The organism is Pantoea sp. CFCC18179, assembly GCF_059412405.1.
Map to the genome: position 1 here is coordinate 1 of NZ_JBNBPM010000006.1, position 113,107 is coordinate 113,107.

General features: G+C 51.8%; 115 protein-coding genes, 3 tRNA genes, 1 other RNA gene and 1 other annotated feature (1 of these 120 cut by a window edge). Of the genes, 76 read left to right on the top strand and 43 right to left on the bottom strand.

Features of this window, described 5'->3' with window-relative positions:
* The 7 genes from ACPUC7_RS12895 to ACPUC7_RS12925 all read left to right on the top strand — a co-directional run.
* A partial coding sequence (locus ACPUC7_RS12895; RefSeq protein ID WP_494923211.1) for a VENN motif pre-toxin domain-containing protein occupies positions 1–1,028 on the top strand: 1,028 nt, incomplete at its 5' end.
* On the top strand, positions 1,025–1,279 hold the full coding sequence (locus ACPUC7_RS12900) for a hypothetical protein (RefSeq protein WP_494923212.1): 255 nt from the start codon (positions 1,025–1,027) through the stop codon (positions 1,277–1,279). The genes ACPUC7_RS12895 and ACPUC7_RS12900, both read left to right, overlap by 4 nt.
* 142 nt (positions 1,280–1,421) lie before the next feature.
* Positions 1,422–1,787 (top strand): hypothetical protein, encoded by a 366-nt coding sequence (locus ACPUC7_RS12905; RefSeq protein ID WP_494923213.1) that lies wholly within the window; start codon positions 1,422–1,424, stop codon positions 1,785–1,787.
* Positions 1,784–2,026 carry a hypothetical protein gene (locus ACPUC7_RS12910; protein ID WP_494923214.1) on the top strand — a complete coding sequence of 81 codons (243 nt, stop codon included), beginning with the start codon at positions 1,784–1,786 and terminating at the stop codon, positions 2,024–2,026. Before ACPUC7_RS12905 ends, ACPUC7_RS12910 begins: the two co-directional genes overlap by 4 nt.
* A 37-nt stretch (positions 2,027–2,063) precedes the next feature.
* Positions 2,064–2,969 (top strand): hypothetical protein, encoded by a 906-nt coding sequence (locus ACPUC7_RS12915; RefSeq protein WP_494923215.1) that lies wholly within the window; start codon positions 2,064–2,066, stop codon positions 2,967–2,969.
* A gap of 351 nt (positions 2,970–3,320) precedes the next feature.
* Positions 3,321–3,815 (top strand): DUF2569 domain-containing protein, encoded by a 495-nt coding sequence (locus ACPUC7_RS12920; RefSeq protein WP_494923216.1) that lies wholly within the window; start codon positions 3,321–3,323, stop codon positions 3,813–3,815.
* 53 nt (positions 3,816–3,868) lie between these two features.
* Entirely contained in the window at positions 3,869–4,540 is a 672-nt protein-coding gene (locus ACPUC7_RS12925; protein WP_494923217.1) for a hypothetical protein, read from the top strand.
* Between the two features lie 60 nt (positions 4,541–4,600).
* Here the strand turns inward: ACPUC7_RS12925 and ACPUC7_RS12930 are convergent, their stop codons facing one another.
* Positions 4,601–5,113 carry a GNAT family N-acetyltransferase gene (locus tag ACPUC7_RS12930; protein WP_343553482.1) on the bottom strand — a complete coding sequence of 171 codons (513 nt, stop codon included), beginning with the start codon at positions 5,111–5,113 and terminating at the stop codon, positions 4,601–4,603.
* A gap of 295 nt (positions 5,114–5,408) precedes the next feature.
* On the opposite strand from ACPUC7_RS12930, the gene ycgZ reads away from it, so the two are divergent.
* From ycgZ to ACPUC7_RS12945, 3 genes are read left to right on the top strand one after another with little or no spacing between them, the layout of a single operon-like run.
* Entirely contained in the window at positions 5,409–5,654 is a 246-nt protein-coding gene (ycgZ, locus tag ACPUC7_RS12935; RefSeq protein ID WP_343553483.1) for a regulatory protein YcgZ, read from the top strand.
* A 53-nt stretch (positions 5,655–5,707) separates the two neighbouring features.
* A complete protein-coding gene (locus tag ACPUC7_RS12940; protein WP_494923218.1) occupies positions 5,708–5,998 on the top strand; it encodes a hypothetical protein in 291 nt (96 codons plus the stop codon).
* Between the two features lie 59 nt (positions 5,999–6,057).
* Positions 6,058–6,324, top strand: coding sequence for a biofilm development regulator YmgB/AriR family protein (locus tag ACPUC7_RS12945; RefSeq protein ID WP_494923219.1), 267 nt, complete (start codon positions 6,058–6,060; stop codon positions 6,322–6,324).
* Between the two features lie 23 nt (positions 6,325–6,347).
* On the opposite strand, the gene ACPUC7_RS12950 is transcribed toward ACPUC7_RS12945, so the two are convergent.
* The 6 genes from ACPUC7_RS12950 to ACPUC7_RS12975 all read right to left on the bottom strand — a co-directional run bounded on the left by ACPUC7_RS12950 (position 6,348) and on the right by ACPUC7_RS12975 (position 10,396).
* Positions 6,348–6,548 carry a hypothetical protein gene (locus tag ACPUC7_RS12950; protein WP_494923220.1) on the bottom strand — a complete coding sequence of 67 codons (201 nt, stop codon included), beginning with the start codon at positions 6,546–6,548 and terminating at the stop codon, positions 6,348–6,350.
* Positions 6,549–6,662: 114 nt separating this feature from the next.
* Positions 6,663–7,463, bottom strand: a complete 801-nt coding sequence (locus tag ACPUC7_RS12955; RefSeq protein WP_494923221.1) for a hypothetical protein — start codon at positions 7,461–7,463, stop codon at positions 6,663–6,665.
* Positions 7,463–7,660, bottom strand: a complete 198-nt coding sequence (locus ACPUC7_RS12960) for a hypothetical protein (protein ID WP_494923222.1) — start codon at positions 7,658–7,660, stop codon at positions 7,463–7,465. The genes ACPUC7_RS12955 and ACPUC7_RS12960 overlap by 1 nt, the downstream gene beginning before the upstream one ends.
* A gap of 161 nt (positions 7,661–7,821) precedes the next feature.
* Complete coding sequence (gene fucO / locus ACPUC7_RS12965) at positions 7,822–8,973, bottom strand: lactaldehyde reductase (RefSeq protein ID WP_494923223.1); 1,152 nt, start codon at positions 8,971–8,973, stop codon at positions 7,822–7,824.
* Positions 8,974–9,275: 302 nt separating this feature from the next.
* Positions 9,276–9,950 (bottom strand): outer membrane protein, encoded by a 675-nt coding sequence (locus ACPUC7_RS12970; RefSeq protein ID WP_494923224.1) that lies wholly within the window; start codon positions 9,948–9,950, stop codon positions 9,276–9,278.
* Between the two features lie 152 nt (positions 9,951–10,102).
* The gene (locus ACPUC7_RS12975) at positions 10,103–10,396 is read right to left on the bottom strand and encodes a hypothetical protein (RefSeq protein ID WP_494923225.1); all 294 of its coding nucleotides are present in this window, start codon (positions 10,394–10,396) and stop codon (positions 10,103–10,105) included.
* 527 nt (positions 10,397–10,923) lie between these two features.
* Between ACPUC7_RS12975 and otsB the strand changes: the two genes are divergently transcribed.
* The 15 genes from otsB to cheZ all read left to right on the top strand — a co-directional run bounded on the left by otsB (position 10,924) and on the right by cheZ (position 28,480).
* Complete coding sequence (gene otsB / locus ACPUC7_RS12980; RefSeq protein ID WP_494923226.1) at positions 10,924–11,712, top strand: trehalose-phosphatase; 789 nt, start codon at positions 10,924–10,926, stop codon at positions 11,710–11,712.
* Positions 11,709–13,148 (top strand): alpha,alpha-trehalose-phosphate synthase, encoded by a 1,440-nt coding sequence (gene otsA / locus ACPUC7_RS12985; RefSeq protein ID WP_494923227.1) that lies wholly within the window; start codon positions 11,709–11,711, stop codon positions 13,146–13,148. Before otsB ends, otsA begins: the two co-directional genes overlap by 4 nt.
* Positions 13,149–14,267: 1,119 nt before the next feature.
* The gene (gene flhD, locus ACPUC7_RS12990) at positions 14,268–14,618 is read left to right on the top strand and encodes a flagellar transcriptional regulator FlhD (RefSeq protein WP_008102850.1); all 351 of its coding nucleotides are present in this window, start codon (positions 14,268–14,270) and stop codon (positions 14,616–14,618) included.
* On the top strand, positions 14,618–15,196 hold the full coding sequence (gene flhC, locus ACPUC7_RS12995) for a flagellar transcriptional regulator FlhC (protein ID WP_034821849.1): 579 nt from the start codon (positions 14,618–14,620) through the stop codon (positions 15,194–15,196). Before flhD ends, flhC begins: the two co-directional genes overlap by 1 nt.
* Positions 15,197–15,329: 133 nt before the next feature.
* The gene (gene motA, locus ACPUC7_RS13000; RefSeq protein WP_494923228.1) at positions 15,330–16,217 is read left to right on the top strand and encodes a flagellar motor stator protein MotA; all 888 of its coding nucleotides are present in this window, start codon (positions 15,330–15,332) and stop codon (positions 16,215–16,217) included.
* Entirely contained in the window at positions 16,214–17,227 is a 1,014-nt protein-coding gene (gene motB / locus ACPUC7_RS13005; RefSeq protein WP_494923229.1) for a flagellar motor protein MotB, read from the top strand. The genes motA and motB overlap by 4 nt, the downstream gene beginning before the upstream one ends.
* A gap of 10 nt (positions 17,228–17,237) precedes the next feature.
* Entirely contained in the window at positions 17,238–19,208 is a 1,971-nt protein-coding gene (gene cheA, locus ACPUC7_RS13010; RefSeq protein ID WP_494923418.1) for a chemotaxis protein CheA, read from the top strand.
* Positions 19,209–19,230: 22 nt separating this feature from the next.
* Positions 19,231–19,728 carry a chemotaxis protein CheW gene (cheW, locus tag ACPUC7_RS13015; RefSeq protein WP_007892553.1) on the top strand — a complete coding sequence of 166 codons (498 nt, stop codon included), beginning with the start codon at positions 19,231–19,233 and terminating at the stop codon, positions 19,726–19,728.
* Between the two features lie 172 nt (positions 19,729–19,900).
* A complete protein-coding gene (locus tag ACPUC7_RS13020; protein WP_494923230.1) occupies positions 19,901–21,580 on the top strand; it encodes a methyl-accepting chemotaxis protein in 1,680 nt (559 codons plus the stop codon).
* A gap of 271 nt (positions 21,581–21,851) precedes the next feature.
* Positions 21,852–23,516, top strand: coding sequence for a methyl-accepting chemotaxis protein (locus ACPUC7_RS13025; RefSeq protein ID WP_494923231.1), 1,665 nt, complete (start codon positions 21,852–21,854; stop codon positions 23,514–23,516).
* A 178-nt stretch (positions 23,517–23,694) separates the two neighbouring features.
* Complete coding sequence (locus ACPUC7_RS13030) at positions 23,695–25,374, top strand: methyl-accepting chemotaxis protein (protein ID WP_494923232.1); 1,680 nt, start codon at positions 23,695–23,697, stop codon at positions 25,372–25,374.
* 104 nt (positions 25,375–25,478) lie between these two features.
* On the top strand, positions 25,479–26,354 hold the full coding sequence (gene cheR, locus ACPUC7_RS13035; RefSeq protein WP_343553994.1) for a protein-glutamate O-methyltransferase CheR: 876 nt from the start codon (positions 25,479–25,481) through the stop codon (positions 26,352–26,354).
* Positions 26,351–27,400 carry a protein-glutamate methylesterase/protein-glutamine glutaminase gene (locus ACPUC7_RS13040; RefSeq protein WP_494923233.1) on the top strand — a complete coding sequence of 350 codons (1,050 nt, stop codon included), beginning with the start codon at positions 26,351–26,353 and terminating at the stop codon, positions 27,398–27,400. Before cheR ends, ACPUC7_RS13040 begins: the two co-directional genes overlap by 4 nt.
* A 39-nt stretch (positions 27,401–27,439) precedes the next feature.
* Positions 27,440–27,829: a chemotaxis response regulator CheY gene (gene cheY, locus ACPUC7_RS13045; protein WP_007892562.1), complete on the top strand. Its 390-nt coding sequence runs from the start codon at positions 27,440–27,442 to the stop codon at positions 27,827–27,829.
* Between the two features lie 9 nt (positions 27,830–27,838).
* Positions 27,839–28,480, top strand: coding sequence for a protein phosphatase CheZ (cheZ, locus tag ACPUC7_RS13050; RefSeq protein ID WP_343553996.1), 642 nt, complete (start codon positions 27,839–27,841; stop codon positions 28,478–28,480).
* Between the two features lie 73 nt (positions 28,481–28,553).
* Here the strand turns inward: cheZ and ACPUC7_RS13055 are convergent, their stop codons facing one another.
* Positions 28,554–29,372: a DeoR/GlpR family DNA-binding transcription regulator gene (locus tag ACPUC7_RS13055; RefSeq protein ID WP_494923234.1), complete on the bottom strand. Its 819-nt coding sequence runs from the start codon at positions 29,370–29,372 to the stop codon at positions 28,554–28,556.
* Positions 29,373–29,733: 361 nt separating this feature from the next.
* Between ACPUC7_RS13055 and ACPUC7_RS13060 the strand changes: the two genes are divergently transcribed.
* The 7 genes from ACPUC7_RS13060 to ACPUC7_RS13090 all read left to right on the top strand — a co-directional run bounded on the left by ACPUC7_RS13060 (position 29,734) and on the right by ACPUC7_RS13090 (position 37,520).
* Complete coding sequence (locus ACPUC7_RS13060; protein ID WP_494923235.1) at positions 29,734–30,531, top strand: GolD/DthD family dehydrogenase; 798 nt, start codon at positions 29,734–29,736, stop codon at positions 30,529–30,531.
* Positions 30,532–30,603: 72 nt separating this feature from the next.
* Positions 30,604–31,539 (top strand): D-ribose ABC transporter substrate-binding protein, encoded by a 936-nt coding sequence (locus ACPUC7_RS13065; RefSeq protein ID WP_343553999.1) that lies wholly within the window; start codon positions 30,604–30,606, stop codon positions 31,537–31,539.
* A gap of 45 nt (positions 31,540–31,584) precedes the next feature.
* Entirely contained in the window at positions 31,585–32,196 is a 612-nt protein-coding gene (locus tag ACPUC7_RS13070; protein WP_343554000.1) for a DUF2291 family protein, read from the top strand.
* 9 nt (positions 32,197–32,205) lie between these two features.
* Positions 32,206–33,726 (top strand): sugar ABC transporter ATP-binding protein, encoded by a 1,521-nt coding sequence (locus tag ACPUC7_RS13075; RefSeq protein ID WP_494923236.1) that lies wholly within the window; start codon positions 32,206–32,208, stop codon positions 33,724–33,726.
* 19 nt (positions 33,727–33,745) lie between these two features.
* A complete protein-coding gene (locus ACPUC7_RS13080; protein WP_494923237.1) occupies positions 33,746–34,813 on the top strand; it encodes an ABC transporter permease in 1,068 nt (355 codons plus the stop codon).
* Between the two features lie 11 nt (positions 34,814–34,824).
* Positions 34,825–35,622: a glucose 1-dehydrogenase gene (locus tag ACPUC7_RS13085; RefSeq protein ID WP_343554003.1), complete on the top strand. Its 798-nt coding sequence runs from the start codon at positions 34,825–34,827 to the stop codon at positions 35,620–35,622.
* A gap of 470 nt (positions 35,623–36,092) precedes the next feature.
* On the top strand, positions 36,093–37,520 hold the full coding sequence (locus tag ACPUC7_RS13090) for a YchO/YchP family invasin (RefSeq protein ID WP_494923238.1): 1,428 nt from the start codon (positions 36,093–36,095) through the stop codon (positions 37,518–37,520).
* 136 nt (positions 37,521–37,656) lie between these two features.
* Here the strand turns inward: ACPUC7_RS13090 and ACPUC7_RS13095 are convergent, their stop codons facing one another.
* Positions 37,657–38,730, bottom strand: a complete 1,074-nt coding sequence (locus tag ACPUC7_RS13095; RefSeq protein WP_494923239.1) for a porin — start codon at positions 38,728–38,730, stop codon at positions 37,657–37,659.
* 876 nt (positions 38,731–39,606) lie between these two features.
* On the opposite strand from ACPUC7_RS13095, the gene ACPUC7_RS13100 reads away from it, so the two are divergent.
* The 6 genes from ACPUC7_RS13100 (at position 39,607) to spy (ending at position 46,522) form a co-directional block, all read left to right on the top strand.
* On the top strand, positions 39,607–40,827 hold the full coding sequence (locus ACPUC7_RS13100; protein ID WP_494923240.1) for an aspartate aminotransferase family protein: 1,221 nt from the start codon (positions 39,607–39,609) through the stop codon (positions 40,825–40,827).
* The gene (astA, locus tag ACPUC7_RS13105; protein ID WP_494923241.1) at positions 40,824–41,855 is read left to right on the top strand and encodes an arginine N-succinyltransferase; all 1,032 of its coding nucleotides are present in this window, start codon (positions 40,824–40,826) and stop codon (positions 41,853–41,855) included. Before ACPUC7_RS13100 ends, astA begins: the two co-directional genes overlap by 4 nt.
* Positions 41,852–43,318 carry a succinylglutamate-semialdehyde dehydrogenase gene (gene astD, locus ACPUC7_RS13110; protein WP_494923242.1) on the top strand — a complete coding sequence of 489 codons (1,467 nt, stop codon included), beginning with the start codon at positions 41,852–41,854 and terminating at the stop codon, positions 43,316–43,318. Before astA ends, astD begins: the two co-directional genes overlap by 4 nt.
* Positions 43,318–44,646: an N-succinylarginine dihydrolase gene (gene astB, locus ACPUC7_RS13115; RefSeq protein WP_494923243.1), complete on the top strand. Its 1,329-nt coding sequence runs from the start codon at positions 43,318–43,320 to the stop codon at positions 44,644–44,646. Before astD ends, astB begins: the two co-directional genes overlap by 1 nt.
* A 46-nt stretch (positions 44,647–44,692) precedes the next feature.
* Entirely contained in the window at positions 44,693–45,688 is a 996-nt protein-coding gene (gene astE, locus ACPUC7_RS13120; protein WP_494923244.1) for a succinylglutamate desuccinylase, read from the top strand.
* A 336-nt stretch (positions 45,689–46,024) separates the two neighbouring features.
* The gene (spy, locus tag ACPUC7_RS13125; protein ID WP_343554011.1) at positions 46,025–46,522 is read left to right on the top strand and encodes an ATP-independent periplasmic protein-refolding chaperone Spy; all 498 of its coding nucleotides are present in this window, start codon (positions 46,025–46,027) and stop codon (positions 46,520–46,522) included.
* A gap of 75 nt (positions 46,523–46,597) precedes the next feature.
* On the opposite strand, the gene cho is transcribed toward spy, so the two are convergent.
* The 3 genes from cho to ACPUC7_RS13140 all read right to left on the bottom strand — a co-directional run bounded on the left by cho (position 46,598) and on the right by ACPUC7_RS13140 (position 49,707).
* Positions 46,598–47,458, bottom strand: coding sequence for an excinuclease Cho (gene cho / locus ACPUC7_RS13130; protein WP_494923245.1), 861 nt, complete (start codon positions 47,456–47,458; stop codon positions 46,598–46,600).
* Positions 47,459–47,571: 113 nt separating this feature from the next.
* On the bottom strand, positions 47,572–48,399 hold the full coding sequence (gene nadE / locus ACPUC7_RS13135; protein ID WP_494923246.1) for an NAD(+) synthase: 828 nt from the start codon (positions 48,397–48,399) through the stop codon (positions 47,572–47,574).
* A 117-nt stretch (positions 48,400–48,516) separates the two neighbouring features.
* A complete protein-coding gene (locus ACPUC7_RS13140; protein WP_494923247.1) occupies positions 48,517–49,707 on the bottom strand; it encodes a multidrug effflux MFS transporter in 1,191 nt (396 codons plus the stop codon).
* A gap of 191 nt (positions 49,708–49,898) precedes the next feature.
* Here ACPUC7_RS13140 and osmE point away from each other — a divergent pair, with 191 nt between their 5' ends.
* On the top strand, positions 49,899–50,234 hold the full coding sequence (gene osmE / locus ACPUC7_RS13145) for an osmotically-inducible lipoprotein OsmE (RefSeq protein WP_007892614.1): 336 nt from the start codon (positions 49,899–49,901) through the stop codon (positions 50,232–50,234).
* 55 nt (positions 50,235–50,289) lie between these two features.
* On the opposite strand, the gene ACPUC7_RS13150 is transcribed toward osmE, so the two are convergent.
* From ACPUC7_RS13150 to hxpB, 5 genes are all read right to left on the bottom strand, one after another.
* Positions 50,290–50,673, bottom strand: coding sequence for a DUF6515 family protein (locus ACPUC7_RS13150; RefSeq protein WP_494923248.1), 384 nt, complete (start codon positions 50,671–50,673; stop codon positions 50,290–50,292).
* Positions 50,674–50,947: 274 nt separating this feature from the next.
* Positions 50,948–52,339: an L-cystine transporter gene (locus ACPUC7_RS13155; protein ID WP_494923249.1), complete on the bottom strand. Its 1,392-nt coding sequence runs from the start codon at positions 52,337–52,339 to the stop codon at positions 50,948–50,950.
* A gap of 152 nt (positions 52,340–52,491) precedes the next feature.
* Complete coding sequence (locus ACPUC7_RS13160) at positions 52,492–53,082, bottom strand: metal-dependent hydrolase (protein WP_343554018.1); 591 nt, start codon at positions 53,080–53,082, stop codon at positions 52,492–52,494.
* Between the two features lie 140 nt (positions 53,083–53,222).
* Positions 53,223–53,984 (bottom strand): 2-dehydro-3-deoxy-D-gluconate 5-dehydrogenase KduD, encoded by a 762-nt coding sequence (kduD, locus tag ACPUC7_RS13165; protein ID WP_494923250.1) that lies wholly within the window; start codon positions 53,982–53,984, stop codon positions 53,223–53,225.
* Between the two features lie 202 nt (positions 53,985–54,186).
* Positions 54,187–54,855, bottom strand: coding sequence for a hexitol phosphatase HxpB (gene hxpB / locus ACPUC7_RS13170; protein ID WP_494923251.1), 669 nt, complete (start codon positions 54,853–54,855; stop codon positions 54,187–54,189).
* A gap of 142 nt (positions 54,856–54,997) precedes the next feature.
* On the opposite strand from hxpB, the gene ACPUC7_RS13175 reads away from it, so the two are divergent.
* Positions 54,998–55,534, top strand: coding sequence for a YniB family protein (locus tag ACPUC7_RS13175; RefSeq protein ID WP_343554808.1), 537 nt, complete (start codon positions 54,998–55,000; stop codon positions 55,532–55,534).
* Between the two features lie 4 nt (positions 55,535–55,538).
* On the opposite strand, the gene ACPUC7_RS13180 is transcribed toward ACPUC7_RS13175, so the two are convergent.
* Together ACPUC7_RS13180 and ghoS are read right to left on the bottom strand one after the other, a co-directional pair.
* Positions 55,539–56,432: a fructosamine kinase family protein gene (locus ACPUC7_RS13180; RefSeq protein ID WP_494923252.1), complete on the bottom strand. Its 894-nt coding sequence runs from the start codon at positions 56,430–56,432 to the stop codon at positions 55,539–55,541.
* An 89-nt stretch (positions 56,433–56,521) separates the two neighbouring features.
* Positions 56,522–56,812 carry a type V toxin-antitoxin system endoribonuclease antitoxin GhoS gene (ghoS, locus tag ACPUC7_RS13185; RefSeq protein WP_494923253.1) on the bottom strand — a complete coding sequence of 97 codons (291 nt, stop codon included), beginning with the start codon at positions 56,810–56,812 and terminating at the stop codon, positions 56,522–56,524.
* 329 nt (positions 56,813–57,141) lie between these two features.
* Between ghoS and ACPUC7_RS13190 the strand changes: the two genes are divergently transcribed.
* The 16 genes from ACPUC7_RS13190 (at position 57,142) to ACPUC7_RS13265 (ending at position 71,472) form a co-directional block, all read left to right on the top strand.
* A complete protein-coding gene (locus tag ACPUC7_RS13190; protein WP_343554805.1) occupies positions 57,142–57,903 on the top strand; it encodes a DUF481 domain-containing protein in 762 nt (253 codons plus the stop codon).
* 246 nt (positions 57,904–58,149) lie between these two features.
* Positions 58,150–60,078: a threonine--tRNA ligase gene (gene thrS, locus ACPUC7_RS13195; RefSeq protein ID WP_494923254.1), complete on the top strand. Its 1,929-nt coding sequence runs from the start codon at positions 58,150–58,152 to the stop codon at positions 60,076–60,078.
* Positions 60,079–60,082: 4 nt separating this feature from the next.
* Positions 60,083–60,634: a translation initiation factor IF-3 gene (gene infC, locus ACPUC7_RS13200; RefSeq protein WP_036621995.1), complete on the top strand. Its 552-nt coding sequence runs from the start codon at positions 60,083–60,085 to the stop codon at positions 60,632–60,634.
* A gap of 99 nt (positions 60,635–60,733) precedes the next feature.
* On the top strand, positions 60,734–60,931 hold the full coding sequence (gene rpmI / locus ACPUC7_RS13205; protein WP_004157374.1) for a 50S ribosomal protein L35: 198 nt from the start codon (positions 60,734–60,736) through the stop codon (positions 60,929–60,931).
* A 94-nt stretch (positions 60,932–61,025) separates the two neighbouring features.
* A complete protein-coding gene (gene rplT, locus ACPUC7_RS13210) occupies positions 61,026–61,382 on the top strand; it encodes a 50S ribosomal protein L20 (protein ID WP_007892678.1) in 357 nt (118 codons plus the stop codon).
* Between the two features lie 115 nt (positions 61,383–61,497).
* Positions 61,498–61,623, top strand: a sequence feature (Phe leader region).
* Entirely contained in the window at positions 61,503–61,547 is a 45-nt protein-coding gene (gene pheM / locus ACPUC7_RS13215) for a pheST operon leader peptide PheM (RefSeq protein WP_106120997.1), read from the top strand. Its footprint overlaps the feature before it by 45 nt.
* Before the next feature lie 70 nt (positions 61,624–61,693).
* Positions 61,694–62,677 carry a phenylalanine--tRNA ligase subunit alpha gene (gene pheS / locus ACPUC7_RS13220; RefSeq protein WP_343554803.1) on the top strand — a complete coding sequence of 328 codons (984 nt, stop codon included), beginning with the start codon at positions 61,694–61,696 and terminating at the stop codon, positions 62,675–62,677.
* Between the two features lie 14 nt (positions 62,678–62,691).
* Positions 62,692–65,079, top strand: coding sequence for a phenylalanine--tRNA ligase subunit beta (gene pheT / locus ACPUC7_RS13225; RefSeq protein ID WP_494923255.1), 2,388 nt, complete (start codon positions 62,692–62,694; stop codon positions 65,077–65,079).
* A gap of 4 nt (positions 65,080–65,083) precedes the next feature.
* Complete coding sequence (gene ihfA, locus ACPUC7_RS13230) at positions 65,084–65,386, top strand: integration host factor subunit alpha (RefSeq protein ID WP_007892687.1); 303 nt, start codon at positions 65,084–65,086, stop codon at positions 65,384–65,386.
* Positions 65,387–65,577: 191 nt separating this feature from the next.
* Positions 65,578–65,943, top strand: coding sequence for a DUF2502 domain-containing protein (locus ACPUC7_RS13235; protein ID WP_494923256.1), 366 nt, complete (start codon positions 65,578–65,580; stop codon positions 65,941–65,943).
* 90 nt (positions 65,944–66,033) lie between these two features.
* The gene (gene btuC / locus ACPUC7_RS13240; protein WP_494923257.1) at positions 66,034–67,017 is read left to right on the top strand and encodes a vitamin B12 ABC transporter permease BtuC; all 984 of its coding nucleotides are present in this window, start codon (positions 66,034–66,036) and stop codon (positions 67,015–67,017) included.
* 39 nt (positions 67,018–67,056) lie between these two features.
* On the top strand, positions 67,057–67,602 hold the full coding sequence (locus ACPUC7_RS13245; RefSeq protein ID WP_494923258.1) for a glutathione peroxidase: 546 nt from the start codon (positions 67,057–67,059) through the stop codon (positions 67,600–67,602).
* Positions 67,603–68,349, top strand: coding sequence for a vitamin B12 ABC transporter ATP-binding protein BtuD (gene btuD / locus ACPUC7_RS13250; RefSeq protein ID WP_494923259.1), 747 nt, complete (start codon positions 67,603–67,605; stop codon positions 68,347–68,349).
* 69 nt (positions 68,350–68,418) lie between these two features.
* Positions 68,419–68,877 carry an NlpC/P60 family protein gene (locus ACPUC7_RS13255; protein WP_494923260.1) on the top strand — a complete coding sequence of 153 codons (459 nt, stop codon included), beginning with the start codon at positions 68,419–68,421 and terminating at the stop codon, positions 68,875–68,877.
* 312 nt (positions 68,878–69,189) lie between these two features.
* Positions 69,190–69,933 carry an EAL domain-containing protein gene (locus tag ACPUC7_RS13260; protein ID WP_494923262.1) on the top strand — a complete coding sequence of 248 codons (744 nt, stop codon included), beginning with the start codon at positions 69,190–69,192 and terminating at the stop codon, positions 69,931–69,933.
* 99 nt (positions 69,934–70,032) lie between these two features.
* Complete coding sequence (locus ACPUC7_RS13265; RefSeq protein ID WP_494923263.1) at positions 70,033–71,472, top strand: protein adenylyltransferase SelO; 1,440 nt, start codon at positions 70,033–70,035, stop codon at positions 71,470–71,472.
* A 3-nt stretch (positions 71,473–71,475) separates the two neighbouring features.
* On the opposite strand, the gene ACPUC7_RS13270 is transcribed toward ACPUC7_RS13265, so the two are convergent.
* Both ACPUC7_RS13270 and ppsR read right to left on the bottom strand, forming a co-directional pair.
* Positions 71,476–72,525, bottom strand: a complete 1,050-nt coding sequence (locus ACPUC7_RS13270) for a 3-deoxy-7-phosphoheptulonate synthase (RefSeq protein WP_494923264.1) — start codon at positions 72,523–72,525, stop codon at positions 71,476–71,478.
* A gap of 233 nt (positions 72,526–72,758) precedes the next feature.
* On the bottom strand, positions 72,759–73,586 hold the full coding sequence (gene ppsR / locus ACPUC7_RS13275; RefSeq protein WP_343554361.1) for a posphoenolpyruvate synthetase regulatory kinase/phosphorylase PpsR: 828 nt from the start codon (positions 73,584–73,586) through the stop codon (positions 72,759–72,761).
* A gap of 442 nt (positions 73,587–74,028) precedes the next feature.
* Here ppsR and ppsA point away from each other — a divergent pair, with 442 nt between their 5' ends.
* Positions 74,029–76,416, top strand: a complete 2,388-nt coding sequence (gene ppsA / locus ACPUC7_RS13280) for a phosphoenolpyruvate synthase (RefSeq protein ID WP_494923265.1) — start codon at positions 74,029–74,031, stop codon at positions 76,414–76,416.
* A gap of 96 nt (positions 76,417–76,512) precedes the next feature.
* Here ppsA and rprA read toward each other — a convergent pair.
* Positions 76,513–76,620, bottom strand: an RNA gene (rprA, locus tag ACPUC7_RS13285) — antisense sRNA RprA.
* A gap of 313 nt (positions 76,621–76,933) precedes the next feature.
* A complete protein-coding gene (gene ydiK / locus ACPUC7_RS13290; protein ID WP_494923419.1) occupies positions 76,934–78,046 on the bottom strand; it encodes an AI-2E family transporter YdiK in 1,113 nt (370 codons plus the stop codon).
* A gap of 32 nt (positions 78,047–78,078) precedes the next feature.
* Here ydiK and ACPUC7_RS13295 point away from each other — a divergent pair, with 32 nt between their 5' ends.
* The gene (locus ACPUC7_RS13295) at positions 78,079–78,207 is read left to right on the top strand and encodes a hypothetical protein (protein ID WP_343554359.1); all 129 of its coding nucleotides are present in this window, start codon (positions 78,079–78,081) and stop codon (positions 78,205–78,207) included.
* 45 nt (positions 78,208–78,252) lie between these two features.
* Positions 78,253–81,306, top strand: coding sequence for a D-2-hydroxyglutarate dehydrogenase YdiJ (ydiJ, locus tag ACPUC7_RS13300; RefSeq protein ID WP_494923266.1), 3,054 nt, complete (start codon positions 78,253–78,255; stop codon positions 81,304–81,306).
* Positions 81,307–81,336: 30 nt separating this feature from the next.
* Here ydiJ and ACPUC7_RS13305 read toward each other — a convergent pair whose 3' ends face one another.
* Positions 81,337–81,741, bottom strand: coding sequence for a hypothetical protein (locus ACPUC7_RS13305; RefSeq protein ID WP_494923267.1), 405 nt, complete (start codon positions 81,739–81,741; stop codon positions 81,337–81,339).
* A gap of 389 nt (positions 81,742–82,130) precedes the next feature.
* Here ACPUC7_RS13305 and sufA point away from each other — a divergent pair, with 389 nt between their 5' ends.
* The 7 genes from sufA (at position 82,131) to ACPUC7_RS13340 (ending at position 88,780) form a co-directional block, all read left to right on the top strand.
* Positions 82,131–82,505: a Fe-S cluster assembly scaffold SufA gene (sufA, locus tag ACPUC7_RS13310; RefSeq protein ID WP_097094107.1), complete on the top strand. Its 375-nt coding sequence runs from the start codon at positions 82,131–82,133 to the stop codon at positions 82,503–82,505.
* Between the two features lie 7 nt (positions 82,506–82,512).
* Entirely contained in the window at positions 82,513–84,006 is a 1,494-nt protein-coding gene (sufB, locus tag ACPUC7_RS13315; RefSeq protein WP_343554356.1) for a Fe-S cluster assembly protein SufB, read from the top strand.
* Between the two features lie 34 nt (positions 84,007–84,040).
* Positions 84,041–84,787: a Fe-S cluster assembly ATPase SufC gene (sufC, locus tag ACPUC7_RS13320; protein WP_494923268.1), complete on the top strand. Its 747-nt coding sequence runs from the start codon at positions 84,041–84,043 to the stop codon at positions 84,785–84,787.
* Positions 84,762–86,039 (top strand): Fe-S cluster assembly protein SufD, encoded by a 1,278-nt coding sequence (gene sufD / locus ACPUC7_RS13325; RefSeq protein WP_494923269.1) that lies wholly within the window; start codon positions 84,762–84,764, stop codon positions 86,037–86,039. The genes sufC and sufD overlap by 26 nt, the downstream gene beginning before the upstream one ends.
* Complete coding sequence (gene sufS / locus ACPUC7_RS13330; RefSeq protein ID WP_494923270.1) at positions 86,036–87,259, top strand: cysteine desulfurase SufS; 1,224 nt, start codon at positions 86,036–86,038, stop codon at positions 87,257–87,259. The genes sufD and sufS overlap by 4 nt, the downstream gene beginning before the upstream one ends.
* Before the next feature lie 20 nt (positions 87,260–87,279).
* Positions 87,280–87,696 carry a cysteine desulfuration protein SufE gene (gene sufE / locus ACPUC7_RS13335; protein ID WP_343554351.1) on the top strand — a complete coding sequence of 139 codons (417 nt, stop codon included), beginning with the start codon at positions 87,280–87,282 and terminating at the stop codon, positions 87,694–87,696.
* A gap of 61 nt (positions 87,697–87,757) precedes the next feature.
* Entirely contained in the window at positions 87,758–88,780 is a 1,023-nt protein-coding gene (locus tag ACPUC7_RS13340; RefSeq protein ID WP_494923271.1) for a L,D-transpeptidase family protein, read from the top strand.
* 74 nt (positions 88,781–88,854) lie between these two features.
* Here ACPUC7_RS13340 and ACPUC7_RS13345 read toward each other — a convergent pair whose 3' ends face one another.
* The 6 genes from ACPUC7_RS13345 to ACPUC7_RS13370 all read right to left on the bottom strand — a co-directional run bounded on the left by ACPUC7_RS13345 (position 88,855) and on the right by ACPUC7_RS13370 (position 92,928).
* Complete coding sequence (locus tag ACPUC7_RS13345; RefSeq protein WP_007892735.1) at positions 88,855–89,091, bottom strand: major outer membrane lipoprotein; 237 nt, start codon at positions 89,089–89,091, stop codon at positions 88,855–88,857.
* A 304-nt stretch (positions 89,092–89,395) separates the two neighbouring features.
* Positions 89,396–90,808, bottom strand: a complete 1,413-nt coding sequence (gene pykF, locus ACPUC7_RS13350; RefSeq protein ID WP_494923272.1) for a pyruvate kinase PykF — start codon at positions 90,806–90,808, stop codon at positions 89,396–89,398.
* Between the two features lie 341 nt (positions 90,809–91,149).
* Positions 91,150–91,226, bottom strand: a tRNA-Val gene (locus ACPUC7_RS13355).
* 18 nt (positions 91,227–91,244) lie between these two features.
* Positions 91,245–91,321, bottom strand: a tRNA-Val gene (locus ACPUC7_RS13360).
* Between the two features lie 3 nt (positions 91,322–91,324).
* Positions 91,325–91,401: transfer RNA gene (locus tag ACPUC7_RS13365), tRNA-Val, on the bottom strand.
* Positions 91,402–91,554: 153 nt separating this feature from the next.
* The gene (locus ACPUC7_RS13370; protein WP_494923273.1) at positions 91,555–92,928 is read right to left on the bottom strand and encodes an MATE family efflux transporter; all 1,374 of its coding nucleotides are present in this window, start codon (positions 92,926–92,928) and stop codon (positions 91,555–91,557) included.
* A 197-nt stretch (positions 92,929–93,125) separates the two neighbouring features.
* Between ACPUC7_RS13370 and ACPUC7_RS13375 the strand changes: the two genes are divergently transcribed.
* A complete protein-coding gene (locus tag ACPUC7_RS13375) occupies positions 93,126–93,770 on the top strand; it encodes a riboflavin synthase subunit alpha (RefSeq protein ID WP_494923274.1) in 645 nt (214 codons plus the stop codon).
* A 48-nt stretch (positions 93,771–93,818) separates the two neighbouring features.
* On the opposite strand, the gene cfa is transcribed toward ACPUC7_RS13375, so the two are convergent.
* Together cfa and punC are read right to left on the bottom strand one after the other, a co-directional pair.
* Positions 93,819–94,967, bottom strand: a complete 1,149-nt coding sequence (cfa, locus tag ACPUC7_RS13380) for a cyclopropane fatty acyl phospholipid synthase (RefSeq protein WP_494923275.1) — start codon at positions 94,965–94,967, stop codon at positions 93,819–93,821.
* A gap of 300 nt (positions 94,968–95,267) precedes the next feature.
* Entirely contained in the window at positions 95,268–96,470 is a 1,203-nt protein-coding gene (gene punC / locus ACPUC7_RS13385; protein WP_494923276.1) for a purine nucleoside transporter PunC, read from the bottom strand.
* A 111-nt stretch (positions 96,471–96,581) separates the two neighbouring features.
* Between punC and punR the strand changes: the two genes are divergently transcribed.
* Positions 96,582–97,493: a DNA-binding transcriptional activator PunR gene (gene punR, locus ACPUC7_RS13390; protein ID WP_494923277.1), complete on the top strand. Its 912-nt coding sequence runs from the start codon at positions 96,582–96,584 to the stop codon at positions 97,491–97,493.
* Here the strand turns inward: punR and purR are convergent.
* Positions 97,490–98,515: an HTH-type transcriptional repressor PurR gene (purR, locus tag ACPUC7_RS13395; protein WP_494923278.1), complete on the bottom strand. Its 1,026-nt coding sequence runs from the start codon at positions 98,513–98,515 to the stop codon at positions 97,490–97,492. The genes punR and purR overlap by 4 nt on opposite strands.
* A 274-nt stretch (positions 98,516–98,789) precedes the next feature.
* Here purR and cydH point away from each other — a divergent pair, with 274 nt between their 5' ends.
* Positions 98,790–98,879, top strand: coding sequence for a cytochrome bd-I oxidase subunit CydH (cydH, locus tag ACPUC7_RS13400; protein WP_097094094.1), 90 nt, complete (start codon positions 98,790–98,792; stop codon positions 98,877–98,879).
* A 56-nt stretch (positions 98,880–98,935) separates the two neighbouring features.
* On the opposite strand, the gene ACPUC7_RS13405 is transcribed toward cydH, so the two are convergent.
* Positions 98,936–99,727, bottom strand: coding sequence for a C40 family peptidase (locus ACPUC7_RS13405; protein ID WP_494923279.1), 792 nt, complete (start codon positions 99,725–99,727; stop codon positions 98,936–98,938).
* Positions 99,728–100,092: 365 nt separating this feature from the next.
* Here ACPUC7_RS13405 and ACPUC7_RS13410 point away from each other — a divergent pair, with 365 nt between their 5' ends.
* Positions 100,093–100,428, top strand: a complete 336-nt coding sequence (locus ACPUC7_RS13410; RefSeq protein WP_175501675.1) for a Grx4 family monothiol glutaredoxin — start codon at positions 100,093–100,095, stop codon at positions 100,426–100,428.
* Positions 100,429–100,463: 35 nt separating this feature from the next.
* Here ACPUC7_RS13410 and rnt read toward each other — a convergent pair whose 3' ends face one another.
* From rnt to eptA, 5 genes are all read right to left on the bottom strand, one after another.
* Positions 100,464–101,135, bottom strand: coding sequence for a ribonuclease T (rnt, locus tag ACPUC7_RS13415; protein WP_343554498.1), 672 nt, complete (start codon positions 101,133–101,135; stop codon positions 100,464–100,466).
* 108 nt (positions 101,136–101,243) lie between these two features.
* Positions 101,244–101,651 carry a lactoylglutathione lyase gene (gene gloA, locus ACPUC7_RS13420; RefSeq protein ID WP_343554497.1) on the bottom strand — a complete coding sequence of 136 codons (408 nt, stop codon included), beginning with the start codon at positions 101,649–101,651 and terminating at the stop codon, positions 101,244–101,246.
* Positions 101,652–101,760: 109 nt separating this feature from the next.
* Entirely contained in the window at positions 101,761–102,858 is a 1,098-nt protein-coding gene (locus ACPUC7_RS13425) for an alkene reductase (RefSeq protein WP_494923280.1), read from the bottom strand.
* A 51-nt stretch (positions 102,859–102,909) separates the two neighbouring features.
* Entirely contained in the window at positions 102,910–103,506 is a 597-nt protein-coding gene (locus ACPUC7_RS13430) for a TetR/AcrR family transcriptional regulator (RefSeq protein ID WP_494923281.1), read from the bottom strand.
* 39 nt (positions 103,507–103,545) lie between these two features.
* A complete protein-coding gene (gene eptA, locus ACPUC7_RS13435; protein WP_494923282.1) occupies positions 103,546–105,183 on the bottom strand; it encodes a phosphoethanolamine transferase EptA in 1,638 nt (545 codons plus the stop codon).
* A gap of 227 nt (positions 105,184–105,410) precedes the next feature.
* On the opposite strand from eptA, the gene ACPUC7_RS13440 reads away from it, so the two are divergent.
* The 4 genes from ACPUC7_RS13440 to ACPUC7_RS13455 all read left to right on the top strand — a co-directional run bounded on the left by ACPUC7_RS13440 (position 105,411) and on the right by ACPUC7_RS13455 (position 107,815).
* On the top strand, positions 105,411–105,650 hold the full coding sequence (locus ACPUC7_RS13440) for a DUF1289 domain-containing protein (protein ID WP_343554493.1): 240 nt from the start codon (positions 105,411–105,413) through the stop codon (positions 105,648–105,650).
* 72 nt (positions 105,651–105,722) lie between these two features.
* Positions 105,723–106,619, top strand: coding sequence for an aldo/keto reductase (locus tag ACPUC7_RS13445; RefSeq protein ID WP_494923283.1), 897 nt, complete (start codon positions 105,723–105,725; stop codon positions 106,617–106,619).
* Positions 106,620–106,699: 80 nt separating this feature from the next.
* Complete coding sequence (gene sodC, locus ACPUC7_RS13450; protein ID WP_494923285.1) at positions 106,700–107,218, top strand: superoxide dismutase [Cu-Zn] SodC; 519 nt, start codon at positions 106,700–106,702, stop codon at positions 107,216–107,218.
* Between the two features lie 129 nt (positions 107,219–107,347).
* Positions 107,348–107,815, top strand: a complete 468-nt coding sequence (locus tag ACPUC7_RS13455) for a hypothetical protein (protein ID WP_494923286.1) — start codon at positions 107,348–107,350, stop codon at positions 107,813–107,815.
* On the opposite strand, the gene ACPUC7_RS13460 is transcribed toward ACPUC7_RS13455, so the two are convergent.
* From ACPUC7_RS13460 to ACPUC7_RS13470, 3 genes are read right to left on the bottom strand one after another with little or no spacing between them, the layout of a single operon-like run.
* Positions 107,816–109,816 carry an FUSC family protein gene (locus ACPUC7_RS13460; protein ID WP_494923420.1) on the bottom strand — a complete coding sequence of 667 codons (2,001 nt, stop codon included), beginning with the start codon at positions 109,814–109,816 and terminating at the stop codon, positions 107,816–107,818.
* Between the two features lie 7 nt (positions 109,817–109,823).
* Positions 109,824–110,681: an efflux RND transporter periplasmic adaptor subunit gene (locus ACPUC7_RS13465; RefSeq protein ID WP_343554489.1), complete on the bottom strand. Its 858-nt coding sequence runs from the start codon at positions 110,679–110,681 to the stop codon at positions 109,824–109,826.
* Between the two features lie 6 nt (positions 110,682–110,687).
* Complete coding sequence (locus ACPUC7_RS13470; RefSeq protein WP_343554488.1) at positions 110,688–110,924, bottom strand: DUF1656 domain-containing protein; 237 nt, start codon at positions 110,922–110,924, stop codon at positions 110,688–110,690.
* A gap of 150 nt (positions 110,925–111,074) precedes the next feature.
* On the opposite strand from ACPUC7_RS13470, the gene slyA reads away from it, so the two are divergent.
* Positions 111,075–111,512 carry a transcriptional regulator SlyA gene (slyA, locus tag ACPUC7_RS13475; protein WP_007892783.1) on the top strand — a complete coding sequence of 146 codons (438 nt, stop codon included), beginning with the start codon at positions 111,075–111,077 and terminating at the stop codon, positions 111,510–111,512.
* Positions 111,513–111,553: 41 nt separating this feature from the next.
* Here slyA and slyB read toward each other — a convergent pair whose 3' ends face one another.
* Complete coding sequence (gene slyB / locus ACPUC7_RS13480) at positions 111,554–112,021, bottom strand: outer membrane lipoprotein SlyB (protein ID WP_343554487.1); 468 nt, start codon at positions 112,019–112,021, stop codon at positions 111,554–111,556.
* A gap of 274 nt (positions 112,022–112,295) precedes the next feature.
* On the opposite strand from slyB, the gene anmK reads away from it, so the two are divergent.
* Positions 112,296–113,107 carry the 5' portion of an anhydro-N-acetylmuramic acid kinase gene (anmK, locus tag ACPUC7_RS13485; RefSeq protein ID WP_494923287.1) on the top strand. It continues 310 nt past the right edge of the window, so the window shows 812 of its 1,122 coding nt (coding positions 1–812); its start codon is at positions 112,296–112,298; its stop codon lies off the right edge, out of view.

The following is a 113,107-nucleotide window of genomic DNA, read 5'->3' on the forward strand; positions in this document are numbered from 1 at the left end:
AGGGACTGGCTGGCGGCGACCTGGCGAAAGCGCTGGCGGGCGGCTCGGCGCCGTACATTGCAAACATCATTGGCAGTAGCGGGCTGGATCCTGCCGGAAAAGTGCTGGCGCACGCGGCGGTAAATGCAGCGTTAGCCGCAGCGCAGGGCAATAGCGCGCTGGTTGGCGCCGCGGGTGCCGCCACGGCAGAGATGACGGCAATGATTGCGGTCAGCGCCTATGGCAAACCGGTCAGCGAACTGAGCGAGACGGAGAAACAAACGGTCAGCGCGCTGGCCACACTGGCGGCGGGATTAGCAGGTGGGCTGACTGGCGACAGCAGCGCGGATGCGGTGGCGGCTGCGCAGTCGGGTAAGACGACGGTTGAGAATAATCTCTTTGGGGGGAATGAAGAATCACAAATTAAGTTCTTGCAGGCGCACGCGAAGGACGTAATGTCTTGTGCTGATGATCCTTCTTCAGAGTCCTGCCGCCGTGGTGAGGCTGTTAATAAAGCTATGGCTGGAGCGCTAGCAACAGGTGGTGTTGCATCCCTATCAGCACCAGCACAAGCTATGTGGGCTATAGGTGCCGGAGCTAACGCAGGAATGCAATATATTGGTAATGGTGAAATAAATCCGGTGAACTCTGTTATTGCAGGCTGGGCAAATGTCATCACTATGGGAAATGGCCTCACTGGAACAATGACATGGAATGCCGGCGCTGGTGCTCTGACCAATCATCTAAATGGAGATGATCCTCTTAAGGGAGCAATTACAACCGGTCTTGGCGCTGGTGTGGGGTATGGTGTAGGCAACTTGCTTGTTAAGCCAATTGCAAACGCAACAGGTAAGTCGGTTACAGGTGGTTGGGATCCGAAGTTCAATCCAGACCTATTGAAATACACGGAGATTAAAGGGCAACTGGGTATATCCAAAGAGATGTTGCCAAGTAAGATTCCAGGGGCAATAGGAAACGTTAGTGGTTCCTCCAGTTCTGAATACGCCGGTTCTGAAGCTCAAAAAATTATTGACAAGGTAAAAAAATGAGCATCTATAGCGATAAATTAAAAAAAGAATTAGCTCTTAACTTTTGCATCTTTTTTGGCTGTTTACTGTCAGTGGTAATCGCAGGATTATTAGTTAAATTATGTTTTTCAATCATTTTATGGCTTTTAACTGATGAGTTTGAATTGACATGGCATGAAATTTTTCGCGGGGTTAAAATCGGTGGTTTTGGAGGGGCCATATTAGGGCTTGGAATAGTTCTGTTACGAACATTCAAAGTTAAAGGTTTTTAATTTCAGGAAGGAGGAATTGCAAATAGCAATGTTCTTCCCTTTCCTTAAGATTACTATTTGGCCAACAACTTACTAATAAGTACCGAATGGGTGATTAGTAATTGGGATAAGTGGATCTATCACGGGCTATCAGTTCTATGACATGAGTAAAGAAGGCAGCGAAAATAAGTCGTTCGATTACTGGAGCGCGGCTGCAGCGGGAGTGACTGGCAGTCTTGCTCCGGGACGTGGTCTGTGGAAAAACGTTGGGATTGCGCTGGGAGGAACAGCGTTTACTGATGGGCCAGATCCCTTGGCGTTGAGTGGTGCTGCTATTGGTTCAGGTCTTGGCGGAGCCTTCGGTAAATACGCTCCAAATATTGTAGAAAAAGTAATCGGAGATAACTCCATTCCTGGACTTACGTATGACATTGGTAGTGGTGGCGTGTTCGAATTTACGAATGGTTTTGTGAAAGATATCAACAAGCCTACTCCACACTCGCAACCGAAAAAAGAGGCTAACAAATGATCCGTTCTTTCGGAAAATATGTAGCGTTGTTAATGTACAGCTGTGCATTTTTTATAATAGCGTTGTTCGTTATTGGGCTGATTATATCTTCAGTATCTTATTTAAAAGATGGGATATTTAATTTCCCTAGAAACCAAATTGAAAGAGCTATTGTATTTGGCTCTATTGCTGGAACCGCAGTATGGTTAAGTATTTTGATTTTTAATCTCTTTGGAAAAACAAAAAAACATAATTTATAGTAACTTTTATGTTTTTTTCGATGAATGGAGTCATATAGTGAAAAAACTCACCCGGTTTATTGCCCTGTTATCTGTAGCTATCACCCTGTCAGGATGCCTGCTAACAAATGATGTCGTTAATGGAAGATTCAAATATGATCCATCCCACAGCTATGCTTGGAATGTATTTGTAGCATCCAAGCAGGACCCTTGGAAAGACAAGGATGTTTCCCCTGAAGACCTGAAAATCTCTGGTAATAAACTCTATTACTGGGGAAGTCCTGATGACATTTCGTCGTATAATCTGAGTTATATTGATCTCAGAAGGCTGATAACAGTATATCCACCTAAAAGTTTCGCATCAGAAGATTGGGAGCGTTCGGGATTGATTGCTTGGCTTCCTCATATGCTGGCCTCAGACCAAGAGTCAGCTATACGCCTGTACATTGATACGATGAGAAAGGCTACAGAAACAGCGTTCAGGAACGTAGAAATGGATAGCACTGAAAATATTATGAATAGAGGATATAGCAGTGTTATTGAATCGTTTTTTAAAGGTAAAAACGTAGGTAAAACCGTCCATGTTGGGGTGAGTTTTATTGATGAGGATCTAGGCTGTGTGGATGAATACAGATCGAAGGTACACCGTCCAGACTGTGGTTATTTCATGAGCCAGAGTGGCGTTTTAGGAATGTATGAAACGCCATCATTCCTAAAAAGCAATTCAGACGGAAAAAGTTACCTGTTCAGTGGGGCTATGGGGGGAAGTTCTCTGGATGTAAGCGCTCTTTCTCGTGGGGATGTAATTAATACGCCAGAGCTTGCCCGCAAAAAACTGCGCATTTTACAGAAACTAAGTAAAGAGCTACCAAAATGGGTATTTATTTACCGGGCAGCTGAGCAAGAATACGGGTTGCCAGCACTAATTATGAATAAGGGAATAACATACTTTTACATCAGATAGTTAGTGTTAAGATATCTGATTTAAGCCGCTGGCATAGGAAGTAGTTCATTGTTAGTAAGGTTGAGTGAATAAAAATACACGTTAGCGGCAGCCTTTGAGCTGGATCTTCTTAAGACCCTTTTTCTGCGCGTAGTCTATTGCACTGTAAATGAACAAACTATCTAGGGGGAATTTGTTCAAAGGTGCTGACTTGGTCCTTATTAAAAAATAGTAAACGAAATATAAAAGTTAGATGCATAGACAATCGACTAACTAACGAGCAGAGTTATGCTCCAAGTGTTTTTAGTGTCATGGTTTTAAGAGGGTGTTTATTACCTTTAATAGAACTTCAGTTTATTAAAAGAGAAAAATATGGAATGTATCAAGTGTAATGGAACTGCTTTAAGCGATTCTGACTATTGTGCTGTATGTGAAAAAGGAATGTTTAGTAAAATTGGGGGGTGGCTTTGGGTTCCTTTTATTGGTTTGATGTTCAGTGCTTTTTTAATTTTTAAGCGGTTGCTAGACGATATTCCGTTATTGACCGGCAATTATAACGCGATGTCAAGTGCTTTGAAAATCCTGTCAATACTTGATGTGATAATGATGTTCTCCATTTTGGTGGCTTGCATTTACATCGGCAGTTTATTTTTCAGGAGGAAACGTAGACTTCCAATAGCCTATATTGTTTTTCTTATTTCAATTATTTTGTATGATCTTTGCGATATCTGGATGATAAGCCATTTTTTGCAAGTCCCTATTGATGGGGCTGATGTTAAAAGAATAACCCAAAGAGTGATTCAAGCTGCAATTTGGATTCCCTATTTTCTAATATCTGTTCGTGTAAAAAGAACATTTATCCGTTAACTAGTAAAGCAGAGATGAGAACAATCTCTACTCATAAATAAAAAGGAAATAACATGCATAAAACTATCGTAGTATCAATCGCATCCTTAATGATGTTAACTGGATGTGCGTCTAAGGTAAAACCTGAGAACGTTAAGGCGGAAAATGGCGCATCGCTTGATATCATGAGCGTGCTGGTTGATCCGAACTTAAATAATAATCGCATTGGCGACAAAAACTTGCGCGAAGTCACACCAACGCATGCTGGCGTTAATATGGGGCTCGCTGCATTGGGTGTGCTGGCAGGAAGCTTTAGCACAAATAGCTTCGATAAAGAAGTTTATAAAGGCAACAGCATTGAAACCATGCCAAACCCAACGGAATCCTGGTTTATCCCGAAAGCAAAAGTAAATATCGGTGAGTGGTTATCCAAACAACAATCGGGCTATGTATACAAGCGGCCGCTTTATGTTGGTCGAGCAACATGGTCGTTAATTTATAACGAAGTGACTAACGCTGATGCTTCCTATAAATTAAAATATAAACTAGTTTTTTACAAACAGCCTGAAACGGATAATCCATTCTCCTCTTATATCGTCGCAGAATGCGCGCCGACACCGGTTGATGCCCCTTTAGCTGAGTGGCAAGCTGGCGGTTACGCTAAAGTAAAAATGGAAACTGAAAAGTATATGAATGCATGCCTGCTGGAATTGAACAACCAGCTGCCACGTTTATTAGCTAAATAAATAATGAGTGCGGTATGAATAATTGAGCGTTAATCATTCATGCCGCATTGAATATCAGAACTAAATCACCATCCCCATTATATTGATCACGCTCGTTTGCGAAGCGGTAACAAACGGGATGTCTTTAATATGCTGCATACCAAACGCTTCGTAGAACTTGCGCGCACGGACGTTATCGCCCAACACTTCCAGCCACAGATAGCCTTCGTGCTTGTCTCGCGCCTCATTAATGATGCTCTCGAACATCCAGCGGCCGTAATTTTTGCCGGTCTCTTCGGGATTCAAGTACAACTTATTCAGCAGCGCACCGGACATGCCAGAATCTGGCACTGGCGTGTTCCATGTCACTTTAGCGAAGCCGACTGGCTTATCGGTTTCAGCGATCAGCCAACTCTCATTCGGTGCCGCCAGGCTGCTATTCAGCTCGACAAGGCCGTACTCTTTGTCAATAAAGGCATCCAGTTCTTCTGCGGAAACCCACATATGTTTGAAATGCGCGCTGTAGGTCATGCGGCCAAGCAGGTGCAGCAAATCTGCATCTTCTGCCCGAGCTTTGCGTATGGTGAACTCCATGCCAGACATCCTTTCTACGTTCTTATTATTAAACATAATCGTTTGATTCTTAGGGTCAGACACCATAGCGCGTTGTGCGGCAAAACCCAATCGTCCAACGTGAACTCTGAGCGCTGAGCAAGACGTTTTAGGAAACTATCGGCTTCTCGTTTTCCTAATTGCGCGGCGGTAGCACTTTTTGCAACAAATTTGCGCGGAAAAACTTCATTATGCTCCCTGTACAGGTTTCCAATACTTGTACAACTTTAACCAGGCCACTTTGCCTGACAGCTGATTAACTTATTTGGGGTCAACTATGCGTCAGAATGGATATACGCCGAGTTCAGTCGAGGCCATTGCCAACTACTTCAGCAAAGCTTCTTTACCGTCACAGCAGGAAACCCTGGGACAAATTGTGGTTGAAATCCTGCGTGAAGGACGTAATCTCAACCGCAAATCGCTCTGCACCAAACTGCTACGTCGTCTGGAAATCGCGGCTAACGCAGAAGAAGAACATCATTACCACCAACTAATTGGTCTATTATTTGAGCGTGATAACTGATGCAAAGTCCCGGTTGTATTGCGCGACATTTACTCTGAAATGAATAACTCGTTATGAATAGAAGTGAACAGCAGAAAATAATCGATGAAATTATTGGGGAAGCCGCGCTGACGCTACTAAAGCTATCAGGTCCGGTGAATACCCAAGCGTTGATTGACCAGCTGATGCTGATGAAAGAGCAAAGCAGCGATAATGAGCAGCGTGCAGCCGTTATCGCCGCCATCAATGATGTGCGAGACAGTATTCTGGCCGGGAAGAAGCGCCGTGAAGAACAGCCTTCAGCCGATAACGTCCTGCAACTGTTTGGCAATCAGGAAAGTTCAGGCAGCAACCGCAAGCATTAATCGTTAGGCTGACGTTTAAAAACATTTGAGCGTATCGCTATTATTTCGGGACTGGAATCATGCTGGAAAACCATGATCTTTATTCTGCGCTGCCTGACACCGAGTTGGCAGAGCATTTTCGCACGGCAGACAATACGTTAAGAAACGAAGCGGCGATATTATCGAAAGTGATTCGTGAAGTATTGGCGATAGAAGGGCGCGTAAGTAATAAATCGATTATTCTCTGGCTGATCATGGCGCTGGAATCCACGCAGACTGAAGGCGAAGCGGATATCTTGCGTCGCACCCTGGAAATCGTAGTGGGTTATACGCCAGACGATGCGTGATAGTGCGATATATCACACGATAATTAATGCATCAAATCAGCCAGCAAACGCATCGCGGCATCGCATAGGTGCCGCAGCTCTTCATCCTTGCTTTTTGATTTTATAGCATGCAGCGATGATGAAATATCATGTGCTTTAAAGCTGCGTTCTTCCTTGATAAATTCCGCAACAGCCTGGCCTATTATTGCATAAAGGTCCGACGTTAAACCGTTATCATCTCTCACGCCACCTCCGGGACTTGTATATATATACAGTCTGACACAGTGAGTAAAGTGACGATAGTCTTTTCTCGCGCTTCGCTTAAATAACGGCTGAATAAGCGCAGCGTTAAATAGCCATTATTTAAGCGTTAATGATTTTCGATGCCACCTTCTTCTTCCGCCGCTTTGATTACCAATGGCTAATGCGCTGGCGCTAGCAGGATCGAACAGCGATAAACTCTCAATCTGATGCACCATAATCACTTTTCGAAATTCCAATGCGCTCTTCGGCGATGAAGAGAAATTAATATTGTGATTGTGATACCACTGGCTGTAATTATGCTCAATCGCCAGGTTTAAGGTACGCGAATCACGGTATCCGCTGAGCATCGGAATCAGCACGATATTGGCGGTGCTGGCATGCTCAAACGTTGCCGCATGAATCATGCCGATATAAATGCGACGGGATTTCAGCGTCACCCACGCCAATTGGCCTTCTTCCATACATTGCAGCAGTAATTGCTCAATACCATTGGAGCGCGAAAGATATTGATATAACTCTTTACGACTACCAGCGGTGAGACGGGCGCTGCCAGCCCAATTGGAACGATACATACAAAACATAATGGCAAATGCCAACATCAACACCACTGGCGCTTGAATACCGAGGAAGCTCCACGTCATGAAATCGACGTTCCAATGCACATTCTCGGAAGAATAGAGCGCAAAGGCGTTATTGATACCTGAAGCGAACAACAGCAATAGCCAAATAATCCCGGTCGCCAGTACGCCTTGCAGCACGAAAATACAGCCATACAGCGCGATGAGAAAATAAACATCCCAGCCAAATGAACGTTTGATTTTTAAGCGGCTCGACATGTCGCGACTGGTATACCAATAGCCGCATACCATCATGACCATGAATATTGCGGTGCCCATTAGATATCCTTTAGCGTATTGATGTGTGCAGCAAAATCGCGTTGTACTTCGGGACTTAACGGATTAACCGAAGCGTTACCGTCTTCATCGATAATAATCCGGTCACCTTCCTGAATGGATTCTTTAATATCCTGGCGCGTCATCACCTGCATTAATGCTTCTGGGCTGCCAAACAGGGAAGTTAAAAATCGAAACATAAGCGTGCGATCCTGCATAATTAACGTGCAGGCAGTATGGCACAACCAGAGAATTACCCGGTTTTTGCTGACGGATAATCAGTAATATCGTAGCGTTTCCAGATTAATCTGTCGCAGAAAAAAAGCAGCCATATTAACCACTGGCTGCTTCTAGCGGGTAATCAGAACAGGTTGCGATACAACGCAGTGATCATCTCTACGTTGCATTCACGCGGGTTGCCGCCGGTACACACATCGGCAAATGCCGCCGCCGCCAATGCGGGCGCATCGTCTTCTCGCATACCAATATCGCGTAGGCGCAGTGGAATACCGATATCGCGATTAAGCGCTTTCACTGCATCAATCGCCAGCGTGCGTGCTTCACCTAATGAACAGCTATAAGCGCCTTTCACGCCTAGCGCATGGGCGATATCGCGATATTTCTCGCCGGTAAATTCAGCATTGAATGCCATGATGTGCGGCAGCAGCACCGCATTGGCGATACCGTGCGCGGTACCATAAAACGCGCCCAGTGGATGCGCCATGCCGTGCACCAAACCGAGCCCGACATTGGAGAAGCCCATGCCAGCAATGTATTGGCCCAACGCCATGTCCGCCACGCCCGCGGGTACGCCTTTTACCGAGTCACGCAGCGAACGGCCGATAATTTCGATGGCTTTCAGATGGAACATGTCGGTCATTTCCCATGCGCCACGGGTAATAAAACCTTCTATCGCGTGGGTGAGGGCATCAACGCCGGTTGCCGCTTTCAGGCTGGCTGGCATGCTGGCCATCATCTCGGGATCGATGATGGCAATCGCTGGAATGTCATGCGGATCGTAGCAAACGAATTTGCGCTTCTTCTCTTCGTCGGTGATGACGTAATTGATGGTGACTTCAGCGGCGGTGCCAGAAGTGGTCGGCACGGCGATGATCGGCACCGATGGATTGCGTGTGGCGGCACCGCCTTCCAGCATGCGCACATCGTTGAATTCCGGGTTAGCGATCATCATGCCGATGGCTTTGCAGGTGTCCTGCGGCGAGCCGCCACCGACGGCAATCAGATAATCTGCGCCCGAACGGCGAAAAGCCTCAACGCCGGCATGCACCACATCCACCGTGGGATTGGGAATGACTGCGTCGTAAATTTCAAAACTCAGGTCGTGCTTTGCCAACAGATCGGTGATGCGCGTCGCTACCGAAAATTTGATCAAATCTTTGTCGGTGACCACTAAGGCCTTGGAATAACCGCGTTTGTGGATCTCATCGACGATCGAATTAATCGCGCCAGCGCCAAAGTAGGCGGTTTCATTGAGGATCATTCTGTTAATCATGTTAATTACCTTCACGTAGATGCCAGATTTAATTTTTTTCGATTAAATTCATCAAGATAGGATGTTTTTAACCGCATCTAGATTTACGGCGTAACCGACATACAGATATTGCGTTGCCTCAATAAAAGCGCTGTTTCTAATTGGCTGGAGTTGGGATAGGCGTGGGTTAATACTTGCACATGTCGTAGCGGCGCGATTTATCGCGTTCAGTTGATTTTACAAGATCAACACAGCGCGATAAATCGCACCGCTACGATGCGTGCGATCTGGGATGCGGGTTTTATTGCTTTAAATAACGTGCATCAGAACAAATAACGTGCGCCAAGGGTGAATTGATTTTCAACCAGATGCGCTTTCATCTGCTCATCTTTCAAACCGCGTGCATTGACGAAGTTATTGTAACCGCTCTCAATTTTGCCCATATCCACGTAGCGATAGCCAAGGTCGATTGAAACGCGCTCAATTGGCGTATAGCTGATACCCGCGCCAAGGCTATAAGTCAGATTATTTTGCGTGCTGGATGCGTATTCGCGTGATACCACACCTTGCCAGCCGCCCGCTTTAATCTGGCTCACACCCAAACCGGCGGTGCCATACAGTGAAAAGTTGTAACCCAAATCATAATCACGATAGACGTTAAACATCAGGCGCTGCACATCGGTTTGCAGGTGGTTGTAGCTGGTAGCAAAAGTGGAGGAGCCGCTGGTGAATTCTGCGCCTTGCGCAAAGGTATATTCACCCTCGGTGCGCCAGCCGTTGCCCCATTGATAGCCTAGCGCCAGTGCGGCGGTGGCTTGGTGGGCTTTCTCATTACCAGCTACAAACTGGCCGACGCCAGGGCGTGAGCTGGTGTTCATCTCTTTGGCGTTTTGCTGGTTTTGCAGATATTTGGCCGAGCCGTAATAGCCTTCGTCAGCGACAGCGGAACCGGCGAACATCATTAAGGCTAAGGTGCTGCATAATGCTTTAATTTTCATATGAATCCATTCTCTTCGTCAGTGGGATAAACGGAGCGCTAGCGTTCCTGGTGACGAATCATATGAAAAGCCAAATTGGGAAAATATTAGGTTGATTACGCAAGGGAATAGGTAGAACTACGCAGGAAAAAGCCGGCAAACCGGCATTAACATCACAAACCTAAGCGCATCGATTCGGCGCGTTTCGCGGTGTCATAGACATATTGCAGCATCGGCTCGAGATCGGTATCTGGGCCTGAGCTAATGATCTTGCCACGCAGCCATTCGATCTCGCTGGTGATATCCGGTGGGAATATAGTGTTGTTCTGCGCGTTACGCAGCCATTTGAGCAGAAAGTTGTTCTTGCCGCGCACGCCGCCCGACTTCTTGGTTTTCGCATTGATTTTCAGCGCCACCAGTATGCAGTAATAGAAGTGAACGCGCTGGCTGTAGCTATTCGGGATCATCGTTTTTCACCCGCCACAACATGATAAAAATGTGAGGTTGATCGGTTTTCCATTTGCCGGATTCCTGCCGAAAGTCATCTAAAAGCGCTGATTTATGCTCTGAAGCGCCCTAATTCCGCGCTGTAACCGCGCGGTAGACGAACCATATGCCAATCACCAACATTGATGCAAGCCGACTTAATCTGGGAAATTTTGCCCGGTTGCGCGATAAATCGCGCCGCGACAAAAACGTCCGCTTAGTGAATTAAGCGTTTCGCTGAGCGATGCGGGAAAAATAAGCGAAGCGCCCGAAAATCCAACTTTAACGCCACCTAAACCAAGCCCGTCTGGCAAAATCGTGATCTGCGTCTACACTTAATGCTGACGATGTTCGCAGTCAGGTTGCTGTGTGAGCGATTATCTTGTTGGCTTGTGGAGAGTTTCGCAGCAAAACAGCATGTTATTAGCAAAATCTCACTGTACGCAGCATTACGCAGCCTGACTCCGAGCATCCTGAAAGCTAAAGCCCAGGATACAGGAGGAGAGTCGTGACCCCCGCGGTTAATCAGAACAGTACGTTACCGTCGTTAAGCGGCGGACTTTATGCCTTCTTTTTTGATGTCGATGGCACATTGGCCGCGATTCAATCGCAGCCCGAATCAGTTTCCATTCCCGCCTCGGTGCGTCAGCATCTGCAACAAATCTCCAATCTTAGCCACGGCGCATTGGCGCTGGTATCTGGCCGCCCGATTGCGCAACTCGACGCTTTAGTTGCGCCACTTGAAGCGCCCGCCGCCGGTGTGCACGGTGCCGAACGGCGTGATGCCACCGGTCGCGTGCATCGCCACAGCCTGCCGGGCGATATCGCACAAACCTTGCAAACAGAATTGCAGCAAACCTTAGACCAATGGCCGAACACGCTGCTGGAAGTGAAGGGCATGGCGTTTGCGCTGCATTATCGCAACGCGCCGCAATATGAACACGCCATCATGCAATTGGCCGAAGACGCGGTGGCACGCTTTCCCGAATTGGCGATGCAGCCCGGCAAATGTGTGGTGGAACTGAAACCGCAAGGTATCGATAAAGGTGCCGCGGTACGTGAGTTTATGCAGGAAGCGCCATTTATCGGACGCATTCCGGTATTTGTGGGTGACGACCTGACAGACGAAAAAGGGTTTCTCGCGGTGAACGCGATGCAGGGAATTTCTGTCAAAGTCGGTGAAGGGGCCAGCCATGCGCGTTATCGCCTCAACGACGTTGAAGACGTATGGCACTGGCTCGAACAACTATTATTACAACTAGAACATGACAATGTTGGTAAGGAGTTTAGGTTATGAGTCGTTTAGTCGTCGTATCTAACCGTATCGCGATTCCCGATGGTAGCAAGGCGAGCGCTGGTGGGCTGGCTGTAGGCATTTTGGATGCACTGCGTGACACCGGAGGATTATGGTTTGGCTGGAACGGAGAGATCAGCGAGTTCTCAGGTGAAGAAGAGGATGAGGAACTCACGCAGGTCGAAAAAGACGGAATTACCTACGCATCGCTGCCACTGAATCAAAACGATTACGATCAGTATTACCTGCAATTCTCAAACACCGTCATTTGGCCGGCTTTCCACTATCGCCTTGACCTGGTGCAGTTCCAGCGCGAAGCCTGGGACGGTTATTGCCGCGTCAACACCTTGCTGGCGCAGCGCCTGAAACCACTGCTTAAGCCAGACGATGTGTTGTGGATTCATGATTATCATCTGCTGCCGTTTGCTGCCGAGTTGCGCAAATTAGGTATCAATAATCGCATCGGATTCTTTCTGCATATCCCGTTCCCAACGCCCGAGATCTTCAATGCATTGCCGCCGCATCAGGAGCTGCTGGAAATGCTGTGCGACTATGATCTCATGGGTTTCCAGACAGAATCCGATCGCGTGGCCTTCCTTGATAGCCTGAGCCAGCTGACGCAGTTGCAGAATAAAGGTGAGAAAAAGCATCGCGCCTTTGGCAACACCTTTATGACTGAGGTTTATCCGATTGGTATTGAACCGGACACCATTAAAGAGATGGCGGAAGGGCCGTTGCCACCGAAAATGGCGGCGATGAAGCGCGATCTGGGCGATTTGCAGAATATCATTGCTTGTGAACGTCTGGATTACTCAAAAGGCTTGCCGGAACGTTTCCTGGCATACGAAGCCTTGCTGGCGAATTTCCCGCAGCATCGCGGCAAAATTCGTTATTCGCAAATCGCGCCGACTTCAAGAGGCGATGTGCAAGCGTATCAGGACATTCGTCATCAACTGGAAACGGAAGCGGGGCGCATTAACGGCAAATACGGCACGCTCGGTTGGACGCCGCTCTATTATCTCAATCAGCATTTTGACCGCCGCCTGTTAATGAAGATTTTCCGTCTTACCAATGTCGGTCTGATCACGCCGTTGCGTGATGGCATGAATTTGGTGGCGAAAGAGTATGTGGCGGCGCAGGACCCGGATAATCCCGGCGTACTGGTGCTGTCGCGCTTTGCCGGTGCGGCGCAGGAACTGACGTCGGCGTTGATCGTCAATCCGTACGATCGCGATGAAGTGGCGGCGGCGCTGGATCGCGCGTTAACCATGCCGCGCACCGAACGTATTTCACGTTATAACGATATGATGGCGGTGTTGCGCAAACAGGATATTTCGTACTGGCGCGAGAGTTTCCTCAAAGACCTAAATACCTTGCCGGTACGCAGCGCCGATCACGGCACGGCAAATAAAGTCGCCACCTTTCCGAAATTAGCTTAAATCATCGTAGTTTTTGGGCGGCCTCTACGGGCCGCCATCTTCAAATTACTCACTATTTTTCGGTCACCATAAATGGCGCCCCTCAAATGCTAGCGATGTTTTTCGTAGGGTGGCCATTTATGGTGACCGAATACCAAAGCCTCACGTCATCGCCATTCTGCTGACCAAATTCACTCAACCACTGCGCAGCGTTTTCACGCGCCACAATAACTGCACGAAATCGATTTCATTTCTTAACGCGCTAACCCGCTCATCCAGAAGAAAAATCGCACGAATGGGTTAAAAAACACGCAATCAAAAGCGAAAAAAAGCTTTTTTTCATCGCAACCCTAAAGATTCCAGGTGGTACGCCGATAGTTATGACGTAGCAAACCGTAATTTTGCCAATTCATTCATTTTGCTAATGTAACGCTCTGTTACATCCCCTGCCGCACCCTAAACACTCCCTACAATGCCCTAACAGTTCCCAGGCGCGCTGCGCCCACTCTTCACGCTTCGCTAGCAGCTTGATGTTAGTGCCTCTGGGGAATATTCCCTGTAAGTGATTAATTTAGAAGCAGATAAATTTAGCCTGTTTTAGAGTTTTATGCTGCCATTGATCCACGATTAAGTGTCTTATAGCAGACTAAAGCCAACAAAGCAGATAACTGATCGCGTCGTAATGACAATCCACCACACAGCCTAAAATGGGCGCTTACGCGAAGAAATATTAATGAAATAAACGATTTTTGCACAAAAAATAGACAACAGAAAAGCGAAGCTGAAGCTTTGGTGAAAAAATTTGCCTTAAAAGTGTGATGCAGGTCACACTTTATCTAAAATTTCGCACCACTCACGTTGTATGTAGAAATCAGACGATATAGATTTGCCTTGTTTTCAGATTAGTCTTAAAAAACTGTAAGCAGACGTCACGGAAGATGGTTACAACTCAAGCAAAGAATGGCCTGGAGTTTTGACTCTACTGGAACGATTTCCACCGAAAAATAGGAAACGTTCAGTGCACGTTGGCGTATGCCTGATTATTTTTTGCCATCTTTAGATTTACCAACCAGCAACCCGAACCATAGAACCTTTAATTCTGTGGCCGTATATATGTCGCGACTATCAGGATGGAAAAAAATGGGTACATCAGAATTACTAAAACATATATATGACATCAATCTGTCATATTTGCTTCTTGCTCAGCGTTTAATTAACCAGGAAAAAGCTTCAGCAATGTTTCGTTTAGGCATCGATGAATCGATGGCAGATGCATTGTCACAATTAACTCTACCTGAGATGGTAAAATTAGCGGAAACCAACCAATTGGTTTGCCAGTTCCGTTTTACCGACCACAACCATATTAATCGTCTGACTCAAGAGTCACGCGTGGATGATTTGCAGCAAATCCACACCGGTATTTTATTATCCAGCCGCTTACTGCGGAATGCGTCGAAAGATGACGTCTCTGCGAAGAAGAGGGCCGTTTAATGACCGAAAAAAGTATTGTTCAGGAAGCGCGCGATATTCAGCTGGCAATGGAGCTGATTACCTTGGGCGCACGACTGCAAATGCTGGAGAGCGAAACGCAACTCAGCCGCGGTCGCCTGATTAAATTGTATAAAGAGTTACGCGGTGCACCGCCACCGAAAGGCATGCTGCCATTCTCTACCGATTGGTTCATGACCTGGGAACAAAATATTCACTCCTCAATGTTCTGCAATGCCTGGCAGTTCCTGCTGAAAACCGGCTTGAGCAATGGTGTGGAAGCGGTGATCAAAGCTTATCGCTTGTATCTTGAGCAGTGTCCGCAATCGGACGAGGGCCCGCTGTTGGCGCTGACGCGCGCCTGGACCCTGGTGCGATTCGTTGAAAGTGGCATGCTGGAATTGTCTGACTGCAAGTGCTGTGGTGGGAGCTTTATCAACCACGCGCATCAGCCGGTAGGCAGCTTTGTTTGCAGCCTGTGCCAGCCGCCATCACGTGCCGTAAAAAGACGTAAACTTTCTGCAGATTCTGCCGATACCTTTCCACAACTGCTGGATGAACAGGTTAAACGCGCCGTTTAAGTTTGTTCGCATCGTGGAAACAATCCAGCAGCGGTTAATACCGCTGCTTTTTTTTTGCCTGCGATTAGTGAATAACACCTGCGGCTCTCTGGCTTAACTTCCATCAACACGTTACGGACGTAAGGATTTTTTTGTGCTGATTATTCTGGGTTATATCGTGGTTGTCGGCTCCGTATTGGGCGGCTACATGATGGTTGGGGGACATTTAGGGGCGCTTTATCAACCGGCGGAGCTGATCATTATCGGCGGCGCGGGTATTGGTGCCTTTTTAGTCGGCAATAATGGCAAGTCGATTAAAAAGACATTAAAAGCATTGCCATTGTTAATGCGCGGCTCGAAATATAACAAAGCTGTATACATGGATTTAATGGCGCTGCTTTATCGCCTGATGGCGAAATCACGTCAGCAAGGCATGTTGTCATTAGAACGCGATATTGAAGACCCCGCTCAGAGTGAAATTTTTGCTAACTATCCGCGTATTTTGTCCGATAAACAGTTGGTGGATTTTATTACCGACTATTTACGTTTGATGGTGAGCGGAAATATGAATGCTTTCGAAATCGAAGCGCTGATGGACGAAGAGATCGAAACCTACGAACACGAGTGTGAAGTACCAGCACAAAGTATATCGGCGGTGGGTGATGGCTTACCGGCTTTCGGTATCGTGGCGGCGGTAATGGGCGTGGTACACGCACTGGCCTCTGCCGATCGTCCGGCGGCGGAACTGGGCGCCTTAGTGGCACACGCGATGGTCGGTACCTTCCTCGGCATCTTGTTGGCCTACGGCTTTATTTCGCCGCTGGCGTCAGTTCTGCGTCAGAAATGCGCGGAAACCACCAAGATGATGCAGTGCGTGAAGGTGACATTGCTCTCCAGCCTCAACGGTTATGCGCCGCAAATCGCCGTCGAGTTTGGCCGTAAAACGCTCTATTCCGCTGAACGTCCGTCGTTCACCGAGCTGGAAGAGCACGTGCGTAACGCCAAGAATCCGGCGAAACAAACTTCGGATGAGAATTCATGAAAGCAGGCAATCGCCCAATTGTGCTGGTTAAAAAGCGCAAACATAAAGGTCACCATGGCAGCCACGGTTCGTGGAAGATTGCCTATGCCGACTTTATGACGGCGATGATGGCGTTCTTCATGGTGATGTGGCTGTTGTCGATCTCCAGCCCGAAAGAGTTGATTCAGATTGCTGAATACTTCCGTACGCCGCTAAAAGTGGCGCTGACCGGCGGACAACGCAGCAGTGACAGTGAAAGCCCGATTCCTGGCGGCGGCGATGATCCAACGCGCAAGGATGGCGAAGTGAAGAAAGTGGTCGATCTTGATGCGCAGAAAAAGAAGCTGGAAGAGATTCGCCTGAATCGCCTGCGTGAAAAGCTCGACCAATTGATTGAAGCCGATCCGCGACTGAAAGCGTTACGCCCGCATCTGATCATCAACATGGTGGAAGAGGGGCTGCGCATTCAGATCATTGATAGCCAGAATCGCCCAATGTTTAAAACCGGCAGCGCGGACGTTGAGCCGTATATGCGCGACATCCTGCGTGCCATTGCGCCGGTGCTGAATGATATTCCGAACAAAATCAGTCTTGCCGGCCACACCGATGATTTCCAGTATGCCAACGGCGATCGTGGCTACAGCAACTGGGAACTGTCGGCCGATCGTGCCAACGCCTCACGGCGCGAGCTGGTGATTGGTGGCCTCGACGCCGGCAAGATGCTGCGCGTAGTGGGCATGGCCGACACCATGAAACTGAAAAATCGCGGTTCCAACGATGCGGTTAACCGCCGTATCAGCCTGCTGGTGTTGAACCACGATACCCAGGCGGCGATTGAAAAAGAGAATGCCGAGAGCGATGCCGTTCAGGTCAGCGACCCGGCGCAAATTATTCCCGACATTACCGCACCGGCGGTTCCCACTGCCCCAACAGGTTCCACTGCAACACCGGCTGCGCCGGCGGCTGCAACGGCGCCCAAGGCAGCGACCACCGGCGCGGTGACACCAGACCAACCCTCACAGCCGAGGTGATCCCGTGAGCATGGACATCAGCGATTTTTACCAGACGTTTTTTGATGAAGCCGATGAGCTGTTAGCGGATATGGAGCAACACCTGTTGGGACTCGATCCCCAGGAGCCCGATTCCGAGCAGTTGAATGCCATCTTCCGCGCCGCCCACTCCATTAAGGGCGGAGCCGGTACATTTGGCTTTACGGTATTACAGGAAACCACCCACATCCTGGAAAACATTCTGGATGGTGCGCGCCGCGGCGAAATGCAGCTCAGCACCGACATCATCAACCTGTTTTTGGAAACCAAAGATATTATGCAAGAACAGCTCGATGCCTATAAAACGGCGCAGGAACCGAATGCAGAAAGCTTTAAATACATCTGCGAAGCGCTGCGTCAGCTGGCACTGGAAGCAAAAGGCATCGCGCCTGAAGCACCAAAAGCGGCCGACGTGGTTGAAATCGCCGCAGCGGTTTCTGCTGCCGCTGGCCTGCGTCTCAAACTGGTTGATCTGAAAGAAAAAGAACCCGATTTGATGCTGGAAGAGCTCGGCAATCTCGGCACCGTTTCCGATGTGGTAAAAGGCGCCAATTCGCTGGAAGTGACCATTGATGGCGTGGGTAAAGACGACATCGTGGCGGTGTTGTGCTTTGTGATTGATGAAGCGCAAATTCAGTTCCCGGAAGCCGCCAGCGCGGCCGCGCCGGTTGTTGCCGAAGTGGTGGCTGAAGCTGCTCCGGTTGCCACTGTCACCGATATTACACCTGCCGCGAAACGCGAACCGAAACGCGCCGCTGCACCGGCCAAAGTCAGCGAATCCAGCAGCATCCGCGTTGCGGTAGAGAAAGTTGACCAGTTGATTAACCTGGTCGGCGAATTGGTGATCACCCAATCGATGCTGGCACAGCGCTCTGGCGCACTGGATCCGGTGGCGCACGGCGACCTACTGAACAGCATGGGCCAGTTGGAGCGTAACGCCCGCGACCTGCAAGAATCGGTGATGTCGATTCGTATGATGCCGATGGAGTACGTCTTCAGCCGCTTCCCGCGTCTGGTGCGCGATCTGGCCAGCAAGCTGGGTAAAGAAGTGGAATTGACGCTGCTGGGTAGCTCAACCGAACTGGATAAGAGCCTGATCGAACGCATTATCGATCCGCTTACTCACCTGGTGCGTAACAGCCTCGATCACGGTATCGAAACGCCAGAAAAACGTTTGGCGTCCAACAAAACTGCCGTCGGCAACTTAACGCTATCAGCGGAACATCAAGGCGGCAACATCTGCATCGAAGTGATTGATGACGGTGCCGGCTTGAACCGCGAACGTATTCTGGCCAAAGCGTTGTCATCCGGTTTGCCGGTGAGCGACAGCATGAGCGACGAAGAAGTCGGCATGCTGATCTTCGCGCCAGGATTCTCCACCGCCGAGCAGGTCACCGACGTTTCCGGTCGTGGCGTCGGTATGGACGTGGTGAAACGTAATATTCAGGAGATGGGCGGTCACGTCGAAATCTCATCGAAGCAGGGCAAAGGCACTACCATTCGCATCTTGCTGCCACTGACGCTGGCGATCCTCGATGGTATGTCAGTGCGTGTGGCTAACGAAGTGTTCATTCTGCCGCTCAATGCGGTGATGGAATCACTGCAACCGACCGCCGAAGAGTTGAAACCGTTGGCCGGTGGCGAGCGCGTGTTGGAAGTACGTGGCGAATATCTGCCGCTGGTTGAGCTGTGGAATGTGTTTGAAGTGCAGAACGCCAAAACTGATGCGACACAAGGCATCGTGGTGATTCTGCAAAGCGCAGGTCGTCGCTACGCACTGTTGGTTGATCAGTTGATTGGTCAGCATCAGGTGGTGGTGAAGAACCTCGAAAGCAACTACCGCAAAGTGCCAGGCATTTCAGCCGCCACCATCCTTGGCGATGGCAGCGTGGCGCTGATTGTGGATGTTTCAGCACTGCAATCGTTGAACCGTGAAAAGCGTGTGGCCGGTGCCGCAGCGTAATAGATAACGAAAGGGTAAAAAAATGACTGACATGGCAACCGTGACCAAAATCGCTGGCGAAACCGTGGGCCAGGAATTCTTAGTTTTCACACTGGGTGACGAAGAGTACGGTATCGACATTCTGAAAGTGCAGGAGATTCGCGGTTACGATCAGGTAACTCGCATCGCCAACACGCCAGAATTCATCAAAGGCGTGACCAACCTGCGTGGCGTGATCGTGCCGATTATCGATTTGCGCGTGAAATTCTCGCAGCCGGATGTCGATTACAACGAGAACACCGTGGTGATCGTACTGAATCTGGAGCAGCGCGTGGTGGGAATCGTGGTCGACGGCGTTTCTGATGTGCTGTCACTGACGCAAGAGCAAATCCGTCCTTCGCCGGAATTCGCCGTCACGATGTCAACCGAATATCTGACCGGACTCGGCGCGCTCGGCGAGCGTATGCTGATTCTGGTCGACATCGAGAAGCTGCTGAGCAGCGAAGAGATGGCGCTAGTAGACAATCTGCGTACCGCGTAATCCGCATTAAAAAACGGGCTGTTTCGGCAGCCCGTTATCATCACTGTAGTGAATTAATTTCCTTGTAAATCAATCATAAAAGATCGAAAAACCCTACTTTTTCTCTCAATATTCCCCGCCGCTGGTCGATAACTGTTGTGTACCAACTTTTCTCTATTTTCCAGGGCAAACTATGTTTACACGAATCCGCGTTGTCACCAGTTTACTGCTGGTGTTGTTAGTGTTTGGCTTCCTCCAGTTGTTATCCGGATCGCTGTTTTTCAAAGCGCTCAGCGATGACAAATCCAGTTTCAACGTTTCACAACTGGCGAGCAAAAATACTGCCGCCATCAATGACGCTTACATGAGCCTCAATCAGAGCCGTGTGGTACTCACCCGTATTCAACTGCGTATGGCAACCAGCAAACTCACCGGCGCGGAAGCGGATATTGCCGGTCTGTATGACGACAGCAAAGCGTTCCAGAAAAATGCAGCGGATAATTATCAACTGTTCAAGTCCACGCCAGACACGCCGGGACAGGATGTGGAACTGAATAAGCGTGTAGATGAAACCTATACAGCTTATGCCAGCGCATTAGGGCAGTTGCAGGATGCACTGTTGGCAAAAGATCTGGTGCTAGCCGGTAAAGCGCCGGTCGCACAAAATCAAAATGCCTTCCTGAAAGAGTATCGCCAATGGCGTGCCGACCAGGATCGTTTAACCGAAGCGGGCGTAGCCGCCAACACTTCCGCTTATCAGCATATGATCTGGCTGCTGGCTGCGGTGATGGCGCTAGTGGTGGCGGTAATTGCGTTGTGCTGGTTCGGCATGCGCAAAATCCTGATCAAACCGCTGAATGACAACATCCAACACATTCAGCACATCGCGCAGGGTGATTTAACGCAAAGTATTGCGGTCAACGGTCGCAACGAAATGAGCCAGTTGGCGTCGAGCTTGCATGATATGCAGCAGTCGCTGGTGCGCACGGTAAGTGATGTGCGTGACGGTTCAGACGCCATTTTTACCGGCGCGAGTGAAATCTCTGCGGGCAACAACGATCTCTCGGCACGTACCGAAGAGCAGGCTGCTTCATTGGAACAGACCGCCGCCAGCATGGAACAGCTCACGGCGACAGTGAAACAGAATGCGGAAAACGCACGTCAGGCGTCGCAGTTGGCATTGAGTGCATCGGAAACCGCGCAGAAGGGCGGCGATGTAGTGCAAGGCGTGGTACGCACCATGAGCGATATCGCGGGCAGTTCGAAGAAGATTGCCGATATCACCAGCGTGATCGATGGCATCGCCTTCCAGACCAACATTCTGGCGCTGAACGCCGCCGTTGAAGCCGCGCGTGCCGGTGAGCAGGGCCGTGGTTTTGCGGTGGTTGCCGGTGAAGTGCGTAATCTGGCCCAGCGCAGTGCGCAGGCGGCGAAAGAGATCAAAAGCTTGATCGAAGATTCGGTTAGCCGTGTTAACAGCGGTTCTGAATTGGTCGGCACCGCCGGTGAGACCATGAGCGATATCGTTAATGCGGTGACGCGTGTCACTGACATCATGGGCGAGATTGCCTCGGCCTCTGATGAGCAGAGCCGTGGTATTGATCAAGTTGGCCAGGCTGTTACAGAAATGGATCGCGTGACCCAGCAGAACGCCTCGCTGGTGGAAGAATCTGCGGCGGCGGCGGCTTCACTGGAAGAGCAGGCGAGCCGCTTGAGCCAGTCGGTGGCGGTATTCCGCGTGCCGCGCGCCAGCCAGGCACCCTCGCAGGCGAAAGCCGCGGTGCGTCATCCGCAAATTGCGCCTCCGACGTTGAGTACACCGCGTAAAGCCGTTACTGCGGCGGTGAGTGATAGCAACTGGGAAACGTTTTAAGTTTTGATTAATCAGGTCGGCATGAATGCCGGCCCTACGAAAACGCAGACACTTTACCCGTAGGGTCGCCATTTATGGTGACCCACACTAATGCGCCTTTATTGCTCACCCGATAAAGGCGCATTTTTTTTACTGTTAATTTCTTTAGTTATAAAACACTGTAATCATGCTTAAACGCAGAGTTTTAATTCGTAAAGTAGCTTAAACGCCCTGAAAAATTCACAACGGCGGTCGATAACAGGGGGAGCCAACACCTATCTCTGGAGAATCCATGTTAAAACGAATCAATGTCGTCACCAGCCTAATCGCCGTCCTGCTGGTTTTTGGTGCTTTGCAATTGCTGTCCGGCGGCCTGTTCTGGTCGGCGTTACAAAAAGATAAAGAGGCGTTTGCGGTGGCGCAGACCTCAACCAACAACGTTGCTGCGATGTCAGATGCGTGGATCGAATTGAACCAAACGCGCACCGTCCTCAACCGCGCCATGTTGCGCATGCAGGGCACCATGGCTGCGCAGGCCAATGGCGGCCAACTTTCGGCCTTAATCAGCCAAACAGAAAAACAGCTCGATGTCGCGGCCGCGCACTATCAGCGTTATTACGATCTGCCCGGCACTCCAGGTCTGCCGGATGCGCTGCGCGATGAATTAGAAGCGAATTACGCCGCCTTCAACAACGGCTTGAAAGCGATGCTGGAGCGCCTGAAGGCCAACGATCTGCAAGGTATGTTTGCGCAAAACATCGAAGCCAAGCAGGTGGCGATGAAAGCTACTTACGAAAAGTGGCGCAGCGCGCAGAGTGCCTTATCTGCCGAAGGCGTGGCGCAAAACCAACAAGCGTTCCACACCATGATGTGGTTGCTGGCGTCAGTCGCCATCATCGTGGTAGCGGTGATCGTCGGCTGCTGGTTCGGCTTGCGTAGCGTGCTGATTCAGCCGCTGCATCAACTGCTGGCGCATATTCGTCACATCGCTGCGGGCGATCTCACGCAAACCATCACCGTAGAAGGGCGTAACGAAATGAGCCAACTGGCGTCCAGCCTGCATGAGATGCAGCAGTCGCTGGTCACTACCGTGGGCAATGTGCGTGACGGTTCCGATGCGATTTTCACCGGTGCCAGTGAAATTTCTGCCGGGAATAACGATCTTTCGGCACGCACCGAAGAACAAGCCGCATCGCTGGAGCAAACTGCTGCCAGCATGGAACAGCTCACTGCCACCGTTAAACAGAATGCTGAGAATGCGCGTCAGGCTTCGCAGCTGGCCTTAAGCGCCTCGGATACCGCACGTAAAGGCGGCGATGTCGTTGATGGCGTGGTGCGTACCATGCACGAAATTGCCGGGAGTTCGAAGAAAATTGCTGACATTATCAGCGTAATCGACGGCATCGCTTTCCAGACCAATATCCTTGCTCTGAACGCCGCCGTAGAAGCCGCACGCGCTGGCGAACAGGGCCGAGGTTTTGCTGTGGTGGCTGGCGAAGTGCGCAATCTGGCGCAACGCAGTGCGCAGGCGGCGAAAGAGATTAAAGGGCTGATTGAAGACTCAGTCAATCGCGTGAACAACGGTTCACAGCTGGTGGGCACCGCCGGTGAAACCATGAATGACATCGTCGGTGCGGTAACGCGCGTGACGGATATCATGGGCGAAATCGCGTCGGCTTCCGATGAACAGAGCCGCGGTATCGATCAAGTGGGACAAGCGGTGACCGAGATGGATCGCGTCACGCAGCAGAATGCCTCGCTGGTCGAAGAGTCGGCGGCAGCGGCGGCTTCACTGGAAGAGCAGGCGAGCCGTTTGAGCCAGGCAGTATCGGTGTTCCGCATTCCTCGCGCCGCGCAGTTGCAACCGGCTAAGGCAGCGGTTTCTCGTGTGGTGAACAGCGCGCCACGCAAAGCGGTCGCTACGCCGGTAAGCGATGGCAACTGGGAAACGTTTTAATCCGGCAAAAACCAGGTCGGCATGAATGCCGACCCTACATTATTGCCAACCTCCACCGTAGGGTCGCTATTTATGGCGACCTCCTTTACTTCCCGCTGGTCCAACCCCTTCCATCACGCATAAAGATCCCCCGCACAGCGCCGATAACAGAGGCGATCCGCCAACCAATGAGGTGTTTATGTTTAGTCGTATTCGTGTTGTTTCCGGCTTGCTGTGCGTGCTGGTGCTGTTTGCCTTACTGCAGTTGTTCTCCGGGGGAGTGTTTTATTCCACGGTCAAAGCCGATAAAGATAATTTTGCCTATAACCAGCGTCTTAGCACGCTGCAACGGGCGATGGGCACCTCATGGGTATCGCTGGTTCAGGCGCGTAACACGCTGAACCGTGCAGGGATCCGTTACCTGCTGGACAGTCAGCAGGCGGGCTCGGGCGCGACCGTGAAAGATCTGGTGGCGCTAGCGAGTGAGGAATTAAAGAAAGCGGATGCCGGTTTCGCTGACTTTAACGCCAATTTGTCGGAAAAGGGCAAAACCGCGGAAAACGTGTTGACGTTGCAGGCTAACTACAATGCCTACCGTGGCGCGCTGAGCGAGTTAATTGAGTTCCTCGGCAACGGTAATTTCAAAGGATTTGTTGATCAACCCACTCAAGGATTTCAGGACAAATTCGCCAAGGATTATGACGCCTGGTTAGCCAATAACATTGTGCTGGCGAATAAAGGCATTGAAGCCAACCAAAGCGCCTACAGCCAATCGATCATGATGGTAGTTGGCACGTTGCTGGTGACGTTACTGGTAATTGTGTTGGTGTGGAGCGGCATGCGTTCGGTGCTGATCCGTCCGCTGAAACAGAGCATTGAGCACATCCGTCACATCGCTCGCGGCGATCTTACGCAGCAGATTGAGATCAACGTGCGCAATGAGATGGGTGAATTGCTCAGCTCTCTGCAAGAGATGCAGCAGGAATTGGCGCGCACCGTACGCAGCGTGCGCGATGGTTCTGATGCGATCTATACCGGTGCCAGCGAAATCGCCATGGGCAACAACGATCTTTCATCGCGTACCGAGCAGCAAGCGGCTTCGCTGGAAGAGACCGCTGCCAGCATGGAGCAGCTCACTGCCACGGTGAAGCAGAACGCCGAAAACGCCCGTCAAGCTTCGCAGCTGGCGTTGACGGCCTCCGAAACCGCGCAGCAGGGCGGCAAAGTGGTCGATGGTGTGGTCACCACCATGAAAGAGATCACCGGCAGTTCGAAGAAAATCGCTGACATCATCAGCGTGATCGACGGCATTGCGTTCCAGACCAACATCCTCGCACTGAACGCCGCGGTAGAAGCTGCGCGCGCCGGTGAGCAAGGTCGTGGTTTTGCGGTGGTGGCAGGCGAAGTGCGCAGTCTGGCACAACGCAGTGCGCAGGCGGCGAAAGAGATTAAAGGATTGATTGAGGATTCGGTCAGCCGCGTCAACACCGGTTCGGTGCTGGTGGAAAGCGCTGGGGAAACCATGACCAACATCGTTAATGCGGTTACGCGCGTCACCGACATCATGGGCGAAATCGCCTCGGCGTCCGACGAGCAGAGCCGTGGCATCGATCAGGTTGGGCTGGCGGTGAATGAGATGGATCGCGTGACACAGCAGAACGCCGCGCTGGTAGAAGAGTCTGCGACGGCGGCGGCGGCACTGGAAGATCAGGCCAGCCGACTGAAACAGTCGGTTGCGGTGTTCAATATTGGTAAAGAATTTGTCGTTCAGGCCGTTAACGTAACTACAGCGGCAAAAAATGTACGCTCTGCCGCGCCAAAAGCACTGGCGCAACCGGCAGGCGCACGCAGCGCTGACGATAACTGGGAAACCTTTTAATCACTGTGGCCGCCGCAAGGCGGCCCGTGAACACGGCGCGTACTGGCAGCACAGTAGCAACCGCAGTATCACAATTTAATCAGTTTGTTGCCGGGTGACCTGAAATGAAGAAATCGACGTTATTGGATCAAAGTGAAGCGACAACGCTGCTTGCGCAAATGGTGCAACGCTTGCCGCTCTCAGATACTCATTTTCGTCGTATTAGCCAGCTGATCTATCAGCGTGCGGGCATTGTGCTGGCCGACCACAAGCGTGAGATGGTCTACAACCGCCTGGTGCGCCGTTTGCGCATGCTGAATATTGATGACTTTGGTCGTTATCTGGCGCTGCTGGAGCAAGACCAAAACAGTGCTGAGTGGCAGGCGTTTATCAACGCGCTGACCACCAATCTGACCTCATTCTTCCGCGAGGCGCACCACTTCCCGATCCTCGCGGATCATGCGCGTAAGCGCAGTGGGAATTACAGCGTATGGAGCACCGCCGCCTCAACCGGCGAAGAGCCTTACTCCATCGCCATGACGTTGGCGGAAACGCTGGGCACTGGGCCGGGTAAATTCCAGGTACATGCCAGCGACATCGATACGCAGGTGCTGGAGAAAGCGGTGGCAGGGGTTTATCGCCAGGAAGAGCTGCGCACCTTGTCACAATCGCAGCTACAACGCTTCTTCCTGCGCGGCACCGGACCGCACGAAGGCATGGTGCGCGTGCGTTCCGACCTCGCCAACATGGTGAACTACACGCAACTGAATTTACTGGCACACGACTGGGCGTTGCCGGGTCCGTTCGACGTGATTTTCTGTCGCAACGTGATGATTTATTTCGACAAAGAGACGCAGGAACAGATTCTGCGCCGTTTCGTGCCCCTGCTGAAACCCGGCGGTCTGCTGTTTGCCGGGCACTCGGAGAACTTTAGTCAGATCAGCAAAGAGTTCTGGCTGCGTGGACAGACAGTCTACGGACTGAGCAAGGAAAGACGATGAGCAAAATCACCGTGATGTGCGTGGATGACTCTGCGCTGATGCGACAGTTGATGACTGAAATCATCAATAGCCATCCCGATATGGAGATGGTTGCGAGCGCGCCAGATCCGCTGGTGGCGCGGGATTTAATCAAACAGTACAACCCGCAAGTGTTGACGCTGGATGTGGAAATGCCGCGCATGGATGGCCTCGATTTCCTTGAGAAGTTGATGCGCTTACGCCCGATGCCGGTGGTGATGGTGTCGTCGCTGACCGGCAAAGGGTCGGAAGTCACGCTGCGTGCGCTGGAGTTGGGCGCGGTAGATTTCGTCACTAAGCCGCAGCTCGGCATCCGTGAAGGCATGCTGGCCTATAGCCAAATGATTGCCGACAAAATTCGTGCGGCAGCGCGTGCCAAATTGCATGCGCGCGCGGCCACGCCGGTGCCTGCCACGCTGAAAGCGGGCCCGCTGTTGAGTAGTGAAAAATTGATTGCCATCGGTTCTTCAACCGGCGGCACCGAAGCGATTCGCCATGTGCTCCAGCCGCTGCCGGCCACCAGCCCAGCGCTGCTGATTACCCAACATATGCCGCCCGGTTTTACCCGTTCATTCGCTGAGCGACTGAACAAGCTGTGCCAGATCACCGTAAAAGAAGCGGAAGACGGCGAGCGTATTTTACCGGGCCACGCCTACATTGCGCCGGGCGCGATGCACATGGAGCTGGCGCGTAGCGGTGCCAACTATGTGGTGAAACTGAATAATGGCCCGCCAGTGAATCGACACAAGCCATCGGTGGATGTGCTGTTCCGTTCGGTGGCGGTACACGCAGGACGAAATGCGGTTGGTGTGATTCTGACCGGGATGGGTAACGACGGCGCGGCCGGGATGCTGGAAATGCATCGCGCGGGCGCCTGGACCATCGCGCAGAACGAAGCCAGCTGTGTGGTATTTGGCATGCCGCGCGAAGCGATTGCGATGGGCGGCACCAGTGAAGTGGTCGATTTAGGCCACATCAGTCAGCACATGCTGGCGAAAATTAGCGCCGGACAGGCATTGCGAATTTAACGAGCCCGTCCTGCTGGACGAGACAACACGGGAGTAGATATGGCTGATAAAAATATGCGCTTTTTGGTGGTGGATGACTTCAATACGATGCGTCGTATCGTCCGTAACCTGCTGAAAGAGCTGGGATTCAATAACGTCGAAGAAGCAGAGGACGGTGTTGATGCACTGACCAAACTGCGTGCTGGCGGCTTTGATTTCGTGGTTTCCGACTGGAACATGCCAAACATGGACGGTCTGGAACTGCTGCAAACCATCCGTGCCGATGCGGCGCTGAGCAAACTGCCGGTGCTGATGGTGACGGCGGAAGCCAAGAAAGAGAACATCATCGCCGCCGCGCAGGCCGGTGCCAGCGGTTATGTGGTTAAGCCGTTCACGGCCGCCACGCTGGAAGAGAAACTGGGCAAAATATTCGAAAAACTGGGTATGTAAGGAGATGTGATGAGCGACCTTTCGAAATCAACCGAAGAAGCCTCGGCACACGACATTATTGCCCGGATCGGCTCACTGACGCGCATGCTGCGTGACAGTTTGCGTGAGCTGGGGCTAGACCAGGCGATTGCCGAAGCGGCGGAAGCAATTCCCGATGCGCGCGATCGTTTGGATTATGTTGTGCAGATGACGGCTCAAGCGGCAGAACGTGCGTTGAACTGCGTTGATGCAGCGCAGCCACACCAGGACCAAATGGAAGCCGGCGCCAATCAGCTGAAAGGCCGATGGGATGCATGGTTTGAAAATCCGATTGAACTGTCAGATGCGCGCGAGTTGGTTTCGGATACGCGCCAATTCCTGACAGATGTACCGGGACACACCTCGTACACCAACAAGCAGTTGCTCGAAATCATGATGGCGCAGGATTTCCAGGACCTTACCGGTCAGGTGATCAAGCGCATGATGGATGTGATCCAGGAGATCGAGCGTCAATTGCTGATGGTGCTGCTGGAAAATATGCCAGAAGCTAACGCCGCGGCACGTAAAGAGGGCAACAGCCTGCTGAACGGCCCGCAGATCCATGCCAATGCACCCGGCGTGGTGGCGAACCAGGATCAGGTTGATGATTTGCTGGATAGCTTAGGGTTTTAAGCCCGCCAATAGAGGTCGGCATGAATGCCGACCCTAGGTGTCTTGTAGGGTGGGCATTTATGCCCACCTGGTTTCACACCGCGCGCTTCTGCGCCATTGGCAACTGTGCCACTAACACCTGCACGCCCAACGCTTCAAACGCGGCAATCTGCGCTTTAGAAATCCCGCTATCGGTAATCAAATAATGAATGTGGCTCCAATCGCACGGCAAGGCGAACATCGACACCTTATCGATCTTGCTGGAATCGGCCACCACATACACGGTATTGGCGGAGTTAATCATCGCCATTTTGACCTTAATATCGGTCTCACTTGGAAAGCTCAATCCCAAACGCGATGAAATGCACGCCGTGGCAAGAAACAACTTCTCCGCCAACACGTTTTCGAAAAACGACGCTGCTTTCTCACCTGACGTCGACAGCGTAGGGAATTTAAACGTCCCGCCGGTGAGCAAAATATTGATCCCCGGCTCGCCACCCAGCTTCAACGCAATGTTCACCGCCGTGGTGATCACCGACAAACGCCGAATGTGGCTAATCGCCTCGGTAATCGCCGTGGTCGTGGTGCCGGAATCGAAAATTACGGTGTCGCCATTTTCCACATACTGCGCGGCCAAACGCCCAATCGCCTGTTTTTCTTCAAGATGTGTTTGACGCTCTAACAGCATCGCGCCGGTATTTTGTTTACCGGTCATCAGGGTGGCACCACCGTGATAACGCTGCACATGCCCCTCTTTTTGCAGCATACGCAGGTCGGTACGAATCGTCGCTTCCGTCAAACCAAAAGTATCGGTTAGCGCTTTCACCGTGACTGTGCCGTCTTCGCGGATCATCTCCAGAATCTTCTCACGGCGCTGCTGCATGTCAGCCAGCTGCTCAGTTTTGCTTTTCAATCGAAATGCTCCCTCTTTCCAATCACGGTCTGATTTCGCTCATAAGGAAACCCGAGCTGATTTTACTCTGCGTTTTGGGCATTTGCGAGGTGGCTCGCAACGACGGTGATTTTCGAATGAAAATCATTGCGTGCTATGCGATTGATTTCTCATAACGGTGTTAGCAGCTCTTTCCATATCAATTTATTCGTGATTTATTCAAATTCAATTAAATCAGGTAGATAAATTTTATTGCGATGATTTGTATGAAATTTGATCTCACCCACAAACCGTTGCGAAACGATAGCTTATATTTTTGTTCGAAAATCAATAACGCCAAACGATAACCCGGCCAGCCATAATCAGAGCCAAAGGAGAGAAGATGAGTGGTGAATATGATGTCAATCTGCGCTACGGCGTGGACAGCAATCTGGATCTGACCGGCAAAGTGGCGGTGGTCACTGGCGGGTTGGGCGGCATTGCCATGGCCAGCAACGCCATGCTGCTGGAGAAAGGGGCGCGGCTGGCGCTGCTTTATCCTCCATTTGAAAGTGAGAAAGTCGCCAGCGTGCAGGCGCAATTTCCGTCAGATAGCGTGCTGTTGGTGTGCTGCGATGTCACCGATCCGGCCTCGGTGGAAGAGGCTTTCGACCACGTAGAACAGCATTACGGACACCTTGATATCCTGGTGAACTGCGCGGGTTACGTGATGTTGCAGCCGGTATTAGAAACCGACTTCGCCGAGTGGCAGAAGCAAATCGCCGTGAATCTCACCGGCCCATTCCTCTGTTCACAGGCCGCAGGCAAACGCATGGTACGTGCCGGTAACGGTGGCAAAATCATCAACATTGCCTCGCAAGCCGCTTCCATCGCCATTGATAACCACGTTGCTTACACCTCAGCCAAAGCGGGCTTGCTGGGCATGACCAAAGTGATGGCGAAGGAATTCGCTCCGCATCGCATCAACGTGAACACCTTGTCGCCGACCGTCGTGCTGACGCCAATGGGTGAAAAAGCCTGGCGTGGCGAGAAGGGCGAACAAATGAAAAAACTGATCCCATTAGGACGATTTGCCTATACCGACGAAATCGCCGCCGCCGTGCTGTTTTTCGCCAGCAACGGCAGCGACATGATTACCGGTGCAGATTTAATGATCGACGGTGGCTTTACCATCTGGTAAGCCGCGCCAACACCAGCAACACCCATAAAAACAATCGGCTGACCCTGCAATTACAACAAAGAGAATACCACCATGAAAAAACGTACCCTGCTGTTGACTGCTATTGCTAGCTGCATGTTGTCTCAAGCCAGTTTCGCTGCCGAAAAAGGCACCATCATGATTCTGGTGAACTCACTGGATAACCCGTATTACGCTTCGGAAGCTAAGGGTGCGAACCTTAAAGCCCAAGAGCTGGGGTATAAAACCAGCGTGCTGTCGCATGGCGAAGATGTGAAGAAGCAAAGCGAATTGATCGATGCGGCTATCGGTAAAAAAGTGCAGGGTATCGTGCTGGATAACGCCGACTCGACGGCCAGTGTGGCGGCCATCAAGAAAGCCAAAGATGCCGGAATTCCGGTAGTGCTGATCAACCGTGAAATTCCGGTTGATGATGTCGCCTTGGCGCAAATCACGCACAACAACTTCCAGGCTGGATCTGACGTCGCCAACGTCTTCGTCGAGAAGATGGGTGAAAAGGGCAGCTACGCGGAGCTGACCTGTAACCTCGCCGACAACAACTGCGTCACCCGTTCCAAATCCTTCCATCAGGTACTTGACCAATATTCCGACATGAAAAGCGTGGCGCGTCAGGATGCTAAAGGCACCTTGATCGACGGTAAGCGCATCATGGACAGCATCTTGCAGGCGCATCCGGACGTGAAAGGCGTGATCTGTGGCAACGGCCCTGTCGCGCTAGGCGCGATTGCGGCACTGAAAGCGGCGGGGCGTAATGATGTCATCGTGGTGGGGATTGACGGCAGCAACGATGAACGCGATGCGGTCGAAAAAGGTGACCTGAAAGCCACAGTGATGCTGCAAGCACAGGCGATTGCCGCGCAGGGCGTGACCGATCTCGACAACTTCATCCAGAAAGGCACCAAGCCGGAGAAACAGCGCGTGATGTTCCGCGGCATCCTCATCACTCCAGACAATGCTAAAGGCGTGCAGGACTTTAACTTCAAGTCGTAATTATCAAATCGGTGCGCCCGTATAACGGGCGCCCAGGAGAATGTAATGCACAGACGACTCTGGTTACTGCTTCCCGTCGTGATCCTTAGCGGTTGCCGCATTGTGTCGCAGCAGGAGCTGGCCGACTTAAAAAATCCCCCAAATCCCAAAATGGCGAACATCGCTCAGACCTGGCAGCAGAAGTTGGTGCCGCAGGTTCAACATGATGCTAAGCCGGTGGCAGAACTGCTCAATCAGTTGAAGTCCGCCAAGGATTTTGACAGCGCGTGTAAAACCTATGGTTACCGCAGTCAGGAAGAAAATCCCTGCGTGTTTAGCGTCAACGTCAGTGGTGAAGTGACGGCAGTCAACACCACCTCAAAAAATGGTCGCATGACGGTGAAAGATGTTTCAGGCGACAACATTACCGTGCAAATCGGCCCCATCTTCCCCGGCACCGTGTTGCGTGATGCCTATAAAGGCGCCAGCTATCAAGACTTCAACGATCAGGTGCTGTTTGGTGATTACAGTAAGGCGATTAATCAACAGGCGGCCAACATGATGAGCGCTTTCAAGCCGAAAGTGGGCGACAAAGTGCAGCTGGTTGGCGTGTTCAGCAGTTTCGATACGCCCGAGCAGGTGCCGAATGTGACACCCGCCGCGATTACACGTCAGTAAGGAGCGGATATGAGCAATCCTCAAAATGACGTGATTATCGAAACGCGCAATGTGTCGCGCATCTATCCCGGCGTCACCGCCCTCGACCAGGTTAATTACCGCGTTTATCGCAATAAGGTCAATGTGTTGATCGGCGAAAACGGCGCGGGCAAATCGACCATGATGAAAATGCTGGCCGGCGTTGAAGTCCCTTCATCAGGCGAGATCTTGCTGGATGGTGAAGCGGTGTCTTTAGGCTCCACACATCAGGCGGAAAAACACGGCATCAGCATTATTTTCCAGGAGCTGAACCTGTTCCCCAACATGAATGTGATGGACAACATTTTCATGGCCAACGAGTTTTTCCAGCGCGGGGTGATCAACGAAAAGTACCAATATTCGCTGGCTAAAGCGTTACTGGAACGATTGGAACTGGATGTCGATCCCTATACGCCGCTAGCCGAATTGGGCATTGGTCATCAGCAATTAGTGGAGATCGCACGGGCGCTGTCGAAAGACACGCGCGTGCTGATCATGGATGAACCGACAAGTGCGCTCAGCCAGTCTGAAGTGAAAGTGTTGTTTAACGTCATCGAACAGCTTAAACGCCGTGGCGTCACCATCATCTATATATCGCATCGGCTTGAAGAGCTGATGGAGATTGGCGATCACATCACTATTTTCCGTGACGGACGTTTTATCAGTGAGCGCGAAGTGCGCGATGCCTCGATTCCCTGGATCATCGAACAGATGGTCGGCGACAAGAAAAAACATTTTGATTACCAACCGGCACAACAAGGCGACACGGTACTCAACGTTACCGGACTTACGGCGCTGCATCAAAACGGCGGCTACAAGCTGAATGATGTCTCTTTCTCTTTGCGTAAAGGCGAGGTGATTGGCATTTACGGCTTGCTGGGCGCAGGGCGCACCGAATTGTTCAAAGGGCTGATTGGCATGATGCATTGCCAATCTGGCAGCGTCAGTTTGAATGGCGAGGCGCTGGAGAAACGTAACTTTCAGCAGCGGCTCAAAAAGGGCATTGCGTTAGTGCCGGAAGATCGCCAAACCGAAGGCGTGGTGCAACTGATGTCGATCACCGCCAACATGACGCTCAGCGATCTCAGCTTGCGCGGATTCCGGCGCTGTTGGCGCATGCTTAATCCGCAAAAAGAACAGAGTCGCGTCGACGAAATGATTGGCCATCTGGCCATTAAAGTCAGCGATGCCGAACTGCCGATCACCTCGTTAAGTGGGGGTAACCAGCAAAAAGTGGTGCTCGGCAAAGCCCTGATGACCGGACCACAAGTGGTGTTGCTGGATGAACCGACGCGCGGCATTGATGTCGGGGCAAAAACCGATGTCTATCACCTGATTGGCAATCTGGCTCAACAGGGATTGGCGGTGATGTTCTCCTCTTCCGAACTGGATGAAGTGATGGCGCTGGCCGATCGTATTTTGGTGATGGCGGATGGCCGCATTACCGCCGACTTACCACGCGCGGCGGCCACGCGTGAAGCCCTGATTAGCGCCTCAACACCGCATGATTGAGCCTGCTGGAGAATAAGCGATGAATCAAAAATACCTGATCTACATGTACCTGCTGAAAGCACGTACCTTTATTGCCCTGTTAATTGTGGTGGGCTTCTTCAGCTTTATGGTGCCCAACTTCCTTACCACCTCGAACCTGCTGATCATGACGCAACATGTGGCGATCACCGGCTTGCTGGCGATAGGTATGACGTTGGTGATTCTGACTGGCGGTATCGATCTTTCGGTGGGTGCGGTTGCCGGCATCTGCGGCATGGTGGCGGGGGCTTTGCTCACCAACGGCGTGCCGCTATGGGGCGGCAACATTCTGTTCTTCAATGTGCCAGAAGTGATTCTGGTGGTGGCGCTGTTCGGGGTTGCTTTAGGGTTAATTAATGGTGCAGTCGTCACCCGGCTCGGCGTGGCGCCGTTCATCTGTACGCTCGGCATGATGTACGTGGCGCGCGGCGCGGCATTACTGTTTAACGATGGCAGCACCTACGCCAACCTGGTTGGCACGCCTGCGCTCGGTAACACCGGATTTGCATTGCTCGGTTCTGGATCGGTGCTTGGCGTCTATATCCCCATCTGGCTAATGATCGGCTTCCTGCTGCTCGGCTTGTATCTGACACGCAAAACTCCGTTGGGCCGCTACATCTACGCCACTGGTGGCAACGAATCGGCTGCACGCTTAGCGGGTGTGCCGATTATCAAGGTCAAGGTGTTTGTTTATGCCTTCTCAGGACTGTGCGCCGCGCTGGTGGGCCTGATCGTCGCATCACAATTACAAACCGCGCACCCCATGACCGGCAATATGTTCGAGATGGACGCCATTGGTGCCACGGTACTGGGCGGCACGGCGCTGGCGGGCGGACGCGGCCGGGTATCGGGATCGATCATCGGTGCTTTCGTCATTGTGTTCCTGGCGGACGGCATGGTGATGATGGGTGTCAGTGATTTCTGGCAAATGGTGATTAAAGGCTTGGTGATCGTTACCGCCGTGGTCATCGACCAGTTCCAGCAAAAATTACAAAGTAAGGTGGTGCTGCTGCGCAGACATGAAAAAAAGCAGCAATCGGCCGCCCTGCCTGAAGCAACGCACGGATAACAGGAGGCAATATGACACGCGATTTTAGTGGCAAAACAGTGGTGATTACCGGCGCCTGCCGGGGAATTGGTGCCGGCATTGCAGCTCGCTTTGCCCGCGATGGCGCTCGGTTGGTGATGGTCTCAAACTCTGAGCGGGTGTTTACCACCGCGCAGGAAATTGAGAAACAATTCGGCAGCGAGATTTTGGCGCTGCAAGTGGATGTCACTAACGAAGCCGAGGTGCAGCAGCTTTATCAGCAAGCCGCCGAGCGTTTTGGCAGCATTGATGTCTCGATTCAGAACGCGGGTGTCATCACCATTGATCGCTTTGATGCGATGCCAAAAAGTGACTTCGAGAAGATCCTGGCGGTGAACACCACCGGTGTGTGGTTGTGCTGTCGCGAAGCCGCGAAGTATATGGTTAAGCAAGGCGGTGGCAGCTTGATTAACACCTCATCGGGGCAGGGACGTCAGGGCTTCATCTATACGCCGCACTATGCCGCCAGCAAGATGGGTGTCATTGGCATTACGCAAAGTCTGGCGCTGGAGTTAGCGCCGTCGCACATCACCGTCAATGCGTTCTGTCCTGGCATCATTGAAAGTGAAATGTGGGATTACAACGATCGCGTGTGGGGCGAGATCCTCAGTAGCGATAAGAAACAGTACGGCAAAGGCGAGTTGATGGCGGAGTGGGTGGAAAACATCCCGCTTAAACGTGCTGGCCAGCCGCAAGATGTCGCCGGTTTGGTGGCGTTTCTCGCTTCAGACGATGCGCGTTATATCACCGGGCAAACCATTAACGTGGATGGCGGATTGATTTTCTCTTAAGGGCGTTAGAGGTCGCCAAAAATGGCGGCCCTACAAAACCGCGCTGAACATCGTCGGTCACCATAAATGGCGACCCTACAAAACCGCGCTGAACATCGCCGGTCACCATAAATGGCGACCCTACAAAACGCGCTGAACATCGCCGGTCACCATAAATGGCGACCCTACAAAACCGCGCTGAACATCGTCGGTCACCATAAATGGCGACCCTATAAAACGCGCTGAACATCGTCGGTCACCATAAATGGCGACCATACAAAACGCACTTAACTCCGTAGGGTCGCCATTTATGGTGACCTGGTTTAATCCACACACCATTCAAAACTGCCCCGTATTCCAGCCAACTTTTAACCACTTGTCTTAATCAGAACAAGACGCTTCCGGCACCGACATCAGAATGTGCTAGGGTAGACTTGTGCAGTTTTGTGAGCCACCTCTAATTCTGAGCTAAGTTGAACCCTATTTTTGCTATGTTACTAACTTCGTTTTCACTTAAATTTTTGCGCTTTGCCTCGGGTCTTTCCGCTCTGGTTACTACCGTGCCAGCCCTGGCGCTCATCTCTGACACTAAAATCGCCGACGCGCCGTTTAGCGATCCCACTCGTTTCCAGAAAATGGCCGATGAGTTGCCCGCGCTGGGATATCAGGATGAAACCGCCGCGTTCGATAAAAAGCTGGCGACCATTGCCAAAAGCATTGGTGAAGCCAGCCAAAACACCAGCGGCGATAACACACTCAGCCAACAAGCCGGTCTTTGGGCTTTTAACCATTTTCGTGATGAGCTGGGAAGCCGGTTGGTGAATGAAGGACAGACGCTGCTTTCGCCGTATGGCAATGCGCAAATCGACTTCAATGTTGATATCGACGGCAACTTCAACGGCAGCGGCGCGTCGTTATTAACGCCTTGGGCCGATAACTACCGCTATCTAACCTTTAGCCAAGTGGGCTTCCACCAAACTAATGATGGGCTGGTGGGTAATTTTGGTTTGGGCCAACGTTGGGTGGCGGGCAAATGGTTGCTTGGCTATAACGGCTTTATCGATCGTATGTTCAGCAGCGGTCAGCAGCGCGCTTCACTCGGAACCGAAGCCTGGGGCGATTACCTGCGTTTTTCCGCCAACTACTACACGCCGCTCTCCGGCTGGCAGGATCGCGATCCTTTCCAGCAGCAACGTCTGGCACGTGGCTACGATTTCACCACTCAGGGTTATCTGCCGCAGTATCGCCAGTTGGGCGCTTCAGTCAGCTGGCAACAATATCTGGGTGATGACGTCGATTTGTTCAGTTCCGGTAATCGCTATCACAATCCTTCGGCGCTGACTTTTGGTGTGACCTATACGCCGGTGCCGCTGGTGACATTTTCGGCCAGCCATAAAACCAGCGATACTGGCGAGAGCCAGGATCAACTCGGTTTGCGCCTAAACTATCGTTTTGGCGTCGCGCTGAGCCAGCAGCTTAGCCCGGATAACGTTGCCGAAGCGCACTCCTTGCGCGGCAGCCGTTACGACAATGTCACGCGCACCAACACGCCGGTGCTGGAATATCGCCAGAAGAAAGTGTTGTCGGTGTTTCTCGCCACACCGCCGTGGCAGTTAAACGGCGGGGAGAGTCTGCCGCTGAAATTGCAGATTCGTAATGCTAATGCCATCAGCAAAGTGCAATGGCAGGGCGATACGCAGGCGTTAAGCTTGACGCCGGGTGCCAATCCTAACGATCCGCAAGGCTGGAGCATTATCATGCCCGCCTGGGATAGCACGCCGGGGGCCAGTAACAGTTATCGCTTGTCGGTGATATTGGAAGACAGCAAGCAGAATCGCGTGACCTCAAATGTCATTGTGCTGCAATTGCAGCCGCCGTTCTCGTTGGATCAAGGTGAGGACACTCGGTTTAGTTTTTGACGGTTGAACGAGTATTGATAGGTGTTCACCCTAAATGGCGACCCGACGAAGACATAAAGCAAAAAAGGGCAGCTTGCGCTGCCCTTTGCTCATCTTCAGCCGACACTAGCCGAGGATGCAATGAGGGAACTTGGTTTTAGAACTGGTAAATCAGACCCACAGCGGTGACATCGTCAGATGCGATGCCCAGCGCGTTGTTGTCTTTCAACAGGTTGATCTTGTACTCAGCGTACACAGACATGTTTTTGTTGAAATAGTAATTTGCACCCACAGAAACGTATTTGGTCAGATCAACATCACCAATATCTTCGATATCTTTGCCTTTCGATGATACGTAGCCGAGTGAAGGGCGCAGGCCATTCAGGAACTGGTACTGGGCAACAGCTTCGAAGTTAACCGCTTTGTTAGCAAAACCATTCGGGATTGGCGTCGCGTTCAGGGTTTCGCCGTAGATGGTTGCCAGGTAAATCTGGTTGGCGTCATATTTCACACCCGCAGTCCAATGCTGCGCTTTTTCACCATCGCCACGCGTTGCCAGGTTCTGCGTATTGGTACGATCCAGGCTAGCGTAAGCGCCAACCAGGCTCAAACCGAAGTCGAAGTCGTATGAGGTTGACAGCGCGAAGCCATCGCCATTTGAACGACGTACCGCAACAGAGGCATCGCTACGATCGTTTTTGCCTTCGTACTGCGCAGCCACGTTCCAGCCTTTGACCAGACCGAAGAAATCTTTGTTGCGCCAGGTCAGCACGCCACCAGAGCGGCCAGACAGGAAGCCATCGGAGTAACCTTGATCGCCGCCGAAGAATGGCAGCATATCGGTCACGCCCAGCACGTCATAGATCAAGCCATAGTTACGGCCGTAATCTACTGAGCCGAATTGACCAAATTTCAGACCGGCAAAGCCCAGACGGGTTTTGTTGCCCGCGTTGGCATCGCTGCCTTCAGAGTTGCTCAGGCTGTACTGATATTGCCATTGACCGTAGCCGGTCAACTGGTCATTGATTTTAGTTTCGCCTTTAAAGCCAATACGGGTGTAAGACGCGTAATCGCCATTGGCAGAATCATTATCAGAGAAAGTATGAGAGACGTTGATTTTGCCCGTCAGATCGAGCTTGTTGCCATCTTTGTTATAGATTTCGGCGGCCTGAGCCGAAGAAAGTCCCAGCAGTAAAGGCATCACTGCTGCCAGTAAGGAGCGCTTCATCATTTAATTTTTACCCTGTGAGTTTTTTTAATTTTGTCCCCATGTTTGGGGTGAAAAGAAAATGACACAAAAGGTTCAAGATCGACAGTGCAATATATGTAACATTTTATTTCAACTTGGCTTTTTGTGTGATTTTTAATCTTAAATTCCATTATGTGGGATTTTGTATTGGTTAAACTTATCTCTTGATTCGCGGTTTTTAAGTTGATTTAAATAGTTATTAAATTGATTTTATTGATTTATTTTAACTTTAAAGATGCGTAAATATTACTGTTTTTATTTTCGTTAAATAGCACATCCCTATGCATTATTGTTCAATAACAAATATTCAAATCACTCTAATCATTAGCAGGGTAATTACTTTGTTCATGGCTTTGTGTCTGTTTATTTCTACTTTGATAATAACCTTAGTCACTACGTGTTATTTAGGCTTGGCTTATCGTTTGGCTGAATAAATAATATCCAACTTAAAAAGTGAGATGTTAATAAACACCCCGTGCATCTCCTTAATTGGATGCACCATCGTTGTCATTCCTTGCACCAATAAAACTCATGCCGCCCCAAAATGGTGCTGAAAACGCGCTATTTTGGCGAAATATTTCCTGTGTGATCACAAAAGCAATATTTCATTTTGTCGATGCATAAATCCGCTAAATAAAGTGCTGGCATTCAACCTGCATCAGACCTTTATTCACTTTTTATGCAATTAAAGTGAATAGTGGCTAATCCTAACCTATTGATATTCCGTTAGCATAAGACAGTTATGCATTTTTGTGGCTGGCTGGCACGCTAACTGCAATATACAGTAGAGCTGCCACTTAACATTTTTAACAAATTTAAAACATTAGCTTCACTGAGTGTGGAGCAGGAGAAAGGGCTATGTCACAGCAGGTTTCGCGTCACGATTTCGATCAATGGATGATGCCGGTTTATGCTCCCGCGGCTTTTGTACCGGTGCGCGCTGAAGGCTCAACGCTCTGGGATCAGCAGGATAAAGAGTATATCGACTTTGCCGGTGGTATCGCCGTTAACGCTTTAGGTCACGCGCATCCGGCGCTGCAACAAGCGCTGGCCGAACAAGCAGGAAAACTGTGGCATACCGGTAATGGCTACACTAATGAACCGATTTTGCGTCTGGCTAAACAACTCATCGATGCCACTTTTGCCGATCGCGTGTTCTTCTGTAACTCGGGGGCTGAAGCCAACGAGGCGGCGTTAAAACTGGCGCGTAAAACCGCACACGATCGTTTTGGTGCGGAAAAAAATGGCATCGTCGCCTTCAATAATGCTTTCCACGGTCGTACGTTGTTTACCGTCACTGCGGGCGGGCAACCAGCTTATTCCCGCGACTTTGCACCGTTGCCGCCTGCCATCGATCACGCCACCTTTAACGACCTTGCTTCAGCCGCCGCACTGATCAATGACCAAACCTGCGCGGTCATCGTCGAGCCGATTCAGGGCGAAGGCGGCGTGGTACCTGCCGATCCTGCTTTCCTGCGTGGCCTGCGCGAGTTGTGCGATAAGCATCATGCGCTGCTGATTTTTGATGAGGTGCAAAGCGGTGTTGGTCGCACTGGCTCGCTGTATGCCTACATGCATTACGGCGTGACGCCGGATGTGTTGACCACCGCTAAAGCACTCGGCGGCGGCTTCCCGATTGGTGCAATGCTGACGCGTGAAGATTTAGCCCAGGTGATGAATGTGGGGACGCACGGCACCACATACGGCGGCAACCCGCTGGCGGGCGCAGTCGCCGGTAAAGTGATGGAGCTGATCAATCAGCCTGACTTTATGGCGGGCGTAGCTGAACGCCATCAATGGTTTGTCGAGGCCTTGCAGGCCATCAATCAACGCTTGCCGGTATTTAAGGAAGTGCGTGGACTTGGATTGCTGATTGGCGCGGTGCTCAATGATGATTTCGCTGGCAAAGCCAAACAGTTCAACCTTACCGCCGCCGAAGAGGGCGTGATGGTGTTGATCGCCGGTGCTAACGTGGTGCGCTTCGCGCCTGCATTGAACATCAGTGAACGCGAAGTAAAAGAAGGTTTGGCACGCTTCGAACGTGCCTGTGAGCGCGTGCTCAAAGGAGCCACATCATGATGGTGATTCGCCCCGTCGAACGTGACGATCTTGCGCAGTTGTTGTCGCTGGCGGGCAAAACCGGGGGCGGCTTAACCTCGCTGCCCGCGGATAGCGAGACGCTCAAAGCCCGTATTGAGCGCTCGCTGCTCACCTGGCAAGGTGCGCTGCCGCGTGCCGAACAAGGTTATGTTTTTGTCTTAGCCGACAGCGAAGACAATCGCGCGGTCGGTATTTGCGCCATCGAAGTGGCGGTCGGTTTGCAGGACCCGTGGTACAACTTCCGCGTCGGCACGCAGGTGCACGCCTCGAAAGAGCTGAATGTCTATGCCAGCTTACCAACGCTATCGTTGAGCAACGATCACACCGGCAGCAGTGAGTTGTGCACGTTGTTCCTCGATCCCGACTACCGCGATGGCAAAAACGGCTATCTGCTGTCCAAATCGCGCTTCCTGTTTATGGCTAACTTCCGTGACCACTTTATGAAACACGTGGTGGCGGAGATGCGCGGCGTCAGCGATGACAATGGACATTCGCCATTTTGGGAAAGCGTCGGCAGCCATTTCTTCTCGATGGAGTTTAGCCAGGCCGATTTCCTCAGCGGCACCGGGCAAAAAGCCTTTATCGCCGAGCTGATGCCGAAACATCCGCTGTACACCCATTATCTGTCCGAAGCGGCGCAGAAAGTGATTGGCGAAGTCCATCCGAAAACCGCGCCCGCGCGCGCGGTGCTGGAAGCCGAAGGGTTCCGCTATCTCAACTACGTCGATATTTTCGATGGCGGACCGACGCTGGAGTGCGAAATCGATCGCATTCGCGCCATCCGTAAAAGTCGCCTGCTGAAAGCGGTTGAGGGTGAAGCTGACAGCAACTGGCCGTTGTGTCTGGTGGCGAATAGTGATTACCAACAATTCCGTGTCGCGTTGCTGCCGGTGGATATGGCGACCGGCAATGTGTGTCTTTCTGCAAGTCAGCGCGCGGCGCTGCAATGTAATTATGGCGATACGCTGCGTGTGGTCACGCTGAATCGCGAGGAGAATAAAGCATGACGCATTTCATTAATGGTCAATGGTTGACCGGCGGCACTGACGCCCTGAGTAAACACAATCCGGTGTCTGGCGAGATCCTGTGGCAGGGCAAAGCGGCCTCTGAGGCGCAAGTGACCGCGGCCTGTGAAGCGGCGCGTGCGGCGTTTCCACACTGGGCGCGCCAACCGTTTGCCGAGCGACAAGCGATTGTTGAAGCGTTTGCCCGCTTGCTGGAAAGCCATAAAACCGCGTTGGCAGAAACCATCGCCCGTGAAACCGGCAAGCCGCGCTGGGAAACGCTGACGGAAGTGCAGGCGATGATCAACAAGATCGCCATCTCGATTAAGGCCTATCACAGCCGCACCGGCGAGCAAGCGGAAGGTGAAAGTTCACTGCGCCATCGTCCGCACGGCGTGCTGGCGGTGTTTGGGCCGTACAATTTTCCCGGCCATCTGCCGAACGGCCATATCGTCCCGGCGTTATTGGCGGGAAACTGCGTGGTGTTCAAGCCGAGCGAGTTGACACCCATGACAGCGGAAAAAACCGTTGAACTGTGGGAGCAAGCGGGCTTGCCTGCTGGTGTGATGGCGCTGGTGCAGGGCGGACGTGAAACCGGTCAGGCGCTGGCCCAGCAATCGCAAATCGATGGCTTACTGTTTACCGGCAGCGCCGCCACCGGTTATCACCTGCATCGTCAGTTTGCCGGTCAGCCAGAGAAAATGCTGGCGCTGGAAATGGGCGGCAACAATGCATTGATTGTTGAAGATCCGGTTGATCTCGATGGCGCGGTGCATATCGCCATTCAATCGGCATTTATTACTGCTGGACAACGCTGTACCTGCGCACGTCGTTTGCTGGTGAAACGCGGCGCGGCGGGCGATGCCTTCTTGCAACGTTTAATCGCGGTCAGCGCGCGACTGCAACCTGGCGCGTGGAATGCCGAACCGCAGCCATTTATGGGCAGCGTTATTTCGCCCACTGCGGCGGGACATATTTTTGCCGCCTGGCAGCAGCAAGTCGAACAGGGCGGTAAAGTGCTACTCGGTATGCACTGGCCGGATCGCGACAGTGCAATTCTCACACCGGGGATTATTGATGTCACAGACGTTAAGGATTTGCCGGACGAAGAGGTATTTGGCCCGCTGTTGCAGGTGATTCGCTACGATGATTTCGAACAGGCAATCGCTATCGCCAATAACACCCGCTATGGCCTTTCTTGCGGTTTGATTTCGCCGCAACGCGCGCAGTTTGATCAACTGTTATTGGAAGCACGTGCCGGGATCGTCAACTGGAACAAACCGCTTACCGGCGCTGCCAGCACCGCGCCCTTTGGCGGCATTGGCGCTTCAGGTAATCATCGTGCCAGCGCGTGGTATGCCGCCGATTATTGTGCGTGGCCAATGGCCTCGCTGGAAAGCCCAAGTCTGGCGCTGCCTGCCAGCTTGTCGCCTGGACTCGATTTCTCCGCGCAGGAAACCCAATAATGAAAGCGTTTGAAGCTAACTTTGATGGCTTGGTCGGTCTGACGCACCATTACGCGGGATTGTCGTTTGGTAATGAAGCCTCGACGCGCAATCAGTTACAACCTTCCAATCCGCGTTTAGCGGCCAAGCAAGGTTTACTGAAAATGAAAGCGCTGGCCGATATGGGCTACGTGCAGGGCGTGATTCCGCCGCACGAAAGGCCGAATTTGCCGCTGCTGCGCCAACTCGGTTTTAGCGGTAGTGACGAGCAGGTAGTAGCGCAAGCGGCAAAGCAGGCGCCGCAATTACTGTCGGCAGCCAGTTCGGCTTCGGCGATGTGGGTGGCGAATGCCGCCACCGTTTCGCCCTCCGCCGATAGCGCTGATGGTCGGGTGCATTTCACCGTCGCCAATTTGAATAACAAATTCCATCGTGCGATTGAAGCGCCAGAAACCGCCGATCTGCTGCGCGCCATTTTCCGGCATCCGCAGCATTTCAGCGTGCATGACGCTTTGCCGCAGGTGGCGCAGTTTGGTGATGAAGGCGCGGCTAACCACAATCGTTTTGGCAAGGATTACGGCGACGCGGGCGTGCAGCTGTTTATTTATGGTCGCGACGGTCAGCAACAGGGCGCAACACCAGCACGTTATCCGGCACGCCAAACCCGTGAAGCCAGTGAAGCGGTGGCACGCTTGCATCAGCTCAATGGCGATCGCACGCTGTTTGCGCAGCAGAATCCGGCGGTGATTGATCAGGGCGTATTCCATAACGATGTAATCGCCGTCAGCAATCAGCAAGTGCTGTTCTGCCATCAGGATGCGTTTGTTAATCAGCCGCAGTTGTTGAGCGATCTCGCTGCGCGCGTGCCCGGTTTCCAGCCGATTGAAGTGCCGCGCGCTAAGGTGTCGGTGACGGATGCGGTGAATACCTATCTGTTTAACAGCCAATTATTGCAACGCGCCGACGGCGGCATGTTGCTGGTGCTGCCGGAAGAGTCGCGTCAGCATGCGGGCGTGTGGCGCTATCTGAGTGAACTGGTTGAAAGTGGCGGCCCAATTCGTGAACTGAAGGTGTTTGATCTGCGAGAAAGTATGTTCAATGGCGGTGGCCCGGCGTGTTTGCGTTTGCGCGTGGTGCTGACCGAAACGGAACGACAGGCAGTGAATCCTGCGGTTTTGATGAACGATCGCCTGTTCGCCACCCTGAATGATTGGGTTGATCGCCACTACCGCGATCGCTTAACGCAAGCGGATTTAGCCGACCCACAATTGCTGCGTGAAGGGCGCACTGCGCTGGATGAACTGACACAACTGCTAGACTTAGGCAGTGTCTACGCATTTCAGCGTTAACGCCGGGGTGTAACGTTCGCCCCAGCGTGGCTAAAAAGGAGTGAACATGCAGGATTTTTTACAACAGACGTTGTCGGGTGAGCCGCCACGTCAACGCGAGGGCAGCAATGCCCATCTCAGTTGGCAATGGCATGAGGAAGGGTTGCTGACCTTGACGCCACACACACCAACGCAGCGTGCGCTGGTGCTTTCCGCAGGCATTCACGGCAATGAAACCGCACCGGTCGAAATACTCAACCTGCTGCTGACGCCGCTGCTGCGCGGTGAAAAGCCGCTGGCGGTGCGCTTGTTGGTGATCCTCGGCAATCCCGCCGCGCTGCGTAGCGGGAAACGCTATCAACAATATGATATGAATCGCCTGTTTGGCGGGCGTTGGCAGCAAGTTGCCGATGTGCCAGAAGCACAACGCGTATTGCATCTTGAGCAGGCGCTGGAGAGTTTCTGGCGTACCTGCCTTGATCATGAGGTGCGCTGGCATCTCGATCTGCATACAGCGATTCGCGGTTCGTATCATGCGCGCTTTGGCGTGATGCCGCTCAATCAGCATCCATGGCCGGATGAATTTATGCATTGGCTGGCGGCTGCCGAGATGGAAGCATTAGTGTTTCATCGCGCGCCGGGCGGCACTTTTACCCATTTCAGTTGCGAACATCATGACGCGGCGAGTTGCACGCTGGAGTTGGGTAAAGCGTTGCCGTTTGGTGAGAACGATTTGAGCCAGTTTAGCGGCGTGCAGCAAGCGCTGGCGGCGCTGTTGTATGGCGAAACTTTGCCGCAGGTGCACCAGCAGCCACGTCACTATCGTGTGGCGCAGCAGATCACTCGCCATGGCGAAAAGTTCACCTTGCACATGGGGCCGGAAACCTTGAACTTTACGGCTTTTCCGCAGGGCACGTTGCTGGCGGAAGAGGGCGACAGGCGTTATTACGTGCAGCAGGCGCGGGAGTATGTGCTGTTTCCTAATCCGAATGTCGCGCCGGGATTGCGTGCCGGGTTGATGCTGGTGGAGGAGAATGCACAGACGCAGGCGTTGGCGTTGTAATTGGATATTTAATTGGTCGCCATGAATGGCGACCCTACGGTATATAGCGGGAGAGGAAACCGCTGGCTGCGCGTTTTGAACTCCACATTTCCCTTCCTGAAAACCGACAATACCGTTACACTCCTCCTTAATTCCTGCGTTTTTCCCTTGATTGTCATAAAGTTTTTCAATTCCTCACGCATTTCTTCTCTTTCTCTCCATGATTGCCTGATTACTGTCTTTTATGCTTGCAGGGCTTTACTCAGCCTCTGAGTAGTTGACGTTCAGCGTCGTATGCTTGTTTCCGAAGACGCGACACAGGCTGTCGTCATTAAACTGATAAGTAAGGACAATATTATGCGTAAATTAACTTCCCTGTTCCTGGCTACCACAATGGCACTTGGTGCTGCAAATATCGTCCATGCAGCTGCCGACAACTTAACGCCGCCGCCAGCAGGCAGCGAGAAACCGATGCATAAAGGCCCAATGCGTCATCACGGCATGGAGATGATGTTTAAAGGTCTGAATCTTACCGATGCGCAGAAAACGCAGATCAAAACCATCTTGCGTGATGGCCACAAAGATATGAAACGTCCGTCGCTGGAAGAGCGTCGTGCTGACCACAGTATCATTGCATCCGATACCTTCGACCAGGCGAAAGCGGAAGCGCAGGCTGAGAAGATGACCGCGAACGCCAAAGAGCACGCGCTGAAGATGCTGGAAACCCAGAACAAGATCTATAACGTTCTGACGCCAGAGCAGAAGAAACAGTACAACGCTAATTTTGAGAAGCGCTTAACTGAAAAACGCCCGCACGATGGCAAAATGCTTTCTGCGCCGGCTGATGCTGAATAAGTTCGTTAACTGAATAGAGACCGCCGACGTTGTCCATTGCTTTTACTGCATTGGGCAACGTTGGCGGTTTTGTTTTTACAACTCGATCAGCGGAAAAACACCCGACAATAGCGGGCGGCAGAGAATTTTATAGCCATCATGATCAAAGCCGTGCGAGGCGCGCTGTAGCTGACGTGCCTCGGCTTCGCTACTTACTGAACCTAACCAAAACCAGTGATCGATAACGTGGATTTGCGTCAGTTCCGCACCGCGTTCTACCATGCCGATCGGGCCTTGCCACGGCCAGCACACCACGCGCATCTGCTCCAGCGCCGCCAGCAAACGTTGCTGATGGTCCGCCACCGTTTCCTTGCCGCAACATGCACCGGCACAACGCTTCAGCGCCGCACGAAAACAGCCGCGTCCGGGACGTAATGATTCCAGTCCCAGCAATCCATGACACAACCGCTGTTCATCGGCGATAGTTTTTAAGCGCTCCAGCGCGGCAAAGCGGCTGCGAAACAGACCATAAAGATTCGGCGCACGCGAGAAATCGACATCGCGCGCATACACCACTTGCGGTGCGCCATCGCCCAGTTGCAACGAGCAAAGCTGACGATTTTTTCGCAGACGTTTATTGAACAACGGCTGCTGGGTTTTGATCATCTGCGCTTCCAGCAGCTGTGCACCCAGATCGCCCGCAGTGGGAATCCAGGTTACGCGTCGTGCCTGGCGCAACATGCTGGCTTCATCGGGTGTGCGGAAATGCGCCATCACCCGACTGCGCAGGTTGACGCTTTTGCCGATATACAGCGGCAGATTTTCACTTTCACCGTGGAAGGTATAGACGCCTGGCTGGTTGGGTAATCCTTCCAGCCATTGACGTAAATGTTCGGGATATTGATAGATGGCTGCCGCGTCGAATTCGAGGCGGTGGCTGGTGGCTCGTCTGACCAAAACACACTCCGATTACTGGTTGTCTATCCAGTGTATCAAAGAGTGCTTTTTATCGCCAATTTCGGTCGCCATAAATGGCGACCCTACGAATGTTTGAGCGCGTAGTAAGCGGATTACTTTTTCCAGAAATCGTCGAAGACGGTGATGGGCGGACGACGTTTGTGCTCGGTTTTCAAATACCAACCTTCGATGGTTTTAGCGGCGGCGGCATCAATGGTTTTGCCTTCCAGATAAGCATCGATTTGTTGATAAGTGACACCGAGCGCCACTTCATCCTGCAAGCCGGGACGATCATCTTCCAGATCGGCGGTTGGGTGTTTGAGATAAAGATGCTCTGGGCAGCCCAGCGTTTTCAGCAGCTGTTTACCCTGGCCTTTATGCAGACGGAAAATCGGGTTGATATCGCTACCGCCATCACCGTATTTGGTGAAGAAACCGGTAATCGCTTCAGCCGCATGATCCGTACCGACCACCACGCCTTTGGTCATGCCGGCGATGCTGTATTGCGCTTTCATGCGTTCGCGCGCTTTTTCATTGCCGCGCACAAAATCGGAGACGATGATGCCTGCCTCTTTCAGCGCATGTTCACTCGCGAGGATCGCCTCTTTGATGTTCACTACTAATGCGCGATCCGGCTGGATAAATGCCAGCGCATCCTGACAATCCTGTTCATCGGCCTGCACGCCATACGGTAAGCGCACGGCGATAAAGGTGTAATCGTTATCGCCGGTTTCTTCGCGCAACTCGCGAATCGCGGTTTGCGACAGCATGCCAGTGAGCGTGGAATCCTGACCGCCGCTGATACCCAGCACCAGCGTTTTCAGGAAGGGATGGGCTTTCAGATAGGATTTCAGAAAATCAACGCTGACGCGGATCTCCTGCTGCGGGTCAATAACCGGCTTAACACCAAGCGCTTCAATGATTTCCTGTTGCAGTGACATGAACCTCTCCTCAAGTCAGTAGCCTGACGGCACAATGCGAATCATCTGCTAAAGCTACCGCCTCAGCCCGAAAACAACAAGCCGCATGGCGGGTTGTCGCGGTTATTTGCTGGCAAATCAGACGCTTTTAGCTTTCTTCACCAGCAGATTGAATGACAGAATCGCCAACATAAAGCAGCCAAAAATCGTGCCGGTCATGCTGGCGACCGACGTGCCGCCTATACCGGTAATCGGTACGCTGATGGCACCCAAGGTAAACATGCACACGCCAATCACCGCCGAAGCGCTGCCCGCGCGATGGCCCTGGCTCTGCATCGCCAGCGACGATGCAGTGGTGGCGATCACCCCATTACTGGCGATGGTGAAGAACAGGGCGACCAGAATGATAGGCAGCGATGCGCCGGTTAAACCTGCCAGCAGCAGACAACTTGAGGCGACAAAGGCCAGCGTCAAACCGCCTTTCAATACGCGATATTCGCCCCACAGCGGACACAGACGTGCGCTGGTTTGAGATGCAATAATCAGGCCGAGACCGTTAGCGGCGAAACAGAAGCTAAAGGCTTGTGGCGTCAATCCGTACAATTGCTGCAACACGAAAGGCGAGGCGCCGATATAGGCGAACATGCCGGACATCATGAAACCTTGCGTCAGGCAAAAGCCCATAAATTGACGATGAGTCACAACCTGGCCGAGCGCCGCCCAGGCGGAGAAGATCGAACCTTGATTGCGACGTTCAGCCGACAATGTTTCGTGCAGTTTCCAGCGTGCGAGGAAGATCAGCACAATCGCAATGCAGCCGAGCACCACGAAAATGCCGCGCCAGTTAAGCACCGTCATTAATGCACCGCCCAATACCGGCGCACCGATCGGCGCTAATCCATTCACCAGCATCAGCAGCGCGAAAAAGCGGGTTAATTCGTGGCCGCTGTACATATCACGGGCGATGGCGCGAGAAAGCACCGCGCCGCCTGCACCCGCTAATCCTTCAAATAGACGCGCGACCAGTAATGAATGGATATCTTTTGCCAGCGCACAGCCAATCGACGCGATAAACAGTAATACCAACGACAGCAGCAGCGGGCGGATGCGGCCAAACTTATCGCTCATTGGGCCAAATAACAGTTGGCCAGCGCCAAGACCTAACAGACCGGCGGTTAAACTCAGCTGTGCTGTCGCGGTTTCGGTGTGCAGATCGCGCGCCAGTTCCGGCAGCGCGGGGAGATAAAGATCGATACATAATGGCCCGAGCGCCGCAAGCAGGCCCAGTGTGATGGCATAAACCAGCCGATTTGAAGGTGCAGGTGTCATTTATCCTCTGTTTTTATTCATAACTAACGGTATTTTTTCGCGGGTGATTATACGAACAGTGGCGCATCGACACAGCTTTTTTACCAAATCCTAACGCTTCGGATTTTGGCTAAAATGGGGCCATAAAGTTGATTAATCTCATTTTATGTTCCAGGCTTATGCAACATGGACAAAAAACGAGGAACAACAACATGAATAAAGTGATGGGATGTATCGCTGCCGCTATGACCCTGGCAGCCCTGTCTGGTTGTACGACTTATGACAAAGCTGAAAGCTACGTAACTAAGCCGGTAGTCAAGGATGTGAAGAAAGGGATGACGCGTGATCAGGTTCGCCAGATTGCCGGTCCTGCCTCAACTGAAATCACCATGGTTCACGCCCGCGGTACTTGCCAGACCTATGTGATTGGCGAACGTGATGGCAAACCGCAGACTTACTTTGTGAGCTATAACGATACCGGCCGCGTAATGAATTATGGCTTCCAGAGCTGTAAAGACTACGATACCGATCCGCAAGCGGCTCAGTAAGCGCAGCAGAATAAACAACGGCCCGTCATTGACGGGCCGTTTTTCGTTGTGGCGTTTATAAACCGTAAGGGCGCGGCACTTCGACGTAATTCCCGCCGATCTCACGCTGATAGTAGTGCCCTTCCTGCACGTAATAGCGCTTGCCATTGAAATCCAATACGCGCATGCCGCCGCCTGGAGGTGCTTCTGGCGGTTGTACCACCACGTAAGTATCACCTTGTCGCTGGTAGTAGTTGCCGTTCAGCATGTAGTAGGTCAGCCCGCCAAGCAGCACCGCCGTTGCGGCTTCAGGTAAGAAGCGCAGCGGGCCAGGGTGACCCCAATGTGGACCTCCACCCCAGCGCGGGCCAGGACCGGGACCCCAATAACCGGGATGGGCAAAACTGATGGCTGGTGTTAATAAGGTTAACGCCAGCACCGAGGCGATAACTGTTTTCATCGGTGATTCTCCTGCTGTGATTGCTAGCAGAATTGGCCTTCCTGAGTGGAAACTCAAGCGATAAATGGTCGCTTTTTCGCTTGTTTACCACGCTTAACGATTTCCTAACGCTGGCACCATGATTGGGGGGAATTGGGGAGGCGATGGGAGAGACTTTGGTGGCTTGATAGCGAATCGGTCACCATAAATGGCGCCCCTACGACGCAGATGATTGTAACCGAGATCAAAAACGGCAGACGCTTGCGAGTCTGCCGTTTGTGTTAATCAATCGTGCTTAGCGATGTGCCAGATCGGCGTGTTCATCGCTCTCCAGCACTTTCTTATCGGTCAAACCCAACCAGCGGCTGGTGAGTGAACCGGCGGTCATCGAACCGTTGACGTTGAGCGCGGTACGGCCCATGTCGATCAGCGGTTCAATCGAAATCAATAGTGCGACCAAGGTCACCGGCAAGCCCATCGCTGGCAACACAATCAGCGCTGCGAAAGTCGCACCGCCGCCGACACCCGCGACACCCGCAGAACTCAGCGTGACGATACCCACCAACGTGGCAATCCACATTGGATCAAACGGGTTGATACCAACAGTGGGCGCGACCATCACCGCCAACATGGTTGGGTACAAACCAGCACAACCGTTTTGACCAATGGTGGCACCGAACGACGCTGAGAAGCTGGCGATAGATTCCGGCACGCCCAAGCGACGCGTTTGCGTTTCGACGTTCAGCGGAATACTTGCAGCACTTGAACGACTGGTGAAGGCGAAGGTGATAACCGGCCACACTTTGCGGAAGAAGCGCATTGGATTGATGCCGTTAACCGATAGCAGCAGCGCATGCACGGCAAACATAATTGCCAGGCCGAGATAAGAAGCCACCACGAAACCGCCCAACTTGATGATGTCTTGCAGGTTGGAACCCGCCACCACTTTGGTCATCAGCGCCAGCACACCGTACGGCGTCAGCTTCATGATCAAACGCACCAGCTTCATCACCCAGGATTGCAGGGTATCGATCGCCACCAGCACGCGTTCGCCTTTAACCTTGTCATCTTTCAGCAGTTGCAGTGCGGCAACACCGAGGAAGGCGGCGAAAATCACCACGCTGATAATCGACGTCGGGTTGGCGCCCGCCATATCAGCAAACGGATTTTTCGGGATGAACGACAGCAGCAGTTGCGGCGTACTGAGATCCGCGACTTTGCCGACATAGTTGCTCTGAATGGCGCTCAGGCGTGCGGTTTCTTGCGCACCCTGTACCAAACCCTCGGCGCTTAAGCCGAACAGGCCAGTGACCATCACGCCGACCAGCGCAGAAATTGCTGTCGTAAACAGCAATACGCCGATAGTGAGTACGCTGATTTTACCCAGCGATGAAGCATTATGCAGACGCGCGACTGCACTGAGAATCGAGGCAAACACCAGCGGCATTACAATCATCTGCAACAACTGAACGTAGCCGTTACCAACGATGTTAAACCAGCTAATAGAGGCTTTTACCGTTGCGCTGTTTTCGCCATAAATGGTTTGTAACGCCAGACCAAAGGCCACACCAAACACTAAACCGGTCAGCACGCGCTTCGACAGACTCCAGCTTTGGCTACCAATGCGGTTAAGGACGATCAGCAGCGCGACAAACGCCACGATATTAATAATGAGGGGAAAATCCATGCTCAACTCCAGAGTGTGCCGCGCCACCCAATGCGATGGCGCGCAAAACAGTAAGTCCCCGTTAGGGAATATTTAGAATGTTATCAGTTGATCGTGGGGCAGGCTTATATCCAAAAAGAATGGTTTATAACTTTATGGTTAAATTCGATGGCTTATTGACCGTTTTGACCATTAACCAGCCGTCCGACGCCATTTTGTAGCGTATTGAACAATTGCTCCGGCCAACCGTTGGCACCAAATGAGGGCAAGCCCGGAGGGAACCACAAGGCATAACCGACCAGCGCCAGGCACAATGCGCGCTCCAGTTGGTTACCTTTTTGGCTATTGAGGATCGGCAAACGAAAGCGCCAGCGACACGGCCATAAAAGTGGCACACCTGCTGGCGTGAGCATATCGGCCACGATGTGGCTGAGATAGCCGAGCGTCATGCCTTGCAACACATCGGCGGGCAGAAACCAATCAGCGGGAACGTTTATCTGGAATAACCACAAACTTACCGCCACCGCCAGCAAACTGTGAGTAAAACCTCGATGACCAAAGGCGCGGGCGATGGGATGCGAAAGCCATCTTAGCCGCTGGCCTAATACTGATTTCGGGTGATCGATATCCGGTAGCAAGCAGGTTAACAGCGCAGCAGGCACGAGATGCCACCAATCGGCGCTGGCCATTACAGGCGTCAGCTCCGCGCGCTTGGCAAAAATGGCGCTGGCAATGGCAAAAATGATATGGCCTTCGGCCGTCATGATGAAACCTGGCTGCATAAAACTGTCAATGCATCCAGTATAGGGATTTATCCAGTGAATGAGAATGGTGACGCTGTAACGAAGCGTTAATATTTTTCCACTTCCCGCGTCACAATGACGCGGGAAATGAACGGGTTAGCTTAGCGCGCTAACCAACCTCCATCGACCGCCAATGTGTAGCCATGCACGTAATCCGCTGCGCTGGAGGCAAGAAACACAATCGGGCCCATCATATCCGCAGGATCGCCCCAACGGGCAGCGGGAATGCGACCGAGTATTTCCTCGTTACGTGACTCATCACTGCGTAATTGTTCGGTGTTGTTGGTTGCCATGTAGCCCGGCGCGATGGCGTTAACGTTGATGCCGTGCTGCGCCCATTCGTTCGCCATCAGGCGAGTTAATCCCATCACCGCGCTTTTAGAAGCCGTATAGGAAGGGACACGAATACCGCCCTGGAATGAGAGCATTGAGGCGATATTGATGATTTTGCCACCGTTACCTTGCGCGATAAATTGGCGCGCTACCTGCTGCGACAGGAAGAACAGGCTTTTGCTGTTGATGTTCATCACATCGTCCCAATCCCGTTCGCTGAAGTTGATCGCATCTTCACGACGAATAATCCCGGCATTATTGACCAAAATATCAATGCGGCCCGCGTACGCTACCGCTTGCTCGACAATCTGCGGTGCCAGCGACGACTGGGTCAGATCGGCCTGAATCGACCAAAAGCGCCGCCCCAAGGCTTCGACTTTGTCTTGAGTATCATCCGGTCCGGTGCGATTGACGCCAATAATGTCACAGCCTGCTTGCGCCAGACCTAGCGCCATGCCTTGTCCTAAGCCGGTGTTGCAGCCCGTCACCAGCGCAATTTTGCCTTCAAGATTAAATGCATTGAGTATCATGCTTCGCTCCTTTTAGCGCAGCGCGCTGATGTTGACGTGGTCCATCTCAGGCCTCTTATGATTCAAAGGAAGGGGTCCCGATGCGGGTCTTTGGTCATCATATGCAGGCTGGATCATTAATTCAATAAAAATGAAACGATGTTTTATTTATTTGTGTTGGCGATCAACCTGCACAAAAAAGCCCGCGTTAAGCGGGCTGATGTTAACCGTGCAGATGCTCTGGTTTGAGCTGGGTTAAATCGTCGAGTTTGACATTGGCTAACGCCCAACGTGCATCATCGCGAAGGTCGGCGGCCGGAACCACAATTGAACGCATCCGTGCCGCTTTGGTGGCAATCATGCCGTTGAAGGAATCTTCTAACGTGACGCAGTTAAGCGGATCGATGCCTAATTTCGCCGCCGCATCAAGATAAACCTGCGGGTGCGGTTTGCTGTACGGCAGCGCTTCAGCGGAGGCAATCGCATCGAAATATTTGCGTAGGTCAAACATCTCCAGCACACGTTCCAGCATGTGCAGCGGCGATGCCGACGCCAGCGCAATTTTTAATCCTTGCTGCTGACACAATTGCAGCGCTTGCTCGACGCCCGGCAAAATAGGGCGCGTTTCTTCAACCAATTGCAGAGCACGCGCAATGATGCGATTCGTCACTTCCTGCTGATCGGGACCATTCCACGGCAGCGCTTCAAACCACATACGCACGGTTTGATCAATGCGCAGACCCAAGGTATCCGGCAGTTCGTGGCGACGCGTGATGTCCACGCCAAGGCTGGCAAAAATATCCAATTCCGCCTGATCCCACAGCGGTTCCGAGTCGATTAGCAATCCATCCATATCAAAAATGGCAGCCAATACAGGGCGACGATATGACATACAACAGCTCCGTTTGAAATTTGGCTTACCTTATCATGAGAGCAGGAGAAAGCCGACTCGCGGCAGGCCACGCATTTTTCAGGAAAAATTAGCGTAGTGCAGGTAGACTTAGGCAAAACTATTATCGGTTCAGGGAGACACCATGACTTACCAACAGGCTGGCCGCATCGCCATCCTTAAGCGAGTGGCTGGCTGGGTGATTTTTATTCCGGCACTGCTATCCACCATTATTTCACTGCTTGGTTTTATGTTTAAGCACAGTGAAAAGCAGCCGGGCATTGATGCCGTCATGCTCGATTTTGTGCATGTCATGGTCGACATGGTGAAGTTCAACACGCCGTTCCTTAACGTTTTCTGGCAGAACTCGCCGGTGCCGGAATTTAACGGCGGTGCCAATATTGGCTTCTGGCTGATCTATATCCTGATTTTTGTTGGTATCGCCTTGCAGGCTTCAGGCGCACGCATGTGGCGGCAATCACGCCATGTCAAAGAGGGGATTGAGGATCAATTGATTCTGGAACAAGCCAAAGGTAGCGAAGGGCGCACGCGCGCGCAGTTGGAAGAGAAAATTCATATTCCACGTCATACCATTTTATTGCAGATTTTCCCGCTGTATATCTTGCCGATTATCATCGCTATCGCCGGTTACTTCGTGCTGAAGTTGCTCGGTATGCTGTAAGGCGTCAGGCCGGTCTGGCCTGACGTGCACCCAACACATCTTCATCTAACAACTGGCCGATGGCGAATTGTGCTTCGCCCGTCCAGTTGCCGCCGAATACATTGGCACGGTTTAACAAATAATAGAGTTGATAAACCGGCTGGCGCTGTGAGAAACCATCGGCCAGCGGCCAAACTGTCTGATAACCATCGAAGATTTGGCGAGGTAAGTCAGCGTAATAACTCAACATCGCCAAATCACATTCGCGATCGCCCCAATAACACGCCGGATCAAATAACCACGGACCGCTGGCGCTGCTTGCGCAATTCGCGGGCCATAAATCGCCGTGTAATAAAGAAGGCTGTGGATGATGATTAGCTAGCGCGCGTTGTACGCAATCGACAATTAATTCGGTATCACCATAATGTACGCCTTTTTCAGCGGCTAATTGCAGCTGCCAGCCAATGCGCTGCTCGGCGAAAAATACCGACCAGCGGCGTAACCAGCTATTCGGCTGCGGCGAGGTGGTGATGTTGTTGTCGTAATCAAGGCCAAACTGCGGTTGCTCACTCCACTGATGTAAGTGCGCCAACTGTTGACCAAGCTGAAAGGCGCTGTGCTCATTCAGCGCGTCCGGTTGGATATATTCCAGTAATAAGAAGCTAGTGTCACGATCGTTGCCGACGCCGTACACTTTCGGCACGCGTACCGTCTGCGTGCGCGCTAAAAGATCGAGTTGATCAGCCTCCCAGCTGAATAGGGTTAGCATGTCGCGGGTGTTGCATTTGACGAACACCTCTAACTTACCATAACGGATTCGCCATGCAGGATGCACATCGCCACCGGGCAGTTCCTGACGTTCACTGATTTCGGCTTCGCCGGCGTACTCGCTTAACAGTCGATTAATGGCTGACCACATCGGGTAATCCTCTTTATTCGCTGCGTAAGGTCGATTGTAACGTGCAAAATTTCAGCAAACCTGGCGTTGATGCGGTTTTTTGCAACGTGTCAGGATTGCGCCTTCAAAAATGCGTCCAGCGTCGTGACGGCAACTTCCGGTTTATGATCCAGTGCGATTTGAGCAAATCCCGCAGCTTGCTCACTGATTTCATGCTCATCCAACGCACTGACAATGCCGAAACTGTTGGTGCCAAGTTCGTGTGGATGTCCTTCATCGTCGCTTAACGTGGTGCTGTATCCGCCATTGATCATGGCACTGTTAACGGATTGCAAATCGCCCAAGCCGTTTTCCTGATACGTTAACGTGACAATGTAACGTTTGAGATCATGGTCACTCATTATTCACCTCGTTGTTATGGAACAGATTTCAGCGTAGACCAGCGCAACGGATTGAGCGAATTTCATGCGAATGGGTGAATGGAGGGCGTAAATTTTCGCCAATAATCTTCAGACAAATCTTGTGGAGATCGGGCTGCTATTTCGTTAATTGCCTCATATAATGCTCAGCGAAAATGGGAACCATCCTATTAAGTGAGCGGGGCCAGTCTCTTTTTTGGCTTTTTCGGCGATTTCATACTTTTTTACAAAACTTACAGTAAATTGCATTGATTGGTCGGGAAAACGCTTCAGACTCAACTTTTTTTAAACTGTCGTACGGGTCATATTTAATGAAAGCCTTTAATAAGCTGTCCGCTGTTTTATTGCTCTCTGCTGGAGCATTTTGTCACCAGGCATTTGCAGATAACGCCGTATTTACCTCCATGGATGACCCTTCAACGGCGAAAAAACCGTTTGAAGGCAGCGCGTCAGCAGGTTATTTGGCGCAGACCGGTAACACCACCAGTTCCGCGCTGAGTGCTGCAACCAATATGACGTGGTATCAAACCAATACCGCATTCAGTCTGTGGGGCAATGCCGCGAACAACTCATCTAACGATGAGCGTTCTTCTGAGACCTACAACATCGGTGGTCGTTCCCGTTATAACCTCAACAGCGCTGATTACCTGTTCGGTCAGGCAAGCTGGTTGAGCGATCGTTTCAACGGTTATGATTCACGTGATGTACTGACCGCCGGTTACGGTCGTCAGATCCTGAATGGTCCAGTGCACTCACTGCGTGCTGAATTCGGTCCGGGTGTGCGTTACGACGACTTCCATGCCGGTGGCCACGAAACCAAAGCGCTGGGCTACGGTGCGGTGAGTTATCAATGGCAGCTGACCGATACCACCAAGTTCATTCAGGGTGTTTCAGTATTGAGCAGCTTCGGTGACGATACCACCTTGAACTCCGAAACGGCGTTGCAGGTAGCGATTAACGAACACTTCGCGTTGAAGCTGGGCTACAACGTGACCTGGAACAACAATCCGCCAGAATCTGCACCTGATCGTACCGACACCAAAACCACGATCCAGCTCTCATACGCGATGTAAGCGAGCTTGATGTAAATAACCGTTGTTCGGCACATGCCGCACAGCGGTTTTTTTTTATCTCTCTTTGGCTTAGCGACTTTCTTCACGGGTTTTGATCGGCAACGAAAGCTGCTATTATCATCGCCGCTTTACACTCCTGGCGTCATTCCGACAACGTGGGTCTGACATCACGCCAGGTTACTTATAAGAAACTCATTTTTGCATGTAGGCTTTCGTGTGGCTTACCACTGCAACTAAGGATATGAAATGCCAGTAATTACTCTTCCTGATGGCAGCCAGCGCAGTTTTGATCGTCCGGTCAGCGTGATGGATATCGCTTTGGATATTGGACCGGGATTGGCGAAAGCGTGTATCGCGGGCCGTGTGAATGGCGAATTGGTTGATGCGGTTGATCCGATTACCGAAGATGCGCAAGTCGCAATTATCACCGCCAAAGACGAAGCCGGTTTGGAAATCATTCGTCACTCGTGTGCGCACCTGTTAGGGCATGCGATTAAGCAGCTGTGGCCAAATACCAAAATGGCGATCGGTCCAGTCATCGACAATGGCTTCTATTACGATGTCGATATGGATTATACGCTGACGCAGGAAGACCTTGAGCTGCTGGAAAAGCGTATGCACCAGTTAGCGGAAAGCAATTACGATGTCGTGAAGAAAAAGGTGAGCTGGCAGGAAGCACGTGATGTGTTTGCCGCGCGTGGCGAAAGCTACAAAACCACTATTCTTGACGAGAATATTAGCCACGACGATAAGCCTGGCTTGTATCACCATGAAGAATACATCGACATGTGCCGCGGTCCGCACGTGCCGAATATGCGTTTCTGCCATCACTTCAAATTGCAGAAAATCTCCGGAGCGTACTGGCGCGGCAACAGCGATAACAAAATGCTGCAGCGTATTTACGGTACGGCCTGGGCAGATAAAAAGCAGCTGGCGGCCTATTTGCAGCGCCTGGAAGAGGCGGCGAAACGCGATCACCGTAAAATCGGTAAGCAGCTTGATCTGTACCACATGCAGGAAGAAGCACCGGGCATGGTGTTCTGGCACAACGATGGCTGGACTATCTTCCGTGAGCTGGAAGTGTTTGTGCGTACCAAGCTGAAAGAGTACGACTATCAGGAAGTGAAAGGTCCGTTCATGATGGACCGTGTGTTGTGGGAAAAAACCGGGCACTGGGAAAACTATAAAGAAGCGATGTTCACTACCTCTTCAGAGAACCGTGAATATTGCATCAAGCCAATGAACTGCCCAGGCCACGTTCAGATCTTTAATCAGGGTTTGAAATCCTACCGCGACCTGCCGCTGCGTATGGCGGAGTTTGGTAGCTGCCATCGTAATGAACCATCAGGCGCGTTGCATGGTTTGATGCGTGTGCGTGGCTTTACTCAGGATGATGCTCACGTCTTCTGTACCGAAGATCAGGTACGTGATGAAGTGAACAGCTGTATCCGCATGGTTTACGACATGTACAGCACCTTCGGTTTTGAAAAAATCGTGGTGAAACTGTCGACCCGTCCGGAAAAACGTATCGGTACCGACGAAATGTGGGACCGTGCGGAAGTAGATTTAGCCGAAGCGCTGAAAGAGAATGACATTCCATTCGAATATCAGCCGGGAGAAGGGGCGTTCTACGGCCCGAAAATTGAGTTTACTCTGTACGATTGCCTCGACCGCGCCTGGCAGTGTGGCACCGTTCAGCTAGACTTCTCCCTGCCGAAGCGTCTGGACGCGACTTTTGTCGGCGAAAACAACGATCGTCAGACACCGGTGATGATTCACCGCGCAATTCTGGGTTCAATGGAGCGCTTTATCGGCATCCTGACCGAAGAGTTCGCAGGTTTCTTCCCGAGTTGGCTGGCGCCGGTGCAGGCTGTGGTGATGAATATCACCGACAGTCAGTCAGAATATGTCAGTGAATTGACAAAGAAATTGCAGAATGCAGGCATTCGTGTCAAAGCAGACTTGAGAAACGAGAAGATAGGCTTTAAAATCCGCGAGCACACATTACGTCGCGTCCCTTATATGCTGGTTTGCGGTGACAAAGAGGTAGAAGCAGGCAAAGTTGCCGTGCGTACCCGCCGTGGTAAAGACCTTGGGAGCATGGACGTAGATGTGTTTGTTGAGAAGCTGCAACAAGAGATTCGCAGCCGACATCTTCACCAATTAGAGGAATAAGGTTATTAAAGGCGGAAAACGAGTACAACCAACACGTCCGAACCGTATCAACGGCGAAATCCGTGCTACCGAAGTGCGCTTAACGGGCGTAGACGGCGAGCAACTTGGCATTGTCACCTTACGTGAAGCCATTGAGAAAGCCGAAGAGGCTGGCGTAGATTTAGTTGAAATCAGCCCGAACGCCGAACCGCCGGTTTGCCGTATTATGGATTACGGCAAGTTCCTTTATGAAAAGAGCAAGTCTTCTAAGGAACAGAAGAAGAAGCAGAAAGTTATCCAGGTTAAAGAAATTAAATTCCGTCCTGGTACCGATGATGGCGACTATCAGGTCAAACTACGCAACCTGATTCGCTTTCTGGAAGAGGGCGATAAAGCCAAAATCACGCTGCGTTTTCGCGGTCGTGAGATGGCGCACCAGCAGATCGGTATGGAAGTGCTTAACCGCGTCCGTAAAGATCTGTGTGAAGACATGGATTTGGCGATTGTCGAATCCTTCCCTTCGAAGATCGAAGGTCGTCAGATGATCATGGTGCTCGCTCCTAAGAAGAAACAGTAGGCCTTCAAGTAATAAAGCCGTGCAGCGCTTGCGTTGTGCGGATTTTTATTCGCCTATCTGATTCATTTTATTAACAATGCGAAGTGGATATTTGTAAAAATGCCAAAGATTAAAACTGTACGTGGCGCGGCTAAGCGCTTCAAGAAGACCGCTTCTGGCGGCTTCAAGCGTAAGCACGCAAACCTGCGTCATATTCTGACTAAAAAGTCTACTAAGCGTAAACGTCACCTGCGTCCGAAAGGCATGGTGTCTAAAGGCGATCTGGGTCTGGTTATTGCCTGCCTGCCGTACGCATAAGTTAACTTTTTATAAATCTGCCTGAATACTTTGCGTACTGCCAATTGGCTAGCAGGGAATAGGGCATCACAGAATATGATATAGGAGAGCTCACATGGCTCGCGTAAAACGTGGTGTAATTGCTCGCGCACGTCACAAGAAAATCTTAAAACAAGCTAAAGGCTACTACGGTGCACGTTCACGTGTTTACCGCGTTGCTTTCCAGGCTGTTATCAAAGCTGGTCAGTATGCTTATCGTGACCGTCGTCAACGTAAGCGTCAGTTCCGTCAACTGTGGATCGCGCGTATCAACGCTGCGGCTCGTCAGAACGGTATCTCTTACAGCCGTTTCATCAATGGCCTGAAAAAAGCCTCGATTGAAATCGACCGTAAGATTCTGGCTGACATCGCTGTATTCGACAAAGTGACATTTACTGCACTTGTTGAAAAAGCAAAATCAGCTCTGGCGTAAGTCAGTTGAAAAAGGGAGCTTGCTCCCTTTTTTATTATCTGCAACTCACGCAAAAGATTGACATTTTGGCCGCTGCGCATTTCAATAGTGCGGTTTCTAACATGACAAGGTAACGCAAGCATGAATGCTGCTATTTTCCGTTTCTTTTTTTACTTTAGCGCCTGAACATCAGGGGCTTTTGCGCATAAGAAAAGAAACGAAAAATCGCGCTGAAAGCCTCCCTCGTGGAGGCTTTTTTATTTCTGCGACACTTAATCGGATCAAACGATCCCAACGAGAACTGACCAGCCCGGCTGGAAGAAGAGGAAATCATGTCCCAACTCGCAGACCTGGTGGCCCGTGCCACGGCCGCCATCGACGAGGCGGCGGATATCGCTGCTCTGGACGCCGTGCGCGTCGAGTTTTTAGGTAAGAAAGGTCACCTGACGCTGCAAATGACCACCCTACGTGAATTGCCGGCGGAAGATCGTCCAGCAGCAGGTGCGGTGATTAACGAAGCCAAGCAACAGGTACAAGATCGCCTTACCGCGCGTAAAGACACGCTGGAAAGCGCCGAACTGAATGCGCGTCTGGCTGCGGAAACCATCGATGTGTCTCTGCCAGGACGTCGTGTGGAGAACGGCGGTTTGCATCCGGTCACGCGCACCATCGATCGCATCGAGAACTTCTTCGGCGAGTTGGGATTTGCGGTAGTAACCGGCCCAGAAATTGAAGATGACTATCACAACTTCGATGCGCTGAACATTCCAGGCCATCACCCGGCGCGTGCCGATCACGACACCTTCTGGTTTGATGCAACGCGTCTACTGCGTACCCAAACCTCTGGCGTGCAGATCCGCACCATGAAAAACCAGCAGCCGCCAATTCGCATCATCGCGCCAGGCCGTGTTTATCGTAACGATTACGATCAGACCCACACGCCAATGTTCCATCAGATGGAAGGTTTGATTGTTGATAAAGACATCAGCTTCACCAACCTGAAAGGCACGCTGCACGATTTCCTGAACAACTTCTTCGAAGAGAATCTGCAAATTCGTTTCCGTCCTTCTTACTTCCCGTTCACCGAACCGTCCGCCGAAGTGGATGTGATGGGCAAAAACGGCAAGTGGCTGGAAGTGTTGGGCTGCGGCATGGTGCATCCAAATGTATTGCGCAACGTCGGCATCGATCCAGAAGTTTACTCAGGCTTTGCCTTTGGCATGGGCATGGAGCGTCTGACCATGCTGCGCTACGGTGTGACCGATCTGCGCGCCTTCTTCGAAAATGATTTACGTTTCCTCAAACAATTTAAATAAGGGCAGGTTATCCAATGAAATTCAGTGAACTCTGGTTACGCGAATGGGTAAATCCAGCCCTGGACAGCGCTGCGCTGTCTGAGCAAATCACCATGGCCGGTCTGGAAGTGGACGGCGTGGACCCGGTTGCTGGCGCTTTCCACGGCGTGGTGATCGGTGAAGTGGTCGAGTGCGGTCAGCATCCAAATGCCGACAAACTGCGCGTTACCAAAATCAATGTCGGTGGCGATCGCCTGCTGGACATCGTCTGTGGCGCGCCGAATTGCCGTCAGGGTCTGAAAGTGGCTGTTGCCACCGTTGGCGCAGTCTTGCCGGGCGATTTCAAAATCAAAGCCGCAAAACTGCGCGGTGAGCCGTCAGAAGGCATGCTGTGCTCATTCTCGGAGCTGGGTATTTCCGACGATCACAGTGGCATTATTGAATTACCGGCTGATGCGCCGATTGGCACTGATATCCGCAGCTATTTGCAGCTTGATGACAACACCATCGAAATCAGCGTCACCCCAAACCGCGCCGATTGCCTTGGCATTATAGGTATCGCGCGTGATGTCGCGGTGTTGAATGGCTTGCCGTTGACTGCGCCAGCGATTGAGCCAGTCAAAGCGACCATCAACGATACTTTCCCGATTCGCGTTGATGCCACCGCAGCATGCCCACGTTATTTAGGCCGTGTAGTCAAAGGCATCAATGTGAAAGCCGCGACACCACTGTGGATGCGCGAAAAACTGCGTCGTTGCGGCATTCGCTCCATCGATCCAGTGGTTGATATCACCAACTATGTGCTGCTGGAACTCGGCCAACCGATGCATGCCTTCGATCTTGATCGCCTTGACGGCGGTATCGTGGTGCGCATGGCGAAAGAGGGCGAAGCGCTGAAGTTGCTGGATGGCACTGAAGCCAAACTCAGCGGCGACACGCTGGTGATCGCCGATCATCACAAAGCGCTGGCGATGGGCGGCATCTTCGGTGGCGAGCATTCGGGTGTGAATGAAGAAACTCAGAACGTGCTGTTTGAGTGCGCCTACTTTGATCCGCTGGCGATTACCGGCCGCGCACGCCGTCAGGGCTTGCACACCGATGCATCACATCGCTACGAGCGCGGTGTCGATCCGGCCTTGCAGCACAAGGCGATCGAACGCGCTACCCAGCTGCTGCTGGACATCTGTGGCGGCGATGCGGGCCCGGTTATCGATCAAACCGACGCCAGCGCATTGCCGCCGCGCGCCACGATCACGCTGCGCCGTGAAAAGCTGGATCGTTTGATTGGTCACGTGATTGCCGATGAGCAGGTCACCGATATTCTGACCCGTCTCGGTTGTGAAGTGACGGTTGGCGCAGGCGAATGGCAGGCAGTAGCGCCAAGCTGGCGTTTCGATATGGCAATTGAAGAAGATCTGGTGGAAGAAGTGGCGCGCGTGTACGGCTACAACAACATCCCAGATGTGCCCGTCAAAGCCAGCCTGATCATGACTCAGCATCGCGAAGCCAATTTATCGCTGAAGCGTGCGAAAAATATGCTGGTCGATAAAGGTTATCAGGAAGCCATCACCTACAGCTTCGTTGATCCAAAAATTCAGCAACTGCTGCATCCGGGTGAAGAAGCGCTGATTCTGCCAAGCCCGATTTCGAGCGATATGTCCGCTATGCGCCTGTCGCTTTGGACCGGTTTGCTCGGCGCGGTGATGTACAACCAAAACCGTCAGCAAGGCCGTGTACGCCTGTTTGAGAGCGGTTTACGCTTTGTGCCTGATACTCAGGCCGATCTCGGCATCCGTCAGGATCTTATGCTAGCGGGCGTTTTAAGCGGTAATCGCTATGAAGAGCATTGGGATCTGGCGCGCCAGACGGTTGACTTCTATGATTTGAAAGGCGATTTAGAATCGGTATTGGATTTGACCGGTAAACTTGATGCAATTTCCTTCCGTGCCGAAGCCAATCCGGCGCTGCATCCAGGACAAAGCGCTGCAATTTATTTACACGGCGAACGAATCGGATTTAGCGGGGTGGTTCATCCGGAGCTGGAACGTAAGCTGGATCTTAACGGTCGCACCTTAGTGTTTGAACTGCTTTGGAATAAGGTCGCAGACCGCGTCCTGCCTGATGCGGGAGAGATTTCTCGCTTCCCGGCAAACCGCCGCGATATCGCTGTGGTAGTGGCTGAAAACGTGCCCGCAGCAGATATCATTGCGGAGTGTAAGAAAGTTGGCGTAAATCAGGTAGTTGGCGTAAACTTGTTTGACGTGTACCGTGGTAAGGGCGTAAACGAGGGTGAAAAGAGCCTTGCGATTAGCCTGATTTTGCAGGATACCAGCCGGACACTCGAAGAAGAGGAGATTGCCGCGACCGTTGCCAAATGCGTTGCGGCATTAAAAGAGCGATTCCAGGCAACCTTGAGGGATTGAACCTATGGCGCTTACAAAAGCTGAAATGTCAGAGTACCTGTTTGAAAAACTCGGGTTGAGCAAACGCGATGCCAAAGAGTTGGTTGAACTTTTTTTTGAAGAAGTTCGCCGCGCGTTGGAAAACGGAGAACAGGTAAAACTGTCCGGATTTGGTAATTTTGATCTGCGTGACAAAAACCAACGTCCGGGCCGTAACCCGAAGACGGGGGAAGATATTCCTATCACCGCTCGCCGTGTGGTGACGTTCCGTCCGGGACAGAAGTTGAAAAGTCGCGTCGAGAATGCGACACCCAAGGATGCTGACTAATTTCAGTACGACAAAAAGGCCGCTTAGCGGCCTTTTTTTTGTCTAAAATTTGGCCTTTCTTCATGATTTATCCACGATGTAAGGATTTCGTAAGTATGCGGAAAATAAGCTGAAAATCGGTGCTTGCCGATAGTGACGGGCGCAACGCATTTGTTATAACAGCGCCATCACAAAACAAGAGGTTTCCGCTGATGAAGAAAACAGCACTTTTATTAAGCATCCTTTTAGGCATGCCGCTGCTGGCTAGTGCCAATGTTTCCGTTAACATCAACACACCGGGCGTATCGATTCATATCGGCGATCAGGATAAGCGTGGCTATTATTGGGATGGCTACGACTGGCGTGCGCCAACGTGGTGGAAGCAGCATCACAACCAGCGCATCGGCACCAAAGGCCCGCACGGTTACTGGAACGGCAACGGCTGGCAGTCACAGCATCCGGGAAACGGCCCGCATCGTGACAACAAGCCGCAGCCGCATCATGAGCCAGAGCGTCATGATCAACATGACAATCAGCAACGTGATAACCACGGCCAGCCAATTCCTCCGCATCGATAAAGCCTCACAAGCGGCGTCATCCGTACGCCGCTTTCTTTTTGCTGTAATCCCACTACAATCAAATCTCTGTTTTCTCAGCCAATCTTTTCTATGACTCTGCTGGATCAGCTTGCCTCGCAGGCAAATCGCCGCAACCAACGCTGGCTTATGGTACTCGGTGCACTGGTCGCGCTGCTGATTGTGCTCAGCCTATGCGCCGGTGACAGCTGGATTTCCCCCACACAATGGTTTTCGGCCAATAGCGACCTGTTTGTCTGGCAACTGCGTCTACCACGTACGCTGGCGGTGCTACTGGTGGGTGCCGCGTTGGCAGTGTGCGGCGTGGTCATGCAGGCACTTTTCAATAATCCGCTAGCCGAACCCGGTTTGCTGGGCGTTTCTAACGGCGCAGGAATTGGTTTGGTGTTGGGCGTCATGCTCGGCAACGGTTCGCTGTGGAGTCTGGCGCTGGCGGCGATGGCGGGTGCGTTACTCATCACCTTGATTCTGCTGCATTTCGCGCATAAACAATTATCGGTGAGTCGATTGCTTCTGACTGGCGTGGCGCTCGGCATTATCTGTAGCGCCATCATGACGTGGGCGGTGTACTTTAGCACCAGCCTCGATCTGCGCCAGTTAATGTACTGGATGATGGGCGGATTCAGCGGCATTGATTGGCGCTATGGCGGCATGATGCTGGCGCTAGTGCCGGTGACAATCATGTTGATTGCCGCTGCGCGCACCTTGAATTTATTGGCACTGGGTGAAACCTCGGCACGTCAGCTAGGATTGCCGCTGCTGCTGTGGCGCAATTTACTGGTGCTGGCGATGGGTTGGCTGGTTGGCGTCAGCGTGGCGATGGCTGGCGCGATTGGTTTTGTCGGATTGGTGATCCCACATTTGTTGCGCCTGAGCGGCTTTAGCGATCATCGCTATTTGTTGCCGGCGGCAGCGCTGGCCGGTGCGGCGGTGCTGTTGGGCGCGGATATCATCGCGCGCTTAGTGCTGACTTCCGCCGAGTTGCCGATTGGCGTGGTGACCGCCACACTCGGCGCGCCGCTGTTTATCGTGTTATTAATGAAATCTTCGCGCTAGCGTTGGCTGGCACCTTGTTATCAACAACAGGAATCGACTATGAGCATCTATCAAACTGAACTGGTTACGCTGGACGGTGATAAAACCACATTGGCAGAATACGAAGGCAAAGTGCTGTTGGTGGTGAATGTGGCGTCCAAATGCGGCTTGACGGCGCAATATGAACAGTTGGAGTCGCTACAAAAAGCCTGGCAGGATAAAAATTTCAGCGTGTTGGGTTTCCCTTGCAACCAGTTCCTCGAGCAAGAGCCTGGCAGCAACGAAGAGATCAAAACGTTTTGCAGTACTACCTACGGCGTGACTTTCCCGATGTTCGATAAAACCGACGTCAACGGTGCGCAGCGTCATCCGCTGTACGCGCAATTAACCGCTGCGCAACCGGTGGCACAACGTCCAGAAGGGAGCGGTTTCCTGGAGCGCATGGAGAGCAAAGGCCGTGCACCAAAAGCGCCTGGCGATATTCTGTGGAACTTCGAGAAGTTTCTCATCAACAAACAGGGCAAAGTGGTTGCGCGCTTCTCCCCCGATATGACGCCGGATGATCCGATTATCCTGAAAAGCGTTGAGCAGGCGCTGGCGGAATAAATGCTGTTGCAGTGTCAGGGAGCGAGCGTCGCAGGGCGTTTGGCTCCCGTTAATCTCCAGGTCAATGCCGGTAAACTGATCCATGTGGTTGGCCCGAATGGCGCAGGTAAAAGTACGCTGCTCAATCTGCTTGCGGGTTTGCTGCCGGGCCACGGGAAGGTGGAACTCGCTGGGCAACCGTTGGCGGTGTTGAGTGGCGGGGCGTTGGCGCAATTGCGTGCCTGGTTGCCACAACAGCAAATGGCGCCGGGACAAATGCCGGTTTGGCATTATCTGCGAATGCACCTTGGTGCAGTAACGGCATCAATTGATAACGTATTAAGCGATGTGTTAGCGCAATTGAGTTTGCAGGACAAACTCACGCGCAGTTTGATGCAGCTCTCCGGTGGCGAATGGCAACGTGTGCGGCTGGCGGCGGTGGTGTTGCAGATTCATCCGGCCATCAATCCGCGTGGCAAACTGCTGTTGCTCGATGAACCGATGAGTGCGCTGGATGTGGCGCAACAGCGCGCAGTGGATAAGCTACTGACTGAGTTGTGTCGCAGTGGCTTGGCCATTGTTGCCAGCGGCCACGATCTCAATCACAGCCTGCGCCATGCCGATCGTGTGTGGTTAATGCATCACGGTGCTGTCGTCCAACAAGGTAACGCGCAAGAGGTGTTGACCGCTGCGCAGTTAACCCCAATCTATCAAACCCCGTTTCAACAAATCGTAACGGAACAAGGTCCGCTGCTGTTTATTCCCTGAGAGATTATTGCGCAGCGTGATGTTTTGCCGCTAAAGTGTCAGCCGGGCAAAGTATTAAGGATAACGCTGATGCGGCTAACAATTGTGATTCTGGCGCTGTTGCTGGCTGGCTGTAGCCATCATGCGCCGCCGCCGAATGGACGCCTGTCCGACTCCATCACCGTTATTGCGCAACTGAATGAGCAACTGAGCCGCTGGCGCGGTACGCCGTATCGTTACGGCGGTTTAAGCCGTGGCGGTGTTGATTGTTCTGGCTTTGTTTATCTTACCTTCCGCGATAAATTCGACATGCAATTACCGCGTTCAACCATCGATCAAACGGATATTGGTTCGCGTATCGACAAAGACGATCTGTTGCCTGGCGATCTGGTGTTCTTCAAAACCGGCAGCGGGGAAAATGGTTTGCATGTCGGAATTTATGACACCGATAACACCTTTATTCATGCCTCTACCAGCCAGGGCGTGATTCGCTCATCGCTGGATAATGTTTACTGGCGCAAAGTATTTTGGCAGGCACGTCGCATCTAGCATGAGGTGATGCGGCGAATAAAAGCATGAAAAAAGAATGGTTATTCTGCCCTGAATTAAATCTGAATCCTGCCGATATTTAACTATCATTTAGAATGGCACTTTACCTGCCATCAATTTAATACTAAAAATAAAGCTAAATTTATTTAATTGGTATGGACATTAACCCCGGCTATTTGGCTTAAGTATTATTTAAGACTTAAAACGCGGTAATAGAACAAAAAACGCCACCTCTTCTAACGTTTGGTCCTATTGCCTGCATGTTTTGGTTGATATACGATGCGCCAATTGCCATTGCATCTGGCTTGTAAAATGAAAGTCCATTTGTCCGCCGACTATCAGTCGGAAACCTGGTTTTATCCAGTATATTCATTGACGGGCCAGCTGACCGCGGTTGAGCTGGTGACGCAATTTGTCCATGATAGTGCGCCGATTACGTTGCCGCAGGATTTGCTGTTGCCGCAATTAGATGACGCGCAGCAATTACGCTTGCTACAGAGCCAGCTTTCATTGCTGGAAAAGTACCGCGACTTTTTTGAGTTGAATCAGATTATCGCTTTGGTTCGTATTGATGATTCAATGGCAACGACGCTTTTATCCAGTGAGTTTTTGTTAAGAAAATTCAAACAAATTCCTTTTATTGTTTTGGATATCAGCGAAACGTTTCCGCAATTATCATTAGGAAAAGCGCAACCGTTGTTGGCGGCATTGCAGCAAGAATTTCGGTTATCGCTTTCTCAATTTGGTGCCGGAAAAGCACCGGCAACAGCGGTCTACGATAATCTGTTTAGCGTATTAAAGTTGGATAAAACCTTTATTCAAGGCTTAGCCAAGCGCGCCTCATTTACGCCTTTTATTCAGACGGTTATCGATAATTTTTCCGATTTTGCCCAGCAAATTATTATTTGTGGCGTTGACGATAATCTGTTGTTAGACAAAATGACCACGTTAAACGGTGCGCACCTGCAAGGTAGCCTGTTCCCGGTGGTCAAAGCGGAACGTTTAAACGATCTGATCTATTCGGACCTGAATCTCCACACGCCTTCTCAGCAGTAATCCTTTCACCTGTCTTCCGCACAGCGTCAGCGTTACACTATTGCTTATCTTAAAAACTCAATGCTGGTGCTCTGCTTAAGCGCACCTTCAGGAGTCTCGATGCAATTTAGCAATAGCTGGCAGCAAGAACTTCCCGGATTCTACACCGCACTGGCCCCAACGCCGCTCGAAGGCGGTAAGCTTTTCTATCACAACGCACCGCTGGCGGCTGAAATGGGCCTGGATGAAGCGCTGTTTAATGGCGACGGACACGGCGTGTGGTCGGGACGCGAATTGTTGCCCGGCATGTCGCCGCTAGCGCAGGTATATAGCGGTCATCAATTTGGCGTGTGGGCCGGACAACTCGGCGATGGGCGCGGCATTTTGCTGGGCGAGCAACAATTGGCGAACGGTCGCAAGCTGGACTGGCATCTAAAAGGGGCTGGATTGACGCCGTATTCGCGTATGGGCGATGGTCGCGCGGTGATTCGCTCCAGCGTGCGTGAATTCCTCGCCTCCGAAGCGTTGCAACATTTAGGGATCCCGACCACACGCGCCTTAGCATTAGCCATTGGCGATGAACCGGTGCTACGAGAAACCCAGGAACGCGGTGCGATGTTAATGCGCATTGCCGAAAGTCATCTGCGTTTTGGCCACTTCGAGCATTTTTATTATGGTGGTGAGCCGGAAAAAGTACGCATGCTGGCGGATTACGCAATTCGCCATCACTGGCCGCAGTGGCAGGATGATGCCGATCGTTATCTGTTGTGGTTCACTGACATTGTAAAACGCACTGCCAGTTTGATCGCACATTGGCAAAGCGTGGGCTTTGCGCATGGGGTGATGAACACCGATAACATGTCGATTCTCGGATTGACGCTGGATTACGGCCCATTCGGTTTCCTCGATGATTATCAGCCCGGTTACATCTGCAATCACAGTGATTATCAAGGCCGCTATGCCTTCGAAAACCAGCCAATGATCGGTTTATGGAACCTTAACCGATTGGCCCACGCGTTATCCGGTTTGCTGACCACCGAGCAACTTAAGCAAGCGCTTAGTCAGTATGAAAATGAATTGATGCGGGTTTGGGGCGAGAAAATGCGTGCCAAACTCGGCTTACTCACTGCCGATGCTAACGACAACACCATTTTGACTGGCTTGCTGGGATTAATGACGCAAGAACGCAGCGATTACACGCTGACTTTCCGCTTACTCAGCGACGTGCAGCAACAAGAAGCCCGTTCGCCACTGCGCGATGAGTTTATTGATCGTGCGGCCTTTGATGCGTGGTACGACAGCTATCGTCAACGCTTGTTGCAAGATCAGGCCAGTGATGAACAGCGTCAGCATGTGATGAAAGCGGCCAATCCGGCGCTGGTGTTGCGCAACTATCTGGCGCAGCAGGTGATTGAAGAAGTAGAAAACGGCGAAACGGCGGGGCTGGAAAAACTGCATCTGGCGTTACAGCAGCCATTTAGTGATGTAGCCGTTAGCGCGGAGTTGCGCCAACGGCCGCCAGAGTGGGGCAAAACGCTGGAAGTCAGTTGCTCCAGCTAAAAGTTAGTTGAAACGGCTGTCGACAGCGGCAGCCAGTTTCGCCAGCACTTCGGCGCTGTCTTCCCAACCGAGGCACGGATCGGTGATCGATTGACCGTAAGTCAACGCTTCACCGCTCACCACTTTCTGATTACCTTCTTGCAAGAAACTCTCAATCATCACACCCGCCACGGCGCGCGAACCGGCGCGAATTTGTGCTGCCACATCATCCGCAACATCACGCTGACGGCGATGCTGTTTCAGGCAATTGCCATGACTGAAGTCGATCACCAATTGCTCCGGCAAATTGAAGTCGCGCAAATTCGACGCCGCTGCCGCCACATCTTCAGCGTGATAATTAGGCTGACGACCGCCGCGCAGAATCACGTGACCATGTGGATTGCCGCTGGTTTGGTAAATCGTCATCTGACCGTTTTTGTCCGGTGACAAGAACATATGGCTGGCGCGTGAGGCGCGAATCGCATCTACCGCGATCTGTACGTTGCCATCGGTACCATTTTTAAATCCTACCGGGCAGGAAAGTGCTGACGCCATTTCACGGTGAATCTGGCTTTCGGTGGTACGCGCGCCAATTGCGCCCCAGCTGATCAAATCGGCAATAAACTGGCCGATCACCATATCGAGAAACTCAGTGGCGGTGGGCATGCCAAGCGCGTTGATATCCAACAGCAGTTTGCGCGCAATGGCGATGCCGCGATTCACATCGTAGCTGCCATCCAGGTCAGGATCGGAGATCAAACCTTTCCAGCCCACTACCGTACGCGGCTTTTCAAAGTAAGCGCGCATCACGATTTCCAGGCGATCTTTATGCTGCTCGCGCAATGCGTTTAAACGTTGCGCATATTCCAAAGCCGCTACTGGATCGTGCAGTGAGCACGGACCAATCACCACCAATAAGCGTGGGTCTTCGCCGGTCAGGATGCGCGCAATGCGCTGGCGCGCAGCGGTAACGTTGGCGGCAATATCCGCCGAAATAGGGTGTTCCTGCGCGAGGGCCGCCGGGGTTAACAGGCTGCCGATGCGCGCAGTACGCAGTTCATCAGTCTTGTTCATGGGAAATCTCAAAATTTTGTTCTTCGCAGCGGTGAAATACCGGGAAGTGATGGTGGTCACAATAAACCATTAGTCCGCGAATTCAACCGGCTAAAAACAAAGGAGATGAAATAATACGGAAGCTAGGCTTTACATGATGATTACAGCGTGATGAGGTCACCATAAATGGTGATCCTACGAAAACCGGACTCAGCATTTGTAGGGGCGCCATTTATGGTGACCAATAGAAAAACTCAATACATGCTGCGGCGCAGGCCCATGATATCGAGGATCTTGGTGGCGATCTCTTCAACCGAATAGTTGGTACTGTTGAGATAGCGGATTTGATTGGTGCGGAACAGCGCTTCAACTTCACCCACTTCGAGACGACATTGGCGCAGCGAGGCATAACGGGTGTTTTCCGCGCGCTCTTGACGAATCGCCGCCAAACGTTCCGGATCGATGGTCAAGCCAAATAGCTTATGTTGATGCGCGCGCAATGCCGGTGGCAATTTCAGGTTATCCATATCATCAGCAATAAACGGGTAGTTGGCAGCGCGCACGCCGAACTGCATCGCCAGATATAAGCTGGTGGGCGTTTTACCGCAGCGCGATACGCCCAGCAGAATCACTTGTGCATCTTCCAGACCGCGCAGCGAAATGCCGTCGTCATGCGCGAGGGTGTAATCGATCGCCGCGATACGTGCGTCATATTTGCCAAGGTTGCTGGCGGTTAAACCGTGCGTGCGGTGCGCCACCGGCATTGACGCCACGCCCAATTCGCTCTGCAACGGCGCAACCAGTGCCTGCACGATATCCTGACAAAAGCCTTCGCTCTCCAGAATAATTTCGCGCACATCGGGCGTCACAATCGAGAAGAACACCAGCGGACGCACGCCACTCTGCTGATACAGCGCATTGATTTGCGCTTTAACCGCTTGGGCACGCTGCACATTTTCGACAAAAGGCAAGGTTACACTGTTGGTGATCACCGGGAATTGCGATAACACCGCGTGCCCCAATACTTCGGCGGTGATGGCGGTGCCGTCAGAAATGTAGAACACGCTGCGTTCTGTGCTCATAGCGAAAAGCCCTCTTATGTCTGCCTGATCTATTGATGCCAACATTTCATTTTCATCATGATTAAAATGAAATGTCCATATTGATTGCTATCGGATTCACTAAGTTGAATACGCTAATAACCCATATTAGATGAAAAGCTGTTTTGAAAAGGATTATTTGCGCGCACTTTCGTTATCGCGCACAAAATAAAGTGTCAGCGTGTTGCGCAACAAAAATCAATCGCTAACCCTCTGAAATCGGGAAAAATATCGTTAGAGCAGTCCGTTAGCGTTAAATAATCGATTTGCGCAACACGATTTATTCCAGGTACTAATCCGATTTTGCTTTTCTTTTCCTGCTTTAACGATTCAACACTTAGTCTTTATTTATGGGTTGTGCCAAGCTGTTTGAGCGTATAGCAAAATGTTACATGTGTTCCTATCATTTAAAAGGATACTTTCAATGTCCAATCAAGACCAACAGTCGCTAGTGCTCTGGTACAACCAGCTTGGCATGCATGATGTTGATCGCGTGGGAGGCAAGAATGCTTCTCTCGGAGAAATGATTACTAATTTGTCGTCGCTGGGTGTTTCCGTGCCAAACGGTTATGCGACCACATCTTACGCATTTAATCTTTTTCTCGATCAAAGCGGACTGAACCAGCGTATTTATGAATTGCTGGATAAAACGGATGTTGATGATGTTGCTGAGCTGGCTCAAGCCGGTAAACAAATTCGTCAATGGGTGGTGGATACGCCATTCCAGCCAGAGCTGGAAGAGGCGATTCGCGCCGCCTATGAACAACTCTCTGCTGATGATGCCGACGCCTCGTTTGCGGTGCGCTCTTCCGCCACCGCCGAGGATATGCCTGATGCCTCGTTCGCCGGTCAGCAAGAGACTTTCCTTAACGTGCAGGGTTATGACGCGGTGATCATTGCGGTTAAGCACGTTTTTGCTTCCTTATTTAACGATCGCGCGATTTCCTACCGTGTGCATCAGGGCTACGACCATCGCGGTGTGGCTTTGTCTGCCGGTATTCAGCGCATGGTGCGATCGGATCTCGCCTCGTCGGGCGTGATGTTCACCATTGATACCGAATCGGGCTTTGATCAGGTGGTATTTATCACCTCCGCCTTTGGTTTGGGAGAAATGGTGGTGCAGGGCGCGGTCAACCCGGACGAATTCTATGTGCACAAACCGACGCTGGCAGCCAATCGACCGGCGATTGTGCGCCGCACCATGGGCTCGAAAAAGCTGCGCATGGTGTATGCCGATTCGCAGGAGCATGGCGAGCAGGTGCGCATTGAAGATGTCGATCAACAGCAGCGCGATCGCTTCAGTTTGACGGACGACGAAGTGCAGGCGCTGGCGCGTCAGGCGGTGCTGATTGAACAGCACTACAAACGCCCGATGGATATTGAGTGGGCCAAAGACGGCCACACCGGCAAGCTGTTTATCGTGCAGGCGCGTCCAGAAACCGTGCGCTCTAACGGCCAGGTGATGGAGCGTTACACCTTGCAGGGTAAAGGCAAAGTGGTAGTAGAAGGCCGCGCGATCGGCCATCGCATTGGCGCGGGTGAAGTGAAAGTGATTCACGACATCAGCGAAATGCACCGCATTGAAAAAGGCGATGTGCTGGTGACCGACATGACCGATCCCGATTGGGAACCGATCATGAAGAAAGCGTCGGCTATCGTTACCAACCGAGGTGGACGCACCTGCCACGCGGCGATCATTGCACGCGAGCTTGGCATTCCAGCCGTGGTTGGCTGCGGCGACGCGACCGATCACTTGAAAGATGGTGCCAAAGTCACGGTTTCCTGTGCTGAAGGTGATACCGGCTATGTTTATAACGACCTGCTAGACTTTGAAGTCACCAGCTCGCAGGTCGATACCATGCCGGATCTGCCGCTGAAAATCATGATGAACATCGGTAACCCGGATCGCGCCTTTGATTTTGCCTGCTTGCCGAATGAAGGCGTGGGATTGGCGCGTCTGGAGTTCATCATTAACCGCATGATTGGCGTGCACCCGAAAGCGTTACTGGAGTTTGATCAGCAGACGCCAGAATTGCAGCAACAGATTCGCCAAATGATGAAAGGTTTTGATGATCCGGTCGAGTTCTACGTGGCGCGTCTGACTGAAGGGATCGCCACGCTGGGTGCGGCTTTTGCGCCGAAGCGTGTGATCGTGCGTTTGTCGGACTTCAAAACCAACGAATACGCCAATCTGGTCGGCGGCGAACGTTATGAGCCAGAAGAAGAGAACCCAATGTTGGGCTTCCGTGGTGCCGGTCGTTACGTGGCCGACAACTTCCGCGATTGCTTCAAACTCGAGTGTGATGCGGTAAAACGCGTACGCAATGAGATGGGGCTTACCAACGTTGAGATCATGATTCCGTTCGTGCGTACCGTTGATCAGGCTGAAGCGGTAGTCGCCGAGTTGGCTAAAAATGGTCTGAAACGTGGTGAGAACGGTTTGAAGGTGATCATGATGTGTGAGATCCCTTCCAACGCTTTGCTGGCGGAACAGTTCCTCGAACATTTCGATGGCTTCTCCATCGGCTCAAACGACATGACGCAGCTGGCGCTTGGCCTTGACCGCGATTCTGGTGTGGTGTCGGCGCTGTTTGATGAGCGCAACGATGCGGTGAAAGCGCTGTTGTCGATGTCTATCAAGGCGGCGAAAAAGCAGGGCAAATACGTTGGGATTTGTGGGCAAGGCCCGTCAGATCATCAGGACTTCGCTGCCTGGTTGATGGAGCAGGGCATTGATAGCCTGTCGCTCAATCCCGATACCGTGGTTGAAACCTGGCTGGGTTTAGCGGAATTGAACAACGCTAAGCACTAAGCAGTAATTTAAGGCACCTTAGAGACGAATCTACTGTGTCTTAACTGAAATCACCAAGGCCAGCATTGCTGGCCTTTTCTTTTTGCCGGAAAAAGGCCAAAAAAAAGCCCATCACAGGGGATGGGCAAAGACTACACACAGCAATTCTTCACTTTACTCAGGGGAATAAGGTTGTTTAAAAATCAGTAGCTTGATTCCAAACATACGAAACATGTTATTCATCAGGCCTGCTGGCGTCTTTAAGAATCCTCTTATTAGTTTAAAGCTGATAATCTTTCGTGGTCATTTTCTTAGGGTTTCACCCATGATTCAGTTTGAAAAATAATCATTCCGTTAGCGAAACCTTCCTAAAGCGCCGAAATTTGCGTTTTTTCTTAAAAATCGCTTATGAAAAAAATTATTAATACAGGTAAATAGAGGTTGGCGCTGAAGTGGTATTAGACGGGTTAAAGTAAGGCCAGTGATAAATGGATAAAAAAAGGTCGTCATTAATGACGACCCATTTAAAAAGTCATGTTTATGGCTGTTCTTCTTCGTGCTCGGCAAGTGCTTCAATCGCGGTTTGCATATCATCATCCGGTTCTGGTGCTTCATGCATCCACACGCTGACCAGACGATATGAGACCGCCAGCACTACCGGGCCGATAAACAAGCCGATCATGCCAAAGGCAATCAAGCCGCCAATAACGCCGGACAGGATCAGGATCATCGGCAAATCTGCGCCCATACGAATCAGCATCGGACGCAATACGCTGTCCAGTGTTCCCACCACGCAGCTCCATACCAGCAGTACCGTGCCCCACGTGGTGTCGCCGCTCCAGTAAAGCCAGATAATCGCGGGCACCAGCACCACTAACGGACCCAATTGCACCAGGCAGGTGAGAATCATCAATACCGTTAACAGCGTTGCGTAAGGAATGCCGGAAACAGCTAAGCCAATGCCGCCAAGAACGCCTTGCACCAGCGCCGTCACCACCACGCCGAGTGCCACTGCGCGAATCGCTTGTCCCGCCAGCAATACCGCTGCATCGCCGCGACGTCCGCTCATGCGATAGGCAAAGTGGCGAATACCGTGTCCGACTTGTTCGCCACGCCAATACAGCAACACGCTAAACAGCAGCATCACGAACAGATGCATCATAAAGCGGCCAAAGTGTCCGGCCTGCGCCACGAAGAAGCCGGTGGTGCGACCAATATAAGGCTGCACCTGATTGAGAATGGCTGAGCCGCCGCCATCGACTAATTTGTGATAGCTGGAATAAAGTTTGTTGCCGGCGTAGGGAATGTCGCGTAACCAGGCAAAATCGGGCATCACTAAATGGCGTTGCGTCGCCCAGGCAATCACTGGCGCGCTGTTATCAATCAGGCTGCTGACTAGCAGGGCAATAGGGAAGATAAATAGCAGTAACAGTAAAATTGACATGGCGATCACCGCCAGCGAGCGTTTTCCCCACAATAGATGTTGCAGGCGAATCATCAGCGGCCAGGTGGCAATCACCACCATGCTGGCCCAAGCGAAGCCGAGAATAAACGGCTGCACCACCCACAGACAGGCGATGATCATGATCAGAATGAACATCAGCGAAAACAACATTTGCGGTAAATCCATACCGCGTTGCAGGCTTTTCATCACAACGGTTAACCTCAATTGAATCCTTCAGAGTGGCGCTGAACAGCGCCTTAACAATGATGATCCATTTCCTGAAAATTAAACAGGAAAAGCAGCGGCGGCTACGCGGTTTCCTGAAAAAACAGCAGGCAGCAAAAAAATATGATAAAACCAAGGGCTGAAAAAAATCGCTACGCAAACGTTTACAACATCTCGGTCACTCAATAATGATCCCACAGATTTCTCAGGCGCCGGGCCTCGTTCAACTGGTGCTGACATTCCTGCAGTCGTTAAAAGAACAAGGCTTTACCGGCGATACCGCCACCAGTTATGCCGATCGTCTTTCACTCTCCACCGACAACAGCATTTATCAGCTATTGCCTGATGCGGCGCTGTTTCCGCGATCCACAGCGGATGTGGCGTTGATTGCGCGCCTGGCGGGCGAAACGCGCTTTAATAGTCTGGTATTCACACCGCGCGGCGGCGGCACTGGCACCAACGGCCAGTCGCTCAATCAGGGCATCGTGGTGGACATGTCGCGTTACATGAACCGCATCCTCGAAATCAATACCGAGCAAGGTTGGGTGCGGGTTGAAACGGGCGTGGTGAAAGACCAGTTGAATGCGTGGCTTAAGCCGTATGGTTTCTTCTTTTCACCTGAACTCTCCACCAGTAATCGTGCGACTTTAGGCGGCATGATCAATACCGATGCCTCCGGACAAGGTTCGCTGGTGTACGGTAAAACCTCCGATCACGTTGAGGGATTACGCGCGGTGCTGCTGGGCGGCGATATCCTCGATACACGCGCCATGCCGACTGAACTTGCAGAGCAACTGGCGAAAACGCCCACTGCTGAAGGGCGCATCTATCAGCAAGTGTTAAGCCGCTGCCGCGAACAGCGCGATCTGATCCTGGAAAAATTCCCCAAACTGAACCGTTTCCTGACTGGTTACGATTTGCGTCATGTGTTCAGCGACGATTTGCAAACCTTCGATTTGACGCGTCTGCTTTGCGGCGCCGAAGGCACACTGGCGTTTATCACCGAAGCGCGGCTGGATATTACGGCAATCCCCAAAGTGCGCCGTTTGGTGAATATCAAATACGATTCGTTCGATTCTGCGCTGCGCAATGCGCCTTTTATGGTGGAAGCCAAAGCGTTGTCGGTTGAAACCGTGGATTCCAAAGTATTGAATCTGGCGCGCGAAGATATCGTTTGGCACTCAGTGAATGAATTGATTACCGATGTGCCCGATAAAGAGATGCTCGGCCTGAATATTGTCGAATTTGCCGGTGATGATGGCGAATTGATTGAGCAGCAAATCGATGCTTTATGTTTGCGTCTCGACGAGCTGATGGCGCAACAGATAGGTGGCGTGATTGGCTATCAATTGTGTAACGATTTAGGCGGTATTGAGCGCATCTATAATATGCGCAAAAAGGCGGTTGGCCTGTTGGGCAACGCCAAAGGACGCGCCAAACCGATTCCGTTTGTCGAAGATACCGCAGTGCCGCCGGAAAACCTTGCTGATTACATTGTTGAATTCCGTGCACTGCTCGACAGCCATGGCTTGAGTTACGGCATGTTTGGTCACGTTGATGCGGGCGTGTTGCACGTGCGACCGGCGCTGGATATGTGCGATCCGCAGCAAGAGTTGCTGATGAAGCAGATCTCCGACGAAGTGGTGGCGTTGACCGCGCGTTATGGCGGTTTGCTGTGGGGTGAGCACGGCAAAGGCTTCCGCGCGCAATACAGTCCGGAATTCTTTGGCGAAACGCTATTCAACGAACTGCGCCGCATTAAAGCTGCTTTCGATCCCGATAACCGCATGAATCCGGGCAAAATCTGCACGCCAATCAGCAGCAACGAGCCGATGATGCAGGTGGATGCGGTTAAGCGTGGCACTTACGATCGCCAGATTCCGGTTACGGTGCGTAATGAGTGGCGTGGTGCGATGGAGTGTAACGGCAACGGCTTGTGCTTCAATTTCGATGCTAACAGCCCGATGTGTCCGTCGATGAAAATCACCCGCAATCGTATTCACTCACCGAAAGGGCGCGCCACCTTAACTCGCGAATGGTTGCGACTGCTGTCTGAACAGGGCGTCGATCCGCTACAGCTGGAACAGGCGCTGCCTAAACAGGGCGCCAGCTTGCGCAGTTTGATCCAGCGCACGCGTAACTCCTGGCATGCCAAACAGGGCGAATATGATTTCTCGCATGAAGTCAAAGAGGCGATGTCGGGCTGTCTGGCATGTAAAGCCTGTTCCACACAATGCCCAATTAAGATTGATGTGCCGAACTTCCGTTCGCGTTTTTTACAGCTTTACCACACGCGTTATTTGCGTCCGGTGGCCGATCATTTAGTCGCCAGCGTGGAGAGCTATGCGCCGCTGATGGCCAAAGCGCCGAAGATATTCAACTTCTTCCTCAAACAACCTTGGATGCGCGAGCTAAGTCAGACGCACATTGGCATGGTGGATTTACCGTTACTGTCTTCGCCAAGCCTCAAGCAGCAATTAAGCGGACATCCGGCAATGAATTTGACGCTGGAACAACTGGAAGCGCTGGATAGCACGCAGCGTGAGAAATGTGTGCTGGTGGTGCAAGACCCGTTTACCAGCTATTACGAAGCGCAGTTGGTAACCGATTTCGTCAAGCTGATCGAGAAGCTCGGCTATCGTCCGGTGCTGTTGCCGTTTTCACCAAATGGTAAAGCTCAGCATGTGAAAGGTTTCCTGCAACGCTTTGCGCGCACAGCCAGCAAAACGGCGGAGATGTTAAATCGCGTGGCAAAACTCGGCATGCCGATGGTCGGCGTCGATCCGGCCACTGTGCTGTGTTATCGCGACGAATACAACCAGGTACTTGGCGAGCAGCGCGGTGCGTTTAACGTGCAACTAGTGCATGAATGGCTACAAAACGCATTGAGCGAAAGGGCGGTGCAAACTGCCAGCGGCGAAGCCTGGTATCTGTTTGCGCACTGCACTGAAGTCACCGCGTTACCGTCGACGCCGAATCAGTGGCAAGGCATTTTTGCTCGCTTTGGTGCGAAGTTGGAAAACATCAATGTTGGCTGCTGCGGCATGGCAGGAACCTACGGTCACGAAAGCAAAAACCTTGAAAATTCTCTGGGTATTTACGAGCTTTCGTGGCATCCGCAACTACAAAAATTGCCGCGTCAGCGCTGCCTGGCGACCGGTTTTTCCTGTCGAAGCCAGGTGAAACGCGCGGAAGGCAACGGTATGCGCCATCCACTGCAAGCACTTCTGGAAATGATGTAAACAAATTGTAGGAGACGTCACAAAGCTGGATTAGAATATCCAGCCTGCATGACGGACGAAATCACTCTGCAGGCGAGTCGCTTTATCCCACTCGCCGCTGAGCGCCAGTTGATGGCACAAACGTGTTAGCGACAAGCGCGCCAGTTGATAGGCCTGGATACGAAATAAACGGTCACGATCGGCATTGCCCATTTCCTGCACTAAGCGGTGATGGAGCTTGCCCATGGCATTTAAAAAGCTGTGATCGTCGCCATTCAGTTCGCAGATTTCGGCCATGTCGAGGCAGGTATCGTTGAAACGACGCAGTTGTTCAAGGGTGCAATCGGTGCGGTTGAGCTTCGCCTGAGCCATGTAGAAGTCAACGGTGATATCACGCACCGAAAACTTATATTCGTCGATTTTATGTTGTAACCAGGCTGAGACGGTAAGCGTCATATCGCCACCCATAATAGGTTAATGATAATCATTATCATATTCAACCGCGACAGGAATGCAATTCCCGCAGTGAAATTTATTGATTTATTCTGCCTGTTAGTAAAATCGGCAATAACAATTTCTTTACAATGTAGAAAGGCGTAACCTATCAATCAACAGTGAAACGTAAAATGGATTTATAGAATTTTACGCCAATTGAACGGGTTACGTTGATAAGGTGCGCACGGGAATGCCGCCGCCAATCTGCTTTGAAGCGACTATGCTTAATAAAGCAGCAGTAAAAAACAGCACGAGATGATTATCCCTGCAAAACAAGAGGTTGAAGTGATATCTGATATCACTACCATAGGGGGATAGCCTGAAAAGGCCCAGACTTACGAGGTAGCACAATGTCATCAGTTAATGCCGACTCTTTTTCACCCGAAGATTTCGTCTGGAAAGGGCTCACGCTGACCGAATCGGCAGCGAAACAGATTCTTAACCTGGTAGAACAAGATCCTGAAGTCAAGGGCTTGAAACTGGGTGTGAAAACGTCCGGCTGCGCCGGTTTTGGGTACGTTATGGACTTGGTGAAAGAGCCTGCCGATGACGACCTACAGTTTGAGCAATTCGGCGCAAAACTGTTTGTGCCACTTCAGGCGATGCCGTTTGTTGACGGTACCGAGCTGGATTATGTCCGCGAAGGTCTTAACCAGATTTTTAAATTCAACAACCCTAAAGCTCAACACGCCTGCGGGTGCGGTGAAAGCTTTGGCGTCGAGTAAGTAAAACATGTCACGACACACCGAAGCATCTGACGATGTACAAATGTGGGAAGGTAAGCTCAATTATAAAGAGGGCTTCTTTACCCAGTTACAAACTGACGAATTTGCCCACGGCATCAATGAAGATGTGGTGCGCGCGATTTCGGCCAAACGTAACGAACCTGAATGGATGCTGGAATTCCGTCTCAAGGCGTTCCGCGCCTGGGAACAGATGGAAGAGCCACATTGGCTGAAAGCGCACTACGAAAAACTGGATTATCAGGATTACAGCTACTACTCCGCGCCGTCCTGCGGCAATTGCGATGATAGCTGTGCCTCTGAACCGGGCGCTAAACAAACCTCAGGCAGCGTCGCGTCCAGCGACTATCTGACCCAGGAAGTGGAAGACGCGTTCAACCAGTTAGGCGTTCCAGTACGTGAAGGCCGTGAAGTGGCGGTGGATGCGATTTTCGATTCCGTTTCCGTTTCGACCACTTATCGCGACAAGCTGGCTGAGCAGGGCATCATCTTCTGTTCATTCGGTGAAGCGATTCACGATCATCCAGAATTGGTGCAGAAGTATCTCGGCACGGTGGTTCCACCGAATGATAACTTCTTCGCCGCGCTGAACTCCGCAGTGGCATCCGACGGTACTTTCGTTTACATCCCGAAAGGCGTGCGTTGCCCAATGGAGCTGTCGACCTATTTCCGTATCAATGCGGCAAAAACCGGTCAGTTCGAGCGCACTATCTTAGTCGCTGATGAAGACAGCTATGTCAGCTACATCGAAGGTTGCTCCGCGCCGGTGCGTGACACCTACCAGCTGCACGCCGCAGTAGTAGAAGTGATCATCCATAAAAATGCGGAAGTGAAATATTCTACCGTGCAGAACTGGTTCCCAGGCGGTGAAGGCGAGGGCGGTATCCTCAACTTCGTCACCAAGCGTGCGCTGTGCGAAGGCGATCACAGCAAGATGTCGTGGACGCAGTCTGAAACCGGTTCAGCAATCACTTGGAAATATCCAAGCTGCATTCTGCGCGGTGATTACTCGATTGGTGAGTTCTACTCAGTGGCATTGACTGCGGGCCGCCAGCAAGCGGATACCGGCACCAAGATGATCCACATTGGTAAGAACACCAAATCGACCATCATCTCTAAAGGTATCTCTGCCGGTAAGAGCCAGAACACCTATCGCGGCCTGGTGAAAATCATGCCAACCGCCACCAACGCGCGTAACTTCACCCAGTGTGATTCGATGCTGATTGGTGCCGAGTGCGGTGCGCACACCTTCCCGTATGTGGAAACGCGCAACAACACCGCACATCTGGAGCATGAAGCCACGACCTCACGTATCGGTGAAGATCAGATGTTCTACTGCTTGCAGCGTGGCATCAGCGAAGAAGATGCGATTTCAATGATCGTCAACGGCTTCTGCAAAGACGTTTTCTCCGAGCTACCACTGGAATTCGCCGTGGAAGCGCAAAAATTGTTAGCAATCAGCCTTGAGCACAGTGTGGGCTGATGCCCGTTGCCGGAAGCAATGTGAAGGAAAGAGTATGTTAAGCATTAAAGATTTGCAGGTTAGCGTTGAAGACAAAGAGATTTTGCGCGGTCTGAACCTTGAAGTAAAACCGGGTGAAGTTCACGCCATCATGGGACCAAACGGTTCGGGTAAAAGTACCCTGTCTGCAACGCTGGCGGGTCGTGAAGATTACGAAGTCACTGGCGGTTCAGTCACCTTCAAAGGCAAAGATCTGCTGGAGCTTGAGCCAGAAGAGCGTGCCGGTGAAGGCATCTTCATGGCGTTCCAGTATCCGGTTGAGATTCCGGGTGTCAGCAACCAGTTCTTCTTGCAAACCTCAGTTAATGCGGTGCGCAAATACCGTGAGCAGGAACCGCTGGATCGCTTCGACTTCCAGGATTTTATCGAAGATAAAATCCAACTGCTGAAAATGCCGGAAGATTTGCTGACCCGTTCAGTCAACGTTGGTTTCTCCGGTGGCGAGAAAAAGCGTAACGACATTCTGCAAATGGCGGCTCTGGAACCTGAGCTGTGCATCCTTGATGAAACCGACTCCGGTCTGGATATCGATGCGCTGAAAATCGTGGCAGAAGGCGTGAACAGCCTGCGCGATGGTAAGCGTTCATTCATCATCGTTACGCACTACCAGCGTATCCTCGATTACATCAAGCCAGACCACGTGCACGTGCTGTATCAGGGCAAAATCGTTAAATCCGGCGACTTCACGCTGGTGAAACAGTTGGAGGAGCAAGGCTATGGCTGGCTTACCGACCAAGAGTGATAACGCCCTGCAGCAGTGGCATCACCTGTTTGAATCGCGCGGAGACGTGCGTTCTTTGCAGGCGCAGCAACACTGGCAGCAATTAATGCGTGTTGGATTGCCAACACGTAAGCATGAAAACTGGAAATACACGCCGCTGGATGGCTTGCTGGCGCAGCAATTTGTGCTGCCACAGCCGCAAGACGTCAGCGCAGAACAGGTTGACGCGCTGGCATTGCCGATTGATGCCGTGCGCCTGGTGTTTGTCGATGGACGTTTTCAGTCTGCGCTGAGCAGCCGTGATACCGGCTTGTTCGAAATTCAGCACGCGCAGGCATCCGAACGCCGTCCGCTGCCGGCACCGATTCAACCGGAAGTGTTTCTGCATCTGACCGAAAGCCTGGCAGAAGAAGCGACCACCATTCGTCTGGCGCGTGGCAAATCAGCGGCAAAACCGCTGTACCTGCTGCACATTACCAGCGGTCAGGAAAGCGGTACCAATACCGTGCATCACCGCCATCATCTGCAACTGGAAACCAGTGCAGAAGCGGAAGTGATTGAGCATTATGTGACGTTGAATGATGTCGCGCACTTTACTGGCGCACGTTTCACCTTCGACGTCGCGGATAACGCCAAATTGCAGCACATCAAGCTGTCGTTTGAGAGCGATAAAGCCTATCACTTCGCGCACAATGACGTGGTGATTGGTCGTGATGCACAAGTCAGCACCACCAGCTTCCTGCTGGGTGCCGGTTTGTCGCGCCACAACACCAGCGCGCAGTTGAACGGTGAAAACACCAATTTGGCGATCAACAGTTTGTCTCTGCCAGTGAATCAGGAAGTGTGCGATACCCGCAGCTATCTGGAGCACAATAAAGGCCACTGCATCAGCCGTCAAATGCACAAAGTAATCGCGCGTGACAAAGGTCGTGCAGTGTTCAATGGCATGATCAAGGTGGCGCAGCACGCGTTGAAAACCGACGGACAGATGACCAACAATAACTTGTTGCTGGGCCGTTTGGCTGAGATCGATACCAAGCCGCAGCTGGAAATCTATGCCGATGACGTGAAATGCAGCCACGGTGCAACCATTGGTCGTATTGATGAAGAGCAGATGTTCTATCTGCGCTCGCGCGGTATTGATGAAGCTTCTGCGCAGCGCATGATCATCCATGCTTTTGCCGCTGAACTGACTGAATCGCTGGAGAATCCGGTACTGCGTCAGGTGGTGCTTCAGCGCATTGCCGCGCGTATCCCGGGAGTTGAGTCATGAGTTTCGATCTCGAACGCATCAGAGCGGAATTTCCGATTCTGAAACGTGAGGTCAACGGACATCCGCTGGCCTACCTTGATAGCGCGGCCAGCGCCCAGCGCCCGCTGGCGGTGATCAACGCGGAAAGTTATTTCTATCAGCACGGCTATGCGGCCGTGCACCGCGGCATCCACTTGTTAAGCGCGCAAGCGACCACCGATATGGAGAATGTGCGTCATCAAGCGGCACGTTTTCTTAATGCTGCGTCGCCAGAAGAGATCATCTTCGTTAAAGGCACCACTGAAGGCATCAATCTGGTGGCTAACAGCTGGGGCGGCAGTCAGCTGCAACCGGGCGACAACATCATCATCACGGAGATGGAGCATCACGCCAACATCGTGCCGTGGCAGATGGTGGCACAGCGCACCGGTGCAGAGATTCGCGTACTGCCGCTGAACCAACAGGGCGAGCTGGCGTTAGAACAACTGAGCGGTTTGATCGACAGCCGCACGCGCTTGCTGGCGGTAACGCACGTTTCCAACGTGCTCGGCACCGTTAACCCAGTGAAAGCCATCGTGGCGCAAGCGAAAGCGGCGGGCGTGGTGACCTTGGTGGATGGCGCGCAAGCGGTGATGCATCACACGGTTGATGTGCAGGATATCGATTGCGATTTCTACGTGTTCTCCGGCCATAAAATTTATGGTCCGACCGGCATTGGTGTGTTGTACGCGCGTAAAGCGTTGCAGGAGATCATGCCACCGTGGGAAGGCGGCGGTTCGATGATCGCTGAGGTGGTGCTGCCAACGGGCACGACTTACAACAGCACGCCGTGGCGCTTTGAAGCGGGCACCCCGAATACCGGTGGCATCATCGGTTTAGGTGCGGCATTAACGTGGATTAGCGAACTGGGCCTGGATGTGATTCATCAGCGCGAATCGATGCTGATGCGTTATGCGCTGGATAAACTGGCTTCAGTGCCGGATCTGGTGATTTACGGCCCGGAACATCGCAGCGGTGTGGTTGCCTTTAACCTCGGCAAGCATCATGCGTTTGATGTCGGCAGCTTCCTCGATCAATACGGTATTGCTATCCGCACTGGCCATCACTGCGCCATGCCGCTGATGCGTCATTACGATGTGCCGGCCATGTGTCGCGCCTCCTTCGCACTGTATAACACCGAAGAAGAGGCCGATCGTCTGGCCGCAGGTTTGATCCGTATTCATCGTCTGCTGGGCGGTTGAGCAGATTTCAGGAGTAATCCATGGCGAATTTGCCAGATAAAGAGAGATTAGTGCGCAACTTCAATCGTTGCGCCAACTGGGAAGAGAAGTACCTCTACATCATTGAACTCGGTGGGAAATTACCAGAATCCTCTGAAAGCTTACAGCAGCCAGAGTATGTGATTTCCGGGTGTCAGAGCCAGGTGTGGATTCGTATGACACCACAAGCTGACGGCACAATCGCCTTCGAAGGTGACAGCGATGCTGCCATCGTTAAGGGTTTGATTGCAGTGGTATTTAGCCTGTATCAAGGGCTTAAGGCGCCAGAGATTCTCGATCTCGATGTGCGTCACTGGTTCGGCGAATTAGCGCTGACCTCACACCTTACTCCCTCGCGTTCACAAGGGCTGGAAGCGATGATCCGCGCGATCCGCCTTAACGCTCAGAGCCTCAGCTAAGTTACACTCTCCAGACCCCGGCTTGACCGGGGTCTGTTCTATCCGACAAAGAGAAAATTGCATGAAACCAGCCTTACGTTTAGCCGGTGCATTGCTGTTGTCCTGTTGCGGACTCTCTGCACCTGCATTTGCTACGGAATACCCTTTACCAGCCGATAACAGCCGTTTAATTGGCGAGAATACCCTTACCACCGTGCCGGATGACAAACGGCCGCTAGAAAGCATTGCCGCGCGTTATAAGATTGGTATGCTCGGCATGTTGGAAGCCAATCCTGGCGTTGATCCCTGGCTGCCGAAAGCGGGCACGCAGTTAACCGTGCCGCTGCAAATGCTGCTGCCGGATGCGCCACGTGAAGGCATTGTGATCAACCTCGCTGAGCTGCGTCTCTATTACTATCCGAAAGGGGAAAATCGCGTGGTGGTTTATCCTATCGGCATTGGCCAGCTAGGCGCGATGACACCAACCATGGTCACCAGCATCAGCCAAAAAATCCCCAATCCAACCTGGACGCCTACCACCAATATTCGCAAACGCTATGCCAAAGAGGGCATCACTTTGCCGGGTGTGGTGCCAGCAGGGCCAGATAATCCGATGGGGCTGTTTGCCATGCGCCTGGCGCGCGGAACCGGACAATACTTGATTCATGGCACCAATGCTGATTTTGGCATCGGTATGCGCGTCAGTTCCGGCTGCATTCGTTTACGCCCGGATGATATTGAAGCGTTGTTCAATAGCGTACCGAAAGGCACTCGCGTGCAGGTGATCAATCAACCGATCAAATATGCGATTGAGCCAGACGGCAAGCGTTACGTTGAGGTGCACCAGCCGCTGTCGCACAACGATAAGGACGATCCGCAAACCATGCCGATTGCGCTATCTGCGCAGCTTAAAACCTTCAGTAAAAGCGGCAAGAGCGATAGCGCCCTAATCAAGGAAGCGATTGTACGTCGTTCAGGGATGCCGGTATTGGTGAGCAGCGGGGAACCGGCCACGGATGCAAATGTGGCGCAATTAGAGCAGGGAAGTGACGCAGACCAATCAAAGGTTGGTGAAGCTCAGGGTGCAGCGGTGGCAACGCCCTAAATTCGGGCCAGTGAAACGCAGAATCAAGACAAAAAAAATGGTGCCACATAGGCACCATTTTTCAACCAGTACTCTTACTTACGGTAAGAGTGAGCTTGGTTGTCCAGACGCTGGTTAGCGCGAGCTGCGTCATCTTTAGCAGCCTGAACGTCAGAACGGATTGCGTTCACGTCGTTGCTCAGCTGATCAACTTTAGCGTTCAGAGTCTGAACGTCTGAAGACAGTTGGTCGATTTTAGCGTTGCTTGAGCAACCAGCCAGCATAGTTGAAGCCAGGATTACAGCGCCCAGTACCAGTTTAGTGCGATTCATTCTTTATACCCTCTAGATTGAGTTAATCTCCATGTAGCGTTACAAGTATTACACAAAGCTTTTTGAGTTGAGAATAAATTTTTGATGAGAACATGCTTAAATTTGATCGTTCGCTCAAAGAAACAGCATTTCACAGAAGATGATGAAAATAATTAGCTAAAACAGAGAGATTTAATCGGACTAACCTTAATCATACGAGATTTTGAATAGTTAATTTCGATTGGAAATTTCTGGCATTTGTATTAGCTAAGGAATAAAAAAAGCGCCTGTAAAAGGCGCTTTTAAATAAACATTCAACGATTAATCAGATGACATGCACTGATGCAGTGTTGGTGGTTCCGCTTGGAACCAATGCACCAGAAACCATTACCACAACATCGCCTTTTTGTGCATATTCGCTTTCCAGCGCCATTTCTTTACCAATACGGTAGAAATCATCAGTTGAGGCGATTTCTGATACCAGACGCGTTTCGATGCCTTTGCTCAGAATCAGCTGGCGCGCGGTGGTTGCGTTGGTGGTCAGAGCCAAAATGGTGGCATCCGGGAAATACTTACGGATCGCTTTAGCCGATTTACCGCCTTCGGTCGCTACAACAATCAGTGGTGCTTCCAATTTCTCCGCAGTCTCAACTGCACCACGGCACACCGCTTCGGTGATACGCAGCTTGCGTGAGTCTTGCAGTGAATCAATGCGCGACTTCATGACGCGATCGGTACGCTCACAGATGGTGGCCATGATGGTCACGGATTCCAGCGGATAGCGGCCTTTGGCACTCTCACCAGACAGCATGACTGCATCAGTACCATCCAGAATGGCGTTTGCAACGTCGCCAGCTTCTGCGCGGGTAGGGCGCGGGTTTTTGATCATGGAATCCAGCATCTGCGTAGCAGTAATTACCACTTTGCGTGCTTTATTACATTTTTTGATCATCATCTTCTGCGCGAAGATCACTTCTTCTACTGGGATCTCTACGCCGAGATCGCCACGCGCTACCATGATGCCGTCAGAGGCTTCGAGAATTTCGTCGAAGTTATTCAGGCCTTCCTGGTTTTCGATCTTAGAGATGATCTGAATGTGTTCGCCGCCGTGCGCTTTCAGGTGCTCACGGATTTCCAGCACGTCTGAACGCTTACGGATAAAGGAAGCGGCAACGAAATCAACATTCTGCTCGCAACCAAAGATCAGGTCGCGCTTATCTTTTTCTGCCAAAGCCGGCAATTGGATTGAAACGCCCGGCAGGTTAACGCCTTTGTTCTCGCCCAGATCGCCATTGTTCAGTACGTTACATACCACGGTGTTTTCAGTGACTTCAGTCACCTGCATGCCGATCAAACCATCATCGACCAGTACGGTGTTACCAATTTTCAAATCTTCAGTGAAACCGGCGTAGGTCACGGCAACACGTTCGCTGTTACCAATCACAGATTGATCGGTAGTGAAGGTGAAAGTCTGACCGGCTTTCAGCGACACATCGTTGCCGCCTTCCAGTTTCATGGTACGGATTTCAGGACCTTTGGTGTCCAGCAGAATAGCGGCCTGACGACCGGTTTTTTCCATAACGGCACGCATATTGGTGATGCGTTGACCATGCTCGGCGTAATCCCCGTGCGAGAAGTTCAGGCGCATAACGTTCATGCCTGCTTCCAGCAGTTGGGTCAGCATCTCTTCAGATTCGGTTTTTGGACCGATAGTACAAACGATTTTGGTCTTTTTCATGTCAGGTTTTCTATAAGTTGTGATGGATGATAAAGGTCGGAATTCGATGCTGTAAGCACCGAAGTGAGAATGTGTTTGGTGTTGGAACGGATTTCACAGAAATAAGAATAGGAGACGAAAGCAAAGCGTGCAGAGAAGTTATGCAGTACGCGAGGGAACTGATTGATCAGTGTTGCGCAAATCATTGGAGTTGTTTGCATAGGCACGTTAGCGCTGAAACCTTTCAGGTGGAACAACGCGGCATAGTATAGTCGCTAAGTATGCGAAAACCAATATAAAAGCGGCGTGAGAAAGACGATGCAGATCAAGAAAAGAGTGTTGCGCAAGAGGATGAAACAGAGTGGTGCGCTCTAATGGACTCGAACCATCGACCCCCACCATGTCAAGGTGGTGCTCTAACCAACTGAGCTAAGAGCGCATTCAGGAATGCAATATTTGGTGCGTCCGAGTGGACTCGAACCACCGACCCCCACCATGTCAAGGTGGTGCTCTAACCAACTGAGCTACGGACGCACTTGGTGCGCTCTAATGGACTCGAACCATCGACCCCCACCATGTCAAGGTGGTGCTCTAACCAACTGAGCTAAGAGCGCAACATGCTGTCAGGGCGACAGCGGGGACGAATATTAACGGCAGCCTGTGATGCTGGCAAGGGGAAAAAGTGTTTTTCCCATACGACTGACCAGCAACTGTGCTATACGTCGTTTTTTTAGCCGTAACCCCCCAACTAAAGTCGCTTCAGCCACTTAGCGTGCCGCACGCGCCAGAATCACCTGCGCAGGCAAACCCTGCAAACGACGGATGCGCCAAATCATCATTACCGCCGCTGACGTTAGGCCAATGATAAAGCCACACCAGAAACCGGCTGGACCGAGTTTCGGCAGCACCCAATCGGTCATCGCCAGCACATAACCTACCGGTAAGCCCAGCACCCAATAGGCGATGAACGTGATGAAGAAGATTGAACGCGTATCTTTATAACCGCGCAAAATGCCGCTACCAATCACCTGGATCGAATCCGAGAACTGATAAATCGCCGCCAGCAGCATCAGTTGCGCCGCCAAGGTGATGACTTCGGGATTGGCGGTATACAGCGCGGCGATGTCATGGCGGAAAGTCACGGTAAACAATGCGGTAATCGCCGCCATGCTGATGCCCACGCCCTGGCCGGTCCACGCCGCCACGCGCGCATCTTCTGCTGAACCCTGACCTAAGCGATATCCCACACGAATGGTGGTGGCGACACCGAGTGAAAGCGGCAACACGAACATCAGCGAGCTGAAGTTAAGCGCAATTTGATGCCCTGCCACCTTCACAATGCCCAGCGGCGAAACCAATAGCGCGACGACGGCAAACAGGGTGACTTCAAAGAACAGCGCCAGCGCCACCGGCAAGCCAAGGGTAAACAGGCGCGACAAAATCGCGCGAGAAGGTGATGACCAAGGCGTTTTCATGCGGATATCACGCATCGCAGGCATACGTTTCACCCAGAATCGCATCACGATAAACATCACCCAGTACACCGATGCGGTCGCCACTCCACAACCCACGCCGCCCAAGGCAGGCATGCCGAAGTGTCCATAAATGAACACATAGTTGAGTGGAATGTTGACCATCAGTCCAAGGAAACCCAGCAGCATCGCCGGTTTGGTTTTCGACAAACCTTCACACTGATTGCGCATCACCTGGAAGAACAGATAACCCGGTGCGCCCCACAGCAACGCATGCAAATACCCCTCGGCTTTCGCCGCTAAGGCCGGATCAATGTCATGCATGGTGTTAATCAAATAACCGGCGTTCCACAGCACCACCATGATCAATAGCGCGACGCCGGCCGCCATCCAATAACCCTGGCGTACTTGTTCAGCAATACGTTCGCGTCGTCCTGAACCGTTGAGTTGCGCAACGGTTGGCGTCAAAGCCAGTAGAAGACCATGACCAAACAGAATGGCGGGAAGCCAGATAGAGGTGCCGACAGCAACGGCGGCCATATCCGTGGCGCTTACCGCACCGGCCATAACAGTATCTACAAATCCCATCGCGGTTTGAGCCACCTGAGCAAGGATGACCGGGATCGCGAGGGCCAGCAATTGACGCGCTTCGGTAAAATACTTCTGCACGTTACACCTGCTTAATTAAGAAGAGAGCGGGGCGAAATCCCCATAGAATGCGCGGCATAGTGTAGCGGCAGCCTGGGCTTCCGCCAAACTTTGTTCGCATTTCGTTTCGCCATTTGTGTAAAGTTTGAACTCCGCCAAATAACGCCGCCGTAAGTAAGCTGTGATAAACTGCCGCAAACTTTGCAGAGGCTGAGATTATGTTTACTGGAATTGTGCAAGGCACGGCTGAAATTGTTGGTATCGAAGAAAAAGATCTGTTCCGCACCCATATTGTGCGCTTACCTGAAGCGTTATTGCCGGGCCTGGCGCTGGGTGCTTCGGTTGCGCATAACGGTTGCTGTCTGACCGTCACCGCGATTGACGGTGATTTGGTGAGTTTCGATCTGATTAAAGAAACGCTGCGCATCACCAATCTGGGCGAATTAAACGTCGGCGATGTGGTGAATATTGAGCGCGCTGCGAAGTTCAGCGATGAAATTGGCGGTCATTTAATGTCCGGCCATATTATGACCACCGCTGAAATCTGCAAAATCATTCAGTCAGAAAATAACCGCGAAATCTGGTTCAAATTACAGGACGCCACGCAGATGAAATATATTCTGCACAAAGGCTTCGTTGGGATTGATGGTATCAGCTTGACGGTCGGCGATGTCACCAAAAGCAAATTCTGTGTGCATCTGATTCCCGAAACGCTGGAGCGCACCACCTTAGGCGCGAAGAAGTTTGGACATAAGGTCAATATTGAGATTGATCCCCACACGCAAGCCATTGTGGAAACCGTTGAGCGCGTGCTGGCACAGCGTGAAGCGGCGGCATTAGCGCAGATCGGCGATGCTGAATAAGACGATAAAAAAGGCGCCAAATAGGCGCCTGATTTACATTGAATGCGATTAGCGTGCTACGCGTAGACCACCCTCTTTACCGCGACTAAATACCACCTGCCACAGCTGAATATCACGCGCCCGGAATGCACCCGCGCACGCATTCAGATAGTAATCAAACATGCGTTTGAAGCGTTCGCCATATTTCTCGGCCAGCTCCGGCCAGGCGACCTGAAAACGCGCATGCCAAGCCATTAAAGTGGTATCGTAATCCGCGCCAAAGTTATGCCAATCTTCCATAACAAAATGGTGTTCGCTGGCATCGGCAATTTGTCGCACGGATGGCAGACAACCGTTGGGGAATATATATTTATCGATCCACGGATCGACATTCATATCTGTCGTGAGCGCGCCGATGGTGTGCAGTAAAAATATGCCGTCTGGTTTGAGATTGCGATCAGCAACATCAAAATAAGTGGCATAGTTTTTCGGCCCGACGTGTTCAAACATGCCGACGGAAACGATGCGATCATATTGCTGATTAAGATCGCGATAATCTTGCAGCAATATCGTGACGTCCAATCCTTCACAGCGTTGTTGCGCTAATTTTTGCTGTTCGGCTGAAATGGTTACGCCATGCACTTGCACGCCATAATGACGCGCGGCATATTCCGCCAGACCGCCCCAACCGCAACCGATATCCAACAGCGTCATGCCCGGTTCTAATTGCAGTTTACGGCAAATCATATCCAGCTTGGCCTGTTGCGCACCTTCCAGCGTGTCGGCATCTTTCCAATAGCCGCAGGAATATTGCATATAGGGATCAAGCATCAGCGAGAATAGATCATTTCCCAGATCGTAATGCTCTTTGCCAACAATCCATGCGCGCTTTTTCGACTGCAAATTAGTCAAGCGTGCGGCGGCAATGCGCAACGTATCTTTGAAATGACGGGGTAATTGTTTATCCAGATGGTGTTTTAAAACGCGATGGAAGAACATGTCGAGCTGTTCGCACTCCCACCAACCATCCATGTAACTTTCACCTAAACCCAGTGATCCTTCTTCCAGAACGCGTTTAAAAAAGTCTGGATGCTTTACCTGAATATCCCATGGACGAGTGCCATTAACTGCAATATCAGCGCGCTCTAGCAGTTCGTTGACGATCCGAAACCAGTGGTTTTCTTCAAGGCTCACTTCTTCTATAACAGATGAACTCATAGCTTCTCCATCACCTTCCGATCTGAACCTGAGAAAAAGAATAGCCAATTTCCCAAGACCTGTGAGAGAACTCACGGAAAATCCGTGCGCCAGAAATCCGACGATTTACAGAGGTATGTATTTGAGCAGCAAAGTGGGTCATCGCACTGGTTATCGTGCAGACGCCATCCCGCGACAGGGTCGCAAAGGTGTTACATTTATATTATTGATTTGTAGCAGAATTACTGACCCACCGAGTATATGCTCACGTGGGTCAATATTCAACGGGTTATCGTTAGGTTGCTAACGATAATCGTTGCCTTACTGATTATCTTCGCAGGGACGGGAAGTGAGGGCATTATCACTTTGTGCGCTTAAGCCGCGTTGGCAAACAAAGCCAGCCCATGCCAATACCACGGTGGCGACCATCACTAAAGTGGTGTTGTAGAGCGCGCGTTCCAGTCCGGTTGAAACCAACAAACTGGCGGCGAAACACAAGCCTAACTGGAACAGATTCTGCAAACCGGCGGCTTTGCCGGTAGCGTGTGGGAAAGGCGCAAGCGCGCTGGCAACCACGATGGGGTAGATTGCACCATTCGCCAGCGCCATGCCGCAGAACGGCATTAGCAGTACAAACAGCGAAGTTGACGGCATTAACGCCACCACAAACAGACTTAGAATGCTCAAGCTGTACAGCAGCAGCAACCAAGGCAATAATTGCGCGCCCTGATAACGATTAAGCAGCGCGCGGCAGCCAAATCCACCAATCAGAAACGCAATGGTCTGCGGAATATAACTCAGACCAATATCTGCCGGCGTTAAGCCTGCGGCGGCGAGGATAAACGGCGAACCGGTTAACCAGGCAAAAAAGCTGGCTGAACATGCGGAATAGATTAACACGTTGCCGCTATAAACGCGGGTGTTCAGCAAGCTTAACCAACTTGGCTGTTTGCCTCTGTCAGCACTGGCTCGCTTTACGGCGGGTAAGCGCAGCGTGCCAATCAGCAACACGATAGCAATTAACGTCAGGGTGATAAAAATGCTGCGCCAGTGGAAATGGCCAATCAGCCACGCACCTAGCAATGGCGCTAACGCGGGTGAAAGCGCCACCAGCGGCATAATGGTGGCAAAAACTTTATTCGCCTGCGCTTTTGGATAGCGATCAACCACCAGCGCTTGCCAACTCACCGCCGCAGCACACACACCAATTGCTTGCACAAACCGCAACGCAAGCATCATGTAGACATCGGTCACCCACAGCATGCCCAGGCAGCCAAGGGCAAAAATGGCTAAGCCAGCCAGCAAAATAGGTTTGCGTCCATAACGATCCGACAGTGGTCCCCAAAAAACTTGAGCACAAGCAAAGCCGCCAAGAAACAAGCTTAGGCTCGCGCTAATGGTGCCGGGCGCGCTGGCAAAATCACGCTGCATATCGCCAAAAGCCGGCAAATACATATCGGTGGCAAGAAATCCGAGCATGCTGAGCACGGCGAGGTAAGGCATAAAAGCTCTGGACGACAACATGATGCTTCTCTAATTAGGCAGGTTGAACGGCGGGGAGTGTAAAAGGGTGCAACCTATTTTGTGAAACGCTAATATTTGCGAGGTGCTGTTAAATTTTTTGAAGGCAAGAATATGTGGTCTGAATATGCGTTGGAAGTGGTGGATGCGGTGGCGCGCACTGGAAGCTTTAGTGCGGCGGCGCAAGAATTGCATCGCGTGCCTTCTGCCGTCAGCTACACCGTACGCCAGTTGGAGAGTTGGCTGGCGGTACCGCTGTTTGAAAGACATCATCGTGAAGTGGTGATGACGCCCGCCGGTGAACATTTTGTCCGTGAAGGTCGTTCTGTTATCAAAAAAATGCTCGCAACGCGCAGGCAATGTCAGCAACTGGCAAACGGCTGGCGTGGTGAACTCAGCATTGCCGTGGATTGCATCGTGAAACCCCAACGTACGCGCCAACTGGTGAAAGATTTCTATCGCCATTTCCCCGATATGGAGTTGATCATCAGCTACGAAGTGTTCAACGGCGTGTGGGATGCATTGGCGGATGGGCGGGTGGAGGTGGCGATTGGCGCAACCCAGGCGATTCCAGTCGGTGGGCGCTTCGCTTTCCAGGATATGGGCGCACTTAACTGGCGCTGCGTCGTCAGTCCTGAGCATCCGTTGGTCAATGCAGCTGAATTAAATGATGAAACGCTGCGCGCCTGGCCTTCGCTGGTGCTGGAAGATACCTCGCGCGCATTGCCGCGCCGCATGACGTGGACACTGGACAACCAGCGACGTTTGGTTGTGCCGGAATGGGAAACCGGCTTGGATTGTTTGCAGGCGGGATTGTGCGTTGGCATGGTGCCGGGACATTTAGCGCGTCCGTTGCTGAATCGCCACGCGCTAGTGGAACTGACATTGCCGCAGACGTTTCCCGATAGCCCCTGCTGCGTCAGTTGGTCAGAACAGCGTGCGTCGCCAGCGCTGGATTGGTTATTGGCTTATCTTGGCGATGCCGAAACGCTGAACCACGAATGGCTCAGCGAAACCTCGATTTAACGGCGATAGTCGCGGAACGGGCCGTACGCCACCGAACGGCGCTCAATCAGCGTCGGTTGAACCTCAATGGTTTGCGGATCTTCACGCTTGCTGGTGATGCGATCCAACAGCATTTCCAGCGCTTTTTCACCTAATTCGGCTTTTGGCTGATGCACCGTGGTCAGCGCTGGCGTGAAGTAACGCGCGTTGCGCACGTTATCGTAGCCAATCACTGAAATATCTTGTGGCACGCGTAATCCCATCTCATCAGCAGCACAAATCGCGCCCATCGCCATGATGTCGCCGCCGCAGAATACCGCAGTTGGACGCTGTTTCTGATTAAGGATTTGCTGCATCGCCTGATAGCCCGATTCCGGCTCAAAGTCGCCCTGAACGATCCATTCCGGACGCACCGTAATGCCCGCTTCGCTCATCGCTTGCAGGAAACCGGCATGACGACCGCCGCCGGTATTACGTTCCATCTGACCGGGAATCGCGCCAATGTCACGATGTCCGCGCTCGATCAGATAGCGACCAGCAAGGTAGCCGCCCTGGAAAGCGTTGTCCTGCACGGTATCGGTAAAATCACCACGCGAAGCGCCCCAATCCATCACCACCATCGGGATGTTGCGGTTCTCTTCCAGCATTTGCAGCAAATCGTCTGGATATTCGGAACACATCACCAGCAAGCCATCGACGCGCTTCTGCGCCATCATCGACAGATAAGCTCGCTGCTTCTGCAAATCGTTGTGCGCATTGCCGAGAATCAGCGTATATCCGCGCTCAAAGCAGTGATGCTCTACCGCTTCAATAATTTCGGCGAAGTAGGGCGCTTCACTGGACGTCGCCAGCAAACCCAATGTTTTGGTGTGATTAACCTTTAGGCTACGCGCCACAGCACTCGGCGAGTAGTGTAATTCTTTGATCGCTTCCCATACGGCGTTACGCGTCTCTTCCGCAACGAAACGCGTTTTGTTGATGACATGCGAAACCGTGGTGGTTGAGACACCGGCGCGTTTCGCGACATCTTTAATTGTTGCCATGAAAAAGGTACTCCTGGGCTTATCGCAACTTACTGATAAGTATATTGTTAAACGTTTGCGTCTGCTAATGCTTTTACGGCCCAAAACAGCGGGCTAAATGGGGTTTTTCAGCAGGCAAAATCACGTCATTGCGCACATATTCCAGCACGTGCTTAATCGGTTGCGCAACGAAAGGCGGCGATTCTAGCAAGCCCGGGCCGATAACACGAGATTTTTGCCGGTTGCTATGCCAAAATCGTCATAACCCTAAAGAATGTGTGACTAAGGAGCTGTGATGAGTACTGATTTGAAATTAGCGCTAATGACCACTGTTGGCGCGCTGTTAATGATTATCGCATTCAGTTTTACCGCTATTATGCATTAATAAAAAAGCCGGAGCTGATAACAGCATCCGGCTTTTTTATCTGTGTTGCGCAACCGCTAGCGAATGGTTTTAGGTGTCATCATGCGGCGCGCACCCACGTAGTGTTTCTGCCAGTAATCTTCGCCCAATGCGCTAATCTGAATATCTTTGCCGGTACGCGGTGACTGAATAAATTTGCCATTACCCAGGTAAACGCCAACATGATCGGCAGTTCCGCGGTTATTGATGCGGAAGAACACCAGATCGCCTTTCTCCAGCATTTCACGCTTAATCGGTGCCGCATCGCGCAAGTGATACATTTCATTGGCGGTGCGCGGGAATTTGAATTTCACCAGATCTTTATAAGCGTACCACACCAGGCCGCTGCAATCGAAACCGGTATGTGGCGACGTGCCCCCCCATTGATAAGGCTTGCCGAGCTGACCCATTAATTTGGTCATCGCCGTTTCACGCGCTTTTTGATAGCGCTGGCGGTGCGCTTTGCTCATTTTGATGCCGGTCAGCGCTAGCGCTTCGTCATCGACTTCAATCTCGGAGGATTTTTTCGCCAGGCGTTGGTGCCCGTATTTTTTACCGGTGAGTTTAAGCTGGGATTTTTTGCTGGTGGTATGGTGCAGCGCAGTTTCGGTCTTGGTCTGTTTTTTGAGTTTGAATTTTTGGACTGACGTCAGGCGCGATTTTTTGGTGGTGGTTTTCACCGGGCGTCGCTTGCGGCGCTCGTCTTCACGTGCGCTCTTTTTCTCCGCTTTTGGCGAACTGGCATTAACGGGCGCATGCGGAGAAGCCGCGGCCACATTAAAAAACAGTTGGGCAAAAGCCAGTATGAAAAGCGTAATTAGTAGACGCATAATCCGGTTACAGGTTAAGCAGGCTGATTGGAAACAGACTGCGGCAAAGTGAGAGAAATCTGATCAAACGACCAGCGCCGAGGCAATTCTAATCCACTTTTTTTCCAAAAGGTAAGGCCTTTTTCTATTAATATGTTACCAGATTGATTCTGTAGCAAAAATGAGCTATTTCAGCTGCTTAACCCAGCGAAACTATTGCTAATTATTAATTTATTAATGCTTATTAATGATACGAAAATGTTATTTGTCAGATGTTGATTTAACAAACATGGCGATTAGCATGATGCAAATGCAAAATCCCGTTTTCAGTACGCGGGCTAAATCGCTACAATAAACAAACACGAAGTGAAGGATTAAGGAAGGCAATAATGAGTACTGTTGAAAAAATTCAGCGCCAGATCGCAGAAAACCCGATTCTGTTATACATGAAAGGCTCGCCAAAACTGCCAAGCTGCGGCTTCTCAGCGCAAGCGGTGCAGGCGCTTTCAGCCTGTGGCGAGCGCTTCGCCTACGTAGACATTTTGCAGAACCCGGACATCCGCGCTGAAATGCCAAAATACGCCAACTGGCCGACTTTCCCGCAACTGTGGGTAGATGGTGAACTGGTCGGCGGCTGCGACATCATCGTTGAGATGTTCCAGCGCGGCGAACTTCAGCCGTTACTGAAAGAAACCGCTGAGAAGTATAAAGAAGCGGAATAATGCAGAAGGCCGACAAATGTCGGCCTTTTCTTTATCTACTCTTCGACGGATGCATCGTCTGTTGACTCTTCACCGATTGCCAATGGCCAGCCGCCAAGGCGTTTCCAGCGATTCACCAACTCACAAAACAGCGTGGCCGTTTGCTCGGTGTCATATAACGCTGAATGCGCCTGCGTGCTATCAAACTCCATTCCCGCCGCTTTACAGGCTTTAGCTAACACCGTTTGCCCCAGCACCAAACCGCTTAATGCCGCAGTATCGAAGGTGGCAAAGGGATGAAACGGATTGCGCTTCAGGCTGGCACGCTCGGCGGCGGCCATCACGAAGTTAAGATCGAAAGTCGCGTTGTGCGCCACGATGATGGCGCGATTGCAGCCGCTATCTTTGGTGCCTTTGCGCACCATTTTGAAAATCGCATGCAGCGCTTCGTATTCACTCACCGCGCCGCGCAACGGATTGGTCGGATCGATACCGGTAAACGCCAGTGCCGCGGGATTAAGAATGGCCCCTTCAAACGGTTCTACGTGGAAATGCAGCGTTTCATCACGGTGTAACCAACCTTCTTCATCCATTTTCAGTGTGGTGGCAGCAATTTCCAGCAACGCATCGGTTTGCGCGTTAAAGCCGGCTGTTTCGACATCAATCACGACAGGATAAAAACCGCGGAAGCGTTGGTTGAGAGCGTTTAAAGCGTTCGATTCAGACATCAGGATCTCATGGCAATAAATAGGGCAGCGCGCATTATGGCAAAAATTGCAGGAGGGTGCAGCAGGAGAGGGGAATCAGCCTGCAAATTAGCAGGCTGACAAGCGGCATTAGTTGCCGAGGCCGTGACCGGCGTGTTTGTTTTCGATCAGCTCGATTTTGTAGCCATCGGGATCTTCAACAAACGCAATAATCGTCGAGCCGCCTTTGACCGGGCCCGCTTCACGAGTGACGTTGCCACCCGCGCTGCGAATGCGATCGCAGGTTTCCGCGACGTTATCCACGCCTAATGCGATATGGCCGTAAGCGTTGCCGAGATCGTATTTATCCACGCCCCAGTTGTAGGTCAACTCAATCACCGCACCTTCGCTCTCTTCGGTGTAACCAACAAAAGCCAGGGTATATTTGTATTCGGTGTTTTCGCTCTGACGCAGCACGCGCATGCCCAGCACGCGGGTGTAAAAATCGATGGAACGTTGCAAATCGCCAACGCGTAACATGGTGTGAAGTAAACGCATAACATCCTCTTTTTTCAAACGTCATCAGGAAGTGACAAACAGCTAAGTATAGCGAGTTAATTCTCTGATGAAACAACGCTGCCGCACAGCCGCTGCGGCAGCGAAAATCTTACAGTGCTGGATAATCGGTATAACCTTCCGCGCCACCGCCATAGAAGCTTTCCGGGCGCTGCGGGTTGAGTGGTGCATCTTGCTGCAAACGCGCCACCAAATCCGGGTTGGCGATGAAGTCGCGACCAAAGGCCACGGCATCGATCAAGCCACGCGCGATCAGATCATCAGCTTTCTCAACGGTGTAAGCACCGGCGCCAATAATCACACCAGGGAAGGCGGCACGAACTTTCTTACGGAAGTCATCGCTATAAGGTTGGCCGCCAGCCCAATCTGGCTCGGACATGTGCAGATACGCCAGACCACGTTTGCCCAGTTCACTGATGTACCACAGCGCCGCTTCTTCCTCATCCGGACCATTTTCCAGGTTCTGGAAAGCGCCGATTGGCGACACGCGGATACCAATACGATCGGCTGACCAATTAGCAATAGCAGCATCAACCACCTCCAGCGCGAAACGGCCACGTTTCTCAATCGAGCCGCCGTATTCATCGCTACGCTGGTTCGAGTCCGGCGCCAGGAACTGATGCATCAGGTAGCCGTGCGCCGAGTGCAGTTCCAGCAGATCGAAATCAGCTTCACGCGCATTTGCCGCCGCCTGACCAAAATCTTTAACGATTTGCTGAATTTCCGCCACGCTCAGTTCACGCGGAACAGAGGTATCTTCACGATATACGCTGCCATCAGCGGCACGCAGGGAAGTACGCGTACCGGCGGCCAGTGCAGTTGGCGCAACCGGCGCTTTGCCTTCCGGCTGGACGCTGTTGTGAGAAATACGTCCGGTGTGCCACAGTTGCACTGCGCTGTGACCGTGCGCGGCATGAATGCCTTCGTTAATCACTTTCCACGCGGCAATTTGCTGCTGAGTATGCAGACCCGGCGCACCGGCATAGCCTTTCGCCTGGAAAGAGATTTGCGTCGCTTCAGTGATGATTAAACCGGCGCTGGCGCGCTGCTGGTAATATTCTGCCATCAGCGGCGTAGGGATATCGCCCGGTTCGATACTACGCAGACGCGTCAGTGGTGCCATAAAGATGCGATTGGGTACGGTAATCGCGCCCACTTTAAGTGGGGAGAACAGCTGTTTACTCGCCATAATGACTCCTGTAAGTAGACCGGTCGTCTAGAAACTGCGGTTTTAAATAAATCAGTGGCCGTTTAGCCACTGCTCGATGGTTTCGAGCGCCAGGCTAATCGGGCCTGATTCTCGTGAAATTTTGCTTTGTAAACTCGCGCCCAACCACAACAGGTAACAACGTTGCGCTAATTGTTCGGGCGATTGTGCGAATGGCAGCGGTTGTTCGGCTGCCACTTCTGTTAAACAGCGCGCATAAGCGGCAATGACGGCGCTCGCGCCACGCTGTAACGCATCGCGCATCGGTTCAGAGAGATCGCACACTTCTGCCGACAACTTAACGCCAAGACATCCGACGATGTGGCCTTGCTCGATAAACAAGGTTTCCGCGTAGCGAAAATGCTGCAAAAAACGCTCGCGCGGCACCCAATCTGGCGCATTTAATTGCTGCTCAACTTGCTGTAAGAAGTTAACAAAATAGCGCTCCAGCAACGCCACGCCGAACGCTTCTTTCGAGCGGAAGTAGTGATAAAACGAACCTTTCGGCACTTCCGCCAGCGTGAGCATTTCGCTGAGGCCCATACCGGTGAAACCGCGTTGCAGGCAAACCTGCTCGCCGGTAGCGAGCAGATGTTCACGGGTATCGTTGCGTTGTTGAGTCTTGTTCATGCGGGGCAGATTATTAGACCGGTCAGTCTAGTGCAACCCTTAAGACACAGTTTGGCACGATCTGATCATGTCCAGTCGCGGCTGGTATTCTTTTGTTTGGATATTAAACATACCCAAAAGTGTATGAAAAAGATGGTCTTGCGACACTTTTTCCGTGGGCGCTTGCTGACGCAAACAATTTTCATCGAGGTGGTAAGCGGCGGCATAGCCTGGCGACATCCATAACAGCAATGGAATATGGGTTTGCTGTGAAGGGGCGAATAAGTACGGCGCGCCATGCAAGTACATGCCACTTTCACCCAGCGATTCGCCATGATCGGAAAGATAAACCAGCGCCACATAGAAGCGATCGCTTAAAGTTTTCAGCTTATCAATGGTGCGGCTGATCATGTCGTCGCTATACAGCAATGAATTGTCGTAGGTGTTCACCAGTGCCTGATGATCGCAATCCTGGATTTGGTTGCTATCGCAGGTTGGGGTGAAGCGGCGGAACTGTGCCGGATAACGTTGATAATAAGCTGGACCGTGACTGCCCATCTGATGCAATACAATCACGCCATCGTTGTGCAAACTATCAATATAATTATCAAGGCGATGCAGCAACACATCATCCTGGCAAAATCCGTCATGGCAATATTGCGACAGTTGCCACTGCGTCATATCAGTGTGCGGCACTCGACTACAAGCACCTTTACAGCCGCCATCGTTTTCGCGCCACAACACGCTGACGCCCGCGTGCGCCAGAACATCAAGCAAACCTTCCTGATGGCGCGCCAAACTGGCGTCATAATTCACACGCGGCATATTCGAGAACATACACGGCACGGAAATGGCGGTTTCGGTACCGCAAGATGTCGCGTTGGGATAATAGATAACCTGCTGCTTTTTCAATTGCGGGTTGGTTTCTCGTCCATAACCACCGAGCGAGAAATTCTCGGCGCGTGCCGTTTCACCCACCACTAATATCACCAGCGTTTTCTTATTTTCCGCGCTAATTAGCGGACCTTTATGCGCATCCTCGCCGATTTTGACTAACTCCTGGCTCCCTTGCAGATAACGCAGATCGACGTAACGTCCGGTTCCGCTCACCACGTTGGCCGGAGTGATCATCTTCACTAATCCCTTGTTGTTGCGAATTAATGAGGCGTAATCCTTATAAAACAGCACCGCCATCAACAGGATTAACATCACTGCGCCCAATGCGCCCGCCAGACGTTCCAGGATGTTCCACCACCAACGTTGGCCGCTACGAATCCGCACCAGACACAGCAGCACCACCGGCAAAATCCCCATCAGCAGCATCCACATCACGTAGCGACTACTGATTAATGCGCTGGCTTCTTGCGGGTCAGATTCAAACACGTTTTGAATCATGTTGGTGTCAATTACCGTGCCGAAACTGTGCATGAAATAGTTGGCAGCAGCGCTGATTAACACCAGTACGATGAGTAAGGGTTTACGCAGGTAAGGCCAGGCAAACAGCGAAAAGATCAGATAAAAAGCGCTAGCCAGCACCAGCGGAATACTGGCGGCAAACAGATAGTCGTGCAGATGTAAATAAGGAATGATTTCCCATGCGCGCAGCAAGAATATGGCGTTTAACACAAAGGTGAAAAACAGCGCGGCAATCAGATTAAATCCGCTGGTGCGGCACTGAAGGGTGATCGGAACGTTCATGAAAACTCAACGGAAATAGGGAATATGACAATCGTATGAACACTAGATGAGGAAAACCTTAACGAAAGTTAAACGTAAGCAATCTAAACGATTTTTAACGGAACTTTTTGGTAATGAGGAGTAACAACTGGCTCAGCGTGTTGATTGTGAGCAATTGGCGTTTACTCTTTATACAATGTCATTAAGCTGTTATCACTGTGAAGCAGGATGTTAATTCCGGAGTCGATGTGGCCGAGCAATTAGAATTCTTTCCCGTTCCTAGCCCTTGTCGTGGCATTTGCCAAAGTGACTCGCGCGGCTATTGTCGTGGCTGTTTGCGCAGTCGGGATGAGCGCTTTAACTGGATGAAATTCACGGATGCGCAAAAGCGCGACGTGCTACGTTTGTGTCGCCAACGCTGGATGCGCCTGCAACGGCAGCAGAAAGTGGACGAAGATCATGATCCGCAACAACCCGAACTGTTTTAAGAAAATGTTGATTTGGCTTTCCGTTATACTCCCGCCACTGATATCTGGATTCGTGTTTAAGGGAGTTTAATCATGTTACAACCGCAAGCTATTGCACCGCAGGGACCGTCCTTTTCACCGCTGATTGCCGGTTATTGGCGTTTGATGGAGTGGGGCATGTCACCACAGCAAGTGGTGCAGTTTATTGAGCATCACCTTTCTCTGGGCATCACTACCGTCGATCACGCTGATATTTACGGTGATTACCAATGTGAAGCGGCGTTCGGAGCCGCATTGCGTTTGGCGCCGGGATTGCGTGAGAAACTGCAGATCGTCACCAAATGCGGCATTGCTACACGCGCTAAGCCGGAACATCGCATTGGTCACTACATCACAGAAGCCAGCCATATTTTGCATAGCGCAGAAAATTCGCTGCGTCACTTCAACACCGATTATCTCGATTTATTACTGATTCACCGCCCTGATCCGTTAATGGATGCCGATGAAATCGCCCAAGCGTTTATTGAACTGCATCAAAGCAGCAAAGTGCGCCATTTTGGCGTATCTAACTTCACGGCTTCGCAATTCTCACTGCTGCAATCGCGTTTGCCGTTTAGCCTGGTGACCAATCAGTTGGAGATCTCCCCGCTGGAGCAAACCGCATTGCTGGATGGCTCGCTCGATCAGTGTCAGCAACAGCGCATCCGTCCGATGGCGTGGTCATGCCTCGGTGGCGGACGACTGTTCAACGATCCCCATTACCAGCCGCTGCGCGACGAACTTGAGTTGGTTAAGCAAGAAATTGGCGCAAGCAACATCGAGCAAGTGGTGTACGCGTGGGTAATGATGTTGCCAAGCCGACCATTGCCGATTATCGGTTCCGGCAAAATGGAACGCGTTAGTGAAGCGGTTGCCGCTTGTCAGTTAACGCTAAATCGCCAGCAGTGGTTCCGCATTCGTAAAGCGGCTATTGGTTACGATGTGCCTTAAGCGTAAAGTTGCGTCAAACTTACGGTAGTTTGGATGTAAGTAGTTCAAGCTTTAAGGGAATTTAACCGTAAGGAGACGTTATGAAAACAAAACTCATTGCTGTGCTGGCTCTGGTCTGCGTCGCTAACGCGCAGGCTGCGACACAAGATGTCACGTTGTATGAAGCTACGGCGCAAGGAATCGGCACGGAGATTGGGAAAGTTACCCTCAGTGAAACACCGTATGGCGTCCAATTCACTCCAGCGTTGACCGGCTTGAAACCGGGCATTCATGGTTTCCATGTGCATGCGAAAGGAAGTTGCGAGACAAGTCAATCAGAGGGCAAAACGGTAGCTGCCGGTGCGGCTGGAGGACATTTTGACCCTCAAAATAGCGGCAAGCATCTTGGGCCGTATGGTGATGGTCATCTTGGCGACCTGCCTGCACTGTTTGTCACAGAAGATGGTAAGTCAGATTATCCTGTCGTTGCGCCACGCATTAAATCCCTCGATGAGATCAAAGGTAAAGCTCTGATGGTTCATGTCGGCGGTGATAACCATGCCGACCATCCTCAACCGCTTGGCGGCGGTGGGGCACGTTTTGCCTGTGGTGTAATCTAACTTCATGGGCGGCACTCACCTGTCGCCCAATTTCCTTATTGTGAAAAACACTGACCCAATTTCTTGCTACTCTCGGCGGATTTTCCATCCTATGATGTTGATTCCGGAATAAAAGGCTCAGGGGCAGGAATGAAAACGCGTGCAGTAATGTTGTTATGTTTATTGTTGGCGGGATGTGATCAACCGAATGACACGCAACTGCGCCTCGATGCCAGCCGGCAATTGCAACGCACCATTGATACTAATCCGCTGCGCAACGTCTGTGAGAACATTGCGCGTGGGCGTGAATGGCTCACCCAACGCACCATTGAACAGTTAGAAGCCAAAGGCTGCCAAAATGTGTTACGCAGCGCCACGGAAACCAACTTCACTCATAGCGAAACTTATCGCCACGCGATGACGGTAGTGTGCGGTGGTATTCAGGGCAAAAGCTTCACTGGCACTACCTTGAATCGACGCTTTATCTACTCTTCTGAAGAGAAGGCGTTGGTGATTGAACCGATGTCCGATCAGGATAAAACCCGTTTTGAAGGTCAGAAAACCCTGCAGCAATTGCAGGATGATTTTAATCGCCAAAACACCCAATACTGCCAGTAATCAATCCGGTACTGCTTGTGCTAATTGTGCCAAAGAGCAGCGCAAGCGCCACAAAATCCCAGCCAGCGTATTCGCTTCACTTTCTGGCTGTTGCTGCAATTGATCAATGGTATTCTCAAGCTCGCTTAACGTGGCTTGCAAGGCGCTGTGATGCACGCCGCGCAAACTCATAATTCGCTGTAAATCGCGTAGGCTAGAGTCGCGTATCTGCGCCAGCGTCGCGGACGCGGGCTGCCACTCACGCAGTTGCCAGACAATGTGCGAACAGTTCAGCAGCACCACGCCCCAGCGCAACAGCCAAACGCGCGCTTGCTCGTCGCGGCTATTACTCAGTTGACTAATGTGATGGTAAATCTGCGATTCAAAGTGGCTTTCGCTAAGTCGCGGATGGCGGCGCAACTGATCGAGAAATGCATGGCGCAGGGCACGAATATGGCGACGGCTGCGGCGCGCATCGGAACTGGGGCGCAACACCTGGAACGCCAGCCAGGCCAGAAGAACACCGCACACTTTCGCCAGGTTGTCATTGATAAAGCTGGCGAAATCCCAGTCAGGCGGATTGGTGACGGCGATAAACGATCCCATAAAGACAATGAATTGTCCCCACATGCCCGCACGTTTTTTCTGCTGCAATTTGAACAACTGCAAGGTAAGTAGCAAAGGGAACAGCACCAGCAAGAATTGCCACAGCGCGCTTATTTGCACCATCAAACCGAACTGCAACACAAAGCTAAACACCGACAACCACAACAAAGTTTTCAGTAACAACGACACGCTGCCGCTTGGCGAGGGCGCGGAAGAGTAAAGCACGCAAGCGATAGCGGTTAAGGTTAGCGCGGCGGCGCCGGAATCCCATTGCGTGGTGATCCAAAAGGCACAGCCGAGGATGATCACACTAAAGGTGCGCAGCGCGCTCCAGCCTGCTTCAGCGCTATCGCTTTCTCTTGCCAGTGAAGGCGCATACGGCGGTTGAAAACGGGTATCTGCATCTGCGCGTTCAATCAGGCGAATCCAGCGATTAACGTTGAGATACACCCAGCAGAAATAGCGCAAGCGTTGCACAAAGGCGCGTTGGCGATAATCACCGGTTGCCGAGGGCGTGATACCGCGCAGGATCAGCGCCAGGCGATATTTGTCGCACTGTGGCGCGGCCAATTCGTGCAGTAATTGCGTGATGGCGTCATACAATTGCGGTGGTGCATCGGGCCAGTTCAGTAACATTCGACGCAGGCTGGACAGCACGCTGGTCAGTCGCAGTTGCTGATGTAGCACATAGTTCAACACGTTGTTTTGGCGACGAAAGCGATAATGGCTCCAGAACGCCTGAATGCGCAGCAGGTTCATGGTGAGAATTTGGCTAATCACGTTTTCATGCGCAGTACGCACATTGTCGGTGCTGCTTTGTTGCAGCAGCAACACCGCATGATCGAGCAAACGTGCATGCATCTGGCGCAGCGAACCCATCAGCGCATTGCCGTCTGAAGTGCTGGGCAGAATCATCATCATCAAACCGGCGCAAAGAATGCCGGATATCACTTCGCAAACGCGCGCTTGGGCGATGTCCCATAGTTGCGTGACATCAGTAATATTGACGCTGCTGAAAGCGATGATGGCGGCGGTATAACCCGCCAACGAAAAGGCGTAGGCGACATTGTTTTGGTAGTGATTGGCGATCCAGGTACAGAACGCCAACCATCCCGCCATAAAGAAAGCAAACAGCCAGGGTTCATTTAAGGTGTGACCGGCAATCAGCAACGCCGCGCTGGCCCCCAACAAACTGCCGACAATGCGTCCAAGACTTTTACTGATCGCACCGCCAACGGTGGGAAAACTCACCACGGCGGCGGACGTCATTGCCCAATAAGGTTGGTCGAGTTGCAGCGCATAGGCGATGGTTAACGCCAGACACATGGCAATCGCATTGCGTAATGCGTAGCGCCAATCGCCGCCGGTTGCTTTTATCCACGGCAGATTTTGCCAGGCCAGCCACTGAAAATTCATCATGGCGTTAGTGCGCGATAGAAATAGTGCACGTGGTGCCTGCGACTAATGGCGTGCCATCGGGCAGCGCATCGATGTGAATACGTACCGGTACGCGCTGTGCAAGGCGCACCCACGGCACATTCGGTTTGATATCCGGCACTAATCCGCCATCGGTGGCGACACTTTGGTCGTAAATCGCCCGGCCAATACTTTCTACTTTTCCCTGCAAGCGCGCGCCGTTGCTGTACAACACAATCTGCGCCTCCGCACCGGGTTGGATGTGACGCAACTTGGTCTCTTCGAAATAGCCCATTACGTAATAAGAGTGACTATCGACTAAGGCGAACAATGGCGTGCCAGCTGTAGCATAGTTGCCGGTGCGCAGCGTAAGATTGCTGATCCAGCCATCGGTTGGGGCAGTCACTGTGGTTTGATCGAGGTTCCAACGTGCTTGATCAAGGCTGGCCTGTGCGGCTTTGGCGGTGGCCGCGGCAGCATTAGCGCTTAAACGCGCAGCATCCATATCTTCTGCGGAAATCACATTGCGCGGCAAGCTGGCGCGGCGATTGGCTTCATGCTGCGCTTTCGCCAGATCGGCCTGCGCTTTAGCTAATTGCGCTTCGGCATTGGCCTCGGCGATTTGCCACGGCACCGGATCGAGCTTGAGCAGCGTGTCGCCTTTATGCACGAACTGATTGTCGCGCACCTTGAGTTCGATAATGCGGCCCGATACTTCTGGCGTGATGTCCACCAGCTCCGCGCGCACTTTGCCGTCGCGCGTCCAGGGCGACTGCATGTAGTAATTCCACATCCACCATCCCGCCAGCAGGGCCAGCGCAAAAATCACTACGGTCGAAAAGTATTTAAAAGGGTTGAATTTCATAGTGATTTATCCGAGGCTCAGTAACCACAATGCGCCAGCGACGCAAAGTACAAACAGGGAAAGGTCCATTAATGTGGGATGCCAGACATCGCCGGAGTACATCCAGCCGCGTAATAGCGGATGGATCAGTAACCAGAAGAAGAAGCCGAGCAGTACCGCTTTGAACAGCGGTGGGAAAAACAGCGAGGCACCGAAGACCAAATCGCTAAGCGGTGCGGTAGTGGAAAAAGTGGTGTGGAACACGTGTCATCATCCTTTTTGACCGGGAATCATCTAAATAGAGTTAGACGGCAAGCGCATCGCCTGGCTTTGGAATTGTAATTTACCAGGTAAACTCGCAGAATAGTGTAAAATCTGGCTTAATAGCTAGCAAGCTAATTATAAGGAGATGCAATGGATACGCCCTTGGGAACCGATCTGTCTCGCTTAGTGCGCATTTGGCGCGCGTTAATCGATCAGCGTTTAAAACCGCTTGAACTGACACAAACACACTGGGTGACGTTACATAACATTCATCAACTCCCGCCTGAACAGTCGCAAATTCAGCTGGCAAAGGCGATTGGCATTGAACAACCTTCGCTGGTACGCACGCTGGATCAGCTGGAAGAGAAGGGATTGATCACCCGCGCCACCTGCGCCAACGATCGCCGTGCAAAGCGCATCAAGCTGACGAAGCAGGCCGAACCGATCATCGAGCAGGTTGAAAATGTGATTGATGCAACGCGCGATGACATTCTCTCCGGCATCAGTCTGGAAGAGATCAACCAGATGGTCACGCTGATTGCGCGATTAGAAAAAAATATTCTCGAGTTTCACAATCGCGAGAAATAAAAAAACCGACGCCCAGCGTCGGTTTTTTCTTATCTATGCGCTTAGCGTGGAGAAACGGTTACCTGGCTGCCGTTTGACGCCATCACCACACGTTGTCCCACGGAGTAGCGGCTGGCGGCTTGCTTCTGCACCACCATGATGGTGTTGCCATCGTCTTTACGGATTTCCAGCTCAACGCCGTCAGACTTATTGACTGCGCCCTGAACGCCTTGACCCGCTACGCCGCCGAGCACTGCGCCACCGGCAGTTGCCAGGCTACGTCCGGTACCGCCGCCAATGGTGTTACCGAGGAAACCACCCAGCACTGCACCACCAATCGCGCCAATCACGTTATTTTCATCACCACCCTGGATTTTAACCGGACGAACCGATACCAGCGTGCCGTAAGAAACACTTTGTACTTGTTTAGCTTCGTTGGCGCTGTAAACGTCACCGGAAAGGGTGTCGGTATTGGCACAGCCTGCCAGAGTTAAGCCGGTCAACGCCACGGCTACAAAACGCTTAATCATCAGAACGCTCCTTAATGCAAAAAAACGCCATGTTTTCATCCTCTACTGCACAGAGTATAAGACAGAAAACTGGCAATTGACTCTAAGTCCGTATAAAACGCGGCTGAGGCGAAGCATAGACCATCACCCCTCAACAAAAATTCAATTACGCAACGAAAATATTTTCGTGCTGGAATGGACTGCGCAGCGACGCTGAAAAGCGGAATTTTATCATAGAATTAGCCCCGGTAATTTGCCAGGCTTATGCCAGATGATGTTAAGGGAGTGAATCGCGATGAAATCAGGACGCTATATTGGCGTGATGTCGGGCACCAGCCTTGATGGTGTAGACGTAGTGCTGGCGGCGATTGATGGGCAAATGGTGGCGCAGCAGGCCAGTTATTGCCATCCCATTCCGCAGGAACTGCGCCAACAGGTATTGGCGATCTGTCAGGGGCAAACCTTGACGCTGTCGCAGCTTGGGCAACTGGATACCCGTCTCGGCAAACTGTTTGCCGAAGCGGTATTGGCGTTGATGCATCAGCAATCGTTGGAGGCCAGCGATATTGTGGCGATTGGTTGCCATGGACAAACCGTGTGGCACGAACCGCAAAGTGATGCGCCGAACACGCTGCAAATCGGCGATAACAACCAAATTGCCGCCGCTACTGGCGTCACGGTGATTGGCGATTTCCGCCGCCGTGATATGGCATTGGGTGGGCAGGGCGCACCGCTGGTGCCAGCTTTCCATCAGGCGCTATTAATGGACAGCGTTGAGCGCCGCATGGTGCTGAATATTGGCGGCATCGCTAATTTGTCATTATTGATTCCTGGCCAACCGGTGCGCGGATTTGATACCGGCCCTGGCAACATGCTGATCGATAGCTGGATTTGGCGCCATAAAGCCTTGCCGTACGACAAAGATGCCGCATGGGCGCGCAGCGGTCAGGTGGTTCCGGCGTTGCTGGAGCTCATGTTGAGCGATCCGTGGTTTGCCTTGCCGCCACCGAAAAGTACCGGACGCGAATATTTCAATCTCAGTTGGATTGAGCAACAGTTGCAGCGTTTTCCGGCGCTGGCCCCGCAAGATGTGCAGGCCACGCTGTG

What these genes read in the sequence shown, in the direction of transcription:
- purR (WP_494923278.1), bottom strand. Translation starts at nt 98,515, where the DNA reads ATGGCAACAATTAAAGATGTCGCGAAACGCGCCGGTGTCTCAACCACC.
- ACPUC7_RS13030 (WP_494923232.1), top strand. Translation starts at nt 23,695, where the DNA reads ATGTTTAGTCGTATTCGTGTTGTTTCCGGCTTGCTGTGCGTGCTGGTG.
- cheA (WP_494923418.1), top strand. Translation starts at nt 17,238, where the DNA reads ATGGACATCAGCGATTTTTACCAGACGTTTTTTGATGAAGCCGATGAG.
- osmE (WP_007892614.1), top strand. Translation starts at nt 49,899, where the DNA reads ATGAATAAAGTGATGGGATGTATCGCTGCCGCTATGACCCTGGCAGCC.
- nadE (WP_494923246.1), bottom strand. Translation starts at nt 48,399, where the DNA reads ATGTCACTGCAACAGGAAATCATTGAAGCGCTTGGTGTTAAGCCGGTT.
- flhD (WP_008102850.1), top strand. Translation starts at nt 14,268, where the DNA reads ATGGGTACATCAGAATTACTAAAACATATATATGACATCAATCTGTCA.
- ACPUC7_RS13100 (WP_494923240.1), top strand. Translation starts at nt 39,607, where the DNA reads ATGTCACAGCAGGTTTCGCGTCACGATTTCGATCAATGGATGATGCCG.
- ACPUC7_RS13080 (WP_494923237.1), top strand. Translation starts at nt 33,746, where the DNA reads ATGAATCAAAAATACCTGATCTACATGTACCTGCTGAAAGCACGTACC.
- cfa (WP_494923275.1), bottom strand. Translation starts at nt 94,967, where the DNA reads ATGAGTTCATCTGTTATAGAAGAAGTGAGCCTTGAAGAAAACCACTGG.
- sufA (WP_097094107.1), top strand. Translation starts at nt 82,131, where the DNA reads ATGTCATCAGTTAATGCCGACTCTTTTTCACCCGAAGATTTCGTCTGG.
- ACPUC7_RS13260 (WP_494923262.1), top strand. Translation starts at nt 69,190, where the DNA reads ATGAAAGTCCATTTGTCCGCCGACTATCAGTCGGAAACCTGGTTTTAT.
- spy (WP_343554011.1), top strand. Translation starts at nt 46,025, where the DNA reads ATGCGTAAATTAACTTCCCTGTTCCTGGCTACCACAATGGCACTTGGT.
- ycgZ (WP_343553483.1), top strand. Translation starts at nt 5,409, where the DNA reads ATGCGTCAGAATGGATATACGCCGAGTTCAGTCGAGGCCATTGCCAAC.
- ACPUC7_RS12910 (WP_494923214.1), top strand. Translation starts at nt 1,784, where the DNA reads ATGATCCGTTCTTTCGGAAAATATGTAGCGTTGTTAATGTACAGCTGT.
- ACPUC7_RS13180 (WP_494923252.1), bottom strand. Translation starts at nt 56,432, where the DNA reads ATGTGGTCAGCCATTAATCGACTGTTAAGCGAGTACGCCGGCGAAGCC.
- ACPUC7_RS13065 (WP_343553999.1), top strand. Translation starts at nt 30,604, where the DNA reads ATGAAAAAACGTACCCTGCTGTTGACTGCTATTGCTAGCTGCATGTTG.
- rplT (WP_007892678.1), top strand. Translation starts at nt 61,026, where the DNA reads ATGGCTCGCGTAAAACGTGGTGTAATTGCTCGCGCACGTCACAAGAAA.
- astA (WP_494923241.1), top strand. Translation starts at nt 40,824, where the DNA reads ATGATGGTGATTCGCCCCGTCGAACGTGACGATCTTGCGCAGTTGTTG.
- thrS (WP_494923254.1), top strand. Translation starts at nt 58,150, where the DNA reads ATGCCAGTAATTACTCTTCCTGATGGCAGCCAGCGCAGTTTTGATCGT.
- gloA (WP_343554497.1), bottom strand. Translation starts at nt 101,651, where the DNA reads ATGCGTTTACTTCACACCATGTTACGCGTTGGCGATTTGCAACGTTCC.
- ACPUC7_RS13090 (WP_494923238.1), top strand. Translation starts at nt 36,093, where the DNA reads ATGTTACTAACTTCGTTTTCACTTAAATTTTTGCGCTTTGCCTCGGGT.
- hxpB (WP_494923251.1), bottom strand. Translation starts at nt 54,855, where the DNA reads ATGTCATATCGTCGCCCTGTATTGGCTGCCATTTTTGATATGGATGGA.
- punR (WP_494923277.1), top strand. Translation starts at nt 96,582, where the DNA reads ATGTGGTCTGAATATGCGTTGGAAGTGGTGGATGCGGTGGCGCGCACT.
- ACPUC7_RS13455 (WP_494923286.1), top strand. Translation starts at nt 107,348, where the DNA reads ATGAAAACGCGTGCAGTAATGTTGTTATGTTTATTGTTGGCGGGATGT.
- pheS (WP_343554803.1), top strand. Translation starts at nt 61,694, where the DNA reads ATGTCCCAACTCGCAGACCTGGTGGCCCGTGCCACGGCCGCCATCGAC.
- ACPUC7_RS13025 (WP_494923231.1), top strand. Translation starts at nt 21,852, where the DNA reads ATGTTAAAACGAATCAATGTCGTCACCAGCCTAATCGCCGTCCTGCTG.
- sufB (WP_343554356.1), top strand. Translation starts at nt 82,513, where the DNA reads ATGTCACGACACACCGAAGCATCTGACGATGTACAAATGTGGGAAGGT.
- ACPUC7_RS13265 (WP_494923263.1), top strand. Translation starts at nt 70,033, where the DNA reads ATGCAATTTAGCAATAGCTGGCAGCAAGAACTTCCCGGATTCTACACC.
- astE (WP_494923244.1), top strand. Translation starts at nt 44,693, where the DNA reads ATGCAGGATTTTTTACAACAGACGTTGTCGGGTGAGCCGCCACGTCAA.
- sodC (WP_494923285.1), top strand. Translation starts at nt 106,700, where the DNA reads ATGAAAACAAAACTCATTGCTGTGCTGGCTCTGGTCTGCGTCGCTAAC.
- ACPUC7_RS13245 (WP_494923258.1), top strand. Translation starts at nt 67,057, where the DNA reads ATGAGCATCTATCAAACTGAACTGGTTACGCTGGACGGTGATAAAACC.
- sufS (WP_494923270.1), top strand. Translation starts at nt 86,036, where the DNA reads ATGAGTTTCGATCTCGAACGCATCAGAGCGGAATTTCCGATTCTGAAA.
- ACPUC7_RS12930 (WP_343553482.1), bottom strand. Translation starts at nt 5,113, where the DNA reads ATGGAGTTCACCATACGCAAAGCTCGGGCAGAAGATGCAGATTTGCTG.
- ydiJ (WP_494923266.1), top strand. Translation starts at nt 78,253, where the DNA reads ATGATCCCACAGATTTCTCAGGCGCCGGGCCTCGTTCAACTGGTGCTG.
- flhC (WP_034821849.1), top strand. Translation starts at nt 14,618, where the DNA reads ATGACCGAAAAAAGTATTGTTCAGGAAGCGCGCGATATTCAGCTGGCA.
- fucO (WP_494923223.1), bottom strand. Translation starts at nt 8,973, where the DNA reads ATGATTAACAGAATGATCCTCAATGAAACCGCCTACTTTGGCGCTGGC.
- ACPUC7_RS12955 (WP_494923221.1), bottom strand. Translation starts at nt 7,463, where the DNA reads ATGGGCACCGCAATATTCATGGTCATGATGGTATGCGGCTATTGGTAT.
- ACPUC7_RS13060 (WP_494923235.1), top strand. Translation starts at nt 29,734, where the DNA reads ATGAGTGGTGAATATGATGTCAATCTGCGCTACGGCGTGGACAGCAAT.
- pheT (WP_494923255.1), top strand. Translation starts at nt 62,692, where the DNA reads ATGAAATTCAGTGAACTCTGGTTACGCGAATGGGTAAATCCAGCCCTG.
- slyA (WP_007892783.1), top strand. Translation starts at nt 111,075, where the DNA reads ATGGATACGCCCTTGGGAACCGATCTGTCTCGCTTAGTGCGCATTTGG.
- punC (WP_494923276.1), bottom strand. Translation starts at nt 96,470, where the DNA reads ATGTTGTCGTCCAGAGCTTTTATGCCTTACCTCGCCGTGCTCAGCATG.
- ACPUC7_RS13255 (WP_494923260.1), top strand. Translation starts at nt 68,419, where the DNA reads ATGCGGCTAACAATTGTGATTCTGGCGCTGTTGCTGGCTGGCTGTAGC.
- ACPUC7_RS13150 (WP_494923248.1), bottom strand. Translation starts at nt 50,673, where the DNA reads ATGAAAACAGTTATCGCCTCGGTGCTGGCGTTAACCTTATTAACACCA.
- ACPUC7_RS13425 (WP_494923280.1), bottom strand. Translation starts at nt 102,858, where the DNA reads ATGGCGAGTAAACAGCTGTTCTCCCCACTTAAAGTGGGCGCGATTACC.
- ACPUC7_RS12970 (WP_494923224.1), bottom strand. Translation starts at nt 9,950, where the DNA reads ATGAAAATTAAAGCATTATGCAGCACCTTAGCCTTAATGATGTTCGCC.
- sufC (WP_494923268.1), top strand. Translation starts at nt 84,041, where the DNA reads ATGTTAAGCATTAAAGATTTGCAGGTTAGCGTTGAAGACAAAGAGATT.
- btuD (WP_494923259.1), top strand. Translation starts at nt 67,603, where the DNA reads ATGCTGTTGCAGTGTCAGGGAGCGAGCGTCGCAGGGCGTTTGGCTCCC.
- eptA (WP_494923282.1), bottom strand. Translation starts at nt 105,183, where the DNA reads ATGAACGTTCCGATCACCCTTCAGTGCCGCACCAGCGGATTTAATCTG.
- ACPUC7_RS12940 (WP_494923218.1), top strand. Translation starts at nt 5,708, where the DNA reads ATGAATAGAAGTGAACAGCAGAAAATAATCGATGAAATTATTGGGGAA.
- ydiK (WP_494923419.1), bottom strand. Translation starts at nt 78,046, where the DNA reads ATGAAAAGCCTGCAACGCGGTATGGATTTACCGCAAATGTTGTTTTCG.
- astB (WP_494923243.1), top strand. Translation starts at nt 43,318, where the DNA reads ATGAAAGCGTTTGAAGCTAACTTTGATGGCTTGGTCGGTCTGACGCAC.
- ghoS (WP_494923253.1), bottom strand. Translation starts at nt 56,812, where the DNA reads ATGAGTGACCATGATCTCAAACGTTACATTGTCACGTTAACGTATCAG.
- ACPUC7_RS12900 (WP_494923212.1), top strand. Translation starts at nt 1,025, where the DNA reads ATGAGCATCTATAGCGATAAATTAAAAAAAGAATTAGCTCTTAACTTT.
- ACPUC7_RS13070 (WP_343554000.1), top strand. Translation starts at nt 31,585, where the DNA reads ATGCACAGACGACTCTGGTTACTGCTTCCCGTCGTGATCCTTAGCGGT.
- ACPUC7_RS13160 (WP_343554018.1), bottom strand. Translation starts at nt 53,082, where the DNA reads ATGACGGCCGAAGGCCATATCATTTTTGCCATTGCCAGCGCCATTTTT.
- btuC (WP_494923257.1), top strand. Translation starts at nt 66,034, where the DNA reads ATGACTCTGCTGGATCAGCTTGCCTCGCAGGCAAATCGCCGCAACCAA.
- ACPUC7_RS13270 (WP_494923264.1), bottom strand. Translation starts at nt 72,525, where the DNA reads ATGAACAAGACTGATGAACTGCGTACTGCGCGCATCGGCAGCCTGTTA.
- ACPUC7_RS13075 (WP_494923236.1), top strand. Translation starts at nt 32,206, where the DNA reads ATGAGCAATCCTCAAAATGACGTGATTATCGAAACGCGCAATGTGTCG.
- ACPUC7_RS12905 (WP_494923213.1), top strand. Translation starts at nt 1,422, where the DNA reads ATGAGTAAAGAAGGCAGCGAAAATAAGTCGTTCGATTACTGGAGCGCG.
- ppsA (WP_494923265.1), top strand. Translation starts at nt 74,029, where the DNA reads ATGTCCAATCAAGACCAACAGTCGCTAGTGCTCTGGTACAACCAGCTT.
- sufD (WP_494923269.1), top strand. Translation starts at nt 84,762, where the DNA reads ATGGCTGGCTTACCGACCAAGAGTGATAACGCCCTGCAGCAGTGGCAT.
- pykF (WP_494923272.1), bottom strand. Translation starts at nt 90,808, where the DNA reads ATGAAAAAGACCAAAATCGTTTGTACTATCGGTCCAAAAACCGAATCT.
- cydH (WP_097094094.1), top strand. Translation starts at nt 98,790, where the DNA reads ATGAGTACTGATTTGAAATTAGCGCTAATGACCACTGTTGGCGCGCTG.
- ACPUC7_RS13040 (WP_494923233.1), top strand. Translation starts at nt 26,351, where the DNA reads ATGAGCAAAATCACCGTGATGTGCGTGGATGACTCTGCGCTGATGCGA.
- ACPUC7_RS13340 (WP_494923271.1), top strand. Translation starts at nt 87,758, where the DNA reads ATGAAACCAGCCTTACGTTTAGCCGGTGCATTGCTGTTGTCCTGTTGC.
- ACPUC7_RS13235 (WP_494923256.1), top strand. Translation starts at nt 65,578, where the DNA reads ATGAAGAAAACAGCACTTTTATTAAGCATCCTTTTAGGCATGCCGCTG.
- ACPUC7_RS13405 (WP_494923279.1), bottom strand. Translation starts at nt 99,727, where the DNA reads ATGCGTCTACTAATTACGCTTTTCATACTGGCTTTTGCCCAACTGTTT.
- rnt (WP_343554498.1), bottom strand. Translation starts at nt 101,135, where the DNA reads ATGTCTGAATCGAACGCTTTAAACGCTCTCAACCAACGCTTCCGCGGT.
- motB (WP_494923229.1), top strand. Translation starts at nt 16,214, where the DNA reads ATGAAAGCAGGCAATCGCCCAATTGTGCTGGTTAAAAAGCGCAAACAT.
- ACPUC7_RS13460 (WP_494923420.1), bottom strand. Translation starts at nt 109,816, where the DNA reads ATGAATTTTCAGTGGCTGGCCTGGCAAAATCTGCCGTGGATAAAAGCA.
- ACPUC7_RS12925 (WP_494923217.1), top strand. Translation starts at nt 3,869, where the DNA reads ATGCATAAAACTATCGTAGTATCAATCGCATCCTTAATGATGTTAACT.
- ihfA (WP_007892687.1), top strand. Translation starts at nt 65,084, where the DNA reads ATGGCGCTTACAAAAGCTGAAATGTCAGAGTACCTGTTTGAAAAACTC.
- ACPUC7_RS12945 (WP_494923219.1), top strand. Translation starts at nt 6,058, where the DNA reads ATGCTGGAAAACCATGATCTTTATTCTGCGCTGCCTGACACCGAGTTG.
- ACPUC7_RS13140 (WP_494923247.1), bottom strand. Translation starts at nt 49,707, where the DNA reads ATGACACCTGCACCTTCAAATCGGCTGGTTTATGCCATCACACTGGGC.
- cheZ (WP_343553996.1), top strand. Translation starts at nt 27,839, where the DNA reads ATGAGCGACCTTTCGAAATCAACCGAAGAAGCCTCGGCACACGACATT.
- ACPUC7_RS13375 (WP_494923274.1), top strand. Translation starts at nt 93,126, where the DNA reads ATGTTTACTGGAATTGTGCAAGGCACGGCTGAAATTGTTGGTATCGAA.
- rpmI (WP_004157374.1), top strand. Translation starts at nt 60,734, where the DNA reads ATGCCAAAGATTAAAACTGTACGTGGCGCGGCTAAGCGCTTCAAGAAG.
- cheR (WP_343553994.1), top strand. Translation starts at nt 25,479, where the DNA reads ATGAAGAAATCGACGTTATTGGATCAAAGTGAAGCGACAACGCTGCTT.
- cheW (WP_007892553.1), top strand. Translation starts at nt 19,231, where the DNA reads ATGACTGACATGGCAACCGTGACCAAAATCGCTGGCGAAACCGTGGGC.
- ACPUC7_RS12960 (WP_494923222.1), bottom strand. Translation starts at nt 7,660, where the DNA reads ATGTTTCGATTTTTAACTTCCCTGTTTGGCAGCCCAGAAGCATTAATG.
- ACPUC7_RS13095 (WP_494923239.1), bottom strand. Translation starts at nt 38,730, where the DNA reads ATGATGAAGCGCTCCTTACTGGCAGCAGTGATGCCTTTACTGCTGGGA.
- otsA (WP_494923227.1), top strand. Translation starts at nt 11,709, where the DNA reads ATGAGTCGTTTAGTCGTCGTATCTAACCGTATCGCGATTCCCGATGGT.
- sufE (WP_343554351.1), top strand. Translation starts at nt 87,280, where the DNA reads ATGGCGAATTTGCCAGATAAAGAGAGATTAGTGCGCAACTTCAATCGT.
- ACPUC7_RS13085 (WP_343554003.1), top strand. Translation starts at nt 34,825, where the DNA reads ATGACACGCGATTTTAGTGGCAAAACAGTGGTGATTACCGGCGCCTGC.
- ACPUC7_RS12975 (WP_494923225.1), bottom strand. Translation starts at nt 10,396, where the DNA reads ATGATCCCGAATAGCTACAGCCAGCGCGTTCACTTCTATTACTGCATA.
- ACPUC7_RS13305 (WP_494923267.1), bottom strand. Translation starts at nt 81,741, where the DNA reads ATGACGCTTACCGTCTCAGCCTGGTTACAACATAAAATCGACGAATAT.
- ACPUC7_RS13345 (WP_007892735.1), bottom strand. Translation starts at nt 89,091, where the DNA reads ATGAATCGCACTAAACTGGTACTGGGCGCTGTAATCCTGGCTTCAACT.
- ACPUC7_RS13465 (WP_343554489.1), bottom strand. Translation starts at nt 110,681, where the DNA reads ATGAAATTCAACCCTTTTAAATACTTTTCGACCGTAGTGATTTTTGCG.
- slyB (WP_343554487.1), bottom strand. Translation starts at nt 112,021, where the DNA reads ATGATTAAGCGTTTTGTAGCCGTGGCGTTGACCGGCTTAACTCTGGCA.
- astD (WP_494923242.1), top strand. Translation starts at nt 41,852, where the DNA reads ATGACGCATTTCATTAATGGTCAATGGTTGACCGGCGGCACTGACGCC.
- ACPUC7_RS13190 (WP_343554805.1), top strand. Translation starts at nt 57,142, where the DNA reads ATGAAAGCCTTTAATAAGCTGTCCGCTGTTTTATTGCTCTCTGCTGGA.
- ACPUC7_RS12920 (WP_494923216.1), top strand. Translation starts at nt 3,321, where the DNA reads ATGGAATGTATCAAGTGTAATGGAACTGCTTTAAGCGATTCTGACTAT.
- ppsR (WP_343554361.1), bottom strand. Translation starts at nt 73,586, where the DNA reads ATGAGCACAGAACGCAGCGTGTTCTACATTTCTGACGGCACCGCCATC.
- ACPUC7_RS13430 (WP_494923281.1), bottom strand. Translation starts at nt 103,506, where the DNA reads ATGAACAAGACTCAACAACGCAACGATACCCGTGAACATCTGCTCGCT.
- ACPUC7_RS13020 (WP_494923230.1), top strand. Translation starts at nt 19,901, where the DNA reads ATGTTTACACGAATCCGCGTTGTCACCAGTTTACTGCTGGTGTTGTTA.
- cheY (WP_007892562.1), top strand. Translation starts at nt 27,440, where the DNA reads ATGGCTGATAAAAATATGCGCTTTTTGGTGGTGGATGACTTCAATACG.
- ACPUC7_RS13445 (WP_494923283.1), top strand. Translation starts at nt 105,723, where the DNA reads ATGTTACAACCGCAAGCTATTGCACCGCAGGGACCGTCCTTTTCACCG.
- ACPUC7_RS13175 (WP_343554808.1), top strand. Translation starts at nt 54,998, where the DNA reads ATGACTTACCAACAGGCTGGCCGCATCGCCATCCTTAAGCGAGTGGCT.
- ACPUC7_RS13155 (WP_494923249.1), bottom strand. Translation starts at nt 52,339, where the DNA reads ATGGATTTTCCCCTCATTATTAATATCGTGGCGTTTGTCGCGCTGCTG.
- kduD (WP_494923250.1), bottom strand. Translation starts at nt 53,984, where the DNA reads ATGATACTCAATGCATTTAATCTTGAAGGCAAAATTGCGCTGGTGACG.